A 115,343-nucleotide genomic window follows, 5' to 3' on the forward strand; every position below is an offset into this window, starting at 1 on the left:
TCCACACCCAACGCGCCTGCTTTGTAGCCGGTTGTATCCGTATTGACGGAAGATGATCCTGCGATGGTCCCTCCTGTGGCAAGTATTTTAATATTGGGTAAATGATTGGTTTGAGGATTTTCGGATTTGTCCGACGTTGTAGTGGTAGAAGCAGGTGCAGTTGTGCTGGTTGTAGCTGCTGCCGCAGCCGCAGCGTTGGCGGTAAATCCACCACTCCATAAAGTACTACCGAGAATAAAGCTAGCCAACAGGGGAATCATCGTCATTTTTTTCATGTTAGTCATATAAAGCTCCTCTCCAATCTTAAACCTCAAATATAAATGATAGATTAACTGACAAATATTTTGTCGAATTACGTTAATATCACGAATTATAGGGTGTAAAATTGCTTTTAGTCAACACTTATGTTAGGAAATATGACTTTAGAACTTATTTATTATAAATGTAATCGATTTCAAAAAAGTTTGCAAAACAAAACAACAAGCAGATATCTCATAAGGAGTCTGCTTGCTGTTATTGTGGAAGCTAAACAACAGATTTTACCCTGTAATCAATTCGCATAAAAGGCTGCAGGGTTAAGTTGATACTTTAGGTTAATAACGCGGCTATACAGCTTAATGCAGATTCGTTGATCAAGGATTGTTGGAATGCTGTTTTGTCGGCAAGCTGGCGCTGGGAGTTCCTTTTCCTCGTTTACGGTTGCGTTCTGCCTTTTTTGCATTTTCTCGCAGCTTTTCAACGTATTCATGGGTGCTTTCCATCGCAGTTCCTCCTTTAAGACGAAATAGATGCACTCGGGGATCGCCCTTATGCAACCTTACTATTTCCGCAAAAGCGCTATCCAAGTCAGAAGAGGCGTTGTTTCTGTAAAAGGGGTGGGGTTATAATGAGGGGGAGAGCGCTATATAAGGCCTAATACCTGAACTTGGTACGGTGTGCAAAAGGAGGAGAGACATTGCAGACAGGCTTGTTGGTATGGCTGCTGTTTATCAATGCAGTAGGCTATCTGGTAATGTCGGAGGATAAAAAGAGAGCACGTAAACATCGCGATCGTGTACCTGAACGGACGTTGTTTTTCCTGGCCCTGATCGGGGGAGCATTAGGCGTTCTAATTGCCATGTACCGTAAACGCCATAAAACACGGCATATGAGCTTCAGACTAGGTATTCCTGCGTTGCTATTCATGAACGCATTGCTGTATGGGTATTTTTTACGGTAAAGGGGAGGAGTTTAGGTTCTCATAGGGAAGTTTAATGATGAGTGAGAAGACTATTCCAGCCATCCGGTGACATGGAATGAACAACCACAGGAATACATATTTCAGGCTTTGAATCAATAAACTGAATGAGGAAGAGGTGCATATTATGATATTTTCAAAAGTATTGCTTGCTTATGATGGTTCGGATGCATCCAACAAGGCTTTGTTAAAGGCGGCTGAATTGGTCAAGGCATCACCGTCCTCGAAGCTTGAGGTGGTAACGGCATTCGATTTTCCTCGGATCTTTATGGGCGAAGGTTTGGCTCCAATTCCGGCTTCAATAAATAAAGAATATTACGATTTGGCCGAACAAACTACGGATGAAGTTAAAAAACGACTTGCTGAGCAGGGTGTAGATGCCAAGGTGGAACTGATTCAAGGTTCTCCAGCCGAAGTCATTTTGGATTATGCCAATGAGAATGGCTTCGATGCGATTGTGATCGGCAGCCGAGGTTTAGGTGGTATCCGTGAATTTGTATTGGGAAGCGTAAGTCACAATGTGGTGCAGCATGCGCGTATTCCTGTGCTGGTCGTAAAATAACTGAATAAAAAAGTAAAAGTCGGTTTACTGCCTGTATAGGGAGTGCCGACTTTTATTTTTTTCAGTGGGATGCGTTGCGGTCGCTGTTATCAGGGGAGGGGAGCGATAGCTAAATATAATACAATAGTCCTGACCTGTGGGTATATAAGGGTACTGATTTCACTAAACACGAACATTCTATTGTATGATTATTCTAATGTTCGTTTTCAAGTTGACATAAGGTGTAGGGAATTGTTAAACTAGGAAGTGTATTATCGATAAAAAATGAACTTAAGGTGCAATTTAATAAGGTACACATGTTTGAGCCGAAACAAACCACGATCATACTTGTAAAGAATATCGATTGGGATGGAATAGGCACAATGCTAACTCGTATAATGCCGGGGATATGGCCCGGAAGTTTCTACCTGGAAACCTTAAATTTCCGGACTACGGGAGACATACGGCTGAAGCCGCATTGGATGCGGTGGAAGAGGCTTGCTTTTGCATGCCTTTAAGAGGCTCTGTCGTTTGTTTTTTCGTAGTCCGGTGTCTTGAAAATAACTTTATTTTCGAGTGCCGGATTTTTGGCGCTTATTGATAAACAGGGAGTGAAGGACATGTCAGTGCAGGTCGCTGTCATTATGGGCAGCACATCAGACTGGGACACCATGCAGCATGCATGTGCTGTGCTGGACGAGCTTGAAATCGGATATGAGAAAAAAGTAGTTTCAGCCCATCGTACACCGGATTTAATGTTTCGTTTTGCAGAAGAGGCCGCTGGGCGTGGACTAAAGGTCATTATTGCTGGAGCGGGTGGGGCTGCGCATCTGCCAGGAATGGTGGCTGCGAAGACAGCATTGCCGGTCATTGGTGTGCCTGTTCAGTCGAAGGCTCTGAACGGTCTGGACTCCCTGCTCTCCATTGTGCAGATGCCGGGTGGTATTCCGGTTGCCACTGTGGCAATTGGTAAGGCAGGCGCTACAAATGCAGGGCTGCTGGCAGCACAAATATTAGGCGCTTTTGACGAAAAGATAAGCCAGCGGGTTTTGGCGAGACGCGACCGTATTCGTGATGAGGTGCTGGAAGGCAGTGACTCGCTATGAATGGGGCAAGTGAACCCGCAGGCCGTATCCGACCTCCTGGTACAACGATTGGACTTTTAGGAGGCGGGCAATTAGGAAGAATGCTTGTACTGGCCGGAACCAATCTAGGATATCGCTTTGTGACACTGGACCCTGTACCGTATAGCCCCTGTGGGCAGGTATCTGAACAAATCCGCGCTGCCTATGATGATGAGCATGCGGCCAGAGAGCTGGCTGAGCGGTGCGATGTGATCACGTATGAGTTTGAAAATGTGGACGCAGGTGTGGCTGCACTTTTGGAAAAGGAATCCAGTGTGCCGCAAGGCAGCAGTCTTTTGTACACAACACAGCATCGTCTGAGAGAAAAGCGTTCTATTGAAGCTGCTGGTGTCCCTGTCGCTCCGTATCGTGAAATCAGTAGTCTTGCGGATATGGTTCAAGCGGTAGCTGAACTGGGTGTACCGTGTGTGCTCAAGACAGCAGTCGGTGGTTATGATGGAAAGGGACAAGTGGTCATTCGCCAACCAGAGCAAGCCAGGGCTGCCTACGAACAACTGACAGGAGGCGGTGCGGAACTGGTATTGGAACAGTTCATTCGTTTTCGCTGCGAAATCTCGGTGATTGTAGCTCGCAGCACGAACGGTGAAGCCAAAGCCTTTCCACCTGCCGAAAACATTCACGTGAACAATATTTTGCACACGTCAATTGTGCCTGCACGTGTGCCAGAGCCTGTCCAGGAGGAAGCACGCAAGTTGGCGCTGGCTGTGGCAGAGTCGCTGGGTGCGGTGGGACTGCTCGCTGTGGAGATGTTTGTCACCGAAGACGGACAATTGTACGTTAATGAGTTAGCACCACGACCGCATAACTCCGGTCATTACACGATGGAGGGGTGCGCGACGTCGCAATTCGAGCAGCACATACGTGCGATTTGCGGTTTACCCTTGGGCAGCACGAAGCTGCTGACTTCCGTCGTGATGGTCAATGTGCTAGGTGAGCATTTGGAGGATGTGGTTCGGCGGTTTGCGCAATCGGATGTTGAAGCTGAAAGATTGGATGTTGTACCCAAGCTGCATTTGTATGGAAAAAGTGAAGCCAAGCCAGGCCGAAAGATGGGACATATTAATCTATTGTGCCAGGATGCGGAACAAGCGCTGGAATGGATTGAACAAACCAATATTTGGGGGAATAAATAGTCATGATCGAACGCTATAGCAGACCGGAAATGAGAGCGATTTGGACGGAAGAAAATAAATTTAAAGCGTGGCTGGAAGTAGAGCTGTGTGCCTGTGAAGCTTGGGCGGAATTAGGGGTTATCCCAAAAGAGGATACTGTGGCTCTGCGTAAGAATGCAAGTTTTGATATTGAACGGATCTATGAAATTGAGCAGGAGACAAGACATGATGTCATTGCTTTTACCCGCACGGTGTCCGAAAGTCTTGGAGACGAGCGCAAATGGGTACATTATGGCTTGACCTCCACAGACGTAGTTGATACGGCACTGGGCTACCTGTTAAAGCAGGCGAATGAAATCCTGGAGCGCGATATCTTGAATTTTATTGAAATTTTGAAGGAAAAGGCATTGGCTTACAAGCACACACCGATGATGGGACGTACACACGGAGTACATGCTGAGCCAACAACGTTTGGACTGAAGATGGGATTGTGGTACGAGGAAATGAAGCGCAATCTGGAACGCTTTCGTTTTGCGGCTGACCAAGTACAATACGGTAAAATGTCCGGTGCAGTTGGGACATATGCCAACATTGACCCGGCCGTAGAAGAATTTGTATGCCGCAAGCTGGGCACCAAGCCTGCACCAATTTCTACACAGACGCTTCAGCGCGACCGTCATGCCGAATACATGGCAACATTAGCGTTGATCGCCACATCGTTGGACAAATTTGCTACAGAAGTCCGTGCTCTGCAAAAGAGTGAGTTCCGTGAGGTGGAAGAAGCTTTTGCCAAAGGTCAAAAAGGTTCTTCTGCGATGCCGCATAAACGCAATCCGATCGGCAGTGAAAACATCTCTGGCCTGGCACGCGTGATTCGTGGGCATATGGTATCGGCGTATGAGAACGTAACCCTGTGGCATGAACGCGACATCTCGCATTCTTCTGTGGAACGTATTATCCTGCCAGATGCAACAATGCTGTTGAACTACATGCTGAACCGTTTTGGCAATATCGTAAAAAATCTGACGGTCTTCCCTGAAAATATGAAGCGCAATATGGCACGTACGTATGGTGTACCATTCTCCGGCCGTATTATGACGAAGTTGATCGACAAAGGCTTTAGTCGTGAAAAAGCCTACGATACCGTGCAGCCGCGTGCTATGCAGGCGTGGGAAGAGCAACGCCAATTCCGCGAAATCGTCGAGGCAACTCCGGAAATTACTGCCGTGCTCAGCGCAGACGAAATCGAGGATGCGTTCAACCCAGCCTGGCATCTGAAGAACGTGGATACGATCTTCAAAAAGCTGGGATTAGGGGAGTAGGAGGGAAGGTTGCTGCGTGGTGAGGCCGCTGCGCGAACGGATCATTCCTCCGATTGCTGTTGCCCCTGGATTCCTGTGATTGTATAAGACCAGATATTGGTTGGAATCCAGAGGCAAAGGCAAGCGCTGACGCTTCTCCAGAACGATTCCGTCCGCTCCGCTGCACCCAGCACCAACCTTCGTGTGGGAGCAGAACTAGGGAAGGTGCGGCACATAAGATGCCGCACCTTCCCAAAGGCGATGGAAAAGCGTGTTCCACTGCTTTCTATCGCAGGCCACGTTCTCGTGAGGGCTGCCGAATTTGCGCAGCAAACAGCCCGCTGCCCTCACGAGAACGCGCAGGCTCAAGAAGCGAAGCCTTGAGCCACCGTATCCGTGTGCAGCGTAGCACATGCGCACAACAGGGCAAAGCCCAATGCTCGCTGCACGGCATGCCGTGCTACGGCCACGGGCCGAATGGTATTGCGGCGGCATACGCGTAAAAACGCTATTTTGTACCGACGTAAAAGCGTTGCTGGATGACAGCTTGTGTCAACAAGCCTTAATCCAGCGGAACGCGCTCACACCACCCCAGCTCCAGTAACCCGCTATCCCCTGCTCACTACGCCAACCCTTGCGGGAGTCCCGAGGGCAGCAGCCCTGGGGGTTCTCCCTGAGGGGAGGATTTAGGAGGGGCAAAGGTTGATTTAGGAGGGGCAACTTCTATGAAAGAGGTGTAATGAAATGTCATTGTCTACTGCCGAAGGTCTGATCCATGCGCCGCTCTTGTATAAAGGCAAGGTGCGTGAACTGTATGATCTCGGAGAGCATTTTCTGATTGTGGTGACAGACCGAATTTCGGCTTTTGATTATGTGTTAGAGCCACCCGTGCCCGAAAAGGGGAATGTGCTGAATAAGCTCAGCGCTTTCTGGTTTGAGCAGACGAAAGACTTGTTGGAAAACCATGTCGTGCACACTGATGTGAACAAGCTCGGGCATGTGATCGACGAACAGAATAAAGAGTTGCTGAAGGACCGGATCATGGTCACGCTGAAGGCTGAACGCATCGACATTGAGTGTGTGGTGCGCGGATATATTACCGGAGGCGGGTGGCGTCAGTATGAGCAGAACGGTGAGGTGAACGGCATTCCATTGCCAGAGGGGCTGCGTAAAAATGAACGCTTTCCCAAGCCTTTATTTACACCAGCTGCAAAAAATGATGTTGGACACGACGAGGACATTTCCCTTCACCAAATGAAAGAACTGGTCGGGGTTGAACTAACAGGTGAGCTTGAGGAAAAGAGTTTGGCGTTGTACGAATTTGCACGTGCTTTCTGCGAGAAGCGGGGGATTATTTTAGCCGATTGCAAGTTTGAGTTTGGTCTTGTTAACGGGAAGGTTATTTTGATTGACGAAATTTTCACTCCGGACTCATCCCGATTCTGGGCACAGGAAAAGTATGAGCTGGATGTTGAGATTGACAGCATGGACAAGGAGCCGGTACGAAGTTATTTGGCATCATCCGGTTGGGACAAGAATAGCAAGCCTGATCCGTTGCCGGCTGATGTCGTAAAAGAAACAACTGCAAGATATACGGATATTTGGCGGCGTCTGACGGCACAGTAAATAGTAATCATAATTCAACCAATAGGATTCACTCATTCGGAGGAGGAACTGAAGGAACATGATGAAAGCAACAGTCTATGTCACGATTAAGCAAAGCGTTTTGGACCCGCAAGGGGTTGCGGTGCAAGGCGCACTGCATTCTATGGGTTTCGGAGAAGTGGACAGCGTCAGAATTGGCAAGTATATGGAACTGAATCTGGATACAACAGACCGCGAGAGTGCTGAAAAGCGCGTCATCGAGATGTGTGAAAAGCTATTGGCCAACACGGTCATTGAAGACTACCGCTACGAACTGGAGGGCTAATTCCATGAAATTTGCAGTTCTGGTTTTTCCAGGATCCAACTGTGATATTGACTGCTATAAGGCGATAGAGGACACGGTCGGTGAACCTGTCGATTATGTATGGCATACTGCGACGGATCTGTCGTCTTATGATTGTATTCTTGTTCCTGGCGGCTTCTCTTACGGGGATTATCTACGCTGCGGTGCGATTTCCCGGTTTGCACCGGTGATGAAGGAAGTAGCCAAAGCGGCTGCCGAGGGCAAATATATTTTGGGGATTTGCAACGGTTTCCAAATTCTGACCGAAGCCGGTCTGTTGCCAGGGGCTTTACGCCGTAATCTGTCGATGAAATTCCTATGCCGGGATACGGTGTTGCAGGTTACGAATAACCAAACACCTTTTACTAAAGATTACGCTGCTGGTGAAAAGATCGTCATTCCGATCGCACACGGCGAAGGCAACTATTACTGTGATGATGAGACGCTGGCTCGCTTGCAGGCGAATAACCAGATCGTATTTACGTATAAAGATAATCCAAACGGTTCCATGACGGATATCGCAGGGATTTGTAATGAACAAGGAAACGTGCTGGGCATGATGCCTCACCCTGAACGCGCGGTGGACGCATTGCTCGGAACGGATGACGGCAAACGTATGTTTACATCTATTTTGAACGCATGGAGGGATCGACATGGCACAGCAAGTGTCCGCTAAGGAACCAACGGCAGAGCAGGTTGCCGAGCATAAACTGTACCAGCAGATGGGTGTGTCGGATAGCGAATATGCGTTGATCTGTGAATTCATGGGACGTCAGCCGAATTATACGGAGATTGGTGTATTCAGTGTCATGTGGTCAGAGCATTGTGCTTACAAAAACTCCAAGCCGTTATTGCGTCGTTTTCCAACGAGTGGTCCACGAGTGCTGATGGGACCCGGTGAGGGCGCAGGCATTGTAGATATCGGTGATAACCAAGCGGTTGTATTTAAAATCGAAAGCCACAACCATCCGTCGGCTGTGGAGCCTTTTCAAGGAGCAGCGACTGGGGTAGGCGGTATCATCCGTGATATTTTCTCCATGGGCGCAAGGCCTGTTGCGGTGTTGAACTCTCTGCGTTTTGGCAAGCTGGAGAGCGACCGTGTGAAATATTTGTTCGAGCATGTAGTATCTGGTATTGCGGGCTACGGGAACTGTATCGGTATTCCGACTGTAGGTGGCGAGGTTGTATTTGATGAAAGCTACGAAGGCAACCCACTCGTTAATGCAATGTGTGTCGGACTGATTGACCATGATAAAATCCAGCGAGGTGTTGCTAAAGGGGTCGGTAACCCGGTGTTCTATGTGGGCCCACCGACAGGTCGTGATGGGATTCACGGAGCGACATTCGCATCGGTTGAGCTGACAGAAGAATCTGAAGCGAACCGGACTGCGGTTCAAGTAGGCGATCCTTTTATGGAGAAGCTGGTTATGGAATCATGTCTGGAACTGATCGACAGCGGTATTGTGCTGGGTATTCAGGATATGGGTGCCGCGGGACTTACCTGCTCCAGCGCGGAGATGGCGAGTAAGGCTGGCAACGGTCTGGAACTGTATCTGGATCAGGTACCGCAGCGTGAAGAGGGCATGACACCTTATGAAATGATGCTGTCCGAATCACAAGAACGGATGCTGTTCGTAGTAGAGCCTAAGGATGAAGCACAGGCACTGGAAATTTTCGAGCGCTGGGGCGTTATTTGTGCCAAGGTCGGTAAAGTGACGGATGACGGTCGTTTGCGTTTGTTCCATCACAATGAAGTGGTCGGAGATATGCCAGTGACGGCGCTGGTTGATGAATGCCCGATTTATGACAAGCCTTCCGAAGTCCCCGCTTATTATGAGCAAAATGCTGCCATTGACACACTTCGTTATGCAGAAGTGACGGATTTGAACGGTGCGCTGAAAAAGGTGCTGTCTTCACCAAGTGTAGCTAGTAAGAAATGGGTATACGAGCAATATGACTACATGGTTCGTACGAGTACAGCCGTTCGTCCGGGATCGGATGCAGCTGTAGTGACTGTGCGCGGAACTCGTAAGGGACTTGCCATGACGACAGATTGTAACGGACGTTATGTATACCTTGACCCAGAGGTAGGCGGACGGATTGCAGTCAGTGAAGCAGCGCGTAACATTGTATGTTCTGGCGGCGAGCCGTTGGCGATTACAGATAACCTGAACTTCGGTAACCCTGAAAAGCCGGATATTTTCTGGCAAATGGAAAAAGCCGTAGATGGTATGGCTGAAGCTTGCCGTGTACTGGATACACCTGTTATCGGGGGGAATGTCAGCTTGTACAACGAAAATACCAAAGGCTCCATCTATCCGACGCCTGTTGTCGGTATGGTAGGTTTGGTACATGATACGGATCATATAACAACACAAGGCTTCAAAGCCGAGGGTGATGTGATTTTCTTGGTGGGGGAAACGAAGGCCGAGCTGGGAGGCAGCGAGTTCCAAGCTGTCGTACACGGTGTATCCGAGGGACGCCCGCCTGAGCTAGATTTGAACGTAGAGAAAAAACTGCTGACTGCGGTACTGGGAGCGATTCAGGGCGGATTGGTACAATCTGCGCATGATTTGGCAGAGGGCGGATTGGCTGTAGCGCTTGCGGAATCTGGGATTAGCGGCGGATTGGGAGCACAGGTCAACGTAGAAACGACTTTGCGTCCTGACCATGCTTTGTTTAGCGAAAGCCAATCCCGTATTTTGTTATCTGCATCGCCGGATAAAGCGTCTGCTCTGGAAGCACATCTGCGTGGTTTGGAAGTGCCAGTTACTGTATTAGGAAAAGTTGAAGGATCACAATTGACAGTTGAGGTGAACGGACAACCCGCTTTGAACGAGGCAGTCGCCAGTTTGAAGCAAATCTGGGAGGATGTCATTCCATGTCTGATGAAATAACAGCACGGACGTTGTGGACTGGAGATTATTATAATGAAGGCTCTGGTAAAGAGGGGCTGTTTGATAAATTAAAAGAGGAATGCGGCGTGTTTGGAGTGTATAGGCACTCCGATGCCGCTTCCCTAGCATATTACGGATTGCATGCACTCCAGCATCGCGGGGAGGAAAGTGCAGGCATCTGTGTGAGCAGTGGCGACGAGTTCCATTATCATCGTGGAATGGGGCTTGTAAAAGAAGTATTCAATAAAGATTTGATGGCTTCGCTGACAGGCGATATTGCCATAGGACATGTGCGCTACTCGACAAGTGGAGACAGTAAGCTAACGAATGCACAGCCTTTGGTGTTCAAGTATCGTGATGGCGACCTAGCGGTAGCTACGAACGGGAATATTGTGAATGCTTTGCAAATTCGACATGAGCTGGAGCAGGGCGGGTCTATTTTTCAAACGACCAGCGATACAGAAGTAGTGGCGCATTTGATCGCACGATCATCCAAGGATTTAGTGGAGGCCGCGAAAGATGCATTGAAGCGGATTGTCGGCGGATTTGCTTTCCTTATTATGACCAACGACAAGCTGCTCGTGGCTTCCGACCCCAATGGTCTGCGTCCAATCACGATGGGCAGACTGGGAGATGCTTATCTGTTCGCATCCGAGTCTTGTGCCCTGGAAACGATTGGTGCAGAACTGCTGCGCGATATCGAGCCGGGTGAACTGCTAGTGCTGGATAAAAACGGCTTGCATGAAGATCGGTACACGGAAGATAAGCACCGTAAAGCGTTATGTGCGATGGAGTATATTTATTTTGCTCGTCCTGACAGTGACTTGAATGGTTCTAATCTTCATGCTGCACGCAAAAGAATGGGTAGCCAGATGGCGTTGGAAGCTTTTGTCGATGCGGATCTGGTGACAGGAGTGCCGGATTCCAGCATATCGGCTGCGATTGGTTATGCAGAGCAGACAGGTATTCCTTATGAGCTGGGCATGATTAAAAATAAATACACTGGACGTACCTTCATTCAGCCGAGTCAGGAGTTACGCGAGCAGGGTGTGAAAATGAAGCTGAGCGCTGTACGCCGTGTTGTTGAAGGTAAACGGGTCATTATGATCGACGACTCTATCGTCCGGGGCACTACATCCCGTCGAATCGTGAATATGCTGCGTGATGCGGGAGCGTTGGAGGTACATGTACGTATTACCTCGCCGCCTTTCAAAAACCCGTGCTTCTACGGTATTGACACGCCGGATCGCCGGGAGCTGATTGCTTCATCCAAAACCGTCGAGGAAATTCGTGAGGAAATTAACGCCGATTCGCTTTACTTTATGAGCGCCGAGGGTTTGATTGCCGCTGTAGGTGGATATAACGAACAAGATTACAAAGGCGGTTTGTGCCTAGCTTGTTTCGATAATGATTACCCAACTCAGGTGGATTTCAAAGGTGAAGAAAAGTTCGGATGTAGTTGTTGAGAAACGGGAACAAAAGAGATACAGGTGGCGCATGGTGCAGGTGAAGCGGTTCTGAGGGGGCCACTCCGCGTGTGGAAGGTTCTTCCGATCGCTGTTGCCGCTGATTCCCGAATTGGAATAACCCCTTAGAGGGTTGGAATCCAGCGGCAAAGGCGAACGCTTCGCTTCTCCAGAATTCTTCCACCCACTGCGTTTCTCAGGTGTGCAGCATTTTGCAGCAGTGCCTGTACCTCTTTGGTTCCCACCGGGAAGAGGATAGGTAAGGTCGTTAAAAACTCATGGCATAACTATTTCATGCCATGAGTTTTTAACGGAGCGGTGACTCACAAAAAGTCACCCTGCTCTTATAAGGTTGAGCCAGCGAAGCGAAGCTCAACAGCAGGCAAGGCGAAGCTGCCTGCCTCAAAGGGCAAAGAAGTGAGCCACTCGTAGGCACCGTTCACTTCTTTGCCTGGCACGTCCCCGCCTTTGCGAAGCAAACAGCCCGGGACGTGCCCGCCGCCGTGAAGGCGGCCACGCACCAAAGCGTGTCTTTGTGAATTGCGGGAATGACCCGCAATTCACAAAGGACAACACGCGACTCACAGCACGAACCAACCACCAAGCAGCACCCAACCCTACACATCTGACCGATTCTTGAGGGGTCCAGGGGGAGCAGCCCCATGGAATCCTCCCTATTAGGGAGGACTTAGGAGGGTCAATCATTTGAAGGAGTGTTCATGAATGTCCGAAGCATACAAAAACGCAGGGGTAGATATCGCTGCCGGTAATGAAGCAGTAGAACGGATGAAAAAGCACGTTAAACGTACCTTCCGTCCCGAAGTGCTGACGGACTTGGGCGGATTTGGTGCATTGTTCGGCCTGAATAAGGATAAGTACGAGGAGCCTGTACTCGTTTCCGGTACCGATGGTGTCGGCACGAAGCTGAAGCTTGCTTTCGCAATGGATCGTCATGACACCATTGGTATTGACGCGGTTGCGATGTGTGTAAACGACATTGTCGTCGGGGGAGCGGAGCCACTCTTTTTTCTGGATTACCTCGCTTGTGACAAGGTTGTGCCCGAGAAAATTGAAGCTATAGTCGCTGGAATAGCAGAGGGATGCCATCAATCGGGCTGTGCGCTGGTCGGCGGTGAAACCGCAGAAATGCCAGGGATGTATAGCGAGGGTGAATATGATATTGCCGGATTCACGGTAGGGATTGTAGATAAAAGCAAAATTATCAACGGTAGCTCCATTGCTCCCGGAGATACAGTGATCGGTCTGGCCTCCAGTGGAGTTCACAGTAACGGCTTCTCACTGGTGCGCAAGCTGTTATTGGAACAGCAGGGTTATGATTTGCATGATGAAATCGAAGGCTTGAACGGCAAACTGGGCGATGTACTGCTGGAGCCGACGAAAATTTACGTGAAATCCGTTTTGGCATTGCTGGACAAGGTAAAAGTAAAAGGTATGGCGCATATCACAGGTGGCGGTTTTATTGAAAATATCCCTAGAGTGTTACCGGATCACGTCAATGTGGATATAGAATACGGCACTTGGCCGATTTTGCCAATCTTCCAGCTCATGCAGGAAAAAGGTGCAATCTCCAACAAAGACATGTTCACAACCTTTAATATGGGAATTGGGATGGTAATCGTTGTAGGCGAAGAGCATGCACAGGCTGCACTGGAAGTTTTGAAGGAACAGGGCGAAGCCGCATATGTGATCGGAAAAGTAACGGAAGGCAGTTCTATCGTGACCTTTACGGGAGCAGAGGTGTAATGAACGAGTACCGGATTGCTGTTTTTGCATCAGGCGAAGGGACGAATTTTCAGTCATTGGTGGATGCGGCTGCGCGAGGAGAACTGGGCGGCGCCTCGGTAGAATTGCTCATCTGTGACAAGCCTGCGGCTCCTGCCGTAGCTAGAGCACAGAAAGCTGGAATTGCGTGCCATACTTTTCGACCCAAGGAATATCCTTCTCGAGAAGACTATGAGCGTGAATTGGTGGCTTTACTGGAGCAGAAATCGATTGATCTCATCGTGTTAGCTGGCTACATGCGTTTGCTATCCAGCGTCATGGTCGATGCCTACGCAGGAAAAATTATTAATATTCATCCGTCACTACTTCCGGCATTTCCAGGGAAAGATGCTGTTGGACAGGCATTGACCTATGGGGTCAAGGTAAGTGGCGTCACCGTTCATTTTGTGGACGGGGGCATGGACACGGGAGCCATTATTGCCCAGCGTGTCGTGGAAGTTGACGACCATGATACAGCGGAATCCTTATCCGCAGCCATTCAATCCGTGGAACGTCAGCTATATCCAGAGGTAGTTGGCAAATTGGCCCAAGGTAAAATCCAATTAAATGGTCGCAAAGTGATTTCACTTCTCTAAGAATGATTGTAATTTGTCATATCAAGGATGCTGTACAGGCATTTTCCGATATTTCTCGGGAAATAAAATGATAAAAGAGAATTTTGCAAAATTCTGAAAGAGCTAAAGGAGGAGACAGGGTGAGTATTAAAAGAGCGCTCGTCAGCGTATCGGATAAGCGAGGGATCGTGGAATTTTGCCGCGAGTTGTCCAAATTGGGTGTGGAGATCGTTTCGACAGGGGGAACGAGCAGCTTGTTGTCGAAGGAGGGCATTCCCGTCATCGGCATTTCAGAGGTAACGGGTTTTCCTGAAATTATGGATGGACGTGTTAAAACACTCCACCCTGCAGTACACAGCGGCTTGCTGGCTGTTCGGGATAATGAAGAGCATCAGCGTCAGATGAAAGAACTTGGATTGGGTTATATTGATCTGGTCGTTGTGAATCTGTATCCTTTTGCGGAAACGATCGCCAAACCCGGTGTAACTTATGAGGACGCGATTGAAAATATCGACATCGGCGGTCCAACGATGCTTCGTTCTGCGGCAAAAAATCATGCTTTTGTCAGTGTGGTAGTCGATGCTGATGACTATAGCACAGTGTTGGAGGAAATTCGTAAGGATGGCGATACGGAACTGAATACCCGTAAGCGTTTGGCCGCAAAAGTTTTCCGTCATACGGCGTCATACGACGCTTTGATTTCCGATTATTTGTCGAATGTAACAGGCGAGCCATTGCCTGAGCGGTACACTGTAACCTATGAAAAAATTCAGGATTTGCGTTATGGAGAAAATCCACACCAGCAAGCGGCTTTTTATCGTCAGCCGTTGGCAGCGAAAGGTACACTGACAACAGCCAAGCAGCTTCACGGTAAGGAGCTATCCTACAATAACATCAACGATGCTAACGCGGCACTGCAAATCGTCAAGGAATTCAGCGAACCAGCAGTGGTGGCGGTGAAGCATATGAACCCTTGCGGCGTGGGAATCGGCGGTAGTATTTATGAAGCGTACAGCAAGGCGTATGCGGCTGATCCAACCTCCATTTTTGGCGGCATTGTAGCGGCTAACCGAATTATTGACGGTGATACAGCCAAAAAACTGAGCGAAATCTTTTTGGAAATTGTACTGGCACCGGGCTTTACGAAAGAAGCGATGGAAATTTTAACCAAAAAGAAAAATATCCGTTTGCTTGATATGGGTGAGATGTCCCCGTCTGAACAGCCGGAGAGCCGTTTCGTTGTGACTTCTATTGAAGGTGGCATGGTCGTTCAGCAAAATGACATTCACGCTGTAGACTCGGATGCACTTACAGTTGTAACGGAGCGGGCACCATCCGAGGAAGAAATGAAACAGCTTTTGTTTAGCTGGAAAGTGGTTAAGCATGTGAAATCCAACGCCATCGTACTGGCGGCAGATAATATGACCATTGGCGTAGGCGCAGGACAAATGAACCGTGTCGGTGCGGCCAAGATTGCTATCGAGCAGGCCGGTGACAAAGCAAAAGGTGCCGTACTGGCATCCGATGCATTTTTCCCGATGGGCGATACGTTGGAGTTGGCAGCTAAAGCAGGCATCACAGCAGTTATTCAGCCGGGCGGCTCCATCAAAGACGAAGAATCCATCAAGGTTGCTAACGAATACGGCATTGCCATGGTCTTTACAGGCGTACGTCATTTCAAGCACTAACTTGTATGAGTTGAGGATGCAGCAGCATTTTCACCTGAACAATCTTAATGGGAGCGGGAGGAAACACCTGAATGGATATTTTGGTTATCGGAGGGGGCGGCCGCGAACATGCAATTGTGTGGGCGCTGAAGAAAAGCCCCAAGGCCGGGCAAATCTATTGCGCACCAGGCAATGCTGGTATCGGACAATTAGCGGAGTGCGTGCCGATTCCGGTGAGTGACTTTGACGCGCTGACAGAACTGGCGGAATCCAAAAAGGTAGGACTTGTCGTGGTTGGTCCCGATGATCCGCTGGCAGATGGTATTGTGGATGCTTTTGAAGCGAAAGGCATTCCAGTATTCGGACCGCGTAAAAATGCAGCGGAAATTGAAGGTAGCAAAATCTTCATGAAGGATTTGCTTCATAAATATCATATTCCGACAGCAACCTATCGCAAGTTTTATACTTACGAGGAAGCACATGCATACTTGAAGGAACAACCGATTCCGGTTGTCATTAAGGCAGACGGACTCGCGGCAGGCAAAGGGGTAACGGTCGCTTACTCAATGGAGGAAGCGGAAAAGGCCCTCTCTGACATTATGGTGACCAAGGTGTTTGGTGAAGCCGGGGCACAGGTCGTGATCGAGGAGTTTCTGGCTGGTCAGGAAATGTCGATTCTCTCCTTTGTCGACGGTGAAACGGTTCGTCCGATGGCCGCGGCCCAAGACCACAAGCCCATTTTTGATGGTGACAAAGGGCCGAATACAGGTGGCATGGGTACGTATTCTCCGTTGCCTCACATAGCCAATTCTATTATTGAGGAAGCTATTGAGACGATTATTAAGCCGACGGCCAAGGCCATGGTTGCTGAAGGGCGTCCATTCCGAGGTGTATTATTTGCCGGATTGATGATTTCGCCGGATGGCAAGCCAAAGACCATTGAGTTTAATGCACGTTTCGGTGATCCTGAAACTCAAGTGGTTCTGCCTCGTTTAAAATCCGATCTGCTCGATATTTTTCTTGCTGCTATAAATGGCACGCTGGATCAGGTGGAGATCGAGTGGAAGGATGAAGCGGCGGTATGTGTGGTGCTGGCATCTGGAGGTTATCCTGGAGCTTACGCTAAAGGTGTACCTATCCACGGATTGGAACAGGTAGACGAAGCTATCGTGTTCCATGCTGGAACGGGCATCAACGAACAGGGCGAGTGGGTAACGAACGGCGGACGTGTATTAGGTGTGGTCGGCTTGGGACGTGATATTGCCGGGGCACGGAACAAAGCTTACGAACAGGCGGATCGTATTACCTTTGAAGGTAAACAAAACCGTACGGACATTGCGGCAAAAGCCTTGCTGTAGCAGCGATATAAAGGATAAAGAGAACCTCTGTGGAGGTTCTTTTCTTGTTCAAAGGAAATTAAGTTGTAGACTGAGAAAATAAAGCGTTTTCTTAGTGCTTATATTACAGCAACAAGGAATTCACCCCAAAAAGGTTGTTTTAGTTCATTCACATGATTAAACTAACGGTTAATACTAGGTTCAAGTAATCGATGAGACGAAGAGGGGGAAACCGAAATGAAGACGATCAAGTGCATGATGGACCACCTGTACTGGGCGGACGGACGCATCTTGGACGCGCTCGAGGAGAGTGAGACGAAGAACAAGGACCTTCTGAAGCTGGTTCGGCACGTCGCGGTCGCGGAACGAGTCTGGCTGTCCCGATTGCAGGGCAAGGGCAGCGCGCAATATTCGTTGTGGGAGGAAGCAGAAGACCTGACGGCGATCCGGACGATATTCGAAGAAAACGCCGAGCAATATCGCGTCTATATCGAAGGGCTCGAGGAATCCGAGTTGGACGAGATGATCGACTATGCGAACCAGAGTGGGGTTCCGTTCCGAACGTCCGTCCGGGACATCCTGTCGCAGGTCCTCTTACATGGGCAATATCACCGGGGACAGATCAACCGGTCGCTTCGGATCGAATCGGCAGAGCCTGCCCAAGTCGATTACATCACGTTCGCGAGGCTCTAACAGAGCCTAATAATCACCTTTACTCGGAATGGGATTGGCATTGAACGACGGGTACGAAAGCTCAACAAATTGCTTTTACCATATAAGAGCAACATGCTAATGTATATTAGCAGACGATGGTGTTTTATAAGTGATAAGAACCTACACTGCCTTATTTAGGATCAAAGAGAGCCCATACCCTTATAAATTGGAAAATTAATTTGCTTCCAAATACGGTTATGGGCTTATTTACTTTTCATAAGCACTACACCACATTAGACTGCCGGTACTTGTTTAAGCTAACGGGCAGGATAGTTCAAATACGTGGTATCATGTGGTGAGTAATTAATGGAGCCCTCTTTTACAATGTTGAGAATGAGGGAAATCGTGGTCGGCTTGGAATGGGAAGGTTTGTATAGAGAATTGTTGGGAGATGGAAACCAATTGCTTATGGAAGGCGCAATGGATGTCTGTCATCGCTTATCAAAGACCCATCGAATGTTCGTAATCACGAATGGTATCACTCACACGCAAATCAAACGCTTGAAGCAGTCTGGGCTATATAAGTTTTTCGAGGATATCTTTGATTCGCAAAGCATTGGTTATCAAAAACCGAAGGGAGAATTTTTCAATTACGTCATAAGTCATATTTCAGATGGTGGTCTTCAGTCGGGCATTGACACCTGTTGGGTCAACAGAACCGGACAAATAAGTCCGGCAGAAATTAAAAGCACATATACAATCTCAAACTTAATGGAGCTCACTTCCATCTGTTAGGCTGTAAAAACAAACGCTTGTGCCGCCTCAATTATCACTTTTTGGTGACTATATCACAAAAAAGTGGGTACTGTTTTTCTTGTAACTTTTCCCCCATACTATCGTTCATAGGAGGTTCATGAAGCAGACAGAGCATCCTATACCATATAAATCATTATAAAAGGAGTGTAATAGAATGGGGAAATTTGACGGGAAGGTAGCAGTTGTAACCGGAGGTACAAGCGGCATCGGTCTCGCGTCGGCACAACAGTTCGTAAAAGAAGGGGCTTACGTTTTTATCACGGGACGCAGACAACGTGAACTGGATGAAGCAGTAAAGCAGATCGGAAAGAATGTTACAGGTGTCCGAGGTGACATATCTAAATCGGAAGATCTAGATATATTATTCGAAACAGTTAAGCGAGAAAAGGGACACTTGGACATTCTCTTTGCAAATGCCGGACTAGGGTCATTGCTTCCATTAGGAGACATTACAGAAGCACAATACTACAAGACTTTCGATGTCAACGTGAAAGGAACCATCTTTACAGTACAAAAGGCATTAGCTTTGTTTCCAAATAAAAGAGGTTCGATTATTCTAACGGGATCCACTGCTGGCTCGACGGGGATGCCAGCGTTTAGTATCTATGGTGCATCCAAGGCAGCGATCAGACAGCTCGTCCGCAGCTGGATTCTTGATATGAGAGGGACCGAAATTCGTATAAACATCCTTAGTCCGGGAACAATCGTAACGCCGGCGTACGATGAGTTATTTGGCTCTGAACTAGATCATTTACTGGAACAGGCAAAAAATGATATTCCGCTCGGCAGAGTGGGGCAGGTTGAAGAGATCTCCAATGCTGTCATGTTCCTAGCCTCTAATGAAAGCAGCTATATGAACGGCGTTGAATTATTCGTAGATGGCGGAGTAGCTCAAGTTTAACCAGGACATAGTAATTTTCAAACGACAAAGATTTTTAAATCAACTTAAAGGCGATTGTATTATCCCCTCCATGTAACGTTCAATTTTTCCTTCAGTGATCCTTGAAGGATCAAGCGATACATGAAGGGGATATTCTTAGATCGGGAGATGGTGTATTGATATGAAAACATTTTTCTGTGAACTGGAAGTTACACTAGAGGTTATCGGAGGAAAGTGGAAGGGGCTTGTTCTGTACTATTTAATAAAAGGACCTAAACGGACGGGAGAGCTTAAGCGACTCGTTCATAATATATCGCAAAAGATGCTGATTCAAACTCTTCGGGAACTGGAAACAGACGGATTAATTCGCAGAAAGATGTACAATCAGGTACCGCCTAAGGTGGAATATTCAACGACGGAACTGGGTCAATCACTTGAACCCATTTTGAGATCGCTTTGTGATTGGGGGGGGAATTACGCAGAGCAATCCTTCGCTCCGGGCGAGATTGAGATTTTGTATCTGGATTAACTGTCGGGGGACAAGAGCATAGTCCCATTTGAAGTCGCTATTTTAGCGGCTTTTTTGTTTTATCGTTTTACGTTGATGTTTTCGAGTGATGAGCAATATTCTAGTACAGGTTACTTCGTAATTAACAAGGTGCACTACAAAACTAAGGACACAAAACTTGTCTCAGAGATTAATAAGTACGTCTTGGATTATGGCAAAAGCATCATGCCCCAGCTGTTGCCAGGAGTCTGAGCAAACAAGTAAGCGGTTGAGGCTAATGACAGAACCCATTACGCTAACGAGAAACGTTAGTTTAATAAAACAGCGGTAGTCTGAGACTGCCGCTGTCTTTTTTGTTGGCGCCAGTCTAATACTTATTTTATGGGATCTGTCGGTTTTTAAAATTTAAAAGCCGCTTGGAGCAGCAAAACTTTATTTTCTTCTGACACTTTTTTCTTTGACAAAAGTATACTTATCCTATAGGATTAAAAATACAAAACTGACTGACTGATCAATCGGGAGGAGGGAACCCATGCAGCCACGGAAGGCGAAGCAGTCCGAGACCGTCTCAAATGACCAACCTGCCGAGCACGCGGGAGAAGAAACAGACCGCAGAACACAGCTTCTTCACATAGCATTGAAGCGGTTCGCCGAGCAGGGTTACCATCAAACGAAGATTTCAGATATCGTGGTAGAGGCGGGAGTAGCCCAAGGCACGTTTTATTGGCATTTTAAAAGCAAAGAGGCACTGGCGCTGGAGATTATCGCTACCGGTCGTGAACAACTACTGTCAGCGATTGGACAGGGATATCGCCGTGATGCGGGAACGCTGGCTGATATGGTTAAGGCATCGGAGGCGCTGTTTGTTCGGTTATTTGATTTTGCATTGGAGAACCGCTATCTGATGGGTTTGCTGCTGATCGGCAGTGGTGTCGATGAACCGGTGCGCCAGAGTATCCGAGAGACAAGGGCCGCGATGGAGCTGGCATTCCGGCGCAATATGGAAAGAGCGATCGAGCTGAACATGTTGCCTGCTGAATTGGATGTCGAATTAAGGGCGGCACTACTCATGAGTATGATCGAAGGTGTCATTACACGCTGGCTATTCGGTTCAGAGGGAACATATGACCACATCACGCAGATAACTGCTAAAAGATTGGCAGCAGAGGCGGCTAATTTTGAGTTTTATGGACTACTAGGTCAAAGCTAGAGGGTCAACATCGCATGAATGGGTAGTTGGCAACAAATAATATAGCCAAATCACATATATGAACTCAATCATTTACATCCAGACAGGAGAGAACGATACATGAAAACACGTAAAAAAGGGTTCTTGGTAACTATACTCATGGCTGTGGCATTGTTCAGCCTTGTGCTAAGCGCTTGCGGTACTAAGCCAGAAGCTTCTAATACTAGCAATGGAGCGGGTAGCAGTAATGGGGCAGCGAGTAACCAGCTCGAAGCAATCAAGAAGGCTGGTGTGATTAAGGTAGGCATGATGGGCACCTATCCGCCGTACAATTTCTTGAACGATAACAAGGAATTGGACGGATTTGATGTGGATATCGCCAAAGAATTGGCGAAGCGGATTGGAGTGAAACCGGAGTTCACGGCACAAGAATTCTCGGGGCTGGTTCCAAGTTTGCAAAAGAAAAAATTCGATGCAGTGATTAGTCAGGTGACGATTACAGAGGATCGTAAGAAGGCTATTGACTTCACAGAGCCTTATATCACAAACAATGTAAACATTATCGTAAACAGCAAAACAAATGATATTACCAAGCTGGAGGACTTTAAAGGCAAAACCATTGGTGTCGGCTTGGGAACGAATGATGAATCTTATCTGCGGAATGAAGTACTGCCGAAGGTAGGCGATTTTGAGATTAAAACGTATGATGATGTCATTACTTCCTTAAAGGATCTAAACTCTGGTCGTATTGACGCAACAATCAACAATCTGTATGCTCTCAAGCCCATTATCGATAAAAACGGGTTCCAAATTAAAGCCGTAGGCGAGCCAATTAAATCGGATCAAGCGGGTGTAGCCATTAACCAGAAAACTCCTGAGCTCAAAGAAGCCTTGAACAAGGCTTTGAAGGAAATGAAGGAAGACGGCACTTACAAAACAATTTTCAAAAAATGGTTTGGCGAGGAGCCAAAAGAATAACGTAAGCCTGTTAGAGGCGTCTGGCTCCAGTCTTGGCTTTCATGCTGACATGGGGCCACTCGTCTGAAAGAAGGGAATATAACCAATGCTTGAATTAATGTGGGAGAACGTCCCTTTTTTATTAAAGGGTGCTTATTATACGCTATATATTACGATTGTCTCTATGTTTTTTGGCCTAATCATTGGTTTGGTTGTTGCTGTGGCCCGGTTGAAGGGGAATCGACCCGTTCGATGGCTGGCGCGCATGTATGTATCGATCATTCGGGGAACGCCGGTTTTGGTGCAGATTGCGGTCATTTATTATGGACTGGATGATTATGGAATATCATTCGGATCGCTGACGGCTGCTTGTTTAGCACTTAGTATTAATACAGGGGCGTACTTGTCGGAGACGTTCCGTGGAGCTATTTTAGCCGTACCCCAGGGACAGACTGAGGCAGCTTATGCGACGGGAATGTCGCCCGGTCAAACGATGTGGCGTATTATTCTTCCTCAGGCGGTACGCATTGCAATTGCACCGATGGGGAATACATTTGTGGGTATGCTTAAAGAAACATCGCTGGTGTCGGTGATCGGGGTCAGTGAATTGATGCGACAGGCCCAGCTTTTACAAGCACAGTATTTGCGCTACATGCCGTTTCTGCTCGAAATTGGCCTGATGTACTGGATTATGAGCATTGGATTCTCCGCTATACTGGAGCGGGTGGAAAAGCGTCTGGCTCGAGCTTATTAAGGTGGAGATGATAGATGATGATAACAACAAGCGGATTAGGTAAACGATTCGGACAGGTAGAGGTTCTGAAAAGCATTGATTTTCAGGTTGCCGCTCGTGAAATCGTCGTATTACTCGGCCCGAGCGGCTCAGGTAAAAGTACCTTGCTGCGCTGCCTGAACGGTCTGGAAGAGCTGTCTTCCGGCAAGTTTGAGGTAAATGGGATTGAGGTCGATGCTACAGCTCCCGTTCGTGTCCGCCAAGCAGCCATTCGTGATATTCGCAAACAGACGGGGATGGTGTTCCAGCAATTCAATCTGTATCCGCACAAAACCGCCATCGGCAATGTCATTGAAGGACTGCTGACCGTAAAAAAAATGCCGCGCGACAAGGCTATGTCCATCGGACAACGGTTGTTGGAGCGGGTGGGGTTATCGGACAAGCAGGATGTACATCCTTCACGTCTGTCCGGTGGACAGCAGCAACGGGTAGCCATTGCGCGTGCGCTGGCGATGGACCCGGCAATTATGCTGTTCGACGAGCCGACATCGGCGCTTGATCCCGAGCTGGTAGGGGAAGTGCTGGGTGTTATGCGAGAATTGGCTCAAGATGGGATGACGATGGTCGTGGTTACCCATGAGATGAAATTTGCTCGTGAGGTGGCGGACAAGGTCGTATTTATGGCAGATGGTATCATTTTGGAGGAGGCAGCGCCACAGGCGTTTTTTGATACTCCCCAGCATGAGAGAACACAGAAATTTTTACGCCAAATCAGTGAATTTTAAAATAAGATCGAGGATGAATCATAGATTATTAAAATGGAAAGAAGGCCTTTGAACATGAAAGTATCTACAACTTGGCACGGCAAACGCGCGTTTACTTCGGAGGGACCATCCGGTTATTCTGTAGGGATGGATGCTACGGCGGCTTATGGCGGTGATGGTAAAGGAATGACACCCATGGAACTGCTATTGGCAGGTCTGGCAGGATGTATGGGTATCGATATCACAATGATTTTGGATCGTTTCTTGTCAGACATTACTCGCATTGATATTGACGCAGAAGGTACGCGCAAGGAAGAAACGCCGACAGGCTTTACAGCGATTGATCTGACATTCCACGTAGATGGAGATATTCCGGATTACCGCGTATGGAAAGCAATTCAGATGGGTAAGGAAAAATATTGTGCCGTATCCGATTCCTTAAAAGCGGAAATTCGAATGCACCTCATTTTGAATGGAACCGAAGTACCCTATCCAGCATAAGTGTTGAAGAATAATGAAAGAGAGTCAGCCTGTGTTATATACAGGAGACTCTCTTTTTTATGTTATTTGAAAATATGACACGTAATGAAACCTTTTGTACTGTGTTTTCGTTTAAAATAGAAATTGAAATATAAAAATGGGAAAATAAACCTATGTATGAAATGCATACAGGGGGAGGTTATAGTGAAACGAAAGTGCCTTATCATAATAGCAACTATTGTGGCTACAGTGCTCATCGTTATGGGTGTGACAACAGGATTACTATCTTTCGTGCAGAATCAAGTGGCTAATCCCCCGAATACCGTCCGACCCACAACTGCGATTGCAGCTGACGTTAAGGAAGAAACGAAGGAACAGGATGCTGCCACGCGTTTACTTCATTTTGTGGAGGCGAATGCAGAAAAGGTTTCGATTACGATTCTGAGAGATGGAAAAAAGCTGGCAGGCCAAGAAGAGAACCGTATGATGCCTTTGGCGAGCACCGTCAAAACGATCATTGCGATTGAATATGCCAAGCAAGCGGCGGTGGGTCAGATTAACCCGGATAAGAGAGTGAAGCTGATTTCGCTGGAAAGGTTTTATTTGCCGGGTTTGGATGGTGGTGCTCATGCGGCGTGGCTACAGGATATGGAAGCTAAAGGGCGGATACAGAATGAAACTGTATCTGTACGCGAGGTTGCCAAGGGGATGATTCAATTCAGTTCCAACGCCAATGCGGAGTATTTAATGGACAAACTGGGGTTGGAAGCGATCAATCGGACGAGAGCCAACTTGGGTTTGCAAAATCATGATCCTATTTATCCTTTTGTATCCTCTATTCTGATACCTTACGAACGTATGAAGGAGAGCCAAGGTGAGAATTGGAATAATACAAAGAATAATATTTCTGCCAAAGAAGCCATCCAGGCGATGTCTGGCACGGAGTTTCGCCGATATGCCCGTGTGATTCATAACAAGCTGCGCCGTGATGTGAGTGGTTCTTACAAGAGAAACGCAGATATTAAGAACTGGTATGACCAGGATTATGACCGTATCAATACGGATCGTTTTATAGCTTCAACGACAGCCGATTATGCCTTTTTAATGAGTAAGCTGAACCGCCGTCAAGGGTTCACAAAAGTTGAGCAAAAGTTATTGTCCGAGGTCATGGAGAAACCACTTATGGTTCTTCCTGAAAACCAGCAATTTTTGAAACATACTGGGCAAAAAGGTGGCTCCACAGCTTACGTTTTGACACTGACAATGTATGCAACAGATAAGGAAGGGCATTTGACAGAGCTAGCTGTCTTTTTTAACGATTTGGATCCTAACACAAATGCCAGCTTGCCTGAAATGATAAATGATTTTAAAAAGAGATTACTACATGATAAATCGTTTACAAAAGAAATTAATCAGCGTATCGGTGTACAGGTGAGAAGGTAACGCAGCTAAACGCTACGGTATAATGCAGCGTTTAACTGCGATGCGTAACTCCTTATCCTCATCCTATCCGCTGCCTTTCTGTTTGCGTTCCCGCAGTAATAGATACAAAAAATATGGCGCGCCAATGACGGCTGTCACGATGCCAGCGGGAATTTCGAGCGGCGGCTTCAGACCCCGTCCGAGCGCGTCGGAGAGGACGAGAATCAGCGCGCCGATCATCGCCGAGCCGGGCAATAGATAGCGGTGGCGATTGCCAAATAACCGTCGTGCCAGATGCGGTGCCAGCAGTCCGATAAATCCGATGGAGCCGATGGCAGCGACACAGGAGGCAGCCAAGGCGACTGACACGGCTAGCAGTCCTGTACGCACACGCTTCACGCTAAGTCCCAGCCCAGCAGAGCTTTCCTCATCTAGGCTCATAATATCCAGCTTGCGCTGTAGTGCATAGGCGAGAGGTAGTAACACGATTAACCACGGCAGTAGCCCATACACTTCGTCCCAGCCTTTGCCCCACAGACTTCCAGCTAGCCAAGTGAGCGTGTCGCTGGCTTCGAGTGGATACTTGACCAGTATATAGTCGGTCGCAGCCTGAAAAATAGCGCCCACCGCCAGTCCGGTCAAGGCTAGCATATTGGGACGCATGCCTCCCTTCATCGAAAGCTGTACGAGCAACAGTGCAGCTAGCCCAGCCCCGACAAAGGCGGCTACAGGCAGCAGTGCCACTGGGGATGAGGGCAGCAGCACGATGACGAGAACCGCCGCAAAGCCGCCCCCCTTGGATACACCTACCACATCTGGCGAGGCTAGCGGGTTGCGGATCATGCCTTGCAGCAGAACACCGGCTACTGCCAGCCCAGCTCCGGCCATGATGGCCAGCAGACCGCGTGGCAGCCGATAATGATGAACGATGAACCAGGAAGAGGCACTCCGGTCCGTCAGAGCCTTGATCAGCTCAGAGGGCGTAATGTAGGTGCTGCCCACGCCTATAGCTATAAAAGCAACACCCAGCATGAGCGCGAGTAAAATCCACAGTTTTTTCATCGTGAAGCCCTCCCGTTCTTATGCGCCAGATATAAAAAGAAGGGCGCACCCACCAGCGCGGTTACAATGCCAACGGGTGATTCATAAGGAAATGCAATAAATCGTCCAAGCACGTCCGCATAGGTCAGCAGCAGAGCTCCGCAGATTGCAGACAGGGGAATGACCCGTTTGTAATTGTCGCCTGTAAACATCTTGATGATATTCGGTACCATCAAGCCCACAAAGCCGATGGAACCGGCTACCGCTATGGCAGAGCCTGCCAGCATAATCACTGAGGCCGAGGCCAGTAGACGGACAAGACGTACGTTTTGTCCCAATCCCTGTGCGACCTCCGTCCCGAGGCTCAGCACAGATAGCGAGGGGGCCAGCGCTAGCGCAAGAATCATACCCACGGCGAACCATGGTAGCACCAGACGCGTGTCGGCCCAAGTGGACCCGTCGATGGCTCCGGCGAGCCAATATAGCACATCGGATATTTGCTCGTTGAACACGAGCAGTCCCTGGGTGATGGAGGCCAGCAGCAGATGCACGGCCATCCCGGCAAGGGCCAGCTTGACCGGCGTCATGCCCGCCGTTCCGGCCAGCGCATATACGAAGGAACCGCCTGCGATGGCCCCGGCAAAAGCAAAATAAATGCTGCCGGACGATCCGATATTTGGCAGCAGCACGACGGACAGCACGACAGCCAGCGAAGCGCCTGAGCTGACCCCGAATACCTGCGGCGAAGCCAGCGGGTTGCGTGTGATGGCCTGCATCAGAGCTCCAGCCACGGCAAGCCCGGCCCCGACGATTAGGCCAATAACGGCACGCGGTAGGCGTACCGTCAAGACAATGAGCTGATCCTTAGACGGATGCTCCGTGAACAGCGCAGTCAGCATGGTGGGGATGTCCATCCTGACTGGGCCAATCGCCACGCTGAGCAGCAGTCCAGCCAGCAACGCAGCGATAAGTGCAAAGAAGACCGGCTTATTCAGCCGGTCGCGTGAGGCTTGTCCGATCACCGGGAGCCGTCTCCTTTACTTTGCGCGGGATACAGAAGCGAAATGGCTTGCTCCAGTATTTTTTCGGCTGAGCCGAGTCCACGGTATCGGGTCCACAGTGCCCGGTTTACTTCGTAAACTTCCCCTTTTTTGACGGCCGTAATGTTTTGCCAAAGCGGGTTTTGCTTCCATTCCGCAATCAGCTTCTCATCGGCTTCCACCAAAAAGATCACATCAGGATCCGCTTGTGAAATTTGCTCCAGCGTCAGCTTGACGGTAGGCTCGCTTGTATTTTGAAGGGCATTGTGGATACCCGCTTGCTCCAGTAGTTGTCCATCAAAGGATGAAGCGCCGTGAGCCGATAGTGAATCAGAACGGAATACCCCTAGCAATACGCTGCGTGGCTCACCAGCTTTGATGCCTTCTTTCAACTTTTCCATTGTAGCTTTATGCGTAGCGAGAATTTGCTCGCCTTTTTCCTTCTCACCCAACGCATCGGCGATGACACCGAAGGATGCCAAGTTTTGTTCATAGGAGGAATTGCGGCTCTTTAGAACAATGGTCGGAGCAATCTCACTAAGTTCTTTGTATATGCTTTTATGACGATTCAGATCAGCAATAATCAAATCCGGCTTCAAGGAGCTGATCGTTTCCAGGTTTGGCTGTTTGCGTGTTCCTACTGGTGTGAAGTCGATTTTCTTGCCGAGCAGCCCATCAATATCATCGTCATTTTCCTGAGCTATACCGACAGGAGTTACGCCCAGTTGGGTTGTGGCATCGACAAAAGAGAATTCCAGGGTTACGATTCTTTTGGGTGTACCTGTAACTTTGGTTTCTCCCATCTCATGTTTAATCATTCGAGTGTCGCCTGTTGCTTGAGGTGCTACTGCGCTGTTATCTTGTGACTGGCTTCCACATCCCGCCATAATGACCGTCAGTAGTGCCAGGATCGCTGCAAGCAGCATACCTGTGCGCAGTGGTTGTTTCGGTATTGCCATATGTTATCCCCCGTTCCAGTATGATTATCAGAGAAACTGATAATCATTATCAATCAACTAACTGTTGATCATTCTAGCAATCGGGAAGGAGGACGTAAATAATGTGGTTATTTAAACCGTTTTGATCGATTAAGTGAATTAAATTCAATAAAATTATGAATAGGAGGAGGGGAAGTACCAGGACATCAGAGTTGGACGGTTTATGCATCCCTCCGCTGTCGGCGATAGATACGCTCCGGTCTGCCGACGGTTCCGTACACCTGATCGTGGTGCGCGTCGCCACTTTCCACTAAATACTCCAGATACCTTCTGGCTGTAGAACGGCTCATACCCAGCTCGATTCCCACTGTACCTGTAGTCACCTCACCCCGTCGATTCAGGAGATCTAGCACTTTGTCGCAAGTTACTTTATCGATGCCTTTGGCCCATAGTTCTCCGACTCCGTTCCCCGCCATCCGACCGGTGCCCGCGCTTTGAAGTAAACTGTCAATTTCAGATTGCTCGACTGTGGATTGTTCCTCTTGCCATGTTGTGATTTGTCGCCGAAACCGGGCATATTCCTCCAAGGTCGCACGCAATCTCTCGAATATAAGCGGCTTTACGATAAAATCAAACACGCCTGCTCGAACGGCTTGTACCACTGTTTCAGCTTCTTTGGCGGCAGTCAGCATAATAACATCTGTCCCCGGATAGTGTTGCTTGATGAACGATAGCAGGGTTAGACCATCCGTATCAGGAAAATAAACATCCAGCACGACTAGAGGAGGACGGAGCACGTCCAGTTGAAGTTTTGCCTCAAATTCGTTCGTCGCGATTGCACATACGGTGAACCCGTCCACCTTTTCAATAAATCGGCGGTTAATCTCCGCAATTCGCGGATCGTCTTCAATAATAAGAACCTCAATGTCCGATAAAACCTGCTCATTCATGGGCATAACCTCCTTTTGCATTATTACTCGTATCTGTTCTATGTAAAGGAATGTAAACCTCAAAAATACTTCCTCCACCAGGACGTTTGTGCACTTCTATAGAGCCGCCCATTCGTTCAGTGTACTCCAGCACGAGAGCAAGGCCATATCCATGTCCTGCTTCTGCTTTGGTCGAAGCTCCTCTGACAAACAACTTTTCTTGGATATCGTCCGAAATTCCCGATCCGTTATCCGCAACTTCGACGATGATGGCTTCAGTCGTTTCTTCAAGCCGGAACCAGACCTGTCCGTCAAAGATGGAGGACATCGCAACAGCTTCCATGGCATTGTCCAGCAGGTTTCCGGCTATGGAAGCGAGAAAGGACCACTCCAACGTAGGGGACTGGGTTGAGAATGCTCCTTTAATATCAGAATGGAGTAAAACCCCTTTTTCCAGCGCCTGTTTCTTCTTACCGATCAGTAGGCTGGCGATGATTGAATCGGGCAGGAGAGCTGTGGCAATCGGCCTGTGTACACGATATTCCTCTGATTCCTGGGTGATAAAGTCCACCGCTTCGTCATAACACTCCAACTGAATCAGGCCGGATATGAGATACAGCCGATTGGCGTATTCGTGTGTTTGTGATCGCAGTACTTCCGCGTAATCTTTGACCTCTGTCAACTGTTGTGTCATGTGGAGCAGTTCGGTCTTGTCACGCAGACTGGCAACCGTGCCCATGATGCGACCGGAACGATCCTGGATCGGCACACGGCTGACGACTACAATTCGCTGTTGGACCTCAATTTCCTCATTCCATATGTACTGTCCCTGATCTGGCCCCATCGTTGAATGCTCTACTGTGTAATCGGCAACAAGCATATCAACCAGTACATCCGGAACACCAGTCAAGTGACGAAGGTCGCATCCGTAGATAGAGGTTTCCGGCGGGAGTCCGATCAAGCGAGCTGCCTGTGGATTGGCAAGTGTGATTTGTCCGTTACTATTAACCGCGATAATCCCTTCGCCGATGGACTCAATAATGGCTTGCTTTTCCTGGTACAACCGTCCGATCTCCACTGGCTCCAGTCCATGCAGTGCGCGGCGTACCCGTTGCGCTATAACCAGGCTTCCCAATATGCCGATCATCAGCGCGCCCACCATAAACCAGAGCCATGCATATGTGTATGTACGAATATTTTGCTGCACATCTGTCATTAAAAAACCTACAGAGACGAGCCCGATGGCCTTACCTTGCGTATCATAAACGGCTGTTTTGGCGCGTATTGACGGTCCGAGAGAGCCCGTCGATTCAGTGATAAAGGACTGCCCTTGCAGTACCTTATCATTCATGGGGTCTATCATAGGCGTGCCGATGCGCTCCGGGTTTACATGCCACTGCCGGATGAGATGATGATCAGCAATAGTAATAAAATCAGCGCCGCTGCTGGCTTGGACAGGCTTTATGACCTCGTTGATACGCGAACGCAATTGCGTCGTCTCAGTCTGCTCCAGAGCGTCTCTGACCTGCGCATCTACGGCGAGGGTATTGGCGACGGTGAGCGCCCTTTCTCCGATTTCATCATATAGAGCGGAGGTGATCATATATCGAAAGGATAATCCCAACAGCCCGGTAACTACCAGTACTAATAGGGATATAAATACCATTAGTTTTGTCTGAAAACGCACATGCCTTCACCGCCGTTAAACAAAATATAGGAGGAACGGATCAGTTGATCTCTCCCCCATACGATCTATTTTACTGTATTACAGAAACGCCCGCACTTTTATTCTTTCGAAAGAATGGTCTATAATAGAAATAGTTACATAATACGAGGAGGAACATAATATGATTATTATTCATGCCGATATGAAAGTTTTACCTGAAAAAAGAGAGGCTTTTTTGCAACAAACCCAAGGGCTGGTCAGCGCATCCCAAGCTGAAGAAGGCAATGTACGCTACACGTTAATGCAGGATCTGAATGATTCCAACGCATTTACGATGGTTGAAGAGTGGAAAGATGCTGCTGCTGTAGATTTCCATAATAATTCTGCCCATTTCCAGGCATTTGTTGCCGCGGCTAAAGAATTGTTGGCTGCTCCGCTTCAAGTGAATGCTTTTCAGGATGCAACTAAACTGTAATCATCCCGTTGGATAATTCATAATCAGGAACAGGAGGAATAGACATGGGGAACATTGTGGATACAACTGTACTGAATAACGGAGTTCAGATGCCTTGGCTCGGTTTCGGTACTTACAAGGCGGAAGGCAATGAGGTCTACGAAGCGGTCAAAACAGCTATTGAGGTCGGTTACCGTCACATTGATACAGCGGCGATCTACGGTAACGAGGAACTGGTTGGACAAGCCATTCGTGATAGTGGGACGTCTAGAGAAAATCTGTTTGTAACTACCAAGCTATGGAATCAGGATCAGGGCTACGATTCAACACTGCGTGCCTTTGAGGAAAGCCGTAAGCGGCTGGGTCTGGATATCATTGATCTGTATCTCATTCATTGGCCTGGCAAGGATAAGTACAAGGAAACCTGGAAGGCATTCGAACGACTGTATGAAGAAGGAAGCGTACGCGCTATCGGAGTTAGTAACTTCCAAGTTCACCATCTCGAAGACCTCCTCAAAGACAGCAACATGGTTCCTGTCATCAACCAAGTGGAGCTTCACCCTCGTCTGACTCAACAAGAACTGCATCAATACTGCCGGGAGCACCAGATTCAGCTTGAATCGTGGAGTCCACTGATGAAGGGGAAATTAACCGAGCAAGCGGACATCGTTGAGATTGCTGCCAAATACGGTAAAACCTCTTCGCAGGTTATTTTGCGTTGGCATCTGGATCGGGGGATTGTGACGATTCCCAAATCGGTAACCGCGCATCGTATCCGCGAAAATGCCGATTTGTTCGATTTTGAACTGACGACTGAGGATATTGACCGAATCAATGGTCTTCATCTGGATGAGCGTGTAGGCACCCATCCCGATAAACTGTTGTTTTAAATAAATATTCACTTGTAAAAAGAACCTCCCATTCTGCGTTTATCGCGGTTTGGGAGGTTCCTTTTTAGGTTCAGGTGTAGCTTTGTTTAATTACTTGTTTAGCTTACGATACAACAAGTAAGAATAGAGTACAGGAGAGATAACGGATATGATCAGCACGGTAAGGAAAATGACTACTCCCGCCATTCCACCGACCCATGCCGCCACCAACGCTGAAGCACCGCCAAGCATCATCATAGGCCCACCGAAACGGTGCGTTTTACGCCATACCTCGGGATTAGACAGAGTCCACGGCGTGCGGATACCGAACGTATAGTTCGGCTGTACCTGAGTCATATAATTCCCCATCGCCATCAGCATCAGGCCTATTAACCCTAAAATTATAGCATTCATTTGCAGTCGTATATTCAGGTTATACAGCAGCATTCCCCATCCAGCTACAGCGAGAACTACAGAAACACCTGCACGCGTAACTTCATAGGCTTTTGAAAATTTCTCATAATTAGCTCTGTTGGGGTCCATGTGGCGAGCCAATCGAATGACCAGCGGGACTAGGCCCAACAACACGAGCATGATAATAGAACCACTTTTGCTCGTATACCCGTCTGCTGTATTGTTAAAGTTAATATGCGAGGCTAGAACATTGGGAAGTCGGTCGTACAGCAGTATAGCGCCTATGGCGGGTGATAAGGCAATCAAAGTTGTCAAAACATCCGTCAAGCTCCAAGGTGTTCGAAATTTCATTCAGATTCCTCCCCATCCTTAATATGATTCCTATTTTTTTTCGCAGGGGTATCGGAGTGGGCGATACTGAACATCCAACCGATCACATCCGCCACAACCGTTGTATGCAGGGTGTAGATAATGTTTTGCCCCTGTCGTTCATCCAGCACCAGCCCAGCCTGCTTCAGGATATTGAGGTGGTGGGAGATGCTGGGCTTGCTAATTTGAAAATGTTCAGCCACTTCGCCTGCGCTCATACTTTTCTCCTTTAAAAGCTGTAAGATTGTACGCCGGGTCGGATCAGCCAAAGCTTTAAAGGCATCGTTCAAAATACATTTCCTCCTTTAGATATTTAGATAATATTCTAAATATCTAACACCATAGTAAAATACAGCTATACTACATGTCAATGGAACAAGACATCATTTTAGAAAAAATTAACGAGGTCAATTATGTTTGTATAAAGTAGTGAAATGGGCTATAATCAATTTATACAAAAATAAGATTCTTAATTTAAAGTTAATTAGAGGAGGGAATAGATATGAAACACGTCTTTCGTAAAGGAAATGATCCGCAAGCCCCGGTTATTTTGCTGTTGCATGGTACAGGCGGGAATGAACAAGACCTAATACCTTTGGCTGAGATGGTAGCACCGGGAGCTTCTGTGTTAGGCGTAAGAGGAAATGTGCTGGAAAATGGGATGCCGCGTTTCTTTCGCCGTTTGGCAGAAGGAGTGTTCGACATTGAGGATCTCGTATTTCGTACCAAAGAACTGAGCGAATTTGTGGACACAGCTGCAGAGCAATACGATTTTGACCGTAATAACGTGGTGGCTCTGGGCTATTCCAATGGTGCAAACATAGCCGCCAGCATGCTCTTTCACGATGCAAAAGCGTTACGCGGAGCTATTTTGCACCATGCAATGGTGCCGTTGCGTGGGCTGGACTTGCCTGAATTGAACGGTGTCCCTGTATTTCTGTCTTCCGGTGAAAATGACCCGATTGTTCCGACTTCGGAATCCCGGGAGCTGCAAGCATTATTGGAGGGAGCCGGAGCGCAGGTGGAAGCATATTGGGAACGCAATGGTCATCAATTGACCCGTACAGAAGCTGCCGCCGCAGGCCAATGGTTTGGAAAGCATTTTAATGTATAAAATAACTCGATAACGATCAAGCTACGGTTTAGCGCTCCCGTGAGCGATTCTATATTAGGAGGCGTCAAACCAATGGCAAAACCGGATAATCGAGCCGATAATGTTGAACACTTGCAACAAAGTATTCAGAACACACAGCAGAACCTGCGTGAAGCTGAAGGATATCTAAATGAATTTTCCTCTGAAATCAGCAACGAGGAGCGTCAGCAGATCGAAGAAAAAAATAATCGTCGTAAAGAAAGTATTAGATCATTTCGCGAAGAAGTGAAGGACGAAGCAGCTCATTCCCAAGAGTAGTAAAAATAGAGAGGCCCAACTTCGAGTTTTAATTCGGGTGGGGCCTCTTTTTTATGCAAAAATCATCATAACTGTATTCATTTCAATTGCCCCCTATAATGCAGTGGAGACGCTAATCTTCGTTGAAAATAAAAATTTTATAAATAATGTTGTTGTAAACTAATTTGTATTGATGTTAAATAATAAAAGAAAGCGCAATCATTTATGAATTAGGATTTCATCATGCGAAGGGGGAAGGATATGCTGCTGCGAAGAAAAAGCATGGCTTTGATGCTTATGGCGGTGGTTTTGATGGCTGGACTGCTGCAAGGCTGTTCTTTCAAGACCGATGAAAAGGAAGGGCCGGGAACAGAACTTGTATTATGGACGTTCAATGAACTGCATGAGAAGTTTTTTCTGCAAATGGCTGACCAATGGAACCAACAGCACCCTGATGAATTGATTAATTTGAAAGCGAATACATTTCCTTATGACAACCATCACAGCAAGCTGTCGATTGCGCTGCAATCGGGGGTGGGAGCGCCGGATATCGCGGATATCGAGGTGAACAAGATCGGTAATTTCCTCAAAGGGATACCGCAACTGGTCCCGCTCAATCCGGTGATTGACCCCGAGATCAATAACATTGTACCTTCCAGAGTACAGATTTACGGCAAAGACGGTAAATATTACGGCATTGACTTCCACGTTGGAGCCGAAGTGATGTATTACAATAAAGAGATTATGGACCAGGCGGGGGTAAACCCGGATTCCATCGTCACCTGGGCAGACTATGCTGCTGCAGGCAAGCAAGTACTTGCGAAAACAGGCAAGCCAATGGCGACCTTAGAAACGAATGACCTGTGGAGCTATTGGCCGATGATCTCCCAGCAAAATTCAGATTTTCTGGATGACAAGGGCGAGTTGACGTTGGATAACGAAACCAATATTAAAACACTTGAGTTTCTTCAACAGATGGTAAAAGACAAAGTCGCTATTCCCTCACCGGGCGGCGGGCATCATATGGAGGAATACTACGGGTTTATGAACAAAGGCGGGGCTGCTTCGGTATGGATGCCGATGTGGTACATGGGGCGTTTTACGGATTACATGCCTGACCTGAAAGGTAAAATTATCATCAGACCCATGCCGGCGTGGGAAAAAGGCGGCTATCGCTCAGCGGGTATGGGCGGAACCGGAACGGTAGTCACGAACCAATCAGAGCACCAGGATCTGGCGATGCGTTTTCTAGCCTTTGCCAAGCTGTCCAAGCAAGGGAATGTGGAGATTTGGAAGCAGCTAGGGTTTGATCCCATCCGCAGTGAAGTGTGGACAATGCCGGAAGCCAAAGCCAAAAACAAATTTACGGAGTATTTCGGAACAAATATTTTTGACACGCTGATCGAAGTCAAAGATGAGATCAATGCGGTGCATATTGGACCGAAAACGCCTGACATCGCCAGTGCTGTACGCAATAAAATACTTTATCGGACACTACAGAGTGGCGAAGATCCAGCCACGGTGCTGCATGAGCTAGCAGATGAACTGAGATAGACCCCAACAGGAAAGGGAGTGAGATTCATGGCAACGCCCGTTCATACGAACGCTAATGTACCGACAGGTCAGCCGCCAAAAACTCAGCGTCCGGCCAGAAGCCAATGGAGCCGATTTATTCATTCCAGTCGTACGGCACCGTATGTGTTTGTCCTTCCATTTTTACTGTCCTTTGCGCTATTTTTTGCCTATCCGGTCATCTCGACGGTCATTATGAGCTTCCAGGAAGTCCTGCCAGGGATAACAACTTATGTTGGACTGGAAAATTATAAGGATTTAATCAACCCTACGTTTGGAAAGGCGATATTGAATAGCGTCCTGTACACGCTGCTTACACTGGTTGTGCTGATTCCTCTGCCGCTGGTATTGGCAGTATTGCTGAATTCGCCTAAAATGCCGGGCAGAGGGTTGTTTCGCTCCGTGATGTTTATACCTGCACTAACCTCGGTGGTGGTAGCAGGAACGATCTTCCGCCTCATGTTCGGGGAATTGGATGGTTCGCTGATGAACTCCCTGTTGGGGGTCTTCGGTCTGGAGCCGTATAAATGGCTAATGAACGCCAACACCGGCTTTTTAGCGTTGATCGTGCTGGCCTTGTGGAGATGGTTGGGCGTAAATATGCTGTACTACATGTCGGGACTCCAGAACATTCCTCCCGAGTTGTATGAAGCTGCGCAGATTGATGGAGCCAGTCGATTCGATTCATTTTGGCGGATTACGATTCCTATGCTGAAACCAGTGACGATCTACGTATTTACGATTAGCATTTATGCGGGGTTGTCCATGTTCACGGAAAGCTACATGTTGTGGAACGGAAATAACTCCCCGAACGATATTGGTTTAACGATTGTTGGCTATCTCTATCGCCAAGGTCTGGAGCAGAACAGTATGGGCTTCGGAGCTGCGGTGGGCATTGTATTGCTCGTATTTACACTCGTGCTGAACCTGATCCAGCTCAAATTTTTCGGCATGTTCCGGAAGGAGGATTAAGCGATGGCTCAGAAACAAAAAGGCTCATTATCCGCATTGCTCGTTGTCCTGTTCATTCTGTTTGCCGGGTTTGCCCTGTTTCCGCTATTTGCCGTGACGCTTGCCTCGTTCAAGCCATCTACGGAGCTGTTGCGCTACGGCTTGAATCTTAAGCTGGAGTGGGACATCATGTCCTTGAAAAACTATGCGTTCATCTTTCAGGGGACGACGGATTATTTTCAATGGTACTGGAACAGTATTGTTATTACCGTCTTGTTTACGGTGTTATGTCTGATATTGTCCGCGATGGTGGGCTATGGTCTGGAGATGTACCGTTTTAGATTGAAAAATGTGATTTTCACACTAGTGCTGGTTGTAATGATGATTCCGGTAGAAATTATCATGCTGCCGCTCTACAAGCTAATGATCGGCATGAAGCTGATTAATACAGTATGGGGTGTAATTCTACCCTTCGTCGTCGCGCCAATCCCAATCTTTTTCTTCCGTCAATATTTGAGTGGAGTACCCAAGGATTTTATGGATGCTGCGCGGGTTGACGGCTGTTCAGAATATGGCATTTTCGTACGCATTATGATGCCTCTAATGGCGCCTGCATTTGCGGCAATGGCTATTTTGCAGGCGATGAACAGTTGGAATAACTTCCTGTGGCCGATGATTGTATTGCGGACCAACGACATGCTGACACTGCCCATTGGACTGTCCAGTCTGCTGACGCCATATGGCAACAATTATGATGTGCTGATTGCGGGCTCCGTTTTGGCTATTTTACCGATTCTGGTCGTGTTTCTATTCTTCCAGCGTTACTTTATTGAAGGAATGACGGCAGGTGGAGTAAAAGGGTAATCGGAAAGGTATTCAATGGAGCGAATGAATACAAGAAATGTGCAACGTCAGAAAGGGCTGGTCGGGCTTTGTCCCGATCTGCCTTTTTTTTGGTTCGATTGATTTTCATTCTCATTTTCATGTCTATCATCTGCACAAGCTATGGGTAAACGTGGTATGATATTTGAAAGATTTCAAATACAGAAATATTCAGGCGGAGCGTGGAGAACCTATGGAACCAACAGAAACCCAGAAAACTGACCCGGCCATGGCGTCAACCGTTGGCATGGAGGATATTGTACGGGCGCATCATATGCTGCGTGAGGTGATTGTACGTACACCTTTACAGAGGGATGCCGTCCTATCGGCCAAATATAACTGTAATGTGTATCTGAAAAGAGAAGATCTCCAAGTCGTGCGGTCCTTTAAAATCCGTGGAGCTTACAACATGATCCGTAGCTTGACCCCTGAGCAAATGGAAAAAGGCATCGTGTGTGCGAGTGCAGGGAATCATGCGCAAGGTGTGGCTTTTTCATGTAATGCACTTGGTATCCACGGTAAAATATTTATGCCGAGTACAACGCCTAATCAGAAAGTGAAGCAGGTTCGTCGCTTTGGGGGAAACAGTGTAGAGGTCATTTTGACCGGAGATACGTTTGACGATGCTTATGATGAGGCCATGAAGGTGTGTAGCGAGCAGGCAATGACCTTCATCCATCCGTTTGATCAGCCGAAAATTATTGCGGGCAATGGTACGATTGCGATGGAAGTGATGGAGAGTCTAGATACACCTATGGATTATGTGTTCGTAACGATTGGCGGCGGCGGTTTGGCGGCAGGCGTAGGTACGTATGTTAAAACCGTGAGTCCATCCACCAAGGTAATTGGTGTGGAACCCCTTGGCGCGGCGTCGATGACGGAAGCGATGCGTTTACACAAGGTGGTTACACTGGATCAAATAGATAAGTTTGTTGACGGAGCTGCGGTGAAGCGTGTGGGTCAGCTGACATACGATATTTGTAAACATACCTTGGACGATATTGTGAAGGTACCGGAAGGTAAAGCATGTACCGCGATTCTGGAGCTGTATAATGAAAATGCGATTGTTGTGGAGCCTGCGGGTTCACTGCCTGTTGCAGCACTTGATCTGTACCGCGAGCAGATTCAAGGCAAAACGGTTGTCTGTATCGTCAGCGGTGGTAACAACGATATAGATCGAATGCAGGAGATTAAGGAACGGTCCCTAATTTACGAAGGACTGAAGCATTATTTTATGGTGAATTTCCCGCAAAGAGCTGGGGCACTGCGTGAGTTTCTACAGGATGTGCTTGGACCGGACGACGATATTACTAGGTTTGAATATACGAAAAAGAATGATAAGGAAAATGGACCAGCTCTGGTCGGCATTGAGCTGTTCCACAAGGAAGACTATTTTCCTTTAATTGAACGAATGAACCGCAAGGGGCTTAAATATACGGAACTGAATAAAAACGAAAATCTATTTAATATGCTAATTTGAAAAGGAGCCTGCGGGCTCCCCTTTTTGTATCAGGATTTTGCAAAATCCTCGTATGTAAAGCGTTATGCGTAGTTTATAAATTTCTTTTTATTTGAAATAAAGCGTTTACAAAACAGAATGTGATAGGTTAATATATGGGTAACTTCATAAGTATAAACACTAATGTAATAGGTGTGTCACCTGAATTTCATTATAAGATACTCATTCGGAGGTGCGAAAGAAATGTTGAAAGCATGGAAAAAATCAGTACGGAGTAAATTGACCCGAACGGCGTTTGCTGCTGTAACCTCGGCTGCTTTGTTACTTTCAGTGATGCCATCTGCATCCGCAGAGCACTGGGCGTTAACTGGTGATGTGGCAGTACATGATCCGTCCATTACGAAAGAAGGCAACGCTTGGTATATTTTCTCCACAGGGCAGGGGATACAGGTTCAAAGATCGGACGACGGACGCAATTTTTACAGATTGCCGCAAATATTCCTGTCGCCGCCATCATGGTGGAAATCGTATGTACCTAAGCAAAAGCCTAACGATGTGTGGGCACCGGACGCTCAGAAGTACAATGGACGTGTCTGGGTTTACTATTCCATTTCTACTTTTGGGTCACGCACTTCGGCCATTGGATTGACTTCAGCAACAAGCATTGGCGCGGGGAGCTGGAGAGATGATGGACTCGTGCTGCGTACGACGGATGCCAACGATTATAATGCGATTGACCCGAATCTCGTCATTGACGCTTCCGGTAACCCGTGGCTTTCCTTTGGTTCATGGAATTCAGGCTTGAAAGTGACTCGATTGGACAAGAATACGATGAAGCCTACGGGGCAGATCTATTCTATCGCCAAGCGTACGGCGGGTGGTTTGGAAGCGCCCCATGTTACATACCGCGATGGGTATTATTATCTGTTTGCTTCCATTGATAACTGCTGCAAAGGCGTAGATAGTAATTATAAGATTATTTACGGTCGCTCTACTAGTATTACTGGACCGTATGTGGACAAGAGCGGCAAAAGCCTGATGGACGGTGGCGGAACGATACTGGATGCGGGGAATGACCGTTGGAAGGGACCGGGCGGCCAATCCGTCTATAACAACAGTGTCATTGCGCGTCATGCCTATGATGCCACTGATAAAGGAAATCCAAAACTTCTGATTAGTGATTTAAAATGGGATTCGGCAGGCTGGCCTACGTACTAAAGAGAGGACCGTTTGGAGTCACCTATGTAGTAAAATCATATAGATATATTCAAAAACTGTTCCTCTTATGGGGAACAGTTTTTGGCTTGCAATGTCATAGAAACATGCTATTATGTATCAAGTTGATAACAATTATCATTATCGTTATTGTTTTGGAAAACATAATGATTTTTTCAGGTACGGAGGGAGTGACCTCACCAAATGCAGTCTAAAGACAGCATGGACAAACATACAGCTCGGACAGAGAGGGCAGTTCCTGAAGTAGTCATAACAGCACGTCCAGTACTTCGAGCGGGTAGGATTCGGCAGGCGTTGTTGTTCACAGCTTCGGCTGTATTGTTGGGTTTGGCCATATTCGCCGCCATTTCTCTCGGAGCCAAGGACTTGACCGTAAGCACCGTGTGGTCGGCAGTATTTCACTATGATCGTTCGCTGATGACACATCAGATCATTCATGAGTTGAGATTGCCGCGTGTACTCGGTGCAGCTGTTATTGGAGCTGCGCTTGCGGTTGCAGGTTCTCTGATTCAGGGCATTACGCGCAACCCGCTGGGAGATACAGGTGTGCTGGGCATTAACGCAGGAGCGATGTTTGTAGTTGCAGTGAGTTTTGCCTTTTTTCCCGATCTTCCTTATGGGACGTTAATAGTATTGTCGTTCCTGGGGGCGCTGATGAGTACCTTACTGGTATTTGGTCTGGGAGCATCTGCGCCTGGTGGATTGACACCTATGAGACTGACGGTGTCTGGAGCTGTGACGGCTGCCCTGTTAGGTTCCATGACTTCGGGGATTGCGATTTATTTTGATTTAAGTCAGGATTTAGCCTTCTGGTATGCGGGTGGTGTAGCCGGGATCAAATGGTCGCAGCTTGAGATTCTTGCACCGATTTTGCTTATTGTGATCGCCTGGTCTATGGGGCTGGCACGTTCTATTTCGCTGATTTCGATGGGCGATGAGGTGGCGTTAAACCTTGGGGTGAATCTCAGGCGCATTCGGCTTTTGGGTCTGCTGACCGTAGTGGTACTGGCCGGACTCTCTGTATCGGCTGCTGGAGCCATCGGCTTTGTAGGTTTGGTTATCCCACATATCGCTCGCAAGCTAATCGGTGTGGATTATCGCCAGATCGTGCCGCTGTCTGCGTTATTGGGAGCCGTGTTACTGGTGCTGGCAGATTTGGGAGCGAGAATGGCAAATCCGCCAGAGGAGCTAGCTATTGGAATTATGGTGTCTTTTATCGGAGTACCCTTTTTCCTCTTTCTCGCCCGTAAGGAAAGGAGGGATTTATAGTGAGTCGCTCTTTAGGGATTGGGGACACAAGAACGAAAAAGGCTTGGCTCGTTTGTTTGGTATTGGCGGGAATCAGCTTTGCCGTCCTTGTTTTGGGTTTGAATACCGGAACGATTCGTATTCCACCGCTACGCGTGCTGGATACGTTGTTTGGCGGTGGCAGCGGACGTGATCATATCGTTCTGTTCGAGTATCGTCTGCCTCGTATTGCTGTAACGGTGCTGGCTGGAGCGGGACTAGGCGCAGCCGGGGCGGTCATGCAAGGCTTGTCGCGGAACGCACTTGCTGATCCGGGAGTGCTCGGTCTTCATGCAGGGGCTGCGTTGGGACTGGTAATGTTCGTTAGCTTTTTTCGCGACTTGGACGGTTCGGCCGCCGTCCTGATCCCCTTGTTTACCTTTGCAGGAGGTGTCATTGCGGCGGTGCTGATTGTTTTGTTGTCCTATAGCCGTAACAGAGGAATCGTGCCAGTGCGTCTGATTTTGTCCGGTATCGGTGTAGCCTCGGGCCTTAGCGCTATAACGCTGTATTGGTCCTTGCGGCTGGATGAGGATACATACGCATTTACCGCACGTTGGTTGGCTGGCAGCGTTTGGGGCCGGGACTGGATACATGCAGCAGCTTTGCTGCCTTGGTTAGTCATTGTATTACCCTACGTTCTGTCGCAGACGCGCAGTCTGAATAACCTGTCGTTGGGCGACGAGACCGCGGCTGGAATCGGTACAAGTGTGAAGCGCCAGCGCCTATTACTGCTGGGCGCAGCCGTGGCTCTATCCAGTGCCAGCGTATCCATGGCCGGAGGCATTGGCTTTATCGGGCTCATTGCGCCTCATCTGGCTCGCCGCCTGGTTGGGCCGATGTACCAGCATTTGCTGCCAGTAGCCTGTTTGGTCGGGGTCGTCATTCTGGTCACCGCCGACACGATTGGGCGTTCGGTGTTTCAGCCAAATGCGATTCCCGCAGGTGTGGTGGTTGCTGTGGTAGGAGCTCCGTATTTTCTATTCTTGTTGTCCCGAACAAAATGACAGAAGGAATAGGTACATATGAAATCATATGATGCAAATGATACAAGCCGCTGAAATTAATAACTAAGTAGAAGCCTTCTATATTGATCATTATAATGTAGAGTTTCTGTAGCATAGGAGAGAGTAATCATGAGAAAGCACAAATTTGAGGGTTCAGGTTTTAAACGTTCATGGGTAGTCACAACTCTTGTTGTATGCATGATCATGCTATCTGCTTGCGGACAAGCAGCCGACAAACAGACTGCCGATACGAAAGCGGCGGACAGTGCGCAGACAACTATTAGTGCGGATTCGCGTATTGCTTCGATGTCTATTCATTTGACGAACAACCTGCTGGCATTGGGCATTACTCCGGCTGGTTCGGTCATTGGCGGAGATGTGAAGGATTTTCTACCGCATGTAAAAGATCGTCTTCAAAGTACCCATAAGCTAGGTGTTGTCACTGATCCGGATATGGAAGCGGTACTGGAGCTTCAACCTGATCATATTTTCTTGGACAAAAAATATTCGGGAACCGATGTGGCCAAGTTTGAAAAAATTGCGCCGACCGACGTTTTTGATCTGGATGAAGGCACATGGAAAGATCAATTGAAAAAAATAGCCGTTATGGTCAAACATGAAGCACAGGCAGACGCATTTCTAAAAGACTATGATACACAGAGGGAACGAGTCAAAAAGCTGATTCATTCAAAAATTGGGGACGGAACGGTTATGGCTGTACGTGTGACGGCGAAAGAGGTTCGTGTTATGGGGATGAAGCGTCCGGTAGGACCGCTGTTATATCAGGATTTGGGCTTGAAGCCAGCCAAAGGTGTAGAAAAGATCAACAAGGCTTATCAGGTGGTTTCCCAAGAGGTTTTACCGGATTATGATGCCGATGCGATTCTTGTTATCATCAGTAAAGGCGCGGATGCCCAAAAGGTATACAAGCAGCTGGAAGGAAACACAGTATGGCAAGGTCTCAAAGCGGTGAAGCAAGGGCATGTCTACATGTTGGACGGACAGCCTTGGCTGGACTATTCCGCAATGGGACACAAAATGGCTCTGGATAATGCAGAACAACTATTTTCCAAATAAGTTTATAAAGTATATCAAGCCGTATTTCTCCATGCAGCTTCTTGCAGGCCAGGAATACGGCTTTTTGGCGCACACCCCAGCTGTAAGTCGATTGCCTGATCGAAATGAAAAGGAGCTGCTATGACCCAAAATGGGGCAGCTCCATATAATGAAATTGCGGGCTATGAACGTTTTTTACGCAGAAAAATTGGTTTGAGTCCAATAAAGCCGATGGCGGCGAGAATTAAATTTACCCAAGGTGAGATCCTGAATACCGGCAGTACACTGCGCAGCGCTAGTCCGGCGACAAGAATCACGACAACTAACACAACATACATCAAGATGGATTTAAGATTCATCTGGGGCTTTACAGGGGCGTGGTCTGGCTGTTGTGTCTCCTCGTCATCTTCGGGACGGTCCATAAAATTCATCAGGGCTTCAACGAGTAGAATGGCTCCTGCGGCGATGATGATAAGGGTGGATAGGCTGATTTCTTCAAAGGGTTTGAGATCTCCGCCTGTAAAGGTGACGAACCATCCGATAATCGCCTGTGTCAAGAAAAACATGGACAAGGCAATCCATGCAATAAGCGTATAATTTTTTGCTTTATTCATTGCTTCCTCCTGCTTTATTCATTGCTTCCTCCTGCTTTATGAGCGTATCCCGGGCTGATGGAACCGCCATTTCGTAACAAAGACAGTATACGTGAGGAAGCGTCGGATGGCAAAAGACTTTATCTATAGCATGTATATTACCGTTGCATTCTCCTCAAACTGGATAGAGGGTGAGCACGTGGAGCAACCTGAATATAAACGTTGAGAGGATGTGGCATCATGAAACTGGAGAACCAGGCAGATTATTTAGTCCAAAAACGACTGGGAAACGCTTCGAATGGGAATAGCGGGGCGGCCTCGTCTACAAATGTGAGTCACCGGAGCGTTCAAGGAACATCTCCAACGTACCGTATAGTGGACGATATCGAAGTGGCTGAGGATACAGAATTTGCAGGTGAGCTAGGTGCACAGAACTACCGCAGCCTGTGGCATGAGGATGAACATAACGGCGACTCTTGTAAACTGCAGTGGGAAGGACGAACGGAGACCCACCAAATGTTCAGGAACAGCTACGAATAACGAATGTCACTTTAAATGTAGTGGATTCACTCACATAAGTGTAGTATAGCGTTCTCCGGAATCGCATCGGGGAGCGCTATTTGTTTACTTTTTTAACGATGTGAACTGACAGGTTGACAAGGAAGCAGGGCGATGATAGACTGACTTTACTATAAAACTTATTAAACTTATCGGAATTAAAGTGAATAAATATCCTGGATGGATATTCCACGTTACTATATGAGTTCGAATTCATAAATGTGTAGTGAAGCTTGAAACAGGGGGAATCAGGATGGAACGGCAAATTGGAATTCGTTTTGAACATGAAGAGCTGGCCGCAACAATTCATTATCCAAACCGTACAAATGAGGGAGAGCGTCAGAGACGAGTTCCCCTCGTTGTTATATGTCACGGTTTTGTAGGCAATCGTATCGGCGTAGATCGATTATTCGTCAAGACTGCGCGTGAACTGGCCGAAGGGGGATATTTTGTCCTGCGCTTTGATTTTGCCGGTTGTGGGGAGAGCACAGGTGAATACGGCAAGCAGGGGCTCGAGTCCATGATTAATCAGACACGTACCGTATTGGATTACGCCGTCAATTGTGCGGACATTGACCCGACCAAGGTGACGCTGATCGGTCACAGTCTGGGGGGCGCGGTTGCTCTTCTCACAGCCGTACGGGACAAGAGAGTACAAAATCTGGTCCTTTGGTCAGCAGTGGGCTATCCGTTCAATGACATCGTCAAAATTACGGAGCGAAGCGTGTACGATGAGTCTGTTAAAACTGGTCATGCCGATTATTTGGGCTATAAGTTTACGCCTGCTTACTTTGAGTCGTTAGCTCAATTTCAGCCGTTCCAGGAGGCCGTTAAATTTAACGGGGATGTGCTCGTCATTCATGGAACCTCGGATGATATTATTCCTGTCGATTATGCATTTCTGTTTCAAAAGATATTCTGGATGCGTCCAGAGGGACGCTGTGATAAAGAGATTATTTTCCAGGGAGATCACACTTTCTCGTCAGGTAAAGAGCGGCAACGGCTCATTGATCGGACGCTTGAATGGCTGGATGAACAGGAAAATATTCAACGTGATTGGCAGCACTGGATGATCTGATTTCAGTGTGTAACGGATTGTATTGGAAATTGCGCCTCCGCCGGAGTAAAATGGAAGAGTAACACTATACTGGCGTGTGGAGGTTGGCAGCGATGACATTACCCTCAATTTTTGTTGCGCATGGTTCACCGACACTGGCTGTAGAAAATAACGCATATACCAGCTTTCTTGCAAAGCTGGGCGCGAGCCTGCCCCGACCCAAAGGAATTGTCATTTTTTCCGCGCATTGGGATAGCCCCGATCAATGTATTGGCGCGGATGATCAGCATGCAGCGTTGCACGATTTCTATGGCTTTCCTGAAGAAATGTACTCAATCGATTACCCTGCACCAGGCGATCCAAAGCTGTATGAGGAGATAGAGCATCTGTTCAGTCAGCATAACTTGTTCCACCAGCCGGTTCGGAACCGGGGACTGGATCATGGAGCATGGGTGGTTTTGCGGCATATATATCCTGATGCGGACATACCGGTCGTACCGTTATCTATTGATTCTCGGCGCGCTCCTCAAGAGCAATACGAGATTGGACGGATGCTGGCGCCGTTGCGAGAACAAGGGATTTTGATTATCGGTAGCGGCGGATTGGTCCACAACTTGCGGACACTCAAGCAGACGAGTGAGCCAGCCGATTGGGCCGTTCAATATGATGACTGGATTGCACAGCAGCTTCAAGACTGGAATTTACGTCACTTATTCCAATATGACAAGAAGGCTCCATATGCCAAACAAGCGGTACCTTCTTATGGAATAGAGCATTTTTCACCTTTGTTTTATGCGATGGGGGCTGCGGATCAGGAGCGCTCCGCGCATAAGCTTTTTCAGTCGTATGTCCTTGGCTCGCTGAGTCTCAATTGTTGGGCTTTTGGTCAAGAAAGTGATACGTAAATGTAAAAAAGAACTTCCGAATCCACATGCTGTGTGGGAATGGAAGTTCTTTTGTGTTTTTTGCGTCTTCGATTAATTAGAAGGCACGTTCTTTTTTAGCCAAGTGGATACCTGCGAAGTACGTTGATCTCCATTTTGATCCAACAGTGTCATAAATGCTTTCAGCTTTTGAATATAGGTGCTCTTCGAATCCATATTACGTTGAACGAACCATTGATACCCTTTTTTGGCATACGGATGAATCTTCCCGGTATCATGATCGAATAATGGCGTATTGTTCGTGCCGTAGAAAGTATAGAAAAAGTACAGATCGTGCAATTTTTTTATAGCTTGTGTACGATTGGAATGTGGATATTGGTTTAAAAACAATTCCTGTGCCAGCACTCGTCCGGCTAACTGTTGATAGCCGATACGGAGCGCGGCATCTTTGGTAGCAGCCTGTCCGGATTCCATCGACATGATGTCAATATAGCTGCGGATATCTACCGTGGTGTGCTTCCCGAATACTTTATATTTTTCATAGTTGATGATTGGGTAATACATGCCTTCTGCGGTTTCAAGTTTGTAGCCGGCATCTCTTGTTTGAGTTAGCAACTTTTTCAGGTTCGCATCGCTTGTACGGCTGATTACATTTGTGAACGAATCACCGGGTTTATAGATTTGATTTATTTTGGTTTGAACAGAGGTCGGGTATAGGGTCTGTGCATAGGAATCCAATTGCTGGTTCTGTGCATTTTCCAGATGAAGCACCATGAGGGTAGCTTGAGAAGCTGGAATGGATTGAATATGCTTTTGCAAATAAGTGAATGCCTGAGATAGCTTGCCGGGTTGGCCTAGTAGCTGCTCGAAGGTCTTGGAGATATGTTGTACACTTTCTGCCTGAGATGTCGTAGTAGACGTCGCCGCTTGGGCTGATGCCGTATATCCCGATCCCATAGTCTGCACTGTGAAAGTTACTGCTGCGAGCATGAGATAGGCTTTGGTGATTTTTTTCATGATATAACCCTCCATTACGTTCTTTGATGTAACTGTAGTGTATAGGGTAAATGTATCGTGAGCATTCCATGTTGTATCCAACTTGTAAACGTTTGGGGAGGATAATGAATCCGATAAAAGAGTCCGAGTTAGGAGGAGCTAAAATCCTCCTTGTGAGCATAACAGCGCAAAAAATAACCATTATCCCGGAGGATAACGGTTATTTGGGGGATGTTTAAGCGATTTTTCGACTAGGGTCCGCTGGAAAGGTATCTTTATTTTTACCAAACAGTCCACGCAGGAAGGGCAGTACCCAACGGTCAAAGCCAATTCTTCCGGCATTTGCGCCAGCAACTACGAGGAAGATTTCAAACAGCAGGTAGATTGCATTGGTGCTTACTGTACCCGAGAACAGGAACGAGAAGTTCATAACCATGGCCATCAAAGCAGCCAGTGTAGTCAATGTACCGAGAAGCAGGCCAACCCCGACCAAGAACTCACCCAACGGGATCAGGACGTTGAACAAACCTACATTCGGCAGGGCAAAGGCTTCGAGGAACGATCCCCACCAGCCTTGTACAGCGGGATGGTCTCCACCTGTTTTAGCAATGGCCCCCGAGATAAATCCGCCTGCATCGAATCCACCTGTCAGCTTTTCAAGTCCGTGAGTCATCCATTCATAACCTAGATAAACCCGTACGACAGTCAGCAACCACATTGCGACTTTGTTCTCACGTAACCAGCTATTAAACATTCAAACCACTCCTCTTTCTTAATCTATAATGTTGGTTGTATTTCATTTTGTTGGGATGATCATCTTTGCTACACCTTTATTGTAGTAGGTTCAGTTACAGTTATTTGTGATAAAAATCACAAAGTCTGAATATTTTTAAAATTTTAATGTCTTCAGATAAGTATTCTATAGAGAGGTCATGCTTCAATCAAGACAAAAACAGGAAATAAAGCTTATAATGAGAAAAATAACGAAGTGGAGGGATGAACTTGTCCGGGCCCATTTCCCAACGAAATCATTGGTTGCGTGTAATGGCCTCAGCTCTGTTATGCATGACGCTGATGTCTTGTTCTGCTATGTCCAATACGGGAGATACTGAACCCGTTCCTCAACCGACCAAGCATAAAACAGAGAAGGAGGCGCTTGAACCGCCGAAGGAGCAGTCTACTCCGGCATTTACAGCTCCGCTTACCGGTCTTCCGGTGGAGCAGCCAGTTTTGGAGCGACCGCTCGCTGTCATGATTAACAATGCTCCAGCAGCACGTCCGCAGGCAGGACTTAGTCAGGCAGATATGGTATATGAAGTTCTTGCAGAAGGCGGAATTACCCGTCTGGTCGCTTTTTTCCAAAGTCATGGCGGAGATGTAAAGGTTGGTCCGGTCCGTAGCATTCGTCCGTATTTGATTGAGCTGGGCGAAACTTATGGTGCGTTGCCGATACACGCAGGGGGAAGCACAGATGCCTATGCGATTTTACAGCAGCAGCGGAAGGAACATTTAGATGAGATTTCAAATGGAGGGGCATACTTCTGGCGAAGCAAAGATCGTCGTCCTCCGCATAATCTATACACGGACGTGAATAGACTGCGCAAAGGAAGCGATAGTAAAGGGTATGCTACGCATACGGACGTTCCAGTATATACTTACCTTAAATCCGGCGAAACCCCAGTTATGGTGGACGAGACTGCAACATCTTTACAAATCCGGTTTTTGCTTAAAAGCTACCGGGTATCTTATACCTATGATCCAGCGGATCAACAATATAAGCGTTTTGTGAACGAAAAGTCACATGTGGATCAAAATAATAACCAACAGCTCTCAGCAGCCAATGTCATTGTGATGAGCACCAGGCATCGAACGTTGGATGATGTAGGCAGATTAAGTGTTGAACTGGACGGCAGCGGAGAGGCCATGGTGTTTCAACAAGGACAGTTAATACAGGCTGAGTGGCAACATACGCCAGGTGATGCGATTCGTTTTATGAAGAATGGGGTTGAAATTCCGTTAACGCCAGGTACATCCTATATACATGTGGTGCCTGCAGATACGCCACTAAAGGAACATGTAACCATAGAAGCGAATTAGAAAACGAATTACACCTTTTTAGGAAAAAATTGTCGGATAATGAGCTTATATGTCGGGCACTGTATACGTATATCATGAAATTTGCTTTTACAAACATTACAAAAACATTGATGAGTGTGATAAGATAGCAAAGGTTGTCTATTGCAGTCGAAACAGGTTGCGGATATTTTCGTAAAGGGGTAATCGTTATGAGATTGAAGAAAAAGGATATATTCTTCGAGACGTTGGAAAATATGGCAGATACGATCGTGCAAGCAGCCGATTATTTTGCCCAACATACTTCAAATCTTCAAGATGTGACTTTGTTTACAAATGAAATGAAGAAGTATGAAAATAAGTGTGATGATTACACACACACGATTATTACTGAACTGAACAAGACCTTCATTACGCCGTTGGAACGCGACGACATCATGGAACTGACAACAACCATGGATGATGTGTTGGACGGTCTTGAAGCGACGGCTTCCCGTTTTTATATGTACAACATTACGGAGCCGGACGAGTATATTGTGCAGTTCGCTGATATTTTGCGTCAATCAGCTTACGAAATTCAGAAAGCTGTACATTTGCTTTCGCAGAAAAAATTGCTGGCCATTCGTGAATACACTATTCGTCTGAATGATTTGGAAAATCAGGGGGATGAATTGTTGCGTATTTGCATCAAAAACCTGTTTGCAACTGTAACTGACCCTATTGAACTGATTAAACGCAAAGAATTGTACGAACGCCTTGAAACGACAACGGATTCATGCGAGGATGTTGCAAATATGCTGGAATCCATCATTATGCGTAACTCGTAAGGAGTCCTTTTACATGGATACAAGTTTACTGGTATTGGGTATTGTTATTTTTCTTGCTCTGGCATTTGATTTTATTAATGGGTTTCATGATACGGCGAACGCGATTGCAACTTCGGTATCGACCCGTGCATTGACCCCGCGACGTGCGATTATTATGGCTGCGGTCATGAACTTTCTCGGGGCAATATTGTTTACAGGGGTTGCGAAGACGATTGGTGGAAGTGTGGCTGATCCAACCAAGCTTACGAATGGAATTGATATCGTCATTGCGACGCTGATCGCTGCGATTATCTGGAACCTCTTAACCTGGTGGTTCGGTATTCCTTCATCCTCTTCTCATGCATTGATTGGTGCATTGGCTGGAGCGGTGTATGTAGGTGCAGGATCGGAAAAATTAAACTGGAGCGGCTTCATCGGGATTGTCGAAGGACTTATTTTCTCCCCGTTGATTGCTTTTGTTGTCGGTTACATCGTGATGATGATTTTAAAATACATCTTCGCTCATCGTAGTCCGCATACGGTGAACAAAGGGTTCCGTACAATGCAGGTCATTACAGCAGCGCTTCAGTCGTTCACGCATGGTACGAATGATGCTCAAAAGGCGATGGGGATTATTACATTCGCACTCGTTTCGTCGGGGTATCAGGACCATTTGGAAGTACCCATGTGGGTAAAAATTTCAGCCGCAACAGCCATGGCGCTAGGTACATCTATCGGGGGCTGGAAAATCATCAAGACGATGGGAACCAAGATTTTTAAAATCGAGCCAATTAACGGATTTGCAGCCGACATTTCGGGAGCCTCTGTTATTTTCACAGCTACATTGCTTCATTTGCCCGTAAGTACCACTCATGCCATTACTTCGGCTATTTTGGGTGTGGGTTCTGCGAAGCGTTTTTCCGCTGTGCGTTGGTCGCTGGCCGGTCGAATTATTATTACTTGGGTGATAACGATACCGATTGCTGCGCTGTTATCTGGATTGATTTTCAAAATTCTTTTCTAGTTCGTTATTATTTCTTGAAAAATAGGTACACACTATAGAACACACAATAAGCTTCCGTCCGCTTTTTGCGGCAGGGGCTTATTGGCATTCTGGGGCAAAACGGCTTCTTCAAAGTTTACACCTCCAGATAGTTCCATGAAACGTTTTTCAAAAATACCTGACATCAAAGTAGTCAATTTTTAATAACTCCTGTAAAATAAACAGAAAACTTTGAACCGTTCAACTGACTGGAGGAAATTATGCAAAAATCTAGAAAACTAATAGCACTTATCATTTGTTTGTTTTTTGTGGTTGCCCTGGCCGGTAATTTCGGTGTAGTGGCACATGCAGAAAATAAAACAAAGTATGATATCGGCACGGATACAACGTTCGCGCCTTTTGAGTTTGAAGATGTAGATGGTAAATTCGTCGGAATTGATATGGATTTGCTGGCAGCTATTGCCAAGGATCAGAATTTTGAATATACCATTAAGCCTCTTGGCTTTAACGCGGCAGTGCAGGCCCTTGAAACGAATCAAGTGGATGGTGTCATTGCCGGGATGAGTATTACCGATGAACGCAAGCGGAAATTTGATTTTTCTGAGCCTTATTTTGATTCAGGCGTCGTCATGGCGGTCCGCAAGGATAATGATACGGTTAAACGCTATGAGGACTTGAAAGGGCAGCGTGTCGCTGTCAAAACAGGCACGGAAGGTTATACATTCGCTGAATCCATTAAGGCCAAATACGGCTTTACTACAGTACCGTTCGACGATTCTTCTCAAATGTATGATGAAGTTAAAACAGGTAATTCGGTTGCCTGCTTTGATGACTATCCGGTACTGGCATACGGTGTAAACCAGAACAACGGCCTTAAGCTGGTAACAGATAAGGAAAAAGGTGCTTCTTACGGGTTTGCTGTTAACCAAGGCAAAAACAAGGAGTTGCTGGAGAAATTTAATGCAGGGCTTGTTAATCTGCGTAATAGCGGGGAATACGATAAGATTTTGGCTAAATACCTTGGCGAATCGGGCAAAGGTGTGGCGCCTGTAGAGACCAGCCGCTGGGGACTGATTTCCGCTTCGCTGCCTTCGCTGATTAAAGGCATGGGAAATACGTTGTTGTACACACTTGTATCTTTACTCGTAGCCTTTATTCTAGGATTGGTGTTTGGCTTTATGAAAGTAAGCCATAACAAGGTGTTCCGTGGTATTGCAACTGTTTTCGTCGATATATTCCGCGGTATTCCGCTGATCGTGCTTGCTTTCTTTATTTACTTTGGTATTCCACAGGCACTGGACTTCAAAATGCCACTTTTTGTTGCGGCTGTATTGACGCTATCCCTGAATGCGGGTGCGTATGTAACTGAGATTATCCGTGGTGGTATTCAGTCCATTGATCCGGGACAAATGGAAGCAGCTCGTTCGCTTGGTCTACCCTATCGGACGGCTATGCTTAAAATCATTTTGCCACAAGCTGTGAAAATCATGATCCCGTCGTTTATCAATCAGTTGGTTATTACGTTGAAGGATACGTCCATTTTGTCTGTTATCGGTCTGGTCGAATTGACCCAATCGGGTAAGATCATTATTGCGCGGACATTCCAATCCTTTGATATTTGGCTGGTAGTAGCGGTGATGTATCTTATCGTCATTACAGTCCTGACCAAAATTTCCAACCGTCTTGAAGGGAGAGTTCGCCGTGGGTAAAATTATCGTTAAAAATCTTAAAAAAAGCTATGGTAGTAACCAAGTGCTAAAGGGCATCGACATGCAAGTACGTGAAGGCGAAGTTGTGTGTGTCATTGGCCCCTCTGGTTCGGGAAAAAGTACGTTTTTGCGTTGTATGAACATGCTTGAAGAAATTACCGCAGGTGAGGTCATTGTCGATGACTACAACTTGAGTGACAAAAACGTGGACATTAACAAAGTTCGTGAAAATATAGGTATGGTATTTCAGCACTTCAATCTGTTTCCGCATATGACCGTGCTTAAGAACATTATGTTCGCGCCGACTGAACTGGGGAAGCAGTCTAAGGCAGAGGCCCGGGAAACGGCCATGAAGCTGCTGGATCGTGTGGGGTTGGCCGATAAGGCAGATGCACTGCCAGGACAGCTTTCCGGCGGTCAGAAGCAGCGTGTGGCGATTGCACGTGCGCTGGCCATGAACCCGGACATTATGCTGTTCGACGAACCGACCTCGGCGCTCGATCCTGAAATGGTGGGCGAAGTGCTTGGCGTAATGAATGATCTGGCGCGTGAAGGCATGACGATGATGATCGTAACGCATGAGATGGGTTTTGCACGCGAAGTAAGCGACCGTGTTGTGTTTATGGACGGTGGTTACATCGTAGAAGAAGGAACGCCACAAGAGGTATTTGGTAATCCGAAAAACGAGCGGACCATTAGTTTCTTAGAAAAAGTATTGTAAGAGGATTAAAAGTGAGGCAGGGTTTGTGGATGTAGGCGGGGATCTCGTTGTAAGACGCTCCGCGTTCCATTTGATCTTTCGATCGCTGTTGCCCCTGAATTTTTTTGGATTGTATAACACATGAAAAGGTTAAAATACAGGGGCAAAGGCGAACGCTCCGCTTCTCCAGATTCAAATGGACCGCTACGCTACGGCTCGCTGATTGCCCTTTTCGTGCCATGAGCCTGCCTCACTTTTGAATGAGTGGGTGCAGGGGAAGAGGGCGCGACGCAGCTCGGTGCTTGCTGCGCCGAGGGGGATATACGAGGTAAGCATCCGACCGCTTTGTGGCTTATGATGTTTATTTTCATAAGTGAGAATTTTGCAAAATTCTGAAGTGGAAGGCTTGCTTTGAAGATAAGAACTGCTCTGCACGAGGATAAAGGATATCTTGGGACGGCTTGTTGACCCGGAGATATCCTTTTCTTATTTAGTGTATGGGAATGTAGAGCGTGAGATTTGTATAATGCTGATTGGCTTATATAAAATATAAATGACATATCAGACGGAAGTGTAAGCGAGGGGGACGTACGGTGATACGTACATTGGCTATAGGTCATGATCATCAGGTAACAGTGGGAAAACCATTGGATCAGATCGTCATGGAGGATTACATATGGATGTGGGTAGATTTTAGCGAGCCTACAGATCGCGAGACGGAGCTGCTGACGAGTTATTTTCATTTTCACCCATTGGCTGTGGAGGATTGTATGCATGTTCTGCAACGTCCCAAATTGGATTATTACGAGGATGTGCAGTTTCTGGTCGTGCATGCGCTTGATGCAGATACGTTAGCTGCGGAAGAAGTGGATATGTTTATTAGCAGTCGTTTTTTGGTTACATATCACCATCATGAGTTAGAGGAGCTGGATCAAGCCTGGGAGCGGATTGTCCAGCATGCGAATGAACGCAAAATATGGTCGCGAGGACCGCTGGCTGCAGCCTACACGGTGATGGACAAGCTGGTAGATAACTATTTTCCGAGCCTTTTTATGATTGAGGACGAATTGGCTGAGCTGGAGGGCTTGGGCGGTCGCGAATCCGTAGAGGAATTAATGAAGCAGGTGTTTGACCTGCGTGGCAGGCTGCTCAAGCTGCGCCGTACCATCGTACCTATGCGTGATCTGATGTACCGAGTTTTGAATTCACAGCATGTGCAGGGCCAAGGAGATCATATGGCTTATTTTACCGATATATATGATCATTTATTGAAGTTGACAGACATGCTGGAGGCCGACCGCGAGATGACAGCCGACCTGAGAGACAGTTATATATCGCTCAATTCCAACCGCATGAATTCAATTATGAAGACGCTAACCGTAATTACGACCGTTTTTATGCCCTTGACGCTGATTGCAGGAATCTATGGTATGAATTTTTCGAATATGCCCGAGTTGGGCTGGAAATATGGATATTTTGGCGTACTGTTCTTCATGTTTTTGTTGAGTGTTGCCATGGTGGTCTGGTTTATGCGCCGAGGCTGGTTCAAATAGTATAGTCTACTTTCTTGTGCGTTTGCGCGGACGTCTGCGCGGGGTAGTGCTACTTTTGCGCTGTGTCTTTTTCCGGCGTCGGCGTGGTGGTGTATATTCATCCAGTTCCTCAGTAATTTGTGTTGTAGATTTTTTGCTTGCGTTTTTGTTGAATGCTGGGAGCGAGCCCATAATCAGTTTTGCCATCGGAGCAAATTGCTGTACGCTAGACATGATCTTTTGTACCTTGCCGACCGTAGCAACAATCCCGTCAATACCGCCCATACGGTCAATAATACCTTTAATATCGTTGAGATTACCAAGATTGCCAAGGCCGCCAAGCAGTCCTCCTTTGGCAGGGGCGGGGTCTGGTGTAACCACGGCAGAGTCTGTTATACTCGCTGGCGCCTCGTAAGGAACCAGTGCGGAGGAATCGACTTGCGGAACCTCGCTGTATGGATCGAGTCCAGGATAGGGAGTTGAACTATACGGATCGGAAATGGAACGCGTTTGCGTTCTCCGATGATAGTAATGTCCAGGCATGAGATCACATTCCTTTGCAGGTTGATACTCTACTGTATGTTACAAACGCACAGTGGGTTTAGGCGCGTGTCCCGAAATCAGGTATAAAAGCGGATTTGGGCATTCGTACGGTATGTTTCTATGATCATAATGTTGTTCTGTAATGCGTGAAACCGTTAATGCTTGAAAAACTGACTATTCCTCAGGTACAATGAGGAGAGATCGTAACCTTGGGAGATGATAATCCATGCAGCTTAAAAAGCTTAATGATAAAAGTATTGATCAATTGTTCGAAGCTATTTTAACTCTTAAAAATTTGGAAGAATGCTATGTGTTTTTTGATGATCTGTGCACGATTAACGAAATTCAATCCCTCTCCCAACGTCTGGAGGTTGCCCGTATGCTAGGCAAAGGCAGCACATATAATCAGATTGAAGCAGAGACAGGAGCCAGTACAGCTACCATTTCACGTGTTAAACGTTGCCTGAACTACGGTAATGACGGGTACAAAATGACTCTGGAACGTCTGGGACGCTAATGCGGAGCCCTGGGATACTGGTCATCAGCCATGGCTCTAGGGAGCCATATTGGGTAGAACAGGTGGATCAGGCAGTTGCAAAGCTTCATTTGCCGGAAGAAATACCAGTAGAGGTTTCATTTTTGGAAACGGTTAAAGAAAGATTGATTCAAAATGGTATTGACCGTCTGGAAGCCTTGGGTGTAACAGATATATTGGTTATTCCTTTGTTTGTGTCATCAGGTAGTACGCATGTAGATGAGATTAGCTATGCGCTGGGTGTCAAAGATGCGCCGGACAAAGAAACAGATTTGGAGCCGTTTCGATTGAAAGCGCGAGTGCATTTTGGTAGCCCGCTGGATGACGGAGAAGATGTTGCTCACATGGTGTGGGACAAGGTTCGCCCGCTATCAGCCGACCCTGCGAGAGAGGTTATTTTACTCGTAGGTCACGGCAGTGTGCATAACGGCTTTTTTCAGCGCTGGGAGCAGGGGATTTCTTCGTTGGCCCGTACGGTGCAAAACGTGAGTGGTATCATCACGGACTACGCTTTGCTAAATCCCGAGAGTGTGTACGACAAGGCAGCGTACTGGAATCAGGAGCGGGGTCATGATGTTATTGTGGCGCCGTTATTTTTGAGTTCGGGATATTTTACAAGTCGTATGATTCCTAAACGCTTGCAGGGGCTCGAATACCGTTATTCGGGAGATCCTTTATTGCCGCATCCTTTGCTCACAAGCTGGATGGACAGGCAAATTCATGAATTATTGCAAAGCATGCAGAAGCAAGCGAGGTCAAGTAATAGATAGTCTGGTTCGGCTATAACGTCATTTCAGCCTTAAATTTCCTTATTTGGGCAAAGTCTGGCTTCTTTTATTGTAAAAGAGGTCTTTTTCCAGTATGATGATATTTTGTACAGACTGAATATGATGAACTGCGATGTGAATATAAATATCATTAAATATACGGGTGGCGTAACGGAATGAAAAGAGCTAGATTAATCTATAATCCGACCTCTGGGCGTGAGGAAATGAAGCGTCGTCTTGCGGATGTTTTGCAGCGCCTGGATGAAGGTGGTATTGAAGCCTCTTGCCATGCAACTACGGGTGAAGGGGACGCAACACGTGCCGCAATAGAGGCCATTGAGCGTGGGTATGACATGATTATCGCCGCTGGTGGCGACGGTACATTGTATGAGGTCATTAACGGGATGGCTGAAAGAGAAAACCGCCCGCCCCTAGGTGTGTTTCCTCTGGGGACGACGAATGATTTCGCCAGAGCACTGGGCATCCCCAAGCACTGGGAGGATTATTGCGACCTCGTTATTCGTCAAAATCCAAAGCCACTGGATATCGGAAAAGCGAACGACCGCTACTTTATCAACATTGCAGGCGGGGGAACTTTAACCGAGCTTACGTATGAAGTTCCAAGCAAGCTAAAGACGATGATTGGCCAGTTGGCGTACTATTTTAAAGGTATGGAGAAAATGGTCAGCCTTGCTCCACAGGAGCTGATCATCAAGGCATCGGGTCAGGAAGTGATCCACGACGAATTTATGCTTTTCCTGATTGCGAATACGAATTCGGTGGGCGGGTTTGAAAAGCTTGCTCCTGGGGCGACAATAGATGATGGACTGCTTGACGTCATCGCTGTGCGGAAATGCAATCTGGCGGAAATGATCCGATTGGTAACACTCGCGCTGCGTGGTGAGCATTTGCAGGACAAGAAGATTGTTTATTTCAAAACAGATTACATGGAAGTGACCTCACCCGGCTATGTCCAGCTTAATCTGGATGGCGAACTGGGGGGCACTTTGCCAGCGACCTTCCGGAATTTACCTCATCATTTGAATGTTTTCCGGTGAGGAATGATGAGGAAATATTTCTGCTTCCGGACGGCAACGCAATATAGTATATGGAATGCAGAGTAGGTAGTTGTTTTTTTGTGTGAGCATATTGGTTCTTGCCGTTCTCCGTGGGGAGTAACGGCATTTTCGAGTTGATGTTTGTATGTTTAGATGACCATTCAAATTAGACGTACGAAAGAAAATACCGCATAAAAAGAAGATCAGAAAGAAGTGACATTCATGACGAATAACCGTAGCGGACGTGGAAAAAGCCGCCGGAATGCAGCAACAGCAACTCCTGTTCAAGGAAAGCAGTACAAAAAGACTATGAAGGCGACAAGAGAGAGCGAACCGGAACAGTCTCAAGTCAGAGCTGAAAATGGGCTACTTCAAGCCGAAATCAAACATAAAAATGGAAATGTGAATGAAAATATGAATGATTCGGATCGGAAGAAGAGAAAGAACGGACGAGATACTCGTCGTTCTTCCAACGGTGGACGAAGTCAGGAAGCTTCCAATCGTAACCGGTCTAGTGTAGAGCGTAGCGATCTGCCTGTACAAAAGAACGATGAGGCCGTGATAGACATCATCGGCATGAACCACGATGGCGAGGGTGTAGGACGTGTCGAGGGTTTTACGCTGTTCGTTCCAGGTGCGTTACCGGGTGAAAAGGTGCGAGTAAAGGTGCTGAAAACGAAAAAGCAGTATGGCTATGCCAAGCTGCTGGATATCGCGCAGGCTAGCCCCGACCGGATTGCAGCTCCGTGCGCTATCTACGATCAATGCGGTGGCTGCCAGATCCAGCATATGAGCTACGAAGCGCAGCTCAGCTGGAAACGCCAGCATGTCGTGGATGTGCTGGAGCGTATCGGGAAGCTGAGTGTGGCTAGTGACGACGGCACGTCCGTTGATTTGTCGAGTGTACATGGCGTAGTCGTGCATCATACACTCGGTATGAGTGAGCCTTGGCGATATCGCAACAAAGCCCAGGTGCCGATTGGTGTCACCGAGGGCGGGCTTGTCGGTGGCTTCTACGCACGTGGCAGCCATCGGATTGTGGATATGAACACCTGTCTCATTCAGGACGAGCGTAATGACGAAGTGGTCGCACGTGTGAAAGAGATTGGCCGAATGCTGGGCATCAGTGCATATAATGAAGAAACCGGACGTGGGCTACTGCGCCATGTCGTTGTAAAGACCGCTTTTCGCACGGGTGAAATGATGCTGGTGCTCGTCACGAATGGACGAGATATTCCGCATGCAGATGCGTGGATCGGCAGTATCCGTGAGCATATTCCACACGTGGCAAGCATATGCCAGAACGTGAATACAAAGCGAACGAACGTTATTTTTGGCGACGAGACTCGTGTACTGTGGGGTCGTGACGTGATCTACGACTACATTGGAAACGTACAGTTTGCGATTTCCCCAAGATCCTTTTATCAGGTGAATCCCGTACAAACGGAAGTGCTGTATGGCAAAACCGTCGAATATGCCGGGCTCACAGGCAAAGAAACGGTGATTGATGCGTATTGCGGCATCGGTACGATTTCTCTGTTCCTCGCTCAGCATGCGGACCAGGTGTATGGGGTGGAGATCGTCAAAGAAGCCATCGACGATGCACGAAGTAATGCGCTGTTGAACGAAATGCGTAATGTGAAATTTGAGGTAGGCGCGTCCGAGGACGTCATTCCTGCGTGGAAAGAGCAAGGCATCACCGCCGACGTTATCGTCGTCGATCCGCCCCGTAAGGGCTGTGATCCACGCCTACTCGACACCATTCTGGAGATGAAGCCAGAGCGCGTGGTGTACGTATCCTGTAACCCAAGCACACTGGCGCGGGATTTAAAGATACTGGAGGATGGCGGGTATAAAACAGTGGAAGTACAGCCTGTAGATATGTTTCCGCATACGGTTCATGTGGAGAGTGTTGCGCTGTTGGTCAGAAAAGGCTAGTAGTTGAGGTGTATTGGCGTTTGAAAAAGGTGAAAATCAAAACAAACTTACTGATAAAAACATCAATAAGATTATCGAAACGTACCTAAATCGTGTAGATGTTGATAAATATGCTCGTGTGGCATCAGCTGAAAATTTTAGGTATTCATGTGTAGAAATTGACGAAAAGGGTCAAGGATATTATTCCTCGGCTCTTTTTTTAAGCTATTCGCATGGGAACGACGTAGGCTGGGGGAAGTTATGCCGTGCAGTATTTCTATGAACTGCGGTGCAGTACGTTATAGAAGATGGCAAGGAGGGGCTGCGCTCTTCCTTTTTTTTGCGAGTCTTTTGGGGAGTATGCTCCTCTATTGAGTATGATATACTCATTTAGATGTCTATGCTTAACATATACTGCCGTTTGAACTACGTTGCTTAAACATGTTATATGTGAAGAAGAAGCAAGGACATGAACAGGTTAGCTTTACCATTTTGGGACCAAAGATTTGTCCTGGTATTTATAGAGGAGTTTTTGATATGACGAATAATTTTTGGCGTGATTTGCCACGACCTTTTTTTATACTGGCACCGATGGAAGATGTGACGGATGTTGTGTTTCGCCATGTCGTAAGTGAAGCAGCCAGACCGGATGTGTTTTTTACGGAGTTTGCGAATACAGAGAGTTATTGTCACCCGGAGGGGAACAAAAGTGTACGCGGGCGTTTGACTTTTACAGAGGATGAACAGCCCATGGTGGCCCATATCTGGGGAGATAAGCCGGAATATTTCCGTGAAATGAGCATCGGTATGGCGAAAGAAGGCTTCAAAGGCATCGATATTAATATGGGTTGTCCTGTAGCGAATGTAGCCGAGAATGGGAAGGGAAGCGGCCTGATCTGCCGTCCCGAAATCGCAGCGGATATCATTCAGGCCGCTAAAGCCGGGGGACTGCCCGTCAGTGTAAAAACAAGGCTCGGTTTCACTACCGTAGACGAATGGCGCGACTGGTTGACCCATATTTTGAAACAAGACATTGTGAATTTGTCCATTCATCTGCGGACAAGAGAGGAAATGAGTAAAGTAGACGCTCACTGGGAACTAATTCCGGAGATTAAGAAACTTCGTGATGAGGTGGCACCAGATACACTGCTGACCATTAACGGAGATATTCCGGACCGTCAGACCGGCTTGAAGCTCGCTGAGCAATATGGTGTGGATGGCATTATGATTGGGCGTGGTATTTTCCAGAATCCATTTGCGTTTGAGAAGGAGCCGAAGGAACACAGCAGTGAGGAATTGCTTGAACTGCTACGGCTTCATCTAGATCTCCATGATCATTATTCAGCGCAGGAGCCACGTTCGTTCAGCCCTCTCGCCCGCTTCTTCAAAATATATGTCCGTGGATTCCGAGGGGCAAGTGAACTCAGAAACAGCTTAATGAACGCCAAATCAACAAGTGAAGTGCGTACATTGCTTGATGAGTTTGGAAGCAAGGATCATGATGAGGTAGAGGAACGTGGAAATTAAATTGCCAAGTTGGGAGACGGGCTGTTAGTAGGCATTGAAAACATAGGAGGATATATGTCCTGGAGTAAATTGAAGCAACAACTGGAGAGCTTCCGCTGTCCTGCATTAGACGGAAGAGTCGAATACCGAGCGACCAGTTACCGTTATTTGCCTGATAAGTCTGGAATCTGTTATATAACTGTAGATAAGAAGAACATACTCAATATGAATGATATCACTAGTTCGATCAAATGGTATCAGACGGAGTTGGAAATCAAGAATGATCCAGATATCCAAGTTCCTATCAGCAATGAAGACATTGAAACGGTCAGAAAAGATACTAATGGTAACGTTCCCGAGGAGCGTCTACAAGTAATTGCAAGAGGTAGAAAAATATCAGAACATGCAAAGGAGCTTTTCTCAGCACAGGCCTCATTAAGCAAGGCTAATTTTAATGTTGTAGCTAATAAATTTTTAACTAATTCTATAGAGGAAAGCTTAGAGAGTAATGATATCTTATTGAATATTTTAGCTTTAGTGGACAGACGAGTTGGAAAAAAACGAATATTAAACATGACCGAGAAGATGAAGTTAAAGCATCCCATTGTGCAGTATTTTTATGAACTACGGCGTAGTACGTTATGAAAATAAATAACTTTCATTGATGGGGGCACGTCGTGTCAGGATTAAGTGCTGTTCATTGTTGCTGCATTGCACAATGGCAAATAATTTGGATGTCTGGGAAAACAGCAAAGAGGGGCGGCGTGCCCCTCTTATTTGTGTGATGCTGAATATTTTCGCTTATTTACAGAAATCGTAGCAATTAGTTTCAAAATTTTTCATCGCAAAAAAACTTTTCTCTCATTCAATGATCTTGCTATATTCGATAAAAGCTGAACTGTATTTCTTATCTCATCTTCCGTAGTGTCCGGGTGAATTGCACAGATTCGGAGAACCGTTTTTCCATTAAGTTGTGTTGTAAGCACAGAGGCGTATCCGTTTGTCGTCATTTCTTGGGAGATCCTTCTATTCAGTGAATCTAATTCTTGCTCAGATAATCCAGTTGGCGCATATCGAAAGTTAACAATCGCTAACTTAGCGGGGGATACAATTTCCCAATGATTATGTTTTTTGATTTCATCTTCAGCCCATTCTGCGAGTTGAACTCCATGCTCTATGGCTTCACCGACAGCATTAGTTCCTAAAGCTTGTAGTGTCACCCATAGTTTCAAACTTCGAGCAGGCCGGGTTAATTCAGGACCCAGATCCCAATAATTAATATGTTCTTCATTAGTCTCGGCATCTTTCAAATATTCTGGATGTGTGCTGAAGCAGTTTCTGAGCTGTTGATTTTCTTTGGCTAAAACTACGCTACAGGAATAGGTCTGCATTAACCATTTATGTGCATCCCAGGTAATGCTATCTGAACGCGATATTCCGCTCAAAAGGGGCTTATATTTCGAAGAGGCCAAAATCGATGCACCGTAAGCTCCATCCACGTGTAACCAAATGTTATGTTTTTCACATAGGTCAGCAATATCGTTTAGCGGGTCAATGCTTCCTGTATTGGTTGTGCCTGCCGTGGCAATGATCGCAAAAGGTTTCATGCCAGTCGCCTGATCATCCATTATTTTTTTCTCTAAGGCTGAAACATCCATACGAAAATTTTTATCACTTGGAACCTTTCTGATTTGATCACTACGGAATCCGAGGATGCGTAGCCCTTTGGCGACCGATGAATGAGTTTGATCTGAAACATAAGCAGTTCCAATGGCATATTCCTGCTCGGATAACCTTGCATTGCGTGCAGCCGCTAAAGCGGTCAAATTCGACAGCGATCCGCCCGACAGAAATAAGCCTCCAGCAGTATTGGGATATCCTGCTTGGTCACACATCCACCGTATCACTTCCCCCTCTAAAAGGCTTGCGCTCGAACTCAGCATCCAGCTTCCGGCATGGGTATTATAGGCGCTAGTCATGATATCTCCTAACCACGAGTAAAGAGACATTGGACCAGGAACCAATGCGAAAAAGCGAGGGTGTTGCATGAAGGTTTGGTGAGGATAGACGTTTTTCCTCATTTCATCGACGACCTCTTGTATCGGTCTTCCTTTTTTCGGAAAACCAATTCCCCTTAAATGAGCTATTGTATCCCCATCTGCAGTGTTGATTACTTTTTGAGATCGAATGTTATTGTTTTCTGCTATAAATGAATGTATGAACTGCTCAATAATCTCACCTAATTGTTGATTTAGTTCTTGATTCATCATAAGCATCTCCTTTGTTTAACTTCAACCAAAGTATAATATAACATCTGTTGTCATATTGTGAGATTCACCGATTTCATCATTACGTTTATTTTTAGGCTCCACATGCAGACTATATTTATATGGCTCAGGTTTAATCCATATTCATGAGGTTGAGTTCGTTTTATCAAGTTTATTTCTGCTGTTATGCTAAACCCATCCCGTAAACTCCAGTATAGACGCTTTCGCAGATTGCGCTTCAGATTGTGCCCCTTTACGCCATTCTTTTGGCGGCTTTCCCATAAGCCTGGAGAAGCAACGGTTGAAGCTGGAAATGGAGTGAAAACCGACTTGTTCGGAGATCGAAAGAATAGAATCCTCCGTGCTTTTTAACTGCTTGCAAGCCTCTTCGATTCGGGTGCTGTTTAGGAAATCGAGAGGCGACGTCCCCATAATTTCATGGAATTTTCTTCGAAAATGAGTTGTACTTAAATGGCACAGGTCGGCCAAAAAATCCATCGTAATGGGGTTCATATAGTTTTTCGTGATGTATTCCAAAACCGGAGAAATGACAAAATCGTTTTTCAGGCTATGCTCTGTTTCTTGATCTGCCAACAGTTCATTCCTGGAATGAATTCTAAGGAGTTCTATGTAAAGGGATAGCAATAAGCCATAGGCACTTTCCTGATAGTAAGGATTCTGCTGTTTTAATTCTTCTACGATCGAAGTTGCAAGTGTATAAACCTTGGGATACTGCTCCTTATTCAATATACAGTTTTTTCCCTTCACCACCCACAAATTTGGTTCGAAGTTGCTGTAAGCACTTTTAAATGAATGTTGAAAGAGATCCTCTGGTGAAAAAAAGATATAAGACCACAGACTGGCTGTATTTGGCGAACTATACGTGGTATGAGGAAGATACCTGGGGATGAAGGTCACATCGCCGGCTTTGAAGGGTACAGATTCTCCTTTGATCTCCATGACGCCGCTATCTGAATAGCATATACCAATCTCCAAATGGTTATGGAAATGGAGATGCTCACTTTTAATATCAGAAATCTTCCAACGTTCACCGCTTAATAGCAAGACAGGGAAATTTATGGGCAAGCTATAGTGTCGATATTCTATAACGGGCTTCTTTTTTCTGGGCATATTCAATACCCCCATGACTTTGGTTTTAACCAGCAGATATACATCAGGATTTTGTAAAATCCTCACATAAATGATTGGAAATGCGCAGTTTTGTTGCGAATATGCTTAGATGGAGACTATTTTACTGCGTAGAATGGAATAAGTAAAGCGTTTTCAAAATAGTGACGAACAGCTCTCAAGCGCTTTGGGGAGCGTGGGCGCTAAGAGAGGGGAATAAAGATGCTTCAATTGGTTTGTGACAAGGAAGAGATATTAAAAGTTATCGACAAAGTCGTCAGAAAAACCATGACGATGGATTTAACGTGGGATTGGCCCTGCGGTGTGGCTTACTATGGTGTATCCAGAGCCTATACGAAAACAGGAAATAAAGAGTATTTAAATATGCTTGTGCAGTGGGCGGATGAATATATCGAGCTGGGTCTGCCGCACTGGACGGTAAACACATGTGCTATGGGCCATATGCTGATCACGTTGTATGAAGAAACAGGAGACCCAAAATATTGGGATATTGTGATGAGCAAGGTGGATTACATCCAAAACAATGCTCTCCGGTTCGGAGACCATGTTTTGCAGCATACGGTATCCGTGGCTAATGATTTTCCAGAACAGGCATGGGCGGACACATTGTTTATGGCGGCATTTTTTCTGCTGCGTGTAGGAACCAAATTAAAGGATGAGGCAATGATCCAGGACGCCTTAAATCAATATTACTGGCATATCAAATACCTGCAAGACCCTAGTAGCGGTCTCTGGTACCATGGCTACAATAATGTCAAGCAGGATCACATGTCCGGATTTTTCTGGGGGAGAGCGAATGCTTGGGGAGCATATACCATGTCGCAAGTCAAAATTCATTTAAAAGACTGGTACTTGTATCCGCAATGCATGGACGTAGAGTGTTCGCTTCGGGATCAACTGGCGGCACTAAAGGGTGTTCAAACGGAGAATGGTTTGTGGCGGACGGTACTGGATGACGAGGAGTCCTATGAAGAAGTGTCGGCATCTTGCGGTATCGCGGCGGCCATGATCAATAACGGCAATCCGCTGCATACCAAGTACGTGCAAAAGGCATTGGAGGGCATCTTGAACCATATTAGCGAGGACGGTCGGGTACTAGGTGTGTCGGGCGGCACAGCGGTTATGAAAGATCGGGATGGGTATCGCAATATTCCAAAGGACTGGATTCAGGGCTGGGGTCAAGGCCTGGCATTGGCCTTTCTGTCTGATATGTTGAATTAGGAGGGAAGCAAGTTGTCCAAACAAACTACGGGGAACTTTACACTACCGGGAGAATCCGGTTATGAGGCGCTGACCCTGAAATTAGCTGAACGGTGGGGTGCCGATGTCATCCGTGATAGTGACGGCACGCAATTGTCCGATGAGATTATTAACGCTGGGTACGGCATATATTCGACAATCTGTATCATCAGAGATCATAATGAGTGGGCGTCCCACCATCTGGATAAGCTGCAGCAGTGTTTTTTAATTACAAATCCAAAGGTAGCTGTACAAGATTATGTATCCATCTATCTGATGGAGGATTTTTTTGCTGAACAGTTCAAAGTGAATGATTCCAAAGAGGCGTTTAACTATTGGCAGGTTTTTGACAGAACGACCGGAGAGGAAGTTCCAAGAGAACAGTGGAATTATGAAAGGGAATCCGGAAATGTGGTCATTACCGGAATTGTTCCTTGGCATAAATACACGGTAAGCTTTATGGCCTACCGGATCTGGGAAGAGATTTCCATGTACAATCACACCACGAATCATTGGGACAAAGAGCATTTGATGCAGATTGATCCTATCTATGCAGAAACGCAACAGTATCTGCTGGATTGGATGGAAGATTGGTGCCTTCAGCATAAGGAGACCACGGTTGTTCGGTTCACTTCCTTATTTTATAATTTCGCCTGGATCTGGGGCAGTAGTGAGCGCAATCGCCATCTGTTCTCTGACTGGGGTTCATACGATTTTACGGTAAGCTCAAGGGCGCTTGATCTGTTTGCCAAGAAATACGGGTATTCGATGACTGCCGAGGATTTTGTGAATGGCGGGAAATACCGCGTCAGTCATATCCCGGCTGAGCAGCGCAAGCTGGATTGGATGGCATTTATCAATGATTTTGTAATCGAATTTGGCAAGAAATTAATTGATATTGTGCATAAGCACGACAAGCTGGCCTATGTGTTTTATGATGACAGTTGGGTTGGTATGGAGCCCTATAATGACCGTTTCCAAGAGCTTGGTTTTGACGGATTGATCAAATGTGTGTTCTCAGGTTATGAGGCGAGGCTGTGTTCAGGTGTGAAAGTGAATACGCATGAGATTCGGCTGCATCCATACTTATTTCCGGTTGGCTTAGGCGGGCTTCCTACCTTTATGGAGGGGGGCGACCCCACGCTGGATGCCAAAAAGTATTGGATTAATATCCGGCGCGCCTTGCTGCGGGAGCCTATTGACCGGATTGGATTGGGCGGATATTTGCACCTTGTAGAGCCTTACCCGGATTTTTGCGATTACATCGAAAAGATTGCCAATGAATTCAGAGAAATTAAAGAACTGCACCACGAAGGCAAACCCTATCATATGAAGACGAAGGTAGCTATTCTGCATAGCTGGGGAAAATTGAGATCGTGGACCTTGTCCGGACATTTCCATGAAACGTATATGCATGATTTGATTCATGTCAATGAAGCTTTATCTGGATTGCCGATTGAAGTGCAGTTCATTGACTTTGAAGATATCCGTCAGGGAATTCTACAGGATTGTGATGTAGTGATCAATGCCGGCTCTGCTGGTTCAGCATGGAGTGGTGGGGAGTACTGGAATGACAACAAGTGTGTGGACTTACTGACCCAATGGGTTTACGAAGGTGGTATCTTTATTGGCATCAATCAGCCTTCGGCGGTAGAAGGTCACGACAGCTTTTTTAGAATGGCGCATGTTCTCGGACTGGATGAGGATACAGGCTCCAGGGTAGGTCATGGAAGATGGACACATGAGGTTAGGGATGAGTATGGTTTGGTGCCTGAGGGGGCAAGTATAACGCCAAAGAATAGCATTTATCTTACGGATGGGTCAGCTGCGGTAGTGGAGGAAGCAAGTGGTATGATAACACTGTCTACACATGCCTTCGGTAAAGGACAGGGAATTTACCTTCCTTCATTCGAATTCAGCTGGGAAAACACAAGGTTGTTGCTGAATATGATTCGCTTTGCAGGTAATGAGTTACATGAAACGAAGTACATTACGGATAACCTATATACAGAGTGTGCTTATTATCCAGAAAGTAAAATGTTGGTGGTTATTAACAATAGCGATCAACTTCAAAGAACGACGGTTGATACGGAATATGGCAAACAAACGATGGAATTAGATCCGTATGACACCATGATCACTCGTATTGGCTTAACAAAATCGGTATAGAAACGGAAAATAATAAGAGTAGCGGTGTCAAGCCCTCCTTTATTTAAGGAAGGGCTCTTTGTTTTAGCACCTCCAGAAAATCCAGCCAATTTACCGGGGATTTTGTCCATTCAAAAGTATCTACTCCATCATTAACTATAAGTAAAACAATGAAGGAGATGATTTCTTTGAGAAAGGCAACCTTAATGAAAATTAAAAATGCGGAAGCCAAGTTGGGAAGAAAGTTAAAAAAAAGAAGTCACGTGGTTATGAATCTTAAAAAAGCCATTCGTGTAACTCAACTTGGAGATGGATTTGCGCGTTTCACTTTCGCTGCGGTTACTATCCCCCCAAATAGCTTTAGAAGCACTACGATTAACGGTAACGCCTACAATCTGATTAGCGGTTCATGGATTTTCTCTGGAAATCAGCAAGGGTTTCTTCTCGATAACTATTCTGCGGCGGAAGACAGATGGTTCTTTACTGCATGGAATCCAACTGGATTCACAAGAACGGTCTCCTATGCTGTTATCGCCAAACGGAAGCCATAATTCAAATGTCATCGTTAGCAAGGAAAAGGAGCTTGATCCTTCTTTTCCTTGCTAAAAGGTAGAGGAAATGTTGAACAAACCTTCGATGATCTTATAATTTTTGATAGTGGTTCAAGAGATGCTCAACTTTTTCTTTAATAATCTGTTTTAAAGATTCAGGCTTCACAGATCGTACATAATGACCATATCTCATAAAATAATGAGCGATAAACTCTTCTTCTCCAGGATTATAGAATCCCTTAATGACTGTCTTATCACCATTTTCTATTTTCATAGAGGGATAATGTTCTTTATAGAAAATGTCCTTCGCTTGTTCTACAATCTCTACTTCAAAGTCAATGCTCTTCTCGGATTGATACATTTCTAATGAACGATTAAGGAGCTCATCTATAGAAAAGTCAGAATTGCTCTCCTCTTCTTCTATTAAGGTTATTCGATCACATCTGAAAACTCTATATTTATTCGTATTTAACTCTATGCCAGTAGCATACCATTGACCAAACTTAGCGGAAATTTTGAAAAATTGAATATAGTAACTTTTTTTCTGATTATTTTTTACATATTTAACTTTACAGGTACTCTCATTAAGAATGCTTGTTAGAATTTTATCTAAATAACGACTAACATGAGTATGCTGATATACTTCAAATTGTAAGACCTTTTTCATTTTATGAATCTGGTCTATTTGTGTTTTAGAAAGACAGTGTTCAAACTTTTCATTGAGTTTATTAATACTTAAATGAAAGGGGGTGGATTGATAAGCTTCTAACGTCAACATTGCAAAGTACAGAGCATATACTTCATCCATCGTGAAAATAATGGGAGATAACAACCTATTTTTTAAGATACCATATCGCCCATGTCTGCCATGTTCCGAAAAAATAGGCATACCTAATTGTTCTAATGAATGAATATCACGTAGAGCTGTACTTTTTGAAATATGGTATTTATCCATCAGGTCATTTAAATTAAAGAACTCTCGACTGTTTAAGTATCTGATCATATCATTTAATCTTTCTGATTTCTTCATCTAAACCTCCTTATAAAGGTGTCATGTTTTGATACCTTTTTATATGATAATAAGCTTAAGGGAATATATCAAATTCATAAGATATCTACCTGAGGATTTTACAAAATCCTGACTAAGATTATATATAAAGGAGATTGATATCATGAGTGCAACACTGGAAGTAGCTATTTTCTTATCCATGAACGGAAAGGCAAAGGAAGCTATGCATTTTTACAAAAAACACTTCAACGCAGAGGAATTGTTTCTGGTTACCTATCAAGACATGGCCCAACGTGACAGTTCCATACAGATTACGGATGAAAATGAAAATTATATTTCTCATTCTGTCTTATCCATCGGAAAAACAAAAGTAATGATAGCAGAAGATACAATGAATCCCAGTGAAAAATATACAGTTGGTAATAACACTTCATTATGTATTCAAAGTGCTGACTTAGAAGAAATTAAACATTTTTATCATAGCTTAATTACAGATAATCGCGTGAAAATTATCGTGCCTTTATCTAATAATATGTTTAGCCAAGCCTACGGTATTATTGAAGACCCGTTCGGTATTCAAATACAATTAATGTTTGATAATCGATTACAATAAAAAGGTTGTTAAAAGCTAAAAAGCACAATAGCATGGTGAAAAGTGGATAATAAATGGACAGAGGTAAAAACTAAAAGGGGAAAATCCAAGATACCACAGCAGAAAAGGAGACACTATGACGGAGAGAAAAGAAATAGCAGATAAAATAGGGTGGAACTTCGACAACAGTTACTCTCGTCTGCCGGAATCCATGCTTACAAAGCTCAACCTAACTCCTGTCCGCTCACCAAAGCTGATTATACTTAATCATCCGTTGGCAGCATCACTGGGGTTGAACGGCACGGCGCTGCAAAGGAATGATGGCGTAGCGGAGCTGGCCGGCAACCAAATTCCTGAAGGGGCTACGCCTCTTGCTCAAGCTTACGCAGGACATCAATTCGGGCATTTTAACATGTTAGGAGACGGTCGTGCTCTGCTGCTTGGCGAACAGATCAATCCCTTGGGTGAACGGGTTGATATTCAGCTCAAGGGCTCTGGCAGAACGCCATACTCCCGTGGTGGTGACGGGCGTGCGGCACTTGGTCCGATGCTTCGTGAATACATCATTAGTGAGGCGATGCATGCGCTAGGTATTGCTACCACCCGCAGCTTGGCGGTGGTATCCACAGGTGAGACGATCATCCGGGAAACCGAGCAGCCCGGTGCCATTCTGACCCGTGTGGCTGCCAGTCATCTTCGCGTCGGAACCTTTCAATACGTCTCAGCATGGGGCACGTCCGAAGATCTCCGTGCTCTGGCTGATTATACATTGGAAAGACACTACCCGGAAGTTGCCAATGACGAAAACCGTTACCTTTCACTGCTTCAGGAAGTGATTAAGCGTCAGGCCGAGCTGATTGCCAAATGGCAGCTGGTTGGTTTTATTCACGGGGTGATGAACACCGACAATATGACCCTTAGCGGAGAAACCATTGATTATGGTCCTTGCGCCTTCATGGATACCTATGATCCTGAGACGGTATTCAGTTCCATCGACAGGCAGGGACGCTATGCTTATGCCAATCAGCCGCATATTGCTGCGTGGAATCTCGCGAGATTTGCTGAGACGCTCTTGCCACTGCTGCATGACAACAGGGAGCAGGCTGTCACACTGGCTGAGGATGCAATTTCAGATTTTGTAAAAATGTTTCACAGTCACTGGCTTGCAGGAATGCGAGCGAAGCTAGGGATCTTTAACGAAGAGCAGGAGGATGAATCTCTTATTGAGGATCTTCTGAATATCATGCAGAAGCATCGTGCTGACTACACCAATACCTTCCGTGCCCTAACTTTGGACAAGCTGGAGGATACGGTTCTGTTCAGCACTGAGGAATTCACCCAGTGGCACGAGCAGTGGCAGGCGAGACTGGGCAGACAGCAGGAATCCCAAGATTCATCGCATCAGCTGATGCGCAGCAGCAATCCTGCAATCATCCCGCGCAACCACCGAGTAGAAGAAGCATTGGAAGCTGCGGTGGAACGAGAAGACTACCATGTGATGGAGCAACTCCTTGAAGTTCTTTCGAACCCTTATGCTTATTCTGACGAACAGGCTATTTACTCTACATTGCCTGAGAAATCCAACTGCTCATACCGAACCTTTTGCGGTACCTAATGTAATGTAATCATGTTGAACAACTCGATGATAACCTATTTCATGCGTTGGTGGAGAAGATAGCCATTCTCTCACCAGCGCATTTTGTTTTTATTTTGGTAGGCTGCAACTAATTAATCCAGCTCTTGACCGTCATTTTCGATTTGTATGTGCCCGCAATAAAGACATTGATGCGTACAGTTCTGTGTAAGAGCAGGCTGGCCTTCGATGCGCATGTCGCTTTTTCCGTTCAGCCAAGGCATCGTAAGAACAGGAATACATGGAGCCTTTTTCACCCCATAAATATCGACCATCTCACTGGCTTGCACAGTCGGATTCAGCGGACTGGAGCAATTTCCAAAAGATTTTATGTTCACTCCAGGCACATAATCTCCAATATTCATCTGGGCTTTATTTTTGACATACACCCCGTGGCTAAAAGGGCGCTTCAAACGCGTAGGCTGTGTACCGTAACTACAGCTTAAAATCGCACCTGCCACGACATAGCTTTTTTTCGCACCTGACCCAGGCTGCACACTTGCTTCTTCCATACGGATTATTCCTCCTTTGTGGACATCTCCACTTTTTGCACACGAACACCTGTAAATGGACGACGCAGCAGACTTTCCGCTACCGCGAGATTGATATAGATATGAGCTTCCAACAAGCCGGCGATCCGAAATATAGACGATTGGATTTTTCCGTGTTTAAGTACCAACTGCTTCAAGGTATGGTCAGGATACCACTCGGTTTGTGAGGAAAGACAATCCACCACAGGTGGACGCAATATCCAGTACACATCCTGCCTGGCCTTCTGAAAATCGGTAAGTATAGCGACCTTCCATTCCAGCTCCGGCATATATTTTTCCAACAGGACTTTCATGGAGTCTGAAACCAGTGGCAAAGGGAACTCCAGAAAATCCGGATATACGGTTCGTGGATCTGTATGTACTGCTAAAAACAGGGGAGTGTCCTCCGCCTGAATGGTATGACCCGAAAGGAGTTCTTCCACCTGCAAGGGAGACAGGGGCGCAGTCTCTACCCGATGCTTTACGCGCTCGTCCACCATGAGTCGAAAATATCTCATTTACCCCCACTCTCCTTACTCACTGTATCTGTTACCTGTGTAACCAGGGGGGCTTCTACAGCAGCAAGACCAATGGCTTCGCTTAGTTGGATATCTGTAAAGATTGCCCGGTGTAGCTTTGCCCCTGTAAAATTAGCTTTTACTAAACATGCACCTATAAACGAAGCGTCAGTGACATCAGCTCCTACAAAGCAGGCACCTGTTAGATCCGCGCCGTTAAATAAAGCTCTTTGCAGCGCGGCATCTTGGAAAGTAGCTCCTTGAAGCTGTGCCTGTTGAAAACGAGCTCCCTGTAAATTAGCTCTTGTAAAATCCACTCCATCCAATCCTAACGGTTCCCAATCCAGCCAAGCATCCGATCCATATTCGCTATTGCTTAAAACTTCGTCCAGTACAGCCTCTTGCAGGGAACAGCCACGGAAATCGGCTCCGTGAAGCAGGCTGTGCGAAAAGTCGGTTCCATCTAGCTGAGCTTCTTGCCATACCGTGCCTACGAGGATACAGTGATGCAATCGGCTTTGTTGCATCCCGATCTGGCGAAAGACTGTATAACGAAAATCCAAGGAACTGTAATCTCCATCCGACAATTGCACTTGAGACAGTGCTTGGTAGCTGTAGGCCGATCCTTCTTTTTCCTCCAGCCAAGACTTTATGATGTTAGCATCCACGGGTCTTCGATCTTCCCGGTACACGGAGACACTATGATCCATATACTCTCCGACGCGAATCTCAAAAGCTTCTTCACGATCCAACGCCTCAAACTCTGGTAGGTGGACTGCTTGCTTCATAGCCTGACGAACCAGACTAACGATCATCGTATGAAGATATCCCGCTGCTTCCAGCATGATCTGCTCTAATTCAAGTTCGGAAAGGGAGACTTGCTGGTTCAAGGTTTCAGCCCCAAGTTGTTCATGTAATTGAGTCCAATAGAGAAAAATCCAACTTGCATCGTATTCCAACTGAACGGGCTCAGCATCAAGTATCCATAAGGCATCCGTAGCTTCAACAAGATAAACGGGCTTCTGTTCAAGCCATGTGGTGCGCAGCATGGAGTAGGTGATGTAACCGATATGACCTTTACGACCTGTGAGTTGCTTTTGCCGAACCAGCTCACAAAAGGCGCGAAAATGTTCTACTATATGCTGTAATCGTTGTGTTTGTGTTGATGTACATTTCAACGCCCATTCTTTGCGAATGAGAGACCAAGCCTGTTGAAGAGCTGCTTGTTGCTGATCTAACACATCTGTTTGCTTTTCCATTGCTAATCATCCTTAATTTGACTTCACTTCGCTGCCTTTCATATCCGCTGACCCGCTTAATTCAATATGACTGCCGTTACAATCCATACGGAGCTGACTACCTGCGGACAGGCTCATCGTCTTTCCCGCAGACAGGCTGAGATTGCCTCCTGCCGAAATATTCACTTGCTTGCTGCTGGTGATATGAATGCCTTCTTTATCATCCAGTTTGATGTAAATAGCGCCGTCCTTGGCTGTAACGACCAGTTCATCCGGTCCCAGTCGAACTTCCTTGCCATGCGGGGTACGCCATATTTTCATTTGCGGATTGGAAAAATGGTTATGCGTACTCTTGCGATCTGCCCGTCTCACCGCACTACCTGCCACGCCGTCTTCTTCCCGACTACCGGGGAAATAGAGAGAAACGGAATCGCCTTTTTCTGGCATGACGTACCAGCCAGTATGGCCACCGCCACTGTAAACAGTAGAATAGTTGAACCAGTGTGCTTTGCTTGCGTCTTGTTGTTCATCACAATCCAGATGAATGCGTACCTGATCCTGACGTACGTCCAGTACAACACCGCTTAATGAGGCTCCTGCCAGCTTATCCTGGTAGTAGCTTTTTTGCCGAAATCCCTGGTAAGAACCCAACACATACTGATGCCGCAGCAGTCCTTGACTCATGGCGGTGTAGGCTTCCATGACATACAGGTTATGCCCCTGAAAATTCAACTGAGCGCCCAAGTCGAGTACCTCATCTGTTTCTACCTCATAAAAAGTAAAATCGTGTTCACTCAGTTTGGTCTGTTCATTCTCCTGAAAATAACGAAAAGGAAGCAATTGCTTACGTACGGTATAACGGGTATGATCCAGTATCGCCTGTGCAGGGCTGTCCTCAATACCAAAATAAAATTTGGGACTGTCAAAACGGGCTACAGGCATCAGACTCGTATGATAACGGGAGGCTATGCGTCTTAAAAAAGCCCAGTCTGTCTCCTGATACTGAATGGCAAGCCGCCCGATGGCTTCTCCCCCAGTAGCTCCGTCGATCACATCCAGTCCTTCATAGTCCTTACCTATGTGCTCCAGCATTTGAGGAATCGTCATTTTCGTATACTGAAAAGAACGAGTACGCTGCTTCATGTCCATCCGGTACGTATGGGAAATAGCTTCCACCTCCAGATAGTACACACCTCGCACGACTTTTACCTCGACCGAGAGGGCAATCCCACTAAATAGCGGTTTGCTTGCGCCAGACTCATCTTGTTGACTGACTTCAATGATGGTATTTTTTTCTGTCGTTTCCACGTAACTGTCTTGCAAGTCTTCGGGGATAACACCTGTAAAATAAAGCCGAGTATGCTCGTTAACTTTTTTCGTTAAGGTGAGCTCTTCTAAGTCCATTTGTTCATAAGGGTGAATGTGAATTTGATCGTATCCCAGACTCATGGTGTAGTCATTCCTTTCTCATTTGTAGGATAGGTGGAGGGTGGAAGGACAGAAAGGGATTGAACCCAGTATTCTGCTACAGGTAACCAGACTTCGAGATCTACCTCCAGACAGCTAAAGGAACCTATGACAACTCGTCCATTGTGGATGAAGAATAGCATTTCGTTGTATAGATTACCGTCGATCCCCGCCCCAACAAAACGAATCTGCCCAACTGAAAGTCCGGAACCGTTGATAACCATTTCGGTACCTAACCAGTTGCGAATCGGTTGTACAGACCGTAAAATATCCGCCATTTGCTCTACAAAATCGGGCAGCTCTTCCGCTTCCAGAGCAGTATCTGTAGGATTAAAAGTGATATTGATAGTCTCCTCAGATGAGGTATAAATGACCTTTGGTCGATGCTCTGAAGGATATTTGATTATAGCTTGCTCCATTGGCATAGGAGTAAAGGACTTGGGAATGTAGAAACCAATTTCTCCGTGTAGTATTGTAATGGGCTCCAATGCGAGATAATCGTTTTCAATATGAAGTAGCTTTGTTTCTTCAAACATGGAACCGTACTGTTCCGATTTCTGAGTTTGAGCTGGAATGGATTTCACATTATCGTTATTAGCTGTCTTCCGATCCACCATTTTAGCTTTGAGGCTAAGTATATGCTCGTCTAGATAGTTCATAGGAAGCCCCCTTTTAGGAAAAATACACGTTTGTACTTGAATATGTAAAGATGGGAGGAGATATTTAAGTACAGAACCAGCATATGTATTTATCGGTTAAAAGAGAGATTTAGTTTACAAAATGAACCATTCGTTGGGGGGCATTATTTGATAATAGCTCCTATTTCATGCCATAACCCCTTTTTGCCGTAACAATTCGGTAGTAGTACTCCAAAGTAGGCGTTGCATCTTGCTATCCCCACCAGGATATGTCGGCACAATCGGCTTACCAGTGCCAACATTAAAATATCCACCTGTCACTTCTCGATATTGAGATTCTGTTGCTAAACGAATAATAATTTCTGCTCCTCTCCGTGGGTCTCCGATGTGCAAAGCGTTCAATATTTTTGCAAGTACTGAAGAAAATCCTAACTCACGGCCAAGGCCGGTAACGTTAAATCCTGGATTAAGTGCGTTAACTACGATTCCGGTTCCATCCAACTGACGTCCAAGTTCTTCTGTAAACATGATATTAAGAAGTTTAGTCTTTCCGTATATCTTAGATGAACCTCTTGCGGTAAATGCAGATATATCTGTTAAATCCTCCGGTAATTTTAATTCGCCATGGTTGCGTGACGCTTCAGAAGCCACATTGACGATCCTAGCATTTGTGGATTCCATTAGTAAATTGAGTAGGGTATGTGTTAACAGCCACGGGGCAAGATAGTTTACTGCTATCATTTCTGCCAAACCCTCTGAGGTTATTCGCTGTTCAAATCCATGTAATCCAGCATTGTTCACTAATACATCAATCTTTGGATAATTAGCTTTAATTTCATCACCAATACGCCTGACATCCTTCATAAGAGACAAGTCCCCGAAAAAAAAGTCTACCTTTGTACTTGGCGCCAGATCTTTTAGAATATTTTTAGTCGTTTCAGCACGCTTTTCATTTCTGGCTGTTAAGACTAGATGCGCTCCGCGTTGGGCTAATTCAATTGCTACTAATTGTCCAAGACCGTTAGTAGCACCAGTGATTACAATAGTCGGGTATGTCGACATATACATCATCCTCCTAATTCTCGATCCAAGCCTACGCTTTACGGTTGTAGATGCTTTATACTGTAGATCTTCTGCTTGACACTTACCAAAGCTGAAAATATGATTGATATATATCAAGTATATGTATTTTGATTGATATATGTCAAATATATTCAAACTCATTCAAATAAGGTGGAGACATATGGATCATAAAACTCAACATTCAAATTCTACAAGAGAGCAATTAGAACTGAATCTTGGTGAACAACTTAATGCACTTATAAGCGCGTCACATGCACTCAATGTAAGAACAGTGGCACTTTTCGATCCATCATTACAACCTGCGGCTTTTCTGATCGTACGCTGCCTTCTTTCGTACGGTCCGGCAAGCGCTACATTTTTGGCGGAATCCACCGCTATGGATCGAAGCTCTGTCAGCCGACTTGTTACTCAGCTTAAACACTTGAATTATGTAAAAAGTGAAACTCACCCTGAGGATCGTCGGGGAGTGTTAATATCCCTGACAGCTAATGGTCGTGAAAAAGCCCTAGAAGCTTTAAAAGAAAAAGAAAATGAGTTTTATCAACGCATTTCAACATGGGAGGATTCCAAACTAGAAGCGTTTATTGGTATGCTGAAGAGTTTTAACGGGCAAGAGTGCGAGGAGTAATGATTCGATATAAAGCATCGTATGATGAAAATAGGGGGCATTCAAGAGTGAAAGAAAAAAACATTAGGGAAATTAGGGGAACTGATTATCATGATATTTATTTGTTAAACCAAGACTTTAATCCCAATCTAGATCTATTTCCTGAAGTAAAAGTAAAAGAGAAAATTGAAATGATTATAAAGGAATCAAAAGATGTGATCTTTGTTTGTGAAGAAAACAACGGGGTGATAGGATATATTCATGGAAGCCCATATGAATTGCTTTTTTCTGAATCTTTGGTAAATGTATTAGGATTTGTTGTTAAAGAAAAGTATAGAAATCAAGGTGTAGGTAGCATGTTGATTGAGCGTCTTGAACAGTGGGGAAAGTCCCATGGATTTTCCGGGATCAAACTGTTATCTCACCCAAGTCGGATACAGGCCCACAGGTTCTATGAACGACGTGGCTATATGTTTACCAAGGATCAGAAAAATTTTATAAAAAGTCTCAAATAAATACATATTCATTCATCATTGAATAAGTGGGTTCAAAAGCCTGATCTTCAGCTAGGCTTTGAACCCTTCAATTTTATAGATGAGAACCACCACTTGCATCAACCCATTGACCAGTTATATCTTTATCTCCTTGTTTAGAATTCATGCCTAGTTATATCACAAGGTAATGTTTGAAATGTTGCTCTTTCATTCGGAATTCATGTTTTCCACTGTTTGAATACAGATTTCAAATAGGCTTAATATCGTGATATTTATCATTGAAAAACTAGTTATGTTTAGCACTCTAATGCATCGCATTAAATTGACCATTGTTCAGAAAACATGAATCACCTTCCTTTCCATTTCATGCCTAAATATGTCTGCTAATTAGCAGTTGTATTTAGGCGTTTTTTGTCATACAATGCATCTAATGCTACGGACTCGGTCTTAGAAACAGTAAGGTTTGGACGGTAAATAGGACGTGGTTTCCTTGTATATTTAAGAATCGTGGAACTACTTTGTAGTCGTTCACTCACGACCACGTCAGTCTGAAAAATTAATAATGTTTGGGGGCAGTTTTCCGGATCATTAGCGTTTGATGATGAACATATACGAAGGGGAGCGTTCTTTTGGAATCGAAACAATTAACGAGAGGGCTAAAGCCACGGCACGTTGAGTTGATTGCGCTTGGAGGCACGATTGGCGTCGGTTTGTTTATGGGGTCGGCAAGTACGATAAAATGGGCAGGTCCCTCAGTACTGTTGGCTTATCTCTTAGCTGGGATTATTATGTTTTTTGTCATGCGGATCATGGGGGAAATGCTGATTCTTGAACCGGTGACAGGCTCATTCGCTACATTTGCTCATAAATATATCAGCCCTTTAGCCGGTTTCTTGACCGCCTGGAGCTATTGGTTTTTATGGGTTACCGTAGGGATGGCGGAAGTCACTGCGATTGGGGTATATGTGGGCTACTGGTTTCCAGATATTCCGCAATGGCTACCAGCTTTGGCAGGTGTAATTATTATTGCATTGGCCAATTTGGCGGCTGTGAAATTTTATGGGGAATTTGAGTTTTGGTTTGCGATGATTAAGATTGTCGCTATTATCTTCATGCTAGTAGTGGGTACGGGGATGATCTTCTTTGGACTCGGTAACGGTGGACAACCGATAGGTCTATCCAATCTGTTCAGCCATGGTGGCTTCTTTGCAGGTGGCTTGAAAGGGTTTCTATTTGCACTCTGCATTGTAACAGCGGCTTACCAAGGGATAGAGATGGTAGGTATTACGGCAGGTGAAGCTGAAAATCCGAAAACGACACTGCGAAAAGCTATTAAAAACATCATTTGGCGTATTTTGATTTTTTATGTGGGTGCAATCTTTGTCATTGTTACGATTTATCCTTGGAACCAAATTGGAGAGATCGGTAGCCCATTTGTTCTGACTTTTGCCAAGGTAGGAATTGTGGCTGCTGCGGGTATCATTAACTTTGTTGTACTTACAGCTGCGATGTCCGGCTGCAACAGTGGTATTTACAGTGCGGGCAGAATGTTATATACATTAGCTAAGAACGGACAAGCTCCCAAGTTTTTCGGGAAAGTTTCCCCAAGCGGTGTTCCTAGAAATAGTATAATTACGACCATTTCTTTGCTGCTGGTAGGAGTGTTATTTAACTACTTAATGCCTAATTCCAAACTGTTTCTGTACATTTACAGCGCCAGTGTTCTCCCAGGCATGGTACCGTGGTTTGCATTAGCCATCAGCCAATTTAAATTCAGGAAAAAGTGGAAGGACGAAATGAAGGATCACAACTTTAAGTCTCGTTTTTTTCCGATCAGTAATTACATCACCATTATCTTTTTGTTGCTTGTGATCGTTGGAATGTGGTTTAATCCAGACACACGCTTGCCGTTGATTGTCGGGGCAATATTCATGGCGATCGTCATTGTTGGATATTTTATCTTTGGCATAGGAAAGCGGCAGAGAATTGAAGAATTAGAGGAAAACTAAAAGAAGATTGCTAAATACGTAACATTTGCCGAGCGCAATTCAGATGATTCTGAGTTCGCTCGGCTTTTCTTTTACATGACGAGAGAGAGGGCTATGGAAGGTTATTACTGAGGTATAAAACCGTGTGGTTAGCCTGTTCGCACTACAAGTGTAAATATAGATACAAAAAAGGTGAGAACGAAAATTGAGAAGTTGATTATTGCTATACTCTTACGATTGGCCTTAAACTCTGTAATTCCCGAAAATAAAAATATAAACCCTAGAAAAAATTGCGTGATTTTGTATGAGTCCCTATAGGTGTCCGGGTATGCGAGTGATAAAGAGGAAGAGATCATAACAACTAATGCAAATATTAAAGTGAGGATTTTGTAAATATCCATTTTCTTAAACATAGATAAGTTCCACCTTCCTATTTATTCCTAATGTATTATATTCTAAGGGTGGAATCTTTGGATTACAAATAAATGCAAAAAGAGGAAATGGACAATAGGATGGTACACAGAATAAAGTGAAGGTGTCCCAAGTAATACTTTGGGGACACCTTCAAAATTAAAATCACTTGTATAACTTATGATTTACATAGCTTACATTGTGCTAATGTCAATCACGAATCTATACTTCACATCAGAAGCTAACACTCGTTTGTAGGCTTCGTCAATCTGGTCGGCCGATATCACTTCAATTTTAGGAACAATATTGTGTTTTGCACAAAAATCCAACATTTCCTGTGTCTCACGGATGCCTCCTATCATTGAACCAGCAAATGAACGGCGATGTCCGATAAGGGACATCACATTTAGTGACAACGGCTCCCCAGGGGCACCGACATTCACCAAAGTTCCGTCTAGATTGAGTAGTGCAAAATAAGCATCCATATCGATGGCAGCACTTACCGTGTTAATGATCAAATCAAAGTGCCCAGCAAGTTTTTTAAATGTTTCTGGTTCGCTTGTAGCATAATAGTGGTCCGCACCAAATTGCAAGCCATCATCTTTTTTCTTTAATGTTTGGGATAGAACAGTTACCTCAGCACCCATAGCATGTGCAATCTTGATAGCCATATGACCAAGGCCTCCCATTCCCACAACGGCCACTTTTTTATCTGGACCAGCACCCCAGCGGTTCAACGGTGAATAAGTCGTAATACCTGCACAAAGTAATGGAGCAGCCACGTCAAGCTCAATGTTATCTGGAATTTTCACTACAAAATCCTCAGTTACGACAATGTGGGTAGAATATCCGCCTTGTGTAGGCTCGCCGTATTTGTCAACACCAGCATAGGTAGGGACATTTCCTTTAAGGCAGTATTGTTCCTCTCCTTTACGACAGTTCTCACATTCGCCACAGGAATCAACCATACAGCCAACCCCTACCCGGTCACCAACGCTGTACTTTGTAACCTCAGATCCTACCTCCGTGACAATCCCTGCAATTTCATGTCCAGGTACGAGAGGGTAGTTCACTGGGCCCCATTCGCCGTGAGCAGTGTGGATGTCAGAATGGCATATGCCGGCATATTTAATTTCAATCAGAACATCGTGTGAAACAAGATCCCGTCGTTTAATTTCAGCCGATCGAAATGGTTTGTCTGGGCCATCGACAGCTCGTGCTTTAGCAGTTATCATAAATAGCCTCCTATTATTTGTATTTCTCAAGAGAATGCAGTTATATCGGTATAAATTGAAAACTTGCTGAAGTCGGTTGAAGTTCCCCTTCATTCATTTCCATTTATACTTTTTCTCTTGCAAATCAATGTTAATCCTTATAGTTAACTCTAAGTCAAGCGCAGGTTTATAAGCCTCTATTCAGTAATGTTGTTTTCTTGCTAATTATATTTTGTTAGATAGCATCTGATTCTACTTTTCCTATAAGGAGACTTTGACATTCTACAAATAACTTGATAGAATCCCCCTTATATCATAGAGTTAACTCGAAGTCTATGTCATTAAGAATAGGAGATACATGATGAAGACGTATTCTATCAGCGAAGTTGCAAAAGAATTGAATCTTACAGCATACGCTTTGCGTTACTACGACAAAGAGGGACTTATGCCTTTTGTAGAACGGACATCTAGCGGAACAAGATTATTTAAAGAATCCGATATCGACGCTTTAAAAATAATTGAATGTCTAAAATCCACCGGGATGCCGATCAAAGAAATTAAAAATTTCATTGATTGGTGTTCTGGTGGGGATTCCACACTACAACAAAGATATGACATGTTTATGGAACGAAAAGCTACTGTAGAAGCACAAATGGAAGAACTTAAAAAAACAATGGAAGTTATTGAACATAAATGCTCATATTACAAAACTGCATTGGATGCCGGAACGGAAAATATTCATAAAAACAATAAAATAGGGAGTCTCATTACTAACTAATAGATAAGCATCTGTAATTCATCCATTTCTATATGAATTACAGGTGCTTTCGTTTGTAATATTCGATTTACTACAACCTACTGATTTAAAACAGCACGATCAGTTTTAGAAAACTAGGAACCAAATATGATGTAACTTGAACAGGCAGGAGTAGTACCGAGGATCAAGTATTCCGAAAGTCAACGGGCAATTTGCCCATTATGTAGGTTGAGAGCCACGACTTTAGTTCAGAAAACAACGAATTACTATAGAATCATCGAAGATAATCAGGAGTATGGTCCAGTATTCTCTCATTTTTATTTTTGATAAGATTAATTCCATATTATTGAAGTCTACTATCAAACCACGAAAGAATGATACATAAGGAAATGAGGAAGATACTGATGAAGGCAAAAGCGTATATTATTTTGTTGACTGCTGTAATAAGTTTAACTGCTATGCTGACCGCATGCGGTGACTCCAAGAAGCAAATTGAAGGTGAATCTACGACTGGAGCAGCAACGGCAACCACTACGACTACCCAGAATGCCAAGGCGGACAATGCGGAACAGGCTGGTGTGGATGGTGTTGTGAGCAATACTACAGACCAAGCTACAAAAAGTAATGGAAAGACGTATTCCGACGTGGCTAAAGAAGCAACGAAACCCGATCAGCCAGCAGGACAAATAGGGTTAAATACGACGCAGGAGCAGCTTCTTACCTTTGCCGATCGTTATGGACTGGTACGAGTGCAGGATCATCCGATTCGGCGGGTTTCCGATCCAACTGGGAAACATGTAAACATTGCAAATTACAGTGATTCTGTCGTGAATTTATATACAGAAGAACCCATCCACCTGAATACAGATGAATTTATTCATGAAGCTTATAATTTTTTTACAGAGGGAGTTGCTCCAGGTGAGTCCTACAAGAAGTGGGAGGAAACCTCTAATACTGAAAGAGGACTCGTCAAAATGCTCTATTTGTCACGAGAGGGACTTCATATTTTAGAAGAAGCGATGAAGACGCATGATTATTCTAGTCCATCGGTCCAAAATACGCTGGGATTTTTTAAGGTTGCCTCGAAATTTGAGTCTATGATGCCTGTTGCCCAGACACCTACAGACATCAGCTTGTACGATATGTACGATCAACGCGTTAAGCCCGAGTGGAAGAAACTAAGTGACATTAAAAACCCTGCCGCGAATGAAAAAGCCTTCGCTGCGGCCTATCAAAAAGCAAGAGATGAGACCAATAATCTTATGGGGCTATTAAACATTATGGTGTCTACAGAAATGGAAAAACGTCTCAAAGCTGCAACCGATCAGTAAAACACAGGCAAATAGTAAATTATCAAGGACATAATTTATCCACACTTTCTTCTAATATTTAACTGTCGATAGATTTATTGAAAAGCTATAATGCTAATGATGATTTGAGTGTACTTGGAGAAAAGAGGTTGAGGGTATGAAGTTGAAAAAATGGCCGTTAGTATTCATGATAGGTATTCTCATGCTGTTATCCGTAGGCTGGAACAGTGGAGTATCTTATGCGAAATATTATTACGAATACACTTGGGATCAGTACAAGGGGACTGAAATCAAGACGTACAGGCTGACACCAGTAGCTGGAAGAGCCGGATTCATGGATCAGGAAAAGGCCTTAGCTGCTATTGGCAAAACCCCGAATGTGTATGGAAAGTTCAGTGGCTATAGAACAGAGAAAACAACTGAAATTGCAACCAAGAGTGTAACAGATGAGGTTTATAAATATGCAGTTGTTGATTTTATTAGCGACAAGGAGCCAGAAACTGTAGAATACGTTAATCCAAAAGGTGGAGTTCCTCATACATGGAACGGAACCGATGAGATTCGAATTTTTATGAGAGGGTCTGAGGCAGCTTCTTTGGCAGAGCTGTTTTATGAGGGAACTCCAAGTGAAGGACGCTATCATTTTAATGCTGACGATGTTTACTTAGTTACATTCTGGTCCAACACAGTAAAATCAATCACTGGAATGTCTGCTGAAGCGCTAGTTGAGGAAGGCCCCCCTGCGTTTATAAATCGAGAGTTGGTTGGTCAAATAAAAGGCAAAGATCCTGCTGCCTATCCACAAAATGGGGCTTTAAACGGCTACTTTTATGTTTATAAGGGTTCTGAGTTTAAAGAGAATTAAAACAGCAGACAGGATTTTATAAGTATATATGTACACGAGAACGAGATAACATTTTGTATTCTTCAAGCGAATGCGGATACAGATGTTATCTCTTTTTTTATTTGTATACGGGATCAACATAGTAACACAAAAAGATGATAAATATTTAATTACCAATGAAAACCATTGTTTAGTGATAGGGAATTACGGCTTAAAAAAAGATGGTGAATAAACAGGATAGTAGATTGCCAAAACTACTTTTTTTACTGGCTTTATTCAATCCTAGGGAGATTATTCCGATAATTCAAGTATATACAGTTTGGTGTTAACAGTAATGAAAAACCGATTGAAAACAAGAGAGACTAATTTTCAAAGTTGATATGAAAGTACAGGCGAAAGTGGCTCAGTGCTATCTAGTAAAGGAGGTGTAATGATTCCGAATAATGAATTATGAAAAAAAGTTAAAACAAATTAGGCATTACATGGCTGGTTTACTGGCTGTCTGGTTGTTCTGTATACATAGTGCGCCTGTTTTTGCGGACAGAGCCTTTAACGATATCGAACATTCCTATGCAGCTGATGCGATTGAGGCCATGGCTGCTCAAGGTTATGTTACGGGTTATCAGGATGGGAGCTTTCGACCTTTACATTTTATCTCGCGACAGGAATGGGCAAGCATTTTCGCTAAAACCTTAAAGCGAACATCGAATAACAGAGGCGTAACTTCTTTTCGTGATGTGTCACCATGGGCTCTACCTTATGTACAGGCCTTACAGGAAGAGAGCATTACGAAAGGAATTAGTGATCAATTATTCGGTGCCAAGCACAATATGACTCGTCAGGATATGGCCGTTTGGTATGCCCGCTATTTTGGTGTTACTGAAGATACCCGATCGGCTGGTATATCCAGTTTTGTGGATCAATCTGATATATCAGATTATGCACAAACGAGCGTATGGCTGATGGAACGGCTGGAACTGATCGAGGGAGATACGAATCACTATTTCCATCCTAAAGAGTCTGTGAGACGGCAGGACGCCACGCTGGTTGCTTATCGAATATGGTTAGGCGGTGACGGTCTGAGAGAACGTGCCAAGCGTTTGCTAGGGTCATTAGGAGATGGAACTGCAACGATGCCTCAGACGACCAGCCAACAAGAATCGAAGAAGATCGAGGTCGATGTGACACCGGAAATTAGTCAACAACCTGTGAATTCGGAAGTCGAGGAGCCTAAAAGGCATCGCCCAAGCCCTGATTCACCAGTATCTCCGGTGACACCACCAGAACCGAAGCCGGAACCGTCGGTGACACCACCGGGACCTAATCCCAAACCACCAGTAATTCCGGTAGATCCATCGGATCATTCTTCGGATTTTCTGGTAGATGAGGTCGTGATCAAGGCGCAGGAGCTGGTAAATCAACCGGAAACATACCCTTCATATCAGCTATCTTTTCAGCTCTACAATAAAGGGCGACCCGTAAGCATTCCTGCTGCCAGCGTCACAAGTGTTACGTACACATTTAGTGATGGGTTAGGCATATTTGATGAACAAGGAAAAATTGCACATCCCGAAAATATTCCGGTTGCGGACAGCTTCATTCCTGTAGAAATGAAGGTCACCGTTGCCAAACCTTATCAGGTCCTTACAGCTCAGGCCAAGCTAATCGTGAAAGGGAAGACTCCGCCGGCAGAGCCACCGAACGTAATCAGGTCCGTATACTTGGCTACGTATACCATTTCAGAGGCTGCTACTTTAGATCCTACTGCTTGGAATATGTCCTACGTATTTCATAATGCTAATGGAGAGGTTATAGCTCCTGGATTGCTGCCCTCAGACTTGATACTTCGGGTAGAGGATTCCAGAGGAATATTTGATGAGGATGGAAAGATTGCCAACCTGCATTTGATTCCGGTAGTAAACTCGGTCATTCCATTAAAGATCACGGTTGAGTCGCCATCTCAAGGGGTTCACTTCACATCTGATGCGGAATTAACGGTAGAACCCGGGGAACGCAAAAAGCAATACTTTGCTGTCTCCATCATGCTGCAGGGAAGCGCGACGACGGTAGATCAAATCAAGCAAGCGCGTCAATTGCTGATGGACCACTTTGGTCCTAATATCAAAGTGACGTGGGCGATGGAAAACGGATTTGTTTTTGTAGAAGCAAATCGCCCGCAGCTTAGACAGGTTTTGGCATACGTTGATCAATATGACGACGAAGTCGGAATGTTGGATGGGTATCCGAACCAGTTGAAGTTTCCTATTTGGGAAGCAAAGATGGATGAGTGGTTGTATATGTATCGTTATAATGCATTCAATGAGCTGCACCAATCCGGTACAATGGGATCACCATCTGTGTTTGAAAGCATGGATACAGACCAATATCGGAAGTATCTGCCGAAATCATTGACCAGCTTTACGGTGAATCCCGAACAGACTCAATGGCTTAAAGATCACTATCGGATTACATCCGCGATGGGATGGTCGGCTACACAATATAATGTCAACGGTATGTATGGTGAGGGCTCTCCATTGATGCCTTACTGGTCCCATAAGGACAATCCGATTGTTCCCGCACAGGGACTTGCAGATAATAGCGGTACCGTATTCATGAACTCGGTTACGATTGATCCGATTGGATCACGCTATACGAAAGATTCCTCACGCTGGACTCTTCATCCGCTTGACCCATATGTGACTGAGACGGATGCAGCACCACAACTGTATATAGTACAGCAATATTTGGATAACCCTTATCAACGTATAAATACGGTAAACTACTTGTCCATTATTTTGGACATCAACGCACTTGCCAACACCCATAACATGGCTCCAATATGGGAGAATTTTGTGAACCACTTCCCTGTTGATCGCAAGGTTGAGATTGTAGGCGTGGACGGGCTGAAACAGATTTATGAATCGGTAGCAGGATCCAATAATGATCATACGGAGTTTACGCTCATGTTTAGAGGCTCAGGTATTAAGACGGCTATGGATTCCAATAATTCACCAGCAAATCTGCGCTATTTGTGGACCGAAAATGCCTCACAGCGGATTATTTTATCCAAAGAGGATGGAGATGCGGCATGGTCCATTATTGACTTTACCGATTATACCCGAAAACCGGTTCCGAAGATGGACTACAACTTGGATGGTCACACGGACGTAAGCTATGTCACCGGAAGGAACTTCAAGCTATGTCCAACTGCTCCTTTAACAGCGGATGAAATTCAACGCGTAAAGGATCGTTTGAAGGATATTTACTTTGCAGAAGAAGTAAATTATCAGTAAGTAATTGGAAAGAGTTAAGAACTGAGGTTTTATGAAAAAGGGGTGTCCCCAAAGCCATCGAAATGGCTGTGGGGACACCCCTTTGTTTTAGAGAAAAGGTTTTACACCCACTCAATAACCTGATCTACAGGTCGCCGAGTTTTGCCACGCGGCTCGTTGAGACGGTAGCCAAATGCCACCATACAAGAAATACCGAAATGCTTGGCATCCATAATGCCTTCTTCAGAGAGGATGCGTTCGATTTCCTGTTTATTAAAACCTTCGATAGGGCAGGAATCAATGCCGATTTGAGCTGCGGCAGTCATCATGTTGCCCAGTGCGATGTAGGTTTGTCGGCAGCCCCACTCGAACAAGGCTCTTTTGTTTTCCTCCAGCGCAAAATCTGATTTTAGGAAGGCGTCATATACTTTCTCTTTGCCTTGCATCACTTCAGCTGGTAATTGCTGCACGTTCTCCATCATACTCTTGATATAATCGGAGGAGGCTATCATATCTTCAGGAAGTCTAGAGAGGATGAGTACAAAATGGCTGGCTGTTGGCAGTTGTTTTTGGGCCCCCCAAGAGTAAGGCAGTAGCTTCTCACGCATAGCTTTACTCTGAACGACAACAAATTTCCAGGGTTCAAAGCCAAACGAGCTTGGAGATAAACGACCGGTTTCAAGAATAAAATCAAAATCGGAATCGCTAATTTTCTTATGACTATCAAATTCCTTCGTTGCATGTCTGAACTCGTATGCGGATAAGATTTGATCTTTAGTAGTAGCTAAGGTTTCCATCGTTATTCCACTCCTTATGGATGTTGATTAAAATTGACGCTTACCAAGTGACATGCTTAATATTAGAATATACATGACCGTTTTTGAAGTACGCACATTAATGTGCTGTAGTATATAAAATGATACTAAGGAGGAGAAAAGCCTATGCGTAATCGGAAAGGCGGCTTTGGGGAATGTACCGCTGGAAATGATCAGGCGTGTCCAGTTGAGTTCACGCTGGACGTGATTGGGGGCAAATGGAAAGGGATTATTTTGTATCATCTTATGTATGGGACTAAGCGATTTAGTGATTTTCGGCGGATCTGTCCGGGGATCACCCAGCGTATGCTGACACTCCAATTGCGCGAGCTGGAAGAGGATGGTGTCGTTCACCGTGAAGTATACCAGCAGGTTCCGCCTAAGGTTGAATACTCTCTCACCGAATTCGGAAAAACGCTCATCCCGATTATTAACTTGATGAAAGATTGGGGAGAAGAATATAAAACAAAACAGCGATCACCAGAAAGCAGCCTTCAGCAACCTAGCCCCAATGTGTAGGCTTTTGAATACGGCTCCACGAAAAAGACCTGACCATCATTTTGGCAGGTCTTTTGATTTATTAAGGAGGAATGTACAAAGTTCGTTTTTCAGTTGACAGCAAGGACGACGCTTGATATATTTCTTACGATATTGATAATCATTATCATGTGTATCGGGGAGATCTCTCCACAATATATAGGGGGCTAATCAGTTGAGAAGAAAATCGTATTTTATGATGACAGCTATGTTACTTGTATTGTCTGTATTCATCAGCGCTTGCGGCGGAAATAATAATGGGAGTAATCCGGCTTCATCTTCAGGAGATAAGCAAGAGTCAGCTACTACTGGAGAGACTAGAAGCTTTAATACGGTTAAAGGGGATATTCAAATTCCTGCTAAGCCACAGCGTATTGTAACGGATTTTTACGGTGGAGAACTGCTGTCCGTAGGTGCTAATGTGGTGGGTGTAGAGCCGACAACGTTTCAAAATCCCTTTCTGACCGATTTGCTGAAGGAAAAGGGAACCAAAGAGGTGGGTGATCCGACCAATTTGGAAAAGACGCTGGAACTCAAACCCGATCTGATCGTGGTTATGAAGGGTACGAATTATGAGGCTTTGTCTAAAATTGCACCTACCCTGTATATTCCGTACGGCACGACGACTAATATTTATGATACGGTCAAGTTGTTCGGCGATATCACCGGGGAAAAGGAGAAGGCTGAGCAATTTATTGCTGCATTTGATAAAAAGGCCGCTGAAGGTCGCGCACGTCTTAAAGGTGTGATTGACGAAAAGGCAACTTTCGGTCTGTATGAGCTGACGGACAAGCACGCACTTTGGATCTTTGGCGACAATGCGGGTCGAGGCGGACAAGCTGTCTACAATGCGCTCAAACTGAATATGCCAAAGAAAACTGTGAACTCCAAGGAACAAACGGTGCAGCTTTCGATGGAGGTATTGCCACAGTATGACGCAGATTATATGTTCCTGACTACGTATGATCCCGAGAAAAAGGGTGACGCGCTCAAGCAACTGAAGTCGTCCGCTGTATGGGGGAATCTTCCTGCGGTGAAGAACAATAGAGTGTTCTTTAACGATTTTGATACGTATTATCGCTATGATCCAATCGCTATTACCGGGCAAATTGATATGATCGTAGATATGCTGGTCGAAAGAGAAAAAGAGAATAAAGCTAAACAATAAGCAGATTCTGCGTTGTGACGAATTGTTGAAATAGATAAGAGATCGCATATTATACACAGTATATAGCATTAAAAACCAGTCCAACATGAATCATGTTTGGACTGGTTTTTGATTTACTATTTTGTCGTAATTTCAATAGTATCTTCTTTTTGTATCCAATCTACCTTGGCCCCCAGCGTTTCGCTGATCAGCCTTAATGGAAGATAACCAATACCATTCACCATGAAGGGCGGATTGGTAAGCTTTACAGCCTTACCGTTCACTTTTGCTTGGCTGGTTTTGAAATTTATTTCTAGAAAGACAGGGTGATCTTCTGCCTTGGACTGATCTATTTTTGCTATTTTGCTGTTGAAGTCATAAGCGATCTCGGCCCCCAGTTTATCAAAAACAGAACGAAGGGGAATAAACGCTTGCCCGTTGCGGGTAATGACACCATTACTCAGAGAGACAGGCGAACCATTGAGACGGACAAGAATCGGTTTTTGTACAGGAACTGGTGAACTATACAGAAACTCATAGTCTCCTATACCTAGCTGCGCGTGTTTGTTGACACCCCAGCCCCATAAGGCCCCATCTGCTTTTTGCATGATTACGTGCCGTGGACCTGCTTTGATACTTTGAATATTTTTAGCAAGCAATGTAAAGGGGGCGTTGGATGGTAACTTTTCACCATCTAGAGACGCAACATATACATTCCCAGCTGTGGTGAGGGCGAGTATGGAGCGTTCGGCGAAAAAGGCGTCTTTAACATCTTTTACTCCTGATAATAGCACAGGGGTATTTTCATTGTGATAGGTTGTATTATCTGAGTAACCTGTGACCGTTTCACCCCAGAACCATAACCGTCCTTGTCGATCAATCGCGAGATTGGAACTTCCATTGGTCTTAATTATTTTGATGTCCGATAAGGCTTGAATCTGCGATACGGATAAAGTTTCGGACGGAGTTACATTTTTATCAAATTCTTTGGGCCATGTCCATACAGTACCGTCTTTCTTTAAGGCTATGTTTTTGGAGATAGCAGTAATATCCTTTAATGATGGAACAAGCTCGAAGCCCTGCAAGGACCTTGTATTTTTCCATACACTTCCGTCCTTCTTCAAGAAGATCCAGCGTTCCTCATATTGCGGTCTTTTTTCATAGTAACTATCCAATTCTGTAACATTTTCGATGCCGGATAGGGTTTGAAAAGGAGCAAAGTTGCCACCATTTTCGATTCGATCAGCGGATAATACGGTTCCTTCGGCGTTTAGGGCGAGCACATGATCATTCATAATACGCACGTTTATGATGTTTGGTAGTCCTTCCAGAGAAATGAATTTCACGGATTCAGAAATGTTGTTTCTTGGCACATACCAGGCGGAATGATCTTGTAAGGTAAATATCAGATCGCCTTCCTGGATTATATTCGAAAATGTTCTTACAACGTTTGGCTTATCCTCTACACGAGTCGGTACGGATTGATTATAGCCCCATAACCACAAGCTTCCATCGGATTGAATCAGACTCCCGGAATCATATGAACGAATACGGGACGCCGATTCATCACCGGCCGCCCATGCACTGGAGCTGAACAATAACAGCGCGATCATACTGATTAACAGAGTACGTCTTTTCATGCGTTTTTCCTCATTTCTTCATCAATGTATATAAGGTTAAATAACGCCTTGGGGAATATCTCCTTATCAATAGACGAAGAATATATAGAAAAGTTTTCCACAAATCGTTGGATTCCAATAAAATAGCCTCCAAACCCACGAGCAGAGGCGGGTTTGAGAGGCTATTTTTTGAGCATGGAAGCAGAATATGACTTGGGACGGGTTCTTCCAATGGTCAGCCCGTTATTCGGCTGCGCACCATCAATAAGGTTTGTTCTTTGATTTGTCCGATTTCACGGAGGAGTGCGGCTGTTTTAGCTTCGTAGGATTGTTTGACATCCAAATCTTTCAGCGAAGCAAGGTTAATGTCGACGGTAAGCAGGGCAGATTGAGCGGCGGCTTCGAACAGGATCGCGCCGATGCCAAGATCCGAAATCACATTTTTATTGGACACTTCCACAATGTTATAGGCTTGCGACAATCCGTCTCGGCATACTTCCAGCAGGCGCATGGGTACCTCAATGGCAGCGATCACCGCTGTCTGTAAGGAATGGGTACGATAGCGCTTTTCTTCGTCTGTTTCCTTGGGCAAACGCAGGGCAGTCATATACTGTTCAAAGGATTGGATGTCTGCGACCATTAATTCCTCACAATGTGTAGACAATCTTTCCATGCTGCTAATGACGTCCGTGATTTGTTCATGGATGTGCGCGTATTTTTCTCCTTGTGAAAGGTTGGCGGTCATGGAGGTCATAGCCGCGCCTAGTGCCGCAGCCAGTGCGGATACACTTCCTCCGCCAGGGGTAGGAGCTGCACTTGCAGCCTCTTTCAGAAAATGTCCGATGGAATGATTCCACGACAGTTCACTCATGAGTAAACCACCTCTCTGGAGTAGTGTTGCAGATGTATTGCTTTGAGCAGATTTTTGTACAAAATCGCAGTCGTTAAGGTGCCAACACCGCCGGGAACCGGAGAAATAGCATGTACTTTTTCCCCCACGTCTAAAGCGGCATCTCCCACTATTTTTCCCTCTAGCGTCTCATTAATTCCCGCATCTACCAAAATCAGACCGGGATGAACCATATCTTGCGTAATCACATCAGGGCATCCGACTGCCACGAAGGCAATGTCTGCATGGCTCAGATGCTCTGCAATATCACGCGTACCTGCATGACAGGCGGTAACGGTGGCGTTTTCTCTTTGCAACATGTGGAAAAGGGGAAGTCCCACTGTCTGTCCGATGCCCACGAGCGTGACATTTTTGCCTGCCAATGTGTGACCGTAATGCTTGAGCAGCTCGATACAGGCTTGAGGTGTTGCGGGATATAGTCCGGCGTCACCTGTTACAGTAGCCAGCTTGTTATCGGGTGTAATCCCATCAATATCCTTGTAGGGGGCAATGGATTGTTTAATAACGGAGGCGGAAAGATGTTGGGGAAGCGGCAGTTCCAGCATAATGCCATGTACATGGGATGCATCGTTCAGACTGCCGATCAGGTGCAGTAGCTCGGTTTCGCTAACATGACGATCAAACGTATGGAGATGAAATGAGATGCCCAGCTTCTCCGCTATTTTTTGCTTGGTCCGTGCATAGTATGCAGATGCCGGATCACCTTCTACCAATAGGGTTGCCAGATGGGGACGGTGTCCTTGCTGCTTCATTTCTTCTACCTGTGAACGGATCGTTGCATATACTTGCTCAGCTGCTTCTTTGGATTTCATGATAATAGCCATAGTCCGAGCCTCCTCTGAATTTATTGCATAATGGAATCAACAGGGTGTCATGGTCTTGTAAAACGAAAAAAAGTATTTGCACAAGGTCGTCAAGACAGACGAATCCTCTGCAAATACTTCTCCCAGGCGAACGGTACGCTTTTTTTGTATGCTCCCTCGTGGTTCATTCCACTGACTTCGCCAGTCACATACAGCGTTATTATACCTTATATTTTAACAAACAATCATCAGAAAAGAAACCCGCGAACATTTGGAAAACGGGTTATGTTACTTGTCTATATGACAAATGTCATATACACGAACTGACGTTTATGACTACAGCGCCTAGAGCGTTCTCCTTATACTGAGATTAGATCAACATGTACGCCTAACAGGATCAAGGTATAGGCGTCATCTTTAAGGAGGATCATAATGAGTATGACACAACTCCCATTAGCCCAATTGAAAAAAAATATGGCTCCCTACGAGAAAATAAACACGAAATCCAGCGTTCTGCAACTTATCAATACCTTGGGTCCACTGATCCTATTGTGGTATGCTGCTTATCTTAGCCTGTCGGTTTCGTACTGGCTGACGCTTCCCATTGCCATTGTTGCATCGGGGTTTGTGGTACGGACGTTTATTATTTTTCATGATTGTGGTCATCAATCCTTCTTCAAAAGCCGCAAGCTGAACGACATTGTGGGAACGATTACAGGTATTATTACGCTCTGCCCTTATCACCAATGGAAAAATAGTCACGCGATCCACCATGCAACCAGCAGTAATCTGGATAAAAGAGGCACAGGTGACATGTGGGTGCTTACGGTAGAAGAGTACACAGAGGCTTCCACATGGACACGGTTGGCCTATCGCATATACCGAAATCCTTGGGTTATGTTCGGACTAGGTCCGATCTATACTTTTTTGATTTCCTATCGCTTTAATATCAAGACAGCCAAACGCAAGGAAAAAATGAACACTCATGTGACGAATATATCCATCGTTGCATTGTATGCACTGTTGTGCTGGGCTATTGGATGGCAGGCCTTCCTTCTCGTACAGGCACCTATCTTTTTTGTATCCGGTATGTTGGGAATCTGGCTATTCTATGTACAACACCAATTTGAGGATTCTTATTTCGAGCACGATGAAGAGTGGAGTTATATTAATGCAGCCGTAGAAGGCAGTTCTTACTACAAGCTTCCTAAAGTATTGCAATGGATTACGGGCAATATCGGATTTCATCACGTTCATCACCTGAGTCCCAAAGTTCCAAATTATAATTTGGAAAAAGCACATGAAGCGACACCGTTACTTCAAAAGGCGACCACGATCACAGTGAGTAGCAGTCTGCAATCGTTGAAGTTCCGACTTTGGGATGAAAATACGAAAACCTTTTTGACCTTTAAACAAGTGAAGCCGCTCCTCAGCAAACGTGTTGCAGTTACGAAACCCATGCCTACACCTGTTGTAGGCACAGAAAGAAAATAACGTTGAACAAAACCTGGTATGATAAGATAAGGAATATAAGTCATGTGAAGTAGAAGAGGGTGGGCAGGATGCAAAAATGGTATCAGATCTTCCAAAGAAATACAGGGCTTAGCCCTTATGTTTGGGTCGTCTTTTATATCCTGCCCTTTTACTACTTTAGCTCTTCATCTACAGGTCATATTATTTTGGGTACTGCTATTATTTTGGTATTCTTTGCATGTTATGTACTGGCTTTTGTCTCAAAAGGCTGGCTCATATACTTTTGGACCAGTGTACAGATTGCCATATCGATTACCATGACACTGCTGTTCAGCTATATGTACTTTTCCATATTTATCGCCTATTTGATCGGTAATATTAAAAGTAAGGCTGCATTTACGACGCTGTATATTATTTTAATGGTTATTACGATTGGATTGATCAATTATGGTTTTGTTTCTCAGAATCCCGTTTTTATTAAACAGATTCCTTTTATCCTGCTCAATCTGATCGGTGTGATTCTCCTTCCGATTACGAATTTTAATCGCAACAAAAGCGATCGGCTCCAAGTTCAATTGGAGGATGCCAATAAGAAAATATCGGAATTGATTAAGCTGGAGGAACGGCAAAGAATTGCGCGTGACCTGCACGATACCTTAGGTCAGAAGTTGTCACTCATTGGGCTGAAGAGCGATTTGGCGGGCAAACTGATGGATCAGTACCCGGAGCGGGCGCATGTCGAAATTAACGATGTTCGTCTCACGGCAAGAAGCGCGTTAAAAGAGGTACGGGAAATGGTTACTCAAATGCGCGGTATGCGACTAGAGGATGAGCTACTACGTATTCGGCAGATTTTAAAGGCTGCTCACATTGAATTAACTCTAGAGGGCGACCCGAAGCTGGAGCATACATCATTAATGAATGAAAATGTTCTTAGCATGTGTATGAAGGAAGCCGTAACCAATGTAGTGAAACACAGTGGAGCTACCGCTTGCTCCATCACGATTGAGCCGTCTCGTAAGGAATTGACTCTTCGGATTCAGGATAATGGAGTCGGTATTACGAGAGAAAATGGAACCCTTCGTGGAAACGGCCTGCAAGGTATGAAGGAAAGGCTCGAATTCGTGAACGGATGTATGGAGCTGCGTTCAGATCAGGGAACGACCTTGGTCATTAAAGTGCCCAATATCCCTGAAAAGCCGAACGAGGAGGTGGGGCCATGATTCGAATTGTCATTGCAGAAGACCAGCGTATGCTGCTGGGTGCTCTAGCTTCTCTGCTAGACTTGGAAGAGGACATGAAAGTAGTCGGAAAAGCAAGCAACGGGGAAGAAGCTATAGAACTGGTGAAGCTGCATCAACCGGATATATGCATTATGGACATCGAAATGCCAATAAAGAGCGGATTGGATGCGGCTGAAGAACTCAAAGGCTTGAACTGCAAGATGCTGATTTTAACTACGTTTGCCCGCCCTGGGTATTTTGAACGAGCGATCAAGGCGGGGACACACGGTTATCTACTCAAGGACAGTCCCAGTGAAGAGCTGGCTTCCTCCATTCGCAGTATTATGGCAGGTCGGCGTATCTATGCTCCGGAACTGGTCGATGATGCTTATGCCGAAGTCAACCCGCTAACAGAGCGTGAAAAGACCGTCTTGGCGCTCATCGCTGACGGAAAGAACACAAAAGAGATTGCTGGTGAACTGTATTTAACGACAGGGACGGTGCGCAATTATATTTCAGTCATTCTCGATAAGTTGGGTGTCAGTAACCGGATCGAAGCGATTACACGTTTTAATGAAAAAGGTTGGTTTAAATGAGAAACAGAGACGCTATGAAGCAAAATATAGCGCTCTGTTTTTTTGTTTTATCCATAGATTTGGTATGCCTTTAGCGTACTACCTTGTGATACAATAGGATAGTTGTCCACAGGATGGACTGGAGTACAAGGAGGAGCAGAACCGCATGAAACAAGCCCCATTTATAGCCGTTGAAGGGCCCATCGGAGCAGGCAAAACGACGTTAGCTTCGATGCTTTCAACCGAGCTACATTGGCCGATAATCAAAGAGATTGTCGAGGAGAACCCATTTCTCGATAAATTTTATCAGAATATAGATGAGTGGAGTTTCCAGTTGGAAATGTTCTTCCTCTGCAATCGGTATAAGCAGTTGGAGGATACTGGTCTGCAATATATCGAGAAAGCTCAGCCTGTTATTTCTGATTATCATATCTACAAGAATTTGATTTTTGCTGAACGTACGCTTAAGGGTGTGAAGCTCGAAAAATATCGTCAAATCTATCATTTGCTCACAGATGATATGCCTAAGCCGGACATTATCATTTATATCAAAGCAGATTTGGATACCTTGCTGGGGAGAATTCGCAAGCGTGCACGCTCTTTTGAACAGGAGATGGACCCTGCCTATCTGGAGCAATTGATCATAGATTATGATAAAGGCATGCAGTTTCTCGCTGAACAGTCCCCTTCCCCTCGTATATTGACCGTGAACGGGAATGAAATTGATTTTGTAGAAAATCAGGCACAATTTAAACAAATTGTTTCCGATGTAAAGGAGCTTATATAGTGAATAATTACAACATTCCTGCAAATGCCTTGATTACGGTAGCGGGCACAGTGGGTGTAGGTAAATCCACGTTGACCGGTGCTTTGGCCGGACGCCTTGGTTTTAAAACCTCTTTGGAGCAGGTCGATCATAATCCCTATCTGGAGAAATTTTATCACGATTTCGAAAGATGGAGCTTTCATTTGCAAATTTATTTTCTCGCGGAACGCTTCAAGGAACAAAAGAATATTTTCCTGTCTGGTGGAGGCTTTGTGCAGGATCGTTCTATTTATGAGGATACAGGCATTTTTGCGAAAATGCATGCCGATCAGGGAACGATGAATCCTACCGATTATGAAACGTATACTAGCCTGTTTGAGGCGATGGTGATGACACCGTTTTTCCCTCACCCTGATGTGCTGATCTATCTGGAAGGCAGTTTGCCCTCCATTCTGAGTCGGATTGAGGAGCGCGGTCGCGAGATGGAGATCCAGACCGAGCGTTCTTATTGGGAGCAAATGCATCGCAGATATTCCAATTGGATCAACGAATTTGATGCCTGTCCTGTACTGCGTCTGAACATTGATGAGTATGATGTACATGACCCTGCTTCCATGGATGCTATTTTGGAAGAAGTAGGAAAAGTAATATCAAAAAAATAGAGATATAACCCCAAATAACTGACAGGGACTGTGGTACAATCAGTATAAATTAAGCTGATAGACCGCAGTCTTTTTTTGTCGAATAAACATGTTGAAGCACGAGATATGGCTAACGGTATAGTGGACAAGTTTAGGCTGGAATGCGAGAATAGGTACATATGAATTGTAATGACTCACGGGAAGGATGGGATACTGTGATGCGTTTTGGTATTGTTGGAACCAACTGGATAACAGAGAGGTTTATTCAAGCTGCGATGGAGACGGACGAATTTTCCCTGACGGCGGTATACTCACGCACAGAGGATAAGGGCAAAGCTTTTGCTGACAAATATAACAGCCAGCCGGAGGTTTTTACAGACCTGGCGCAAATGGCCGCAAGTGACCAGGTCGATGCCGTATATATTGCCAGCCCCAATTCCTTACATGCGGAGCAGGCGATCTTATGTATGAATCACGGAAAGCACGTGTTGTGTGAGAAACCTTTTGCGTCTAATGCAGCAGAGGTGAAGAGTATGATCGAAGCCGCGCGCAACAACGATGTTCTGCTGATGGAGGCCGTTAAATCCACACTTATGCCTAACTTTAAAATAATAAAGGATCATATGTATAAAATAGGCCGGGTTCGGCGTTATTTTGCAAGCTACTGTCAATACTCCTCCCGCTTTGATGCTTTTAAGCAAGGTAAGGTATTGAATGCGTTTAACCCGGCCTTTTCCAATGGTTCCCTGATGGACCTTGGCGTGTATTGTTTGTATCCTATGGTGACTTTGTTCGGCAAACCTGAGGAGGTTCGGGCGGTTGGTGTGCTTTTATCCTCTGGTGTCGATGGCGAGGGCAGTATCGTGATGAAGTATCCTGATATGGATGCTATCGTCATGTATTCCAAAATTACAGATTCCTATCTGCCTGCTGAAATTCAGGGTGAGAATGGAACGATGGTGATCGACAAAATCAGTCAGCCCTATGAGGTGAAAATTCATTATCGGGACGGCACGATTGAGGATCTGACCAAAGCTCAGACGCGTGAGCCCATGTATTATGAAATTCAGGAATTTATAGATCTGATCAAGATTGGTGAACGCAACAGTTCCATTAACTCTTTGGAGTGTTCACTTACAGTCGCTGAAGTGATGGAGGAGGCAAGACAACAATTCGGCCTTCGTTATGAAGCAGATTTGAAAAATACTTCTGCACATTAGTCAGTGGAATGATCGAAATTGCAATGCACAAAGGGCTGCCGATTTTGCAAACTTTGCAAATATACGGTTAGCCTTATTTGGCTTTGTAGCCCTAAAAGGGTAAAGCAGTTATCCTTCTCCTCAATCGCTAGGTCACTTAACACCTCGTTTTTACAAATTACTATATTTCCTAAAACAACGTATTAACATTTGATTGATATGATCATATTTATAACTTTTACATATTAACTACACAGAGGAGTGTACACATGTTTAAGAAGTTTCAAAAATGGTCAGCAACATCTATGTCTGTTGCTCTTGCACTAGGTTTGATTACGGGCATGTCAGCCTTGCCTGTCCATGCTGAGTCATCAGGGAATACAGATCATGGTATTAGTAAAGTTACAGCTACATTTTATGGAGACACAAAAGGTTCCAAAGGATTTACCTGGTATACTTCAAAACTTTCCACGAAGAGCACTGTTCAAGTAATCAAGAAAACGGCTTCTGAAGCTGATTTTACGAGTGCTCTTACATTTGAAGGGACTTCTTCTCCATCGACCAATTCTCCAGAAGAGCTTGTCCATAAAGCTGTAGCTACAGGTCTTCAAGCGGACACAGCTTATTATTATCGTGTGGGTGATGCAGCGCGCGGGATATGGAGCGAAACAGGTACGTTTCAAACGGCTCCTAAGAGCGGCGAATTTACCTTCATTGATTTAGCTGATACACAAGCGAAAAGCGAAGATGAAGCCATATTGTCTTCACAGACGCTCGAAAAAGCACTTCAAACTGTAGGTAATGCTCAGTTTGTAGTCCACAACGGAGATATCGTAGACACCGGTACCAAAGAAGAGCAGTGGGACTGGTTGTTGGGACATTCACAAAAAAGTCTTTTGAATACAACCATTGTTCCTTCAGCAGGTAATCATGAGGATGAGAACTACGCTTTTTATGATCACTTTAATATTAATCAACCAGCTGGTTCTGCTACTAAAACAGGAGCGTACTACTCCTTTGATTACAGCTATGCTCACTTTATCGTACTGAACTCCAATGAGGACTCAGAGAAATATGCCAATTTTTCTGAAGATCAAGTTGAATGGTTAAAGAAAGATGCTGCGGCAGCCAAAAGGGCAGGTGCAAAGTGGATCATTGTTAACATTCACAAAGGTCCCTACACTACCTCTAACCATGCAACAGATTCTGACATCATGGATAACAATGGAGTTCGTAACCAAATCGCTCCACTCATGGACAAACTTGATATCGACTTTGTCGTGCAGGGGCACGATCATATTTATGCTCGGACGAAACCAATCAACCAAGAGGGTAAAGCAACAACGTCAACCAAATTAAAAGATACATTAAATGATAAGACGATTGAATATAGTGTGAATCCGGATGGAAGTATCTATGTCATCCCAGCAACTGCTGGCCCCAAAGTCTACTACAAGAACCCGAGTGAAAAACTTGGAGATAAGTACTATAATCTCTTTGAACTAGCTGAAGAGAATCATGCGGCAGTATATGGCCCGGATCCGAGTGACAATCGTAGACCTGTACGAGGACAGGTACAGAATTTTGTTGGCATCACCGTAGACGAAAATAAACTTACAGCCGTAACGTACGAAATTGATCAAAACAAAAATGATGCCAAACCTTTTATTGTGGATCAATTCGGAATCATCAAAAAATATTAGTAAAATTGATTAATGGTTTCTAAATAATCATAAAAGGATATCCTACAGTCTGGTCGGCTGCATGGATATCCTTTTTCATTTTCTTATAGGGACTTTCTTATAGAGACGTCTGATGTTGTGCTTGTAATACTTACGCCCTGTTCGGAAGCGGGTAAACCGTACATAATGCTATTAAGAGATCCAAAGTTCAAAAGCAGTCAATTTTACATATAGAAATTTTCTTGCAAAATATGGAGGGATAAAACGATGGTTTATCAAGAAATCAATGGAGTACGCGTATGGGGATCACCTGACCCGGGGGCACTATCTCAAGCCCGCACATGTGCCGAAAATGGTAATGTGATTCAGGCGCTACTGATGGCAGATCATCATAAAGGCTACAGCCAGCCGATTGGCGGTGTGATGGTGTATGACGGACAAATTTCACCTTCAGGTGTCGGGTATGATATCGGCTGCGGGAATAAGGCGGTAAGAACCAAGCTGTTTGCCGCAGATATTATGCCACGTATTTCAGCCGTGATGGATGAGATTGCACGTCATATTTCGTTTGGCGTAGGTCGTGTGAATGCAATTCAGGTAGACCATGAGCTGTTCGATGACCCGGATTGGGCAGTATATGCGGCGATTGGGAAACAAGAGCATGACAAACTGAAGTCCTTGGCGAGGGAACAGCTGGGTACAGTAGGGAGTGGTAATCACTTTGTTGATGTGTTCGTGGAGGAAGCGACAGGACAGGTCTGGATTGCCAATCATTTCGGCAGCCGGGGCTTTGGACACAAAACAGCAAGTGGGTTTCTAAACTTGGCCGCAGGACGAGAGTTTCTCGGAAAGGCGCCGGGAGAACATATGGATCAGCCACCTGTGTTGCTAGATATAAACAGTGAGTTGGGGGACATGTACTACCGTGCGATGCGCCTTGCCGGACGCTATGCGTATGCGGGACGTGACTATGTGATAGAACAAGTGCTTGGTATTATGGGGACCGAAGCGGATTTTACGGTGCATAACCACCATAATTACGCGTGGAAGGAACAGCATGATGGACGCGACACCATTGTAGTCCGCAAAGGCGCAACCCCCTCGGCCCCTGGCCAAATGGGCTTTATTGGAGGAAGCATGGGCGATATCTCGGTGATTGTGCGTGGGAAAGATTCGGTAGAAAATCGGGATTCCTACTATAGTACAGTCCATGGCGCAGGTCGTATTATGAGTCGTACCCAGGCAGCCGGTAAAATGAATTGGAAAACCCGCACACGGAGTGGTGGACAAATCACGGATGTACAGATGAAGGAGGCTGTTCGGAACTACGGTGTCGAGCTGCGCGGAGCAGGTACAGACGAAAGTCCGTTCGTCTACCGCAAACTGCGCGAGGTACTGGACGCTCATTCCGAGACCGTGGAAGTTATGCATGTGCTGAAGCCAATCGGGGTATGCATGGCTGGGGCCAATGAGTTTGACCCGTATAAGGATTAATGAAAAGAGAAGGAAGAACGGGGCTGTACCCATAAAAAAGACGATGCCCGGCAGAAGTGTTCATTCGCCGAGCATCGTATTTAAAGTACATATATGCGTATATAATAGAAGGAACTCATGGCTTGATGTGCTTGTTGAGCAGCTCTAAATCTTACAGTTGATCAGCAAAAAGCTGTTCTTTAATATAAGCGACTGGCATCTCTTGGCCTGTCCACAGTTCGAAGGCTAATGCGCCCTGCCACAGCATCATGCCCAGACCGTTAATGGCGGTTGCACCTACGGATTCAGCTTGTTCCATCAGCTTGGATTTAGCTGGGCTGTATACTACATCGGTTACAATCAGATCGGAACGAAGCATGGACACATCCTCAATTACACTTTTGCCTTCCAGCGGTTTCATACCCACACCTGTACCATTAGCGAAAATATGACTTGTAAGAATCTCTTCACGCAGCTTCTCCTGATTCTCTAATGCATAGATATTCGCCTTGACTTGGGCATGTTTCATCTCTTCATTAATCATACGGACATTTTCTTCCGCCCGGGCAAAGAACTGGTCATTACGAGCGAAAATTGAAATTTCAGCGAGACCAGCTCGAGCGGCTTCAATAGCAATCGGCGTTGCAGCACCGCCTGAGCCGACGAGTGTCATTTTCTTACCTTTCAGATCAATGCCGTTCTCCTGCAAGTTACGAACATAACCTGATCCATCTGTACTGTAGCCTTTCAGCTTACCATCCGTATTCACGACAGTGTTGACGGCACCTGTAAATTTAGCGCTGTCGTCTAGCTCGTCAAGATACTGGAGTATAGCTGTTTTGTTAGGCATGGACACGTTATAACCGCGTATGTTCAGAGCGCGCATCCCCCGTACGACCTCTTCAAGCTGTTCATTGCCTACTTCAAAGGCCATATACGCGTTATTTAGGCCCAGCTTTTCAAACGCAAGATTATGCATAGCCGGGGACAAAGAGTGTCCGATCGGTGTAGCTAGCAGTCCGATTAATTGTGTTCTTCCGTCAATACGTCCAGCATTTTTCATGATATAAGCCTCCAAGTAACGTGTGTAGTTTAATGAAACACTTTTTTATATCGATAAGCAACAAACACGGCCAGCAAAATACTGACTACAGCAATCGCAATATCCAGAATGAATACGGAGGTAATTCCCAGACTTTTGGACATGCTCCCGGTAGCCAAAGGCATCAGGATGAACGATAGGCTGGCTGCTATGTTTACGAGAGAAGTCGTAGTTCCTTTGTTCTTGCGGAAAAATTCCGTCATTACCGTAAGGGCAATTTGGAATATGCCTGCGGTAGACAAGCCGATTAAGAATGAACTGATCAAGGTAGCGACAGGATTGTGCCATACAATTAAAGCCAGCAAAGAAAGTAGGGCAATAAGCGGATACACAATCATGACGGTAATGGGCTTAATGAATCTACCAAGTACCATAGCCAACAAAATAACGGAAACTAATGAACCTATACTATAGTAGCTCAGCAGCTTAATGGCGCTGGCTTTGTCCATGCCAAGAGCCTCTTGTCCAAAGGTAGGAAGCCATAGCTGCACGATCATGAACAATACAGTTGAAGTAAAACCGATAATAATCAGAGACAAACCTTCTTGCCAAAACTTAGGCTCGCTGTGGAACGAATCCGTTGATTGTCCAGTCTCGGCTGGAGCCTTTTGTTCCTCGGCTTTGTGGTTGGGGAAAGCGGTCATTGACAAGAAAATCCCGTTCAGCAGATAAATTCCTGCTGGAATAAAGAAGGAATATCCATAGAACATATCGTGATTAATAAAAAATGCAATCATGAAAGGAATAACAATGGCACCGATCGAGATGGATGCTTTGACTAGGACGGTTGCAGACCCGGCTTTTTTTCCGAACCCTTCAATGAGTGCGGGATAAGTCCCCGCATCCATCATCGAGTTGCAGAGCCCTGCGATAATGGCAAACACGAATGCCAAGGTGTAGTTAGGTGCAAGCGGAATACCGATTAGGAAGATTAAATAAGCAAATGATGCAATAACAATCAGTGGTTTCCTTCCGTATTTATCTGACATTTTTCCGGCTACTCCGAGAGCGAGCAGTTTACCGATTCCAATCGCTGACACCAGATAGCCGATGGCTGCTTTATCCGTGTTCAATTGCACGGTCAGAAAGCTCATATTCGACGAGAGAATAACATTAATCATACCCAGAAGAAAATAGTTGATATAAAGCCCTGTTGCCATTCTGATATAAGGATTTTTCATAAGTGTAACTCCCAACATAAATTTTAGATCAATGGCCTAGGTAGGCATCGTCCAGGTGTATTAAAGTACGCCCACAAACAAGTGAAAATATTCACATAATGTCTATGTCTTAATTATATAAGGGGTGATATTATAAATCCAATGCATATTTTTATCGTTTTTCATAGTTTGGGTCTATAATTTAAAATATGAATTAAAGAAGGGAATTACATAATTATGAACCTGAAGCACTTACAATATTTTCGTGTACTTGCGGAGATGGAGCATTTTACTCAGGCAGCTATGCGGCTTTGTATCACTCAACCCAGTTTAAGTCATGCGATTTCAGAATTAGAAAAGGATTTGGGCGTTCATCTGTTTGAGAAGCAGGGGAGAAATATTCGGTTAAACAAATACGGACGATTTTTTCTGAAGTATGTGGAGCACGCGATGGATGAATTGGAAAAGGGGGAGCATAACTTACGGGAATTAGTGAGTCCAAGTCATGGTAATATAGATTTGGCGTTCATTTACACACTAGGTTCACACTTCATTCCAGCAATAATCCAAGCCTTTTCAGCTCTGGATGCCCGTAAAGACATTTCCTTTTCGTTTCACCAAGGGAATACGAACGATATTATTCAAGGCCTGAAGCAGGAACACTATGACGTGGCGTTCTGCTCTCACGTGGAAAATGAACCGGATGTGGAGTTTATTCCGTTGGCTCAGCAGGAACTGGTGGTCATTGTTTCGCCTGATCATCCACTGGCTTCTCTGGACCAAATTGATCTCAAGGATACAGCAGATTACCCGGTGATCTTCTTCAACAAAAAGAGTGGGGTTCGGCCCATTATTGAGAATTTGTTTGCCAAGGCGGGCGTTACGCCACAGATTATTTGCGAGATTGAAGAAGATACGGCAATGGCAGGACTGGTGTCTATCAATTACGGGATCGGAGTTATGCCCCGCATTTCATCGTTAGATTATTTTAACGTCAAAACATTGCCTATTATTAATCCAGAATACGAGCGTTTTATCTACCTAGCCAGCATTAAAAATAGATATTTATCCCCGGCAGTAGTAGAGTTTCGGAACTTTGCCCTAAGTTACGGCAAGGAGTTTTATCTGAAAACGCATCAGCGTGTCTAAGCCGGAGTCTCGCAATATTTAAACTTGATAAATTTTAAATTGTGTTCTATACTTCATCATCGACACAAGCAATGTGAAATGATTCACGTTTTGATACTACAAGACTTACTTACAAAAGCAGGTGAATTCATGATGAAACGTACTTCTTTTCCAGTGGCGACAGGACTTTATGTAAACTATCTTTTGTTCGGCATGTTTAATATTATGCTGGCATCGCACATGTCCTTTTTAACAGAGCATTTGCATACAGATCAGGCGGGCATCAGTCTCTTGGTTTCTGCGATGGGATTTGGCAGGTTGTTTACCCTGTACATATCCGGGGTGCTCTCCGACCGTTATGGTCGTAAGCCGTTTATTGTGGCAGCCGGGCTACTGATGGCTGTATTCTTGGTCGGTATACCGCTGAGTTCCAGCTTTGAGATGGCGATCGTACTGGCTGTGCTGGCAGGCGTAGCGAATTCTTTTCTTGATTCAGGTACTTATCCAGCGCTGATCGAAGCTTTCCCCCAATCCTCTGGTTCGGCTACAGTATTGGTGAGAGGTTTTATATCCGTTGGGGCGGCATTTTTACCGCTAATGATTATCTTTTTTATGAATCACGATATTTTCTACGGGTTCTCTTTCTTTTTACCTGCCCTCATATTTGCTTTGAATGCAATGTACTTGTTCAAAATGAAGTTCCCAGACATGCGCGTGCAGCCCGCCAAGGGGCAAAGTGGCGGTAATTCTGTATCAAGCCTAGCGGGAAAATTGGAGGCAAATGACCGGAGTAAGCCGCGGTTTTGGCAGGAAGGGCTATGCCTTATCTTGCTCGGATTTACGGGACCTACCTTGCTTTATATTGTGCAGTTATGGTTGCCTACTTTTGGACAACAGTTTATCGGTATGACCGAATCAGAGTCTCTCAGATTATTAGTTTATTACAATATGGGTTCGCTGGTTTCCGTGTTTGTATTGGTCATTGTGTTAAGAAAATGGGTTAAACCAGTTCACATTATTCTTATTTATCCATGTATTTCCCTGTTGGCTTTTGGAGCGCTTCTCCTTTTCAAGTCAGGGGCTGCGTCCATTATTTGTGCGAGTGTTATCGGGTTTTCAATATCAGGTGTACTTCAGCTGACATTAACCGTAATGAGTGAATTTTTTAGTCAACGAAAAGGACAGATTACCGGGTTTGTTTATACAGCAACCTCGCTTTCATACACGATCATTCCTGTGTTTACAGGCTTTCTGTTGAAACATTCTCAGATATCGAGTGTTTTTATGCTAGCTATTATTGTGAATGTGCTAGGGATCGTACTGGCGGTGTTTGTTAATTTTCGGTACAATTTAGTTTTTCCAGCAAGTCGCAAATTGTCGCCTAAAATTGCACTTGAACCCAAATAACGACGACTGGATCATATCATCTGCATGCTTATTCAGAATGCGTTATACTATGAATTATTGTACATGTTCGACTTGAAACTGTAATTTGGGAGTGAGAAAGAGATGGCTAAAATCGTAAAGGTGAAAGATGTCCTGATTGGTGAAGGAGCGCCAAAAATTTGTGTGCCCATGGTGGGAGAAACGTTGGAGCAGTTGAAGGAAGAAGCTACTTATTTACGTACGCTCGACCTGGATATCGTGGAGTGGAGAGTCGATTTTTTCGAACATGTGGAGGATCTGGAAAAGGTAAAGGCTGCCTTACATGAAATTCGGTCTATTTTAGCCAATATTCCACTCGTATTTACGTTCCGTAGCGCTCGGGAAGGCGGAGAAAAGGAAATCAGTGCGGCGAGTTATGTGGAATTGAATCGTACAATAGCCGCAACGGGGCAAGTCGAACTTATTGATGTAGAGCTTTTTAATGAGGAGGCTGATGTGAAGACGCTGGTAGAAGCAGCACATAAGCATAACGTGTATGTGATTATATCTAATCATGACTTTCATAAGACGCCGTCGAAGGAGGAGATTGTTTCCCGATTATGCAAGGCGCAGGAATTGGGAGGCGATCTGCCTAAGATAGCAGTGATGCCGACCAATACAGCCGATGTGCTCACTTTGCTGGATGCCACGCGTACTATGGCAGAAGAGCATGCAGATCGGCCGATTATTACGATGTCGATGGCGGGGAAAGGTGTCGTGAGCCGCCTGACCGGAGAACTGTTTGGTTCGGCTTTGACCTTTGGTGCCGCTAAGAAAGCTTCCGCACCGGGGCAGATTCCTGTCACTGAACTGAGAGAGATATTGACGGTGCTGCATAGCCATTCTTAAAAGATGGATGGCATACTCGCCAGTTAGTAATTAGTAATATATCCACAATGAATTAAAAAGGAAGGCCCCCATGCGGTAAGCATGCTGGAGCCCTCCTTTTTGGTGTAACTCTTAATTCAATCCCCGAGTAGGTTCATATAACTCCCAACCTAGATTCAGCGTTTGAATAATATAGTCTGCGACTTCTTCCGCATCCAACTGATCTGTATCGATCTTGGAGTGATTCACCGCGTAGATGTCCTGTCTGGAACGGAATAAATCCTCAATTTCCCCTAAAGTCTTGTTTTGTAGATTAGGACGGGTGTCAATCAGCATCTTGAGCCGATCTTTCCAGGAATCCCAATTTAAATCCAAGAAGAAAACAATCGATGAAGCCAAACAAGCTTGCTTCACCTCTTCCTGTAAAAATGCACCACCGCCAACGGAAATGATTTTAAGGCGTGTGTTGCTGCACAGCTTCAAAATATGCTCTTTTTCAATCTCACGGAAACGCTTCTCTCCATAAGTCTTGAAAATCTCTGTTGTTGGCATGTTGTATTCTTGTTCAATCTCCTGGTCAATATCCACGAAATCGCGATACAGCTTGCGCGCTAGATGGGAACCGATCGTTGTTTTGCCTACACCCATAAAGCCGATGAGCACAATATTTTGTTCTTTTAATGGAATCTCACTATTGTTTTGCACGATAACCACTCTTTTCTCACCAGTAATGTTGAGATGTAACGCTTCAAAGCACTAAATACATTATACGTTCATCAACCGTGTCATTCAATAGTATAGAGCACATCAGCAATGAGGTATACGATAAAAGAGACTCTGAATACCAATTAAGTGATAAACAGCAGGCAAACGAAACAAGGTATTTAAGTATTGTTTAATGCGTAAATTGAAGAAAAACAAACTTGCACAAGTATAAAAGAGTCAATTTTGTGTACTTAATTGAAAAAAAGGACATATTTTGGCGGAAAATATATTGAAATTACTGGAAATAGGATTATAATAGAATTATACAAATTGTAAATGTAATCGCTCTATTTACAATTTGTTCTTTATATTTTTTATAAAACGAAATTACTTTGAACCAAAAACCAAGTATACATATGCAAATAGTTGAATGATGCTTTATAGACGTGTATCGGTCATTGGGTTCATTGTGCGAAGGTGGTGATACGGTCTACACGTTCTAGTCAACGAAGAGTTGGAACAATGAAAAATATCTACGAGAGGGATGAATTGACATGAAAACAAACACAGCTAACGTATTGAAAAAGGGAATCAGTATCGCTTTATCAGGAATGTTGGTCGCCTTATTTGTCGGCAATTATTCTGCACATGCAGCTCCAGAAGTCGTCCATAAGACTATACTTGTTAAAGCAGGAGAAGTTTACGATGGTAAAGGCAAGACTGTAGTGGCTGATCCCGATACCTTGGGAGACGGAAGCCAGAAAGAGGCTCAGAAGCCTATCTTTAAGCTTGAAAATAATGCAACACTGAAAAATGTGATCATCGCTGCCCCTGCTGCGGATGGGGTGCATGTATATGGCAACGGCACAATCTCCAACGTAACGTGGGAGGATGTCGGTGAAGATGCGTTGACGCTTAAAGAACCAGGTACGGTAAACATTACGGGCGGTGGAGCGTTCCACGCATATGATAAAGTGTTCCAAATTAATGCCGAAGGCACGATTAACATTAAAAACTTTAGAGCCGATGATATCGGTAAGCTGGTTCGCCAACTTGGGGGCTCTACATTTAGAGTGAATATGACTTTGGATAACTCGGATATTTCCAACGTGAAGGATTCGATCCTGAGATCGGACGGTCCTAACAGCAAAGCTAAAATTACGAATACTCGTTATCATAATGTAAAACAATTGTTCAAAGGTTTTAAATCCAGTAATACGAGCGAGTCCGGCAATACTCAATATTAATTGGTATAGAATAGAGTAAGGATAGGAGTGCGGATGTGATAAGGGGCTGCCCAACAGGTCGTATGATCTGCTTGGACAAGCCCCTTTTTGGGTGCAATGAGTTACCCCTAGATGATCTGGGCTTCGTTCGGAACGAGGACTGTGATATGATCGTGCTATTACATTTTATACAAAAAAGTTGGGTAGCTATGAATCCTCTTTATCAATATGTGAATGTTGACGGCACTTTGAATGATACGCTGGTGCAGAATCGTGAAATTTTATATACAGGTACGAATGGTCGACATGTGGAACGTTTTTACGTGTCTTCCTCTGAAAGTTATATATTCAAACCGCTAACCAATGATGATCAGAAGGGGCGGGAGAGATGGGTGTATGAGCATGTGCTTCCTGCGTTATCACCGATCTATCCCCGATTGCTAGCCTGGTCTGATGCAGGTGTGGATGGCGGAGAAGAATGGATGGTTTTTGAGGATCTTGGTCCGTTACATCATCTACACGCAGACGAAACTTTATTGCGAGCTGTTAGACTTGTTGCATGGTGGCATGCTTTGCCGACGGATCGTTTTGCTGGGATACCGCTGCGGGGACCAAAGCCACTCATTCAGGAGATGGTTTCCGAGCTATACACGCGCAAGCCGGATGTGTTACAGCTTTGCAGCTCACTAGGATTATCTAAGCAACAGATGCAGCGTATGTATGTACAGCTGGAGCATGTATCTTTTTCACAGCAGCTTGTACTGTCTCATGGTGATCTTCATCCGGGGAACTATGCGCTGAGCGGGGAACGGCTTATGGTGCTGGATTGGGAGCATACTCATCTGAACACACCGCTGTGGGATGTATATCACCTGATCGACATGTCCCATCCGTTGTTTCCCCGACGCATGACGTCCGAATTGCGTATTCGTATACTGGACACCTACGTGGAGCAGCTGGAGCTGTTGGGGATAAGAGTGGATCGAACGGCTTTTATGCTGGAATATGGCATGTTTGCTGTGGTATTTTCGCTCTGGATGCTGTTGTTAATCACAAGTGATTTGCAAAGGATTGGAACGCACCTGCATAGAAACGGCGACAAATGGTCAAAAGAGCAATTAGAGTCCCAGTTGGACGAAACGTTAGCCTGTTTGAACCAGTGTGCTGCGATGATGGATTGGGGACAAGCCCAGCGATGTAGATAGTAGCTTAAGACATAGACTGTATTTAGTTAGCCAAAGAAGGTAGGGAATATATCCATGAAAAAAGTTGGTTTGGTCATGAGAAAAATACAATTTGCTGAAGCACAGGGTCCGCGTATTTTCGCAGAACGTCTGAAGCAAATCGGGTTGGAATTGGGGGTGAACATCGTATTTGTATCACCGGAGCGCCATGTGAGCAGTCATGACTGGCTTCCGGGTTATGAACACGAAAAAGGCGACCTGGTCAATTATGACGTCGTACTGGACCAACTCCATGAGCAGCAGATTGAGCACGTTATTTATACGGTATCTGGCTTTACCTATTTGAACATGTTTTTTAAAAACAGCGTGCTTTTTCCGCATAGTTTTCCTGATCCGGCACTGACAGGCTATGAAATGATGAAGCCTTTTTATCAGATCGTGGACAAGGCTATCGTACAGACTGCCTTTCTCAAGCAGGAGATGGCTTCGAAGTTTGGCGTAACCGATGTGACAGTCATCCCGATCGGATTTAATGAGCGGCTGGTGGAAAAGCATTTTGATCCCTCGCAAGTGGTAGAGAACCGGGTGATGTGGATTGGTAGAGATGAGGAGAACCGACGTCCGGATTTGGTACTGGAGTATGCGAGGCATAATCCTGACAAGGATGTCTATATGGTATTTGGCGGTGAACGCTACAAGGAAAGTATGAAGAAATATGATATCCCGGACAATGTTAAACTTCAATTTGCGTTGACGCAAGATGAGGTGTTTGCGCTGATGAACACGGCGAAGGTGTACTGGAGCTGCTCCAAATTTGATACGTTCGCCATGCCGCTGACCGAAGCGCTCGCTATGGGTAAAATCGTGGTTAAGCCAGAGCATCCTTGCTATGGACATATCAGCTCTACGCATTCTTTTTCAGGGAATGAGAAAAACTGGTTTGAGCTGGTCAATATGGCTGCCGCCTCACCCCGTCGGGTTTCTACAGAAAATCAGGCATACGCCATGGAACAGTTTTCAAGTCAGGTGATGAAGCAGGGATACCGAGACTTTTTTGATCATTGGTTAAGCTGAGCAGCGAGGCATAATACTGTGGTTGCAACTCGCGTTTGGGTATCCAGAGTGAAATAAAAATAACCCGCAAGGGGGTCACTTTTTTTCAAAAATTCCATCTTGCGGGTTACGGTTCATCATTGACTTATCGTTTGGACTTTACTGGAACCGGGGTTCCTTTTTTAAAGCGAACCGGTCTTCTCGGAATTCTGTTAATGCCGGAGTCCTCCGATTTGGAAGGTAATGCTCTACGAGTTTTCTTTGTTGACAGTAAGCTTTGATTGGTTCTGCTGAACTCAACAGTGTAATTGTCTACAGATGAATCAATGGCAAGTCGGCGCATCCCCACTCGTCTGGATGATCCACTGCTATCGTTCCAACACCAATGAAAATCATGGTCAGTACTTCTCGGAAGCCGTGTGCGGTACGTACCACGCCACCTATTGGAGTGATTCTCAGCATAATAATAGAATGTGGTTCCCCCTACAGACCCGCTCCATACTTCTCTCGTATCACCAGGCTCTAGCCGATACCAGCCCATTTTAGAATAATTCATGGGATGACAGTCGGAATCAGGATAAGCATAGGCAGCATAGATGGTGTTACTCGTGTTGTTTGTAAAAAAAAGGCTCATCATGCACACTTCTTTCCTCATAAATTGGTATTACAATGTCATACTATGAGGAATGTAGAAGAAGAGAGTGGACAATATCTCTCAATCTATGAAAAATGAACCATTCGTTTACGTCCAACTTGCTAAACGATTCTATGATTGTATCTCCGCTATCGCTTCAGTATGAGCTGTCTTGCGATCCACAATGTAGCTAACTACCATGAGTAGCAGACCGCCGACAGTAATTAGCGATGCAACCCATGGAATAGCGGCTAGCCCCATTTGATTAATAACAACTCCCCCGATAAAAGCGCCGCCTGCGTTGCCCAGATTCAATGCGGAATGGCTGGAGGTAGAGGCAAGCAAAGGAGCCTCATAGGCCAGATTCATGATGCGAACCTGAATACCCGGCATGATGCCGAACGCAGCAATGCCCCAGATAAAGACTGTAATAACCGCCAGTACCTTGTTTTGAAGCGTAAACGTCAGAATGGCCAAAATAATAGCCAGTACAGCATAGTTTGCGATCAGGGATGGCAGCAGTTTCCAATCCGCAAGCTTGCCGCCAACGATGTTGCCGATCGTTACCCCTAGGCCAAACAGGACGAGAATCCAGGTAATGCTATGCTCGGCAAAGCCACTAATATCCGTAAGCAAAGGCGTAATGTACGTAAAGACAGTGAACAGACTGCCACAACCGACTGCACCTGTGAGCAACATCAGCAGCACTTTTGGATTAAACAGGCTTCGGACTTCTTGTTTGAGACTGGAAGGCTTGTCCTGATGAATCACCGGAATATAACGAATGATACCAAACAGAGAAATCAAGCCGATGACCACAATGGCTCCAAAGGAAGCACGCCAGCCGAGTTGTTGTCCGATAAAGGTA

General features: G+C 45.4%; 114 protein-coding genes and 2 riboswitches (2 of these 116 only partly in view). Of the genes, 80 read left to right on the forward strand and 34 right to left on the reverse strand.

The window, feature by feature from the left end; all coding sequences use genetic code 11:
- Both MKY98_RS04240 and MKY98_RS04245 read right to left on the reverse strand, forming a co-directional pair.
- Positions 1–284: the start of a type II asparaginase gene (locus tag MKY98_RS04240; RefSeq protein ID WP_069012419.1), read on the reverse strand. It extends 883 nt beyond the left edge of the window; 284 of the gene's 1,167 nt are visible here — the first part of the coding sequence; the start codon lies at positions 282–284; its stop codon lies off the left edge, out of view.
- A gap of 348 nt (positions 285–632) precedes the next feature.
- Positions 633–761 (reverse strand): DUF4023 family protein, encoded by a 129-nt coding sequence (locus MKY98_RS04245; RefSeq protein ID WP_081112528.1) that lies wholly within the window; start codon positions 759–761, stop codon positions 633–635.
- 194 nt (positions 762–955) lie between these two features.
- Here MKY98_RS04245 and MKY98_RS04250 point away from each other — a divergent pair, with 194 nt between their 5' ends.
- The 10 genes from MKY98_RS04250 to purF all read left to right on the forward strand — a co-directional run bounded on the left by MKY98_RS04250 (position 956) and on the right by purF (position 11,647).
- Positions 956–1,219 carry a DUF1294 domain-containing protein gene (locus MKY98_RS04250; protein WP_025719814.1) on the forward strand — a complete coding sequence of 88 codons (264 nt, stop codon included), beginning with the start codon at positions 956–958 and terminating at the stop codon, positions 1,217–1,219.
- Positions 1,220–1,364: 145 nt separating this feature from the next.
- Positions 1,365–1,799 carry a universal stress protein gene (locus MKY98_RS04255; protein ID WP_061832065.1) on the forward strand — a complete coding sequence of 145 codons (435 nt, stop codon included), beginning with the start codon at positions 1,365–1,367 and terminating at the stop codon, positions 1,797–1,799.
- A 350-nt stretch (positions 1,800–2,149) separates the two neighbouring features.
- A riboswitch (purine riboswitch) is annotated at positions 2,150–2,251 on the forward strand.
- Positions 2,252–2,398: 147 nt separating this feature from the next.
- On the forward strand, positions 2,399–2,884 hold the full coding sequence (gene purE / locus MKY98_RS04260) for a 5-(carboxyamino)imidazole ribonucleotide mutase (protein WP_013308792.1): 486 nt from the start codon (positions 2,399–2,401) through the stop codon (positions 2,882–2,884).
- The gene (purK, locus tag MKY98_RS04265) at positions 2,881–4,056 is read left to right on the forward strand and encodes a 5-(carboxyamino)imidazole ribonucleotide synthase (protein WP_069012418.1); all 1,176 of its coding nucleotides are present in this window, start codon (positions 2,881–2,883) and stop codon (positions 4,054–4,056) included. The genes purE and purK overlap by 4 nt, the downstream gene beginning before the upstream one ends.
- Positions 4,057–4,058: 2 nt before the next feature.
- The gene (gene purB / locus MKY98_RS04270) at positions 4,059–5,357 is read left to right on the forward strand and encodes an adenylosuccinate lyase (RefSeq protein ID WP_013308794.1); all 1,299 of its coding nucleotides are present in this window, start codon (positions 4,059–4,061) and stop codon (positions 5,355–5,357) included.
- Between the two features lie 723 nt (positions 5,358–6,080).
- Positions 6,081–6,962 (forward strand): phosphoribosylaminoimidazolesuccinocarboxamide synthase, encoded by an 882-nt coding sequence (locus MKY98_RS04275; protein ID WP_069012417.1) that lies wholly within the window; start codon positions 6,081–6,083, stop codon positions 6,960–6,962.
- Between the two features lie 58 nt (positions 6,963–7,020).
- Positions 7,021–7,266, forward strand: a complete 246-nt coding sequence (purS, locus tag MKY98_RS04280) for a phosphoribosylformylglycinamidine synthase subunit PurS (protein WP_007428837.1) — start codon at positions 7,021–7,023, stop codon at positions 7,264–7,266.
- A 4-nt stretch (positions 7,267–7,270) separates the two neighbouring features.
- Positions 7,271–7,960 (forward strand): phosphoribosylformylglycinamidine synthase subunit PurQ, encoded by a 690-nt coding sequence (gene purQ, locus MKY98_RS04285; RefSeq protein WP_069012416.1) that lies wholly within the window; start codon positions 7,271–7,273, stop codon positions 7,958–7,960.
- Positions 7,938–10,181: a phosphoribosylformylglycinamidine synthase subunit PurL gene (gene purL, locus MKY98_RS04290; protein WP_069012415.1), complete on the forward strand. Its 2,244-nt coding sequence runs from the start codon at positions 7,938–7,940 to the stop codon at positions 10,179–10,181. The genes purQ and purL overlap by 23 nt, the downstream gene beginning before the upstream one ends.
- Positions 10,166–11,647: an amidophosphoribosyltransferase gene (gene purF, locus MKY98_RS04295; RefSeq protein WP_208332447.1), complete on the forward strand. Its 1,482-nt coding sequence runs from the start codon at positions 10,166–10,168 to the stop codon at positions 11,645–11,647. Before purL ends, purF begins: the two co-directional genes overlap by 16 nt.
- A gap of 344 nt (positions 11,648–11,991) precedes the next feature.
- On the opposite strand, the gene MKY98_RS04300 is transcribed toward purF, so the two are convergent.
- A complete protein-coding gene (locus MKY98_RS04300) occupies positions 11,992–12,168 on the reverse strand; it encodes a hypothetical protein (protein WP_176715755.1) in 177 nt (58 codons plus the stop codon).
- A gap of 202 nt (positions 12,169–12,370) precedes the next feature.
- Here MKY98_RS04300 and purM point away from each other — a divergent pair, with 202 nt between their 5' ends.
- The 14 genes from purM (at position 12,371) to MKY98_RS04370 (ending at position 25,432) form a co-directional block, all read left to right on the forward strand.
- The gene (gene purM / locus MKY98_RS04305; RefSeq protein WP_069012414.1) at positions 12,371–13,411 is read left to right on the forward strand and encodes a phosphoribosylformylglycinamidine cyclo-ligase; all 1,041 of its coding nucleotides are present in this window, start codon (positions 12,371–12,373) and stop codon (positions 13,409–13,411) included.
- On the forward strand, positions 13,411–14,025 hold the full coding sequence (gene purN, locus MKY98_RS04310) for a phosphoribosylglycinamide formyltransferase (protein ID WP_069012413.1): 615 nt from the start codon (positions 13,411–13,413) through the stop codon (positions 14,023–14,025). The genes purM and purN overlap by 1 nt, the downstream gene beginning before the upstream one ends.
- A 119-nt stretch (positions 14,026–14,144) precedes the next feature.
- Positions 14,145–15,692 (forward strand): bifunctional phosphoribosylaminoimidazolecarboxamide formyltransferase/IMP cyclohydrolase, encoded by a 1,548-nt coding sequence (purH, locus tag MKY98_RS04315; protein WP_069012412.1) that lies wholly within the window; start codon positions 14,145–14,147, stop codon positions 15,690–15,692.
- 71 nt (positions 15,693–15,763) lie between these two features.
- Positions 15,764–17,029, forward strand: coding sequence for a phosphoribosylamine--glycine ligase (gene purD, locus MKY98_RS04320; protein ID WP_069012411.1), 1,266 nt, complete (start codon positions 15,764–15,766; stop codon positions 17,027–17,029).
- A gap of 216 nt (positions 17,030–17,245) precedes the next feature.
- Positions 17,246–17,701 carry a DinB family protein gene (locus tag MKY98_RS04325; RefSeq protein ID WP_069010461.1) on the forward strand — a complete coding sequence of 152 codons (456 nt, stop codon included), beginning with the start codon at positions 17,246–17,248 and terminating at the stop codon, positions 17,699–17,701.
- A gap of 345 nt (positions 17,702–18,046) precedes the next feature.
- Positions 18,047–18,457, forward strand: a complete 411-nt coding sequence (locus MKY98_RS04330; RefSeq protein WP_245231537.1) for an HAD family hydrolase — start codon at positions 18,047–18,049, stop codon at positions 18,455–18,457.
- A 175-nt stretch (positions 18,458–18,632) separates the two neighbouring features.
- A complete protein-coding gene (locus MKY98_RS04335) occupies positions 18,633–19,379 on the forward strand; it encodes an SDR family NAD(P)-dependent oxidoreductase (protein ID WP_069012861.1) in 747 nt (248 codons plus the stop codon).
- Positions 19,380–19,539: 160 nt separating this feature from the next.
- Positions 19,540–19,887, forward strand: coding sequence for a winged helix-turn-helix transcriptional regulator (locus tag MKY98_RS04340; RefSeq protein ID WP_019685981.1), 348 nt, complete (start codon positions 19,540–19,542; stop codon positions 19,885–19,887).
- Positions 19,888–20,398: 511 nt separating this feature from the next.
- Positions 20,399–21,076 (forward strand): TetR/AcrR family transcriptional regulator, encoded by a 678-nt coding sequence (locus tag MKY98_RS04345; protein ID WP_061832076.1) that lies wholly within the window; start codon positions 20,399–20,401, stop codon positions 21,074–21,076.
- 99 nt (positions 21,077–21,175) lie between these two features.
- Entirely contained in the window at positions 21,176–22,033 is an 858-nt protein-coding gene (locus tag MKY98_RS04350; protein ID WP_069012862.1) for a substrate-binding periplasmic protein, read from the forward strand.
- Positions 22,034–22,118: 85 nt separating this feature from the next.
- Entirely contained in the window at positions 22,119–22,766 is a 648-nt protein-coding gene (locus MKY98_RS04355; protein ID WP_029517154.1) for an amino acid ABC transporter permease, read from the forward strand.
- Between the two features lie 14 nt (positions 22,767–22,780).
- Entirely contained in the window at positions 22,781–23,530 is a 750-nt protein-coding gene (locus tag MKY98_RS04360) for an amino acid ABC transporter ATP-binding protein (protein WP_081317625.1), read from the forward strand.
- Positions 23,531–23,584: 54 nt separating this feature from the next.
- Positions 23,585–24,010: an OsmC family protein gene (locus MKY98_RS04365; protein ID WP_029517152.1), complete on the forward strand. Its 426-nt coding sequence runs from the start codon at positions 23,585–23,587 to the stop codon at positions 24,008–24,010.
- A 183-nt stretch (positions 24,011–24,193) separates the two neighbouring features.
- Positions 24,194–25,432 carry a serine hydrolase gene (locus MKY98_RS04370; protein WP_069012863.1) on the forward strand — a complete coding sequence of 413 codons (1,239 nt, stop codon included), beginning with the start codon at positions 24,194–24,196 and terminating at the stop codon, positions 25,430–25,432.
- 63 nt (positions 25,433–25,495) lie between these two features.
- Here MKY98_RS04370 and MKY98_RS04375 read toward each other — a convergent pair whose 3' ends face one another.
- The 5 genes from MKY98_RS04375 to MKY98_RS04395 all read right to left on the reverse strand — a co-directional run bounded on the left by MKY98_RS04375 (position 25,496) and on the right by MKY98_RS04395 (position 31,046).
- A complete protein-coding gene (locus tag MKY98_RS04375; protein ID WP_069012864.1) occupies positions 25,496–26,473 on the reverse strand; it encodes a FecCD family ABC transporter permease in 978 nt (325 codons plus the stop codon).
- Positions 26,470–27,474 (reverse strand): FecCD family ABC transporter permease, encoded by a 1,005-nt coding sequence (locus MKY98_RS04380; protein WP_069012865.1) that lies wholly within the window; start codon positions 27,472–27,474, stop codon positions 26,470–26,472. Before MKY98_RS04380 ends, MKY98_RS04375 begins: the two co-directional genes overlap by 4 nt.
- The gene (locus MKY98_RS04385; protein WP_069012866.1) at positions 27,471–28,451 is read right to left on the reverse strand and encodes an ABC transporter substrate-binding protein; all 981 of its coding nucleotides are present in this window, start codon (positions 28,449–28,451) and stop codon (positions 27,471–27,473) included. Before MKY98_RS04385 ends, MKY98_RS04380 begins: the two co-directional genes overlap by 4 nt.
- Positions 28,452–28,651: 200 nt before the next feature.
- A complete protein-coding gene (locus tag MKY98_RS04390; protein ID WP_069012867.1) occupies positions 28,652–29,380 on the reverse strand; it encodes a response regulator in 729 nt (242 codons plus the stop codon).
- Positions 29,373–31,046 (reverse strand): ATP-binding protein, encoded by a 1,674-nt coding sequence (locus MKY98_RS04395; RefSeq protein WP_069012868.1) that lies wholly within the window; start codon positions 31,044–31,046, stop codon positions 29,373–29,375. The genes MKY98_RS04390 and MKY98_RS04395 overlap by 8 nt, the downstream gene beginning before the upstream one ends.
- A gap of 160 nt (positions 31,047–31,206) precedes the next feature.
- On the opposite strand from MKY98_RS04395, the gene MKY98_RS04400 reads away from it, so the two are divergent.
- Both MKY98_RS04400 and MKY98_RS04405 read left to right on the forward strand, forming a co-directional pair.
- Positions 31,207–31,500: a putative quinol monooxygenase gene (locus MKY98_RS04400; protein WP_069012869.1), complete on the forward strand. Its 294-nt coding sequence runs from the start codon at positions 31,207–31,209 to the stop codon at positions 31,498–31,500.
- A 44-nt stretch (positions 31,501–31,544) separates the two neighbouring features.
- The gene (locus MKY98_RS04405) at positions 31,545–32,369 is read left to right on the forward strand and encodes an aldo/keto reductase (protein ID WP_069012870.1); all 825 of its coding nucleotides are present in this window, start codon (positions 31,545–31,547) and stop codon (positions 32,367–32,369) included.
- Between the two features lie 90 nt (positions 32,370–32,459).
- On the opposite strand, the gene MKY98_RS04410 is transcribed toward MKY98_RS04405, so the two are convergent.
- Positions 32,460–33,113, reverse strand: a complete 654-nt coding sequence (locus tag MKY98_RS04410) for an SdpI family protein (RefSeq protein WP_069012871.1) — start codon at positions 33,111–33,113, stop codon at positions 32,460–32,462.
- On the reverse strand, positions 33,110–33,421 hold the full coding sequence (locus MKY98_RS04415) for an autorepressor SdpR family transcription factor (RefSeq protein WP_025676831.1): 312 nt from the start codon (positions 33,419–33,421) through the stop codon (positions 33,110–33,112). Before MKY98_RS04415 ends, MKY98_RS04410 begins: the two co-directional genes overlap by 4 nt.
- Positions 33,422–33,633: 212 nt before the next feature.
- Between MKY98_RS04415 and MKY98_RS04420 the strand changes: the two genes are divergently transcribed.
- From MKY98_RS04420 to MKY98_RS04465, 10 genes are all read left to right on the forward strand, one after another.
- The gene (locus tag MKY98_RS04420; protein WP_069012872.1) at positions 33,634–34,245 is read left to right on the forward strand and encodes an alpha/beta hydrolase; all 612 of its coding nucleotides are present in this window, start codon (positions 33,634–33,636) and stop codon (positions 34,243–34,245) included.
- A 72-nt stretch (positions 34,246–34,317) separates the two neighbouring features.
- Positions 34,318–34,542 carry a small acid-soluble spore protein Tlp gene (gene tlp / locus MKY98_RS04425; RefSeq protein WP_025721177.1) on the forward strand — a complete coding sequence of 75 codons (225 nt, stop codon included), beginning with the start codon at positions 34,318–34,320 and terminating at the stop codon, positions 34,540–34,542.
- A 240-nt stretch (positions 34,543–34,782) separates the two neighbouring features.
- Positions 34,783–36,075: an ABC transporter substrate-binding protein gene (locus MKY98_RS04430; RefSeq protein ID WP_069012873.1), complete on the forward strand. Its 1,293-nt coding sequence runs from the start codon at positions 34,783–34,785 to the stop codon at positions 36,073–36,075.
- A 27-nt stretch (positions 36,076–36,102) separates the two neighbouring features.
- On the forward strand, positions 36,103–37,065 hold the full coding sequence (locus MKY98_RS04435; RefSeq protein ID WP_029517137.1) for a carbohydrate ABC transporter permease: 963 nt from the start codon (positions 36,103–36,105) through the stop codon (positions 37,063–37,065).
- Positions 37,066–37,068: 3 nt separating this feature from the next.
- Positions 37,069–37,908, forward strand: coding sequence for a carbohydrate ABC transporter permease (locus MKY98_RS04440; RefSeq protein WP_029517136.1), 840 nt, complete (start codon positions 37,069–37,071; stop codon positions 37,906–37,908).
- Positions 37,909–38,119: 211 nt separating this feature from the next.
- Positions 38,120–39,406, forward strand: a complete 1,287-nt coding sequence (ilvA, locus tag MKY98_RS04445; protein WP_029517135.1) for a threonine ammonia-lyase IlvA — start codon at positions 38,120–38,122, stop codon at positions 39,404–39,406.
- 222 nt (positions 39,407–39,628) lie between these two features.
- On the forward strand, positions 39,629–40,603 hold the full coding sequence (locus MKY98_RS04450) for a glycoside hydrolase family 43 protein (RefSeq protein ID WP_029517134.1): 975 nt from the start codon (positions 39,629–39,631) through the stop codon (positions 40,601–40,603).
- A 201-nt stretch (positions 40,604–40,804) separates the two neighbouring features.
- Entirely contained in the window at positions 40,805–41,890 is a 1,086-nt protein-coding gene (locus MKY98_RS04455; RefSeq protein WP_069012874.1) for a FecCD family ABC transporter permease, read from the forward strand.
- Positions 41,890–42,915 (forward strand): FecCD family ABC transporter permease, encoded by a 1,026-nt coding sequence (locus MKY98_RS04460; RefSeq protein WP_069012875.1) that lies wholly within the window; start codon positions 41,890–41,892, stop codon positions 42,913–42,915. Before MKY98_RS04455 ends, MKY98_RS04460 begins: the two co-directional genes overlap by 1 nt.
- 129 nt (positions 42,916–43,044) lie before the next feature.
- The gene (locus MKY98_RS04465) at positions 43,045–43,992 is read left to right on the forward strand and encodes an ABC transporter substrate-binding protein (protein WP_069012876.1); all 948 of its coding nucleotides are present in this window, start codon (positions 43,045–43,047) and stop codon (positions 43,990–43,992) included.
- A gap of 161 nt (positions 43,993–44,153) precedes the next feature.
- Here the strand turns inward: MKY98_RS04465 and MKY98_RS04470 are convergent, their stop codons facing one another.
- Positions 44,154–44,585: a hypothetical protein gene (locus MKY98_RS04470; protein ID WP_069012877.1), complete on the reverse strand. Its 432-nt coding sequence runs from the start codon at positions 44,583–44,585 to the stop codon at positions 44,154–44,156.
- Positions 44,586–44,804: 219 nt separating this feature from the next.
- On the opposite strand from MKY98_RS04470, the gene MKY98_RS04475 reads away from it, so the two are divergent.
- The 3 genes from MKY98_RS04475 (at position 44,805) to MKY98_RS04485 (ending at position 47,084) form a co-directional block, all read left to right on the forward strand.
- Positions 44,805–45,104 carry a hypothetical protein gene (locus tag MKY98_RS04475; protein WP_029517129.1) on the forward strand — a complete coding sequence of 100 codons (300 nt, stop codon included), beginning with the start codon at positions 44,805–44,807 and terminating at the stop codon, positions 45,102–45,104.
- Between the two features lie 271 nt (positions 45,105–45,375).
- Positions 45,376–46,200, forward strand: coding sequence for an alpha/beta hydrolase (locus MKY98_RS04480; RefSeq protein WP_029517128.1), 825 nt, complete (start codon positions 45,376–45,378; stop codon positions 46,198–46,200).
- A gap of 92 nt (positions 46,201–46,292) precedes the next feature.
- Positions 46,293–47,084, forward strand: coding sequence for a dioxygenase family protein (locus tag MKY98_RS04485; RefSeq protein ID WP_029517127.1), 792 nt, complete (start codon positions 46,293–46,295; stop codon positions 47,082–47,084).
- Positions 47,085–47,156: 72 nt separating this feature from the next.
- Here the strand turns inward: MKY98_RS04485 and MKY98_RS04490 are convergent, their stop codons facing one another.
- Positions 47,157–48,080 (reverse strand): hypothetical protein, encoded by a 924-nt coding sequence (locus MKY98_RS04490; RefSeq protein WP_069012878.1) that lies wholly within the window; start codon positions 48,078–48,080, stop codon positions 47,157–47,159.
- A 214-nt stretch (positions 48,081–48,294) separates the two neighbouring features.
- Positions 48,295–48,813, reverse strand: a complete 519-nt coding sequence (locus MKY98_RS04495; RefSeq protein ID WP_029517125.1) for a DoxX family membrane protein — start codon at positions 48,811–48,813, stop codon at positions 48,295–48,297.
- A 248-nt stretch (positions 48,814–49,061) separates the two neighbouring features.
- On the opposite strand from MKY98_RS04495, the gene MKY98_RS04500 reads away from it, so the two are divergent.
- The 3 genes from MKY98_RS04500 to MKY98_RS04510 all read left to right on the forward strand — a co-directional run bounded on the left by MKY98_RS04500 (position 49,062) and on the right by MKY98_RS04510 (position 51,962).
- Positions 49,062–50,156: a DUF3048 domain-containing protein gene (locus MKY98_RS04500; protein ID WP_069012879.1), complete on the forward strand. Its 1,095-nt coding sequence runs from the start codon at positions 49,062–49,064 to the stop codon at positions 50,154–50,156.
- Positions 50,157–50,344: 188 nt separating this feature from the next.
- On the forward strand, positions 50,345–50,959 hold the full coding sequence (locus tag MKY98_RS04505) for a DUF47 domain-containing protein (protein ID WP_007428879.1): 615 nt from the start codon (positions 50,345–50,347) through the stop codon (positions 50,957–50,959).
- Between the two features lie 13 nt (positions 50,960–50,972).
- Complete coding sequence (locus tag MKY98_RS04510; protein WP_029517123.1) at positions 50,973–51,962, forward strand: inorganic phosphate transporter; 990 nt, start codon at positions 50,973–50,975, stop codon at positions 51,960–51,962.
- 32 nt (positions 51,963–51,994) lie between these two features.
- On the opposite strand, the gene MKY98_RS04515 is transcribed toward MKY98_RS04510, so the two are convergent.
- On the reverse strand, positions 51,995–52,138 hold the full coding sequence (locus MKY98_RS04515; protein WP_155271710.1) for a hypothetical protein: 144 nt from the start codon (positions 52,136–52,138) through the stop codon (positions 51,995–51,997).
- Between the two features lie 63 nt (positions 52,139–52,201).
- On the opposite strand from MKY98_RS04515, the gene MKY98_RS04520 reads away from it, so the two are divergent.
- The 3 genes from MKY98_RS04520 (at position 52,202) to corA (ending at position 55,903) form a co-directional block, all read left to right on the forward strand.
- Positions 52,202–53,650, forward strand: coding sequence for an amino acid ABC transporter substrate-binding protein/permease (locus tag MKY98_RS04520; RefSeq protein ID WP_029517122.1), 1,449 nt, complete (start codon positions 52,202–52,204; stop codon positions 53,648–53,650).
- Positions 53,643–54,371 (forward strand): amino acid ABC transporter ATP-binding protein, encoded by a 729-nt coding sequence (locus MKY98_RS04525; protein WP_029517121.1) that lies wholly within the window; start codon positions 53,643–53,645, stop codon positions 54,369–54,371. Before MKY98_RS04520 ends, MKY98_RS04525 begins: the two co-directional genes overlap by 8 nt.
- 572 nt (positions 54,372–54,943) lie before the next feature.
- Entirely contained in the window at positions 54,944–55,903 is a 960-nt protein-coding gene (gene corA, locus MKY98_RS04530; protein ID WP_069012880.1) for a magnesium/cobalt transporter CorA, read from the forward strand.
- A 6-nt stretch (positions 55,904–55,909) separates the two neighbouring features.
- Here the strand turns inward: corA and MKY98_RS04535 are convergent, their stop codons facing one another.
- Positions 55,910–56,425 carry a tyrosine protein kinase gene (locus tag MKY98_RS04535; protein WP_069012881.1) on the reverse strand — a complete coding sequence of 172 codons (516 nt, stop codon included), beginning with the start codon at positions 56,423–56,425 and terminating at the stop codon, positions 55,910–55,912.
- A gap of 226 nt (positions 56,426–56,651) precedes the next feature.
- On the opposite strand from MKY98_RS04535, the gene MKY98_RS04540 reads away from it, so the two are divergent.
- The 7 genes from MKY98_RS04540 (at position 56,652) to MKY98_RS04570 (ending at position 62,853) form a co-directional block, all read left to right on the forward strand.
- Positions 56,652–56,942, forward strand: a complete 291-nt coding sequence (locus MKY98_RS04540) for a YerC/YecD family TrpR-related protein (RefSeq protein ID WP_007428885.1) — start codon at positions 56,652–56,654, stop codon at positions 56,940–56,942.
- On the forward strand, positions 56,942–57,730 hold the full coding sequence (locus tag MKY98_RS04545) for a sirohydrochlorin chelatase (RefSeq protein WP_069012882.1): 789 nt from the start codon (positions 56,942–56,944) through the stop codon (positions 57,728–57,730). Before MKY98_RS04540 ends, MKY98_RS04545 begins: the two co-directional genes overlap by 1 nt.
- Positions 57,731–57,903: 173 nt before the next feature.
- Entirely contained in the window at positions 57,904–58,785 is an 882-nt protein-coding gene (locus MKY98_RS04550) for a diacylglycerol kinase (RefSeq protein ID WP_013308843.1), read from the forward strand.
- Positions 58,786–59,007: 222 nt separating this feature from the next.
- A complete protein-coding gene (rlmD, locus tag MKY98_RS04555) occupies positions 59,008–60,723 on the forward strand; it encodes a 23S rRNA (uracil(1939)-C(5))-methyltransferase RlmD (protein ID WP_069012883.1) in 1,716 nt (571 codons plus the stop codon).
- A gap of 13 nt (positions 60,724–60,736) precedes the next feature.
- Complete coding sequence (locus tag MKY98_RS27035) at positions 60,737–60,985, forward strand: N-6 DNA methylase (RefSeq protein ID WP_069012884.1); 249 nt, start codon at positions 60,737–60,739, stop codon at positions 60,983–60,985.
- A gap of 254 nt (positions 60,986–61,239) precedes the next feature.
- On the forward strand, positions 61,240–62,229 hold the full coding sequence (locus MKY98_RS04565; RefSeq protein ID WP_013308869.1) for a tRNA dihydrouridine synthase: 990 nt from the start codon (positions 61,240–61,242) through the stop codon (positions 62,227–62,229).
- 54 nt (positions 62,230–62,283) lie between these two features.
- A complete protein-coding gene (locus MKY98_RS04570; protein WP_069012885.1) occupies positions 62,284–62,853 on the forward strand; it encodes an SF0329 family protein in 570 nt (189 codons plus the stop codon).
- A 194-nt stretch (positions 62,854–63,047) separates the two neighbouring features.
- Here the strand turns inward: MKY98_RS04570 and MKY98_RS04575 are convergent, their stop codons facing one another.
- Both MKY98_RS04575 and MKY98_RS04580 read right to left on the reverse strand, forming a co-directional pair.
- The gene (locus tag MKY98_RS04575) at positions 63,048–64,478 is read right to left on the reverse strand and encodes a pyridoxal phosphate-dependent decarboxylase family protein (RefSeq protein WP_069012886.1); all 1,431 of its coding nucleotides are present in this window, start codon (positions 64,476–64,478) and stop codon (positions 63,048–63,050) included.
- A 186-nt stretch (positions 64,479–64,664) separates the two neighbouring features.
- Entirely contained in the window at positions 64,665–65,606 is a 942-nt protein-coding gene (locus MKY98_RS04580) for an AraC family transcriptional regulator (protein ID WP_069012887.1), read from the reverse strand.
- A gap of 219 nt (positions 65,607–65,825) precedes the next feature.
- Here MKY98_RS04580 and MKY98_RS04585 point away from each other — a divergent pair, with 219 nt between their 5' ends.
- From MKY98_RS04585 to MKY98_RS04595, 3 genes are all read left to right on the forward strand, one after another.
- Positions 65,826–66,845: a glycoside hydrolase family 88/105 protein gene (locus MKY98_RS04585; protein ID WP_069012888.1), complete on the forward strand. Its 1,020-nt coding sequence runs from the start codon at positions 65,826–65,828 to the stop codon at positions 66,843–66,845.
- 12 nt (positions 66,846–66,857) lie between these two features.
- A complete protein-coding gene (gene gnpA / locus MKY98_RS04590) occupies positions 66,858–69,032 on the forward strand; it encodes a 1,3-beta-galactosyl-N-acetylhexosamine phosphorylase (RefSeq protein ID WP_069012889.1) in 2,175 nt (724 codons plus the stop codon).
- Between the two features lie 158 nt (positions 69,033–69,190).
- Entirely contained in the window at positions 69,191–69,562 is a 372-nt protein-coding gene (locus MKY98_RS04595) for a hypothetical protein (protein ID WP_238437976.1), read from the forward strand.
- 91 nt (positions 69,563–69,653) lie between these two features.
- Here the strand turns inward: MKY98_RS04595 and MKY98_RS04600 are convergent, their stop codons facing one another.
- Positions 69,654–70,592 (reverse strand): helix-turn-helix transcriptional regulator, encoded by a 939-nt coding sequence (locus tag MKY98_RS04600; RefSeq protein ID WP_029517106.1) that lies wholly within the window; start codon positions 70,590–70,592, stop codon positions 69,654–69,656.
- 142 nt (positions 70,593–70,734) lie between these two features.
- On the opposite strand from MKY98_RS04600, the gene MKY98_RS04605 reads away from it, so the two are divergent.
- Positions 70,735–71,184 carry a VOC family protein gene (locus tag MKY98_RS04605; RefSeq protein WP_029517105.1) on the forward strand — a complete coding sequence of 150 codons (450 nt, stop codon included), beginning with the start codon at positions 70,735–70,737 and terminating at the stop codon, positions 71,182–71,184.
- 115 nt (positions 71,185–71,299) lie between these two features.
- On the forward strand, positions 71,300–72,778 hold the full coding sequence (locus MKY98_RS04610; protein WP_069012890.1) for a protein adenylyltransferase SelO: 1,479 nt from the start codon (positions 71,300–71,302) through the stop codon (positions 72,776–72,778).
- A gap of 113 nt (positions 72,779–72,891) precedes the next feature.
- Here MKY98_RS04610 and MKY98_RS04615 read toward each other — a convergent pair whose 3' ends face one another.
- The 6 genes from MKY98_RS04615 to MKY98_RS04640 all read right to left on the reverse strand — a co-directional run bounded on the left by MKY98_RS04615 (position 72,892) and on the right by MKY98_RS04640 (position 78,249).
- Positions 72,892–73,308 carry a DUF4280 domain-containing protein gene (locus MKY98_RS04615; protein ID WP_069012891.1) on the reverse strand — a complete coding sequence of 139 codons (417 nt, stop codon included), beginning with the start codon at positions 73,306–73,308 and terminating at the stop codon, positions 72,892–72,894.
- A gap of 5 nt (positions 73,309–73,313) precedes the next feature.
- Positions 73,314–73,844, reverse strand: coding sequence for a hypothetical protein (locus tag MKY98_RS04620; RefSeq protein WP_176715766.1), 531 nt, complete (start codon positions 73,842–73,844; stop codon positions 73,314–73,316).
- The gene (locus MKY98_RS04625; protein ID WP_069012892.1) at positions 73,841–75,103 is read right to left on the reverse strand and encodes a pentapeptide repeat-containing protein; all 1,263 of its coding nucleotides are present in this window, start codon (positions 75,101–75,103) and stop codon (positions 73,841–73,843) included. Before MKY98_RS04625 ends, MKY98_RS04620 begins: the two co-directional genes overlap by 4 nt.
- Positions 75,104–75,115: 12 nt before the next feature.
- A complete protein-coding gene (locus tag MKY98_RS04630; RefSeq protein ID WP_069012893.1) occupies positions 75,116–76,531 on the reverse strand; it encodes a phage baseplate assembly protein V in 1,416 nt (471 codons plus the stop codon).
- Positions 76,528–77,208, reverse strand: a complete 681-nt coding sequence (locus MKY98_RS04635; protein WP_069012894.1) for a hypothetical protein — start codon at positions 77,206–77,208, stop codon at positions 76,528–76,530. The genes MKY98_RS04630 and MKY98_RS04635 overlap by 4 nt, the downstream gene beginning before the upstream one ends.
- Before the next feature lie 165 nt (positions 77,209–77,373).
- Positions 77,374–78,249 (reverse strand): SDR family NAD(P)-dependent oxidoreductase, encoded by an 876-nt coding sequence (locus MKY98_RS04640; RefSeq protein WP_069012895.1) that lies wholly within the window; start codon positions 78,247–78,249, stop codon positions 77,374–77,376.
- Positions 78,250–78,430: 181 nt separating this feature from the next.
- Here MKY98_RS04640 and MKY98_RS04645 point away from each other — a divergent pair, with 181 nt between their 5' ends.
- From MKY98_RS04645 to MKY98_RS04655, 3 genes are all read left to right on the forward strand, one after another.
- Positions 78,431–78,898 carry a MarR family winged helix-turn-helix transcriptional regulator gene (locus MKY98_RS04645; RefSeq protein ID WP_069012896.1) on the forward strand — a complete coding sequence of 156 codons (468 nt, stop codon included), beginning with the start codon at positions 78,431–78,433 and terminating at the stop codon, positions 78,896–78,898.
- A gap of 47 nt (positions 78,899–78,945) precedes the next feature.
- Positions 78,946–79,392, forward strand: a complete 447-nt coding sequence (locus MKY98_RS04650) for a GNAT family N-acetyltransferase (RefSeq protein WP_069012897.1) — start codon at positions 78,946–78,948, stop codon at positions 79,390–79,392.
- A gap of 608 nt (positions 79,393–80,000) precedes the next feature.
- Positions 80,001–81,380, forward strand: coding sequence for an amino acid permease (locus MKY98_RS04655; protein ID WP_069012898.1), 1,380 nt, complete (start codon positions 80,001–80,003; stop codon positions 81,378–81,380).
- 584 nt (positions 81,381–81,964) lie between these two features.
- On the opposite strand, the gene MKY98_RS04660 is transcribed toward MKY98_RS04655, so the two are convergent.
- Positions 81,965–83,005: an NAD(P)-dependent alcohol dehydrogenase gene (locus MKY98_RS04660; RefSeq protein WP_069012900.1), complete on the reverse strand. Its 1,041-nt coding sequence runs from the start codon at positions 83,003–83,005 to the stop codon at positions 81,965–81,967.
- A 340-nt stretch (positions 83,006–83,345) separates the two neighbouring features.
- Here MKY98_RS04660 and MKY98_RS04665 point away from each other — a divergent pair, with 340 nt between their 5' ends.
- The 4 genes from MKY98_RS04665 (at position 83,346) to MKY98_RS04680 (ending at position 89,188) form a co-directional block, all read left to right on the forward strand.
- Positions 83,346–83,762 (forward strand): MerR family transcriptional regulator, encoded by a 417-nt coding sequence (locus tag MKY98_RS04665; RefSeq protein ID WP_029517092.1) that lies wholly within the window; start codon positions 83,346–83,348, stop codon positions 83,760–83,762.
- 383 nt (positions 83,763–84,145) lie between these two features.
- A complete protein-coding gene (locus tag MKY98_RS04670; protein WP_029517091.1) occupies positions 84,146–85,072 on the forward strand; it encodes a hypothetical protein in 927 nt (308 codons plus the stop codon).
- A gap of 136 nt (positions 85,073–85,208) precedes the next feature.
- Positions 85,209–85,916, forward strand: coding sequence for a hypothetical protein (locus tag MKY98_RS04675; RefSeq protein WP_029517090.1), 708 nt, complete (start codon positions 85,209–85,211; stop codon positions 85,914–85,916).
- A gap of 422 nt (positions 85,917–86,338) precedes the next feature.
- Complete coding sequence (locus MKY98_RS04680; RefSeq protein ID WP_069012901.1) at positions 86,339–89,188, forward strand: S-layer homology domain-containing protein; 2,850 nt, start codon at positions 86,339–86,341, stop codon at positions 89,186–89,188.
- 101 nt (positions 89,189–89,289) lie between these two features.
- Here MKY98_RS04680 and MKY98_RS04685 read toward each other — a convergent pair whose 3' ends face one another.
- Positions 89,290–89,964, reverse strand: coding sequence for an NAD(P)H-dependent oxidoreductase (locus MKY98_RS04685; protein ID WP_069012902.1), 675 nt, complete (start codon positions 89,962–89,964; stop codon positions 89,290–89,292).
- A gap of 144 nt (positions 89,965–90,108) precedes the next feature.
- On the opposite strand from MKY98_RS04685, the gene MKY98_RS04690 reads away from it, so the two are divergent.
- Entirely contained in the window at positions 90,109–90,501 is a 393-nt protein-coding gene (locus MKY98_RS04690) for a winged helix-turn-helix transcriptional regulator (RefSeq protein ID WP_068938572.1), read from the forward strand.
- A gap of 193 nt (positions 90,502–90,694) precedes the next feature.
- The gene (locus tag MKY98_RS04695) at positions 90,695–91,687 is read left to right on the forward strand and encodes an iron-hydroxamate ABC transporter substrate-binding protein (RefSeq protein WP_081317626.1); all 993 of its coding nucleotides are present in this window, start codon (positions 90,695–90,697) and stop codon (positions 91,685–91,687) included.
- 116 nt (positions 91,688–91,803) lie between these two features.
- Here the strand turns inward: MKY98_RS04695 and MKY98_RS04700 are convergent, their stop codons facing one another.
- From MKY98_RS04700 to MKY98_RS04710, 3 genes are all read right to left on the reverse strand, one after another.
- The gene (locus MKY98_RS04700) at positions 91,804–93,306 is read right to left on the reverse strand and encodes a stalk domain-containing protein (RefSeq protein ID WP_069012903.1); all 1,503 of its coding nucleotides are present in this window, start codon (positions 93,304–93,306) and stop codon (positions 91,804–91,806) included.
- Positions 93,307–93,520: 214 nt separating this feature from the next.
- Complete coding sequence (locus MKY98_RS04705) at positions 93,521–94,156, reverse strand: cyclodeaminase/cyclohydrolase family protein (RefSeq protein ID WP_069012904.1); 636 nt, start codon at positions 94,154–94,156, stop codon at positions 93,521–93,523.
- Positions 94,153–95,019 carry a bifunctional 5,10-methylenetetrahydrofolate dehydrogenase/5,10-methenyltetrahydrofolate cyclohydrolase gene (locus MKY98_RS04710; protein WP_029517626.1) on the reverse strand — a complete coding sequence of 289 codons (867 nt, stop codon included), beginning with the start codon at positions 95,017–95,019 and terminating at the stop codon, positions 94,153–94,155. The genes MKY98_RS04705 and MKY98_RS04710 overlap by 4 nt, the downstream gene beginning before the upstream one ends.
- 113 nt (positions 95,020–95,132) lie before the next feature.
- Positions 95,133–95,217: riboswitch (ZMP/ZTP riboswitch) on the reverse strand.
- Between the two features lie 213 nt (positions 95,218–95,430).
- Here MKY98_RS04710 and MKY98_RS04715 point away from each other — a divergent pair.
- From MKY98_RS04715 to MKY98_RS04750, 8 genes are all read left to right on the forward strand, one after another.
- Positions 95,431–96,492 carry a fatty acid desaturase gene (locus tag MKY98_RS04715; RefSeq protein ID WP_029517625.1) on the forward strand — a complete coding sequence of 354 codons (1,062 nt, stop codon included), beginning with the start codon at positions 95,431–95,433 and terminating at the stop codon, positions 96,490–96,492.
- 68 nt (positions 96,493–96,560) lie between these two features.
- Positions 96,561–97,694: a sensor histidine kinase gene (locus tag MKY98_RS04720; RefSeq protein ID WP_029517624.1), complete on the forward strand. Its 1,134-nt coding sequence runs from the start codon at positions 96,561–96,563 to the stop codon at positions 97,692–97,694.
- The gene (locus MKY98_RS04725) at positions 97,691–98,290 is read left to right on the forward strand and encodes a response regulator transcription factor (RefSeq protein WP_029517623.1); all 600 of its coding nucleotides are present in this window, start codon (positions 97,691–97,693) and stop codon (positions 98,288–98,290) included. The genes MKY98_RS04720 and MKY98_RS04725 overlap by 4 nt, the downstream gene beginning before the upstream one ends.
- Positions 98,291–98,435: 145 nt before the next feature.
- Positions 98,436–99,056 (forward strand): deoxynucleoside kinase, encoded by a 621-nt coding sequence (locus tag MKY98_RS04730; RefSeq protein WP_029517622.1) that lies wholly within the window; start codon positions 98,436–98,438, stop codon positions 99,054–99,056.
- Positions 99,056–99,697 carry a deoxynucleoside kinase gene (locus MKY98_RS04735; protein ID WP_013308920.1) on the forward strand — a complete coding sequence of 214 codons (642 nt, stop codon included), beginning with the start codon at positions 99,056–99,058 and terminating at the stop codon, positions 99,695–99,697. The genes MKY98_RS04730 and MKY98_RS04735 overlap by 1 nt, the downstream gene beginning before the upstream one ends.
- Positions 99,698–99,894: 197 nt before the next feature.
- Positions 99,895–100,896, forward strand: a complete 1,002-nt coding sequence (locus tag MKY98_RS04740; protein ID WP_029517621.1) for a Gfo/Idh/MocA family protein — start codon at positions 99,895–99,897, stop codon at positions 100,894–100,896.
- Between the two features lie 248 nt (positions 100,897–101,144).
- On the forward strand, positions 101,145–102,578 hold the full coding sequence (locus tag MKY98_RS04745) for a purple acid phosphatase family protein (RefSeq protein WP_069012905.1): 1,434 nt from the start codon (positions 101,145–101,147) through the stop codon (positions 102,576–102,578).
- A gap of 246 nt (positions 102,579–102,824) precedes the next feature.
- Positions 102,825–104,051 carry an RtcB family protein gene (locus MKY98_RS04750; protein ID WP_069012906.1) on the forward strand — a complete coding sequence of 409 codons (1,227 nt, stop codon included), beginning with the start codon at positions 102,825–102,827 and terminating at the stop codon, positions 104,049–104,051.
- A gap of 151 nt (positions 104,052–104,202) precedes the next feature.
- Here MKY98_RS04750 and MKY98_RS04755 read toward each other — a convergent pair whose 3' ends face one another.
- Both MKY98_RS04755 and MKY98_RS04760 read right to left on the reverse strand, forming a co-directional pair.
- A complete protein-coding gene (locus tag MKY98_RS04755) occupies positions 104,203–105,093 on the reverse strand; it encodes a shikimate dehydrogenase (RefSeq protein WP_029517618.1) in 891 nt (296 codons plus the stop codon).
- Positions 105,094–105,122: 29 nt separating this feature from the next.
- Positions 105,123–106,313, reverse strand: coding sequence for an MFS transporter (locus MKY98_RS04760; protein WP_029517617.1), 1,191 nt, complete (start codon positions 106,311–106,313; stop codon positions 105,123–105,125).
- Positions 106,314–106,529: 216 nt separating this feature from the next.
- Here MKY98_RS04760 and MKY98_RS04765 point away from each other — a divergent pair, with 216 nt between their 5' ends.
- From MKY98_RS04765 to aroD, 3 genes are all read left to right on the forward strand, one after another.
- A complete protein-coding gene (locus MKY98_RS04765) occupies positions 106,530–107,441 on the forward strand; it encodes a LysR family transcriptional regulator (protein WP_069012907.1) in 912 nt (303 codons plus the stop codon).
- Positions 107,442–107,570: 129 nt separating this feature from the next.
- Positions 107,571–108,827, forward strand: a complete 1,257-nt coding sequence (locus MKY98_RS04770) for an MFS transporter (protein WP_081317627.1) — start codon at positions 107,571–107,573, stop codon at positions 108,825–108,827.
- 102 nt (positions 108,828–108,929) lie between these two features.
- Positions 108,930–109,694 carry a type I 3-dehydroquinate dehydratase gene (gene aroD / locus MKY98_RS04775; RefSeq protein ID WP_069012909.1) on the forward strand — a complete coding sequence of 255 codons (765 nt, stop codon included), beginning with the start codon at positions 108,930–108,932 and terminating at the stop codon, positions 109,692–109,694.
- A gap of 111 nt (positions 109,695–109,805) precedes the next feature.
- Here aroD and MKY98_RS04780 read toward each other — a convergent pair whose 3' ends face one another.
- Complete coding sequence (locus MKY98_RS04780) at positions 109,806–110,378, reverse strand: shikimate kinase (RefSeq protein ID WP_029517614.1); 573 nt, start codon at positions 110,376–110,378, stop codon at positions 109,806–109,808.
- Between the two features lie 554 nt (positions 110,379–110,932).
- On the opposite strand from MKY98_RS04780, the gene MKY98_RS04785 reads away from it, so the two are divergent.
- The 3 genes from MKY98_RS04785 (at position 110,933) to MKY98_RS04795 (ending at position 113,862) form a co-directional block, all read left to right on the forward strand.
- Entirely contained in the window at positions 110,933–111,625 is a 693-nt protein-coding gene (locus tag MKY98_RS04785) for a pectate lyase (protein ID WP_029517613.1), read from the forward strand.
- Positions 111,626–111,771: 146 nt separating this feature from the next.
- Positions 111,772–112,809 carry an aminoglycoside phosphotransferase family protein gene (locus tag MKY98_RS04790; protein ID WP_029517612.1) on the forward strand — a complete coding sequence of 346 codons (1,038 nt, stop codon included), beginning with the start codon at positions 111,772–111,774 and terminating at the stop codon, positions 112,807–112,809.
- A gap of 54 nt (positions 112,810–112,863) precedes the next feature.
- Positions 112,864–113,862 carry a glycosyltransferase gene (locus tag MKY98_RS04795; protein WP_069012910.1) on the forward strand — a complete coding sequence of 333 codons (999 nt, stop codon included), beginning with the start codon at positions 112,864–112,866 and terminating at the stop codon, positions 113,860–113,862.
- 124 nt (positions 113,863–113,986) lie between these two features.
- Here MKY98_RS04795 and MKY98_RS04800 read toward each other — a convergent pair whose 3' ends face one another.
- Positions 113,987–114,478, reverse strand: coding sequence for a DUF1036 domain-containing protein (locus tag MKY98_RS04800; RefSeq protein ID WP_165149987.1), 492 nt, complete (start codon positions 114,476–114,478; stop codon positions 113,987–113,989).
- A 129-nt stretch (positions 114,479–114,607) separates the two neighbouring features.
- Positions 114,608–115,343 carry the 3' portion of an MFS transporter gene (locus MKY98_RS04805; protein WP_029517609.1) on the reverse strand. 473 nt of this gene lie beyond the right edge of the window, so the window shows 736 of its 1,209 coding nt (coding positions 474–1,209); its start codon lies off the right edge, out of view; it ends in the stop codon at positions 114,608–114,610.

It is taken from the genome of Paenibacillus sp. FSL M8-0228 (assembly GCF_038007385.1).
Taxonomy (GTDB): Bacteria; Bacillota; Bacilli; order Paenibacillales; family Paenibacillaceae; genus Paenibacillus; species Paenibacillus polymyxa_D.

What these genes read in the sequence shown, in the direction of transcription:
- MKY98_RS04245 (WP_081112528.1), bottom strand. Translation starts at nt 761, where the DNA reads ATGGAAAGCACCCATGAATACGTTGAAAAGCTGCGAGAAAATGCAAAA.
- MKY98_RS04255 (WP_061832065.1), top strand. Translation starts at nt 1,365, where the DNA reads ATGATATTTTCAAAAGTATTGCTTGCTTATGATGGTTCGGATGCATCC.
- purE (WP_013308792.1), top strand. Translation starts at nt 2,399, where the DNA reads ATGTCAGTGCAGGTCGCTGTCATTATGGGCAGCACATCAGACTGGGAC.
- purK (WP_069012418.1), top strand. Translation starts at nt 2,881, where the DNA reads ATGAATGGGGCAAGTGAACCCGCAGGCCGTATCCGACCTCCTGGTACA.
- purB (WP_013308794.1), top strand. Translation starts at nt 4,059, where the DNA reads ATGATCGAACGCTATAGCAGACCGGAAATGAGAGCGATTTGGACGGAA.
- MKY98_RS04275 (WP_069012417.1), top strand. Translation starts at nt 6,081, where the DNA reads ATGTCATTGTCTACTGCCGAAGGTCTGATCCATGCGCCGCTCTTGTAT.
- purS (WP_007428837.1), top strand. Translation starts at nt 7,021, where the DNA reads ATGATGAAAGCAACAGTCTATGTCACGATTAAGCAAAGCGTTTTGGAC.
- purQ (WP_069012416.1), top strand. Translation starts at nt 7,271, where the DNA reads ATGAAATTTGCAGTTCTGGTTTTTCCAGGATCCAACTGTGATATTGAC.
- purL (WP_069012415.1), top strand. Translation starts at nt 7,938, where the DNA reads ATGGCACAGCAAGTGTCCGCTAAGGAACCAACGGCAGAGCAGGTTGCC.
- purF (WP_208332447.1), top strand. Translation starts at nt 10,166, where the DNA reads ATGTCTGATGAAATAACAGCACGGACGTTGTGGACTGGAGATTATTAT.
- purM (WP_069012414.1), top strand. Translation starts at nt 12,371, where the DNA reads ATGTCCGAAGCATACAAAAACGCAGGGGTAGATATCGCTGCCGGTAAT.
- purN (WP_069012413.1), top strand. Translation starts at nt 13,411, where the DNA reads ATGAACGAGTACCGGATTGCTGTTTTTGCATCAGGCGAAGGGACGAAT.
- purD (WP_069012411.1), top strand. Translation starts at nt 15,764, where the DNA reads ATGGATATTTTGGTTATCGGAGGGGGCGGCCGCGAACATGCAATTGTG.
- MKY98_RS04325 (WP_069010461.1), top strand. Translation starts at nt 17,246, where the DNA reads ATGAAGACGATCAAGTGCATGATGGACCACCTGTACTGGGCGGACGGA.
- MKY98_RS04330 (WP_245231537.1), top strand. Translation starts at nt 18,047, where the DNA reads ATGTTGAGAATGAGGGAAATCGTGGTCGGCTTGGAATGGGAAGGTTTG.
- MKY98_RS04335 (WP_069012861.1), top strand. Translation starts at nt 18,633, where the DNA reads ATGGGGAAATTTGACGGGAAGGTAGCAGTTGTAACCGGAGGTACAAGC.
- MKY98_RS04340 (WP_019685981.1), top strand. Translation starts at nt 19,540, where the DNA reads ATGAAAACATTTTTCTGTGAACTGGAAGTTACACTAGAGGTTATCGGA.
- MKY98_RS04345 (WP_061832076.1), top strand. Translation starts at nt 20,399, where the DNA reads ATGCAGCCACGGAAGGCGAAGCAGTCCGAGACCGTCTCAAATGACCAA.
- MKY98_RS04350 (WP_069012862.1), top strand. Translation starts at nt 21,176, where the DNA reads ATGAAAACACGTAAAAAAGGGTTCTTGGTAACTATACTCATGGCTGTG.
- MKY98_RS04355 (WP_029517154.1), top strand. Translation starts at nt 22,119, where the DNA reads ATGCTTGAATTAATGTGGGAGAACGTCCCTTTTTTATTAAAGGGTGCT.
- MKY98_RS04360 (WP_081317625.1), top strand. Translation starts at nt 22,781, where the DNA reads ATGATGATAACAACAAGCGGATTAGGTAAACGATTCGGACAGGTAGAG.
- MKY98_RS04365 (WP_029517152.1), top strand. Translation starts at nt 23,585, where the DNA reads ATGAAAGTATCTACAACTTGGCACGGCAAACGCGCGTTTACTTCGGAG.
- MKY98_RS04375 (WP_069012864.1), bottom strand. Translation starts at nt 26,473, where the DNA reads ATGAAAAAACTGTGGATTTTACTCGCGCTCATGCTGGGTGTTGCTTTT.
- MKY98_RS04385 (WP_069012866.1), bottom strand. Translation starts at nt 28,451, where the DNA reads ATGGCAATACCGAAACAACCACTGCGCACAGGTATGCTGCTTGCAGCG.
- MKY98_RS04390 (WP_069012867.1), bottom strand. Translation starts at nt 29,380, where the DNA reads ATGAATGAGCAGGTTTTATCGGACATTGAGGTTCTTATTATTGAAGAC.
- MKY98_RS04400 (WP_069012869.1), top strand. Translation starts at nt 31,207, where the DNA reads ATGATTATTATTCATGCCGATATGAAAGTTTTACCTGAAAAAAGAGAG.
- MKY98_RS04405 (WP_069012870.1), top strand. Translation starts at nt 31,545, where the DNA reads ATGGGGAACATTGTGGATACAACTGTACTGAATAACGGAGTTCAGATG.
- MKY98_RS04410 (WP_069012871.1), bottom strand. Translation starts at nt 33,113, where the DNA reads ATGAAATTTCGAACACCTTGGAGCTTGACGGATGTTTTGACAACTTTG.
- MKY98_RS04420 (WP_069012872.1), top strand. Translation starts at nt 33,634, where the DNA reads ATGAAACACGTCTTTCGTAAAGGAAATGATCCGCAAGCCCCGGTTATT.
- tlp (WP_025721177.1), top strand. Translation starts at nt 34,318, where the DNA reads ATGGCAAAACCGGATAATCGAGCCGATAATGTTGAACACTTGCAACAA.
- MKY98_RS04430 (WP_069012873.1), top strand. Translation starts at nt 34,783, where the DNA reads ATGCTGCTGCGAAGAAAAAGCATGGCTTTGATGCTTATGGCGGTGGTT.
- MKY98_RS04435 (WP_029517137.1), top strand. Translation starts at nt 36,103, where the DNA reads ATGGCAACGCCCGTTCATACGAACGCTAATGTACCGACAGGTCAGCCG.
- MKY98_RS04440 (WP_029517136.1), top strand. Translation starts at nt 37,069, where the DNA reads ATGGCTCAGAAACAAAAAGGCTCATTATCCGCATTGCTCGTTGTCCTG.
- ilvA (WP_029517135.1), top strand. Translation starts at nt 38,120, where the DNA reads ATGGAACCAACAGAAACCCAGAAAACTGACCCGGCCATGGCGTCAACC.
- MKY98_RS04450 (WP_029517134.1), top strand. Translation starts at nt 39,629, where the DNA reads ATGTTGAAAGCATGGAAAAAATCAGTACGGAGTAAATTGACCCGAACG.
- MKY98_RS04455 (WP_069012874.1), top strand. Translation starts at nt 40,805, where the DNA reads ATGCAGTCTAAAGACAGCATGGACAAACATACAGCTCGGACAGAGAGG.
- MKY98_RS04465 (WP_069012876.1), top strand. Translation starts at nt 43,045, where the DNA reads ATGAGAAAGCACAAATTTGAGGGTTCAGGTTTTAAACGTTCATGGGTA.
- MKY98_RS04470 (WP_069012877.1), bottom strand. Translation starts at nt 44,585, where the DNA reads ATGAATAAAGCAAAAAATTATACGCTTATTGCATGGATTGCCTTGTCC.
- MKY98_RS04475 (WP_029517129.1), top strand. Translation starts at nt 44,805, where the DNA reads ATGAAACTGGAGAACCAGGCAGATTATTTAGTCCAAAAACGACTGGGA.
- MKY98_RS04480 (WP_029517128.1), top strand. Translation starts at nt 45,376, where the DNA reads ATGGAACGGCAAATTGGAATTCGTTTTGAACATGAAGAGCTGGCCGCA.
- MKY98_RS04485 (WP_029517127.1), top strand. Translation starts at nt 46,293, where the DNA reads ATGACATTACCCTCAATTTTTGTTGCGCATGGTTCACCGACACTGGCT.
- MKY98_RS04490 (WP_069012878.1), bottom strand. Translation starts at nt 48,080, where the DNA reads ATGAAAAAAATCACCAAAGCCTATCTCATGCTCGCAGCAGTAACTTTC.
- MKY98_RS04495 (WP_029517125.1), bottom strand. Translation starts at nt 48,813, where the DNA reads ATGTTTAATAGCTGGTTACGTGAGAACAAAGTCGCAATGTGGTTGCTG.
- MKY98_RS04505 (WP_007428879.1), top strand. Translation starts at nt 50,345, where the DNA reads ATGAGATTGAAGAAAAAGGATATATTCTTCGAGACGTTGGAAAATATG.
- MKY98_RS04510 (WP_029517123.1), top strand. Translation starts at nt 50,973, where the DNA reads ATGGATACAAGTTTACTGGTATTGGGTATTGTTATTTTTCTTGCTCTG.
- MKY98_RS04520 (WP_029517122.1), top strand. Translation starts at nt 52,202, where the DNA reads ATGCAAAAATCTAGAAAACTAATAGCACTTATCATTTGTTTGTTTTTT.
- MKY98_RS04535 (WP_069012881.1), bottom strand. Translation starts at nt 56,425, where the DNA reads ATGCCTGGACATTACTATCATCGGAGAACGCAAACGCGTTCCATTTCC.
- MKY98_RS04540 (WP_007428885.1), top strand. Translation starts at nt 56,652, where the DNA reads ATGCAGCTTAAAAAGCTTAATGATAAAAGTATTGATCAATTGTTCGAA.
- MKY98_RS04545 (WP_069012882.1), top strand. Translation starts at nt 56,942, where the DNA reads ATGCGGAGCCCTGGGATACTGGTCATCAGCCATGGCTCTAGGGAGCCA.
- MKY98_RS04550 (WP_013308843.1), top strand. Translation starts at nt 57,904, where the DNA reads ATGAAAAGAGCTAGATTAATCTATAATCCGACCTCTGGGCGTGAGGAA.
- rlmD (WP_069012883.1), top strand. Translation starts at nt 59,008, where the DNA reads ATGACGAATAACCGTAGCGGACGTGGAAAAAGCCGCCGGAATGCAGCA.
- MKY98_RS04565 (WP_013308869.1), top strand. Translation starts at nt 61,240, where the DNA reads ATGACGAATAATTTTTGGCGTGATTTGCCACGACCTTTTTTTATACTG.
- MKY98_RS04570 (WP_069012885.1), top strand. Translation starts at nt 62,284, where the DNA reads ATGTCCTGGAGTAAATTGAAGCAACAACTGGAGAGCTTCCGCTGTCCT.
- MKY98_RS04575 (WP_069012886.1), bottom strand. Translation starts at nt 64,478, where the DNA reads ATGATGAATCAAGAACTAAATCAACAATTAGGTGAGATTATTGAGCAG.
- MKY98_RS04580 (WP_069012887.1), bottom strand. Translation starts at nt 65,606, where the DNA reads ATGCCCAGAAAAAAGAAGCCCGTTATAGAATATCGACACTATAGCTTG.
- MKY98_RS04585 (WP_069012888.1), top strand. Translation starts at nt 65,826, where the DNA reads ATGCTTCAATTGGTTTGTGACAAGGAAGAGATATTAAAAGTTATCGAC.
- MKY98_RS04595 (WP_238437976.1), top strand. Translation starts at nt 69,191, where the DNA reads ATGATTTCTTTGAGAAAGGCAACCTTAATGAAAATTAAAAATGCGGAA.
- MKY98_RS04600 (WP_029517106.1), bottom strand. Translation starts at nt 70,592, where the DNA reads ATGAAGAAATCAGAAAGATTAAATGATATGATCAGATACTTAAACAGT.
- MKY98_RS04605 (WP_029517105.1), top strand. Translation starts at nt 70,735, where the DNA reads ATGAGTGCAACACTGGAAGTAGCTATTTTCTTATCCATGAACGGAAAG.
- MKY98_RS04610 (WP_069012890.1), top strand. Translation starts at nt 71,300, where the DNA reads ATGACGGAGAGAAAAGAAATAGCAGATAAAATAGGGTGGAACTTCGAC.
- MKY98_RS04615 (WP_069012891.1), bottom strand. Translation starts at nt 73,308, where the DNA reads ATGGAAGAAGCAAGTGTGCAGCCTGGGTCAGGTGCGAAAAAAAGCTAT.
- MKY98_RS04620 (WP_176715766.1), bottom strand. Translation starts at nt 73,844, where the DNA reads ATGAGATATTTTCGACTCATGGTGGACGAGCGCGTAAAGCATCGGGTA.
- MKY98_RS04625 (WP_069012892.1), bottom strand. Translation starts at nt 75,103, where the DNA reads ATGGAAAAGCAAACAGATGTGTTAGATCAGCAACAAGCAGCTCTTCAA.
- MKY98_RS04630 (WP_069012893.1), bottom strand. Translation starts at nt 76,531, where the DNA reads ATGAGTCTGGGATACGATCAAATTCACATTCACCCTTATGAACAAATG.
- MKY98_RS04635 (WP_069012894.1), bottom strand. Translation starts at nt 77,208, where the DNA reads ATGAACTATCTAGACGAGCATATACTTAGCCTCAAAGCTAAAATGGTG.
- MKY98_RS04640 (WP_069012895.1), bottom strand. Translation starts at nt 78,249, where the DNA reads ATGTCGACATACCCGACTATTGTAATCACTGGTGCTACTAACGGTCTT.
- MKY98_RS04645 (WP_069012896.1), top strand. Translation starts at nt 78,431, where the DNA reads ATGGATCATAAAACTCAACATTCAAATTCTACAAGAGAGCAATTAGAA.
- MKY98_RS04660 (WP_069012900.1), bottom strand. Translation starts at nt 83,005, where the DNA reads ATGATAACTGCTAAAGCACGAGCTGTCGATGGCCCAGACAAACCATTT.
- MKY98_RS04665 (WP_029517092.1), top strand. Translation starts at nt 83,346, where the DNA reads ATGAAGACGTATTCTATCAGCGAAGTTGCAAAAGAATTGAATCTTACA.
- MKY98_RS04670 (WP_029517091.1), top strand. Translation starts at nt 84,146, where the DNA reads ATGAAGGCAAAAGCGTATATTATTTTGTTGACTGCTGTAATAAGTTTA.
- MKY98_RS04675 (WP_029517090.1), top strand. Translation starts at nt 85,209, where the DNA reads ATGAAGTTGAAAAAATGGCCGTTAGTATTCATGATAGGTATTCTCATG.
- MKY98_RS04680 (WP_069012901.1), top strand. Translation starts at nt 86,339, where the DNA reads ATGAATTATGAAAAAAAGTTAAAACAAATTAGGCATTACATGGCTGGT.
- MKY98_RS04685 (WP_069012902.1), bottom strand. Translation starts at nt 89,964, where the DNA reads ATGGAAACCTTAGCTACTACTAAAGATCAAATCTTATCCGCATACGAG.
- MKY98_RS04690 (WP_068938572.1), top strand. Translation starts at nt 90,109, where the DNA reads ATGCGTAATCGGAAAGGCGGCTTTGGGGAATGTACCGCTGGAAATGAT.
- MKY98_RS04700 (WP_069012903.1), bottom strand. Translation starts at nt 93,306, where the DNA reads ATGAAAAGACGTACTCTGTTAATCAGTATGATCGCGCTGTTATTGTTC.
- MKY98_RS04705 (WP_069012904.1), bottom strand. Translation starts at nt 94,156, where the DNA reads ATGAGTGAACTGTCGTGGAATCATTCCATCGGACATTTTCTGAAAGAG.
- MKY98_RS04710 (WP_029517626.1), bottom strand. Translation starts at nt 95,019, where the DNA reads ATGGCTATTATCATGAAATCCAAAGAAGCAGCTGAGCAAGTATATGCA.
- MKY98_RS04715 (WP_029517625.1), top strand. Translation starts at nt 95,431, where the DNA reads ATGAGTATGACACAACTCCCATTAGCCCAATTGAAAAAAAATATGGCT.
- MKY98_RS04720 (WP_029517624.1), top strand. Translation starts at nt 96,561, where the DNA reads ATGCAAAAATGGTATCAGATCTTCCAAAGAAATACAGGGCTTAGCCCT.
- MKY98_RS04725 (WP_029517623.1), top strand. Translation starts at nt 97,691, where the DNA reads ATGATTCGAATTGTCATTGCAGAAGACCAGCGTATGCTGCTGGGTGCT.
- MKY98_RS04730 (WP_029517622.1), top strand. Translation starts at nt 98,436, where the DNA reads ATGAAACAAGCCCCATTTATAGCCGTTGAAGGGCCCATCGGAGCAGGC.
- MKY98_RS04740 (WP_029517621.1), top strand. Translation starts at nt 99,895, where the DNA reads ATGCGTTTTGGTATTGTTGGAACCAACTGGATAACAGAGAGGTTTATT.
- MKY98_RS04745 (WP_069012905.1), top strand. Translation starts at nt 101,145, where the DNA reads ATGTTTAAGAAGTTTCAAAAATGGTCAGCAACATCTATGTCTGTTGCT.
- MKY98_RS04750 (WP_069012906.1), top strand. Translation starts at nt 102,825, where the DNA reads ATGGTTTATCAAGAAATCAATGGAGTACGCGTATGGGGATCACCTGAC.
- MKY98_RS04755 (WP_029517618.1), bottom strand. Translation starts at nt 105,093, where the DNA reads ATGAAAAATGCTGGACGTATTGACGGAAGAACACAATTAATCGGACTG.
- MKY98_RS04760 (WP_029517617.1), bottom strand. Translation starts at nt 106,313, where the DNA reads ATGAAAAATCCTTATATCAGAATGGCAACAGGGCTTTATATCAACTAT.
- MKY98_RS04765 (WP_069012907.1), top strand. Translation starts at nt 106,530, where the DNA reads ATGAACCTGAAGCACTTACAATATTTTCGTGTACTTGCGGAGATGGAG.
- MKY98_RS04770 (WP_081317627.1), top strand. Translation starts at nt 107,571, where the DNA reads ATGATGAAACGTACTTCTTTTCCAGTGGCGACAGGACTTTATGTAAAC.
- aroD (WP_069012909.1), top strand. Translation starts at nt 108,930, where the DNA reads ATGGCTAAAATCGTAAAGGTGAAAGATGTCCTGATTGGTGAAGGAGCG.
- MKY98_RS04785 (WP_029517613.1), top strand. Translation starts at nt 110,933, where the DNA reads ATGAAAACAAACACAGCTAACGTATTGAAAAAGGGAATCAGTATCGCT.
- MKY98_RS04790 (WP_029517612.1), top strand. Translation starts at nt 111,772, where the DNA reads ATGATCGTGCTATTACATTTTATACAAAAAAGTTGGGTAGCTATGAAT.
- MKY98_RS04795 (WP_069012910.1), top strand. Translation starts at nt 112,864, where the DNA reads ATGAAAAAAGTTGGTTTGGTCATGAGAAAAATACAATTTGCTGAAGCA.
- MKY98_RS04800 (WP_165149987.1), bottom strand. Translation starts at nt 114,478, where the DNA reads ATGATGAGCCTTTTTTTTACAAACAACACGAGTAACACCATCTATGCT.